General features: G+C 65.9%; 112 protein-coding genes and 1 pseudogene (1 of these 113 only partly in view). 44 read left to right on the plus strand and 69 right to left on the minus strand.

Annotated features, from left to right (window positions below; genetic code table 11):
• On the plus strand, nt 1-230 hold a 230-nt coding region (locus E1N52_RS24355; RefSeq protein ID WP_165979312.1), incomplete at its 5' end, for an ATP-binding protein.
• A gap of 78 nt (nt 231-308) precedes the next feature.
• Here E1N52_RS24355 and coaD read toward each other — a convergent pair.
• Complete coding sequence (gene coaD, locus E1N52_RS24360) at nt 309-803, minus strand: pantetheine-phosphate adenylyltransferase (protein ID WP_133185293.1); 495 nt, start codon at nt 801-803, stop codon at nt 309-311.
• Between the two features lie 108 nt (nt 804-911).
• Nucleotides 912-1553 (minus strand): 16S rRNA (guanine(966)-N(2))-methyltransferase RsmD, encoded by a 642-nt coding sequence (rsmD, locus tag E1N52_RS24365; RefSeq protein ID WP_133185294.1) that lies wholly within the window; start codon nt 1551-1553, stop codon nt 912-914.
• A 296-nt stretch (nt 1554-1849) separates the two neighbouring features.
• Between rsmD and ftsY the strand changes: the two genes are divergently transcribed.
• Complete coding sequence (gene ftsY, locus E1N52_RS24370) at nt 1850-3016, plus strand: signal recognition particle-docking protein FtsY (RefSeq protein WP_133185295.1); 1167 nt, start codon at nt 1850-1852, stop codon at nt 3014-3016.
• Between the two features lie 97 nt (nt 3017-3113).
• Here the strand turns inward: ftsY and maiA are convergent, their stop codons facing one another.
• A complete protein-coding gene (maiA, locus tag E1N52_RS24375; protein WP_133185296.1) occupies nt 3114-3761 on the minus strand; it encodes a maleylacetoacetate isomerase in 648 nt (215 codons plus the stop codon).
• A 44-nt stretch (nt 3762-3805) separates the two neighbouring features.
• Nucleotides 3806-4504, minus strand: coding sequence for a fumarylacetoacetate hydrolase family protein (locus tag E1N52_RS24380; RefSeq protein ID WP_133185297.1), 699 nt, complete (start codon nt 4502-4504; stop codon nt 3806-3808).
• 250 nt (nt 4505-4754) lie between these two features.
• On the opposite strand from E1N52_RS24380, the gene ybiB reads away from it, so the two are divergent.
• The 3 genes from ybiB (at nt 4755) to leuA (ending at nt 7949) form a co-directional block, all read left to right on the plus strand.
• Entirely contained in the window at nt 4755-5717 is a 963-nt protein-coding gene (gene ybiB, locus E1N52_RS24385) for a DNA-binding protein YbiB (protein WP_133185298.1), read from the plus strand.
• Between the two features lie 392 nt (nt 5718-6109).
• Nucleotides 6110-6313, plus strand: coding sequence for a hypothetical protein (locus tag E1N52_RS24390; RefSeq protein ID WP_110854400.1), 204 nt, complete (start codon nt 6110-6112; stop codon nt 6311-6313).
• Nucleotides 6303-7949 carry a 2-isopropylmalate synthase gene (leuA, locus tag E1N52_RS24395; RefSeq protein ID WP_133185299.1) on the plus strand — a complete coding sequence of 549 codons (1647 nt, stop codon included), beginning with the start codon at nt 6303-6305 and terminating at the stop codon, nt 7947-7949. The genes E1N52_RS24390 and leuA overlap by 11 nt, the downstream gene beginning before the upstream one ends.
• A gap of 150 nt (nt 7950-8099) precedes the next feature.
• On the opposite strand, the gene E1N52_RS24400 is transcribed toward leuA, so the two are convergent.
• Nucleotides 8100-8483, minus strand: a complete 384-nt coding sequence (locus E1N52_RS24400) for a nuclear transport factor 2 family protein (protein WP_042270104.1) — start codon at nt 8481-8483, stop codon at nt 8100-8102.
• 577 nt (nt 8484-9060) lie between these two features.
• Between E1N52_RS24400 and rpoH the strand changes: the two genes are divergently transcribed.
• From rpoH to cydB, 4 genes are all read left to right on the plus strand, one after another.
• The gene (rpoH, locus tag E1N52_RS24405) at nt 9061-9996 is read left to right on the plus strand and encodes an RNA polymerase sigma factor RpoH (protein WP_069264904.1); all 936 of its coding nucleotides are present in this window, start codon (nt 9061-9063) and stop codon (nt 9994-9996) included.
• Between the two features lie 192 nt (nt 9997-10188).
• Nucleotides 10189-10491: a cytochrome oxidase putative small subunit CydP gene (gene cydP, locus E1N52_RS24410; protein ID WP_246089202.1), complete on the plus strand. Its 303-nt coding sequence runs from the start codon at nt 10189-10191 to the stop codon at nt 10489-10491.
• Entirely contained in the window at nt 10478-12064 is a 1587-nt protein-coding gene (locus E1N52_RS24415) for a cytochrome ubiquinol oxidase subunit I (RefSeq protein WP_133185300.1), read from the plus strand. Before cydP ends, E1N52_RS24415 begins: the two co-directional genes overlap by 14 nt.
• 37 nt (nt 12065-12101) lie before the next feature.
• Nucleotides 12102-13238, plus strand: coding sequence for a cytochrome d ubiquinol oxidase subunit II (gene cydB, locus E1N52_RS24420; protein ID WP_133185301.1), 1137 nt, complete (start codon nt 12102-12104; stop codon nt 13236-13238).
• A gap of 83 nt (nt 13239-13321) precedes the next feature.
• On the opposite strand, the gene nagE is transcribed toward cydB, so the two are convergent.
• The 11 genes from nagE to E1N52_RS24475 form a co-directional block, all read right to left on the minus strand.
• Nucleotides 13322-15079, minus strand: coding sequence for an N-acetylglucosamine-specific PTS transporter subunit IIBC (nagE, locus tag E1N52_RS24425; RefSeq protein WP_133185302.1), 1758 nt, complete (start codon nt 15077-15079; stop codon nt 13322-13324).
• 120 nt (nt 15080-15199) lie between these two features.
• Nucleotides 15200-17794, minus strand: coding sequence for a phosphoenolpyruvate--protein phosphotransferase (gene ptsP, locus E1N52_RS24430; RefSeq protein ID WP_133185303.1), 2595 nt, complete (start codon nt 17792-17794; stop codon nt 15200-15202).
• A gap of 12 nt (nt 17795-17806) precedes the next feature.
• Entirely contained in the window at nt 17807-18814 is a 1008-nt protein-coding gene (locus tag E1N52_RS24435; RefSeq protein ID WP_133185454.1) for an SIS domain-containing protein, read from the minus strand.
• Nucleotides 18807-19910: an N-acetylglucosamine-6-phosphate deacetylase gene (gene nagA / locus E1N52_RS24440; protein ID WP_133185304.1), complete on the minus strand. Its 1104-nt coding sequence runs from the start codon at nt 19908-19910 to the stop codon at nt 18807-18809. The genes E1N52_RS24435 and nagA overlap by 8 nt, the downstream gene beginning before the upstream one ends.
• Nucleotides 19911-20006: 96 nt before the next feature.
• A complete protein-coding gene (locus E1N52_RS24445; RefSeq protein ID WP_133185305.1) occupies nt 20007-20741 on the minus strand; it encodes a GntR family transcriptional regulator in 735 nt (244 codons plus the stop codon).
• 443 nt (nt 20742-21184) lie between these two features.
• Entirely contained in the window at nt 21185-21997 is an 813-nt protein-coding gene (locus tag E1N52_RS24450) for a MetQ/NlpA family ABC transporter substrate-binding protein (RefSeq protein WP_133185306.1), read from the minus strand.
• A gap of 191 nt (nt 21998-22188) precedes the next feature.
• Nucleotides 22189-22830, minus strand: coding sequence for an SCO family protein (locus E1N52_RS24455; RefSeq protein WP_133185307.1), 642 nt, complete (start codon nt 22828-22830; stop codon nt 22189-22191).
• A gap of 4 nt (nt 22831-22834) precedes the next feature.
• Nucleotides 22835-23740, minus strand: coding sequence for a heme o synthase (gene cyoE, locus E1N52_RS24460; protein ID WP_133185308.1), 906 nt, complete (start codon nt 23738-23740; stop codon nt 22835-22837).
• A gap of 9 nt (nt 23741-23749) precedes the next feature.
• Nucleotides 23750-24859, minus strand: a complete 1110-nt coding sequence (locus E1N52_RS24465) for a COX15/CtaA family protein (protein ID WP_133185309.1) — start codon at nt 24857-24859, stop codon at nt 23750-23752.
• 38 nt (nt 24860-24897) lie between these two features.
• Nucleotides 24898-25542, minus strand: coding sequence for an SCO family protein (locus E1N52_RS24470; protein WP_133185310.1), 645 nt, complete (start codon nt 25540-25542; stop codon nt 24898-24900).
• 104 nt (nt 25543-25646) lie between these two features.
• Nucleotides 25647-26441 (minus strand): SURF1 family protein, encoded by a 795-nt coding sequence (locus E1N52_RS24475; protein WP_133185311.1) that lies wholly within the window; start codon nt 26439-26441, stop codon nt 25647-25649.
• A gap of 105 nt (nt 26442-26546) precedes the next feature.
• On the opposite strand from E1N52_RS24475, the gene E1N52_RS24480 reads away from it, so the two are divergent.
• Nucleotides 26547-26756 carry a twin transmembrane helix small protein gene (locus E1N52_RS24480; protein ID WP_028201826.1) on the plus strand — a complete coding sequence of 70 codons (210 nt, stop codon included), beginning with the start codon at nt 26547-26549 and terminating at the stop codon, nt 26754-26756.
• A gap of 134 nt (nt 26757-26890) precedes the next feature.
• Here E1N52_RS24480 and E1N52_RS24485 read toward each other — a convergent pair whose 3' ends face one another.
• The 8 genes from E1N52_RS24485 to E1N52_RS24515 form a co-directional block, all read right to left on the minus strand.
• Entirely contained in the window at nt 26891-27748 is an 858-nt protein-coding gene (locus E1N52_RS24485; protein ID WP_133185312.1) for a cytochrome c oxidase subunit 3, read from the minus strand.
• A 103-nt stretch (nt 27749-27851) separates the two neighbouring features.
• Nucleotides 27852-28073, minus strand: a complete 222-nt coding sequence (locus E1N52_RS24490; RefSeq protein WP_246089203.1) for a DUF2970 domain-containing protein — start codon at nt 28071-28073, stop codon at nt 27852-27854.
• Between the two features lie 43 nt (nt 28074-28116).
• Entirely contained in the window at nt 28117-28695 is a 579-nt protein-coding gene (locus tag E1N52_RS24495) for a cytochrome c oxidase assembly protein (RefSeq protein ID WP_133185314.1), read from the minus strand.
• A gap of 39 nt (nt 28696-28734) precedes the next feature.
• Entirely contained in the window at nt 28735-28875 is a 141-nt protein-coding gene (locus E1N52_RS44165; protein WP_208867222.1) for a cytochrome oxidase small assembly protein, read from the minus strand.
• 137 nt (nt 28876-29012) lie between these two features.
• Nucleotides 29013-30626, minus strand: a complete 1614-nt coding sequence (gene ctaD / locus E1N52_RS24500; RefSeq protein ID WP_028201823.1) for a cytochrome c oxidase subunit I — start codon at nt 30624-30626, stop codon at nt 29013-29015.
• Between the two features lie 122 nt (nt 30627-30748).
• Complete coding sequence (gene coxB / locus E1N52_RS24505; RefSeq protein WP_133185315.1) at nt 30749-32434, minus strand: cytochrome c oxidase subunit II; 1686 nt, start codon at nt 32432-32434, stop codon at nt 30749-30751.
• 89 nt (nt 32435-32523) lie between these two features.
• The gene (locus E1N52_RS24510) at nt 32524-33000 is read right to left on the minus strand and encodes a DUF2244 domain-containing protein (RefSeq protein WP_133185316.1); all 477 of its coding nucleotides are present in this window, start codon (nt 32998-33000) and stop codon (nt 32524-32526) included.
• 267 nt (nt 33001-33267) lie between these two features.
• The gene (locus E1N52_RS24515) at nt 33268-34257 is read right to left on the minus strand and encodes a methyltransferase domain-containing protein (protein ID WP_133185317.1); all 990 of its coding nucleotides are present in this window, start codon (nt 34255-34257) and stop codon (nt 33268-33270) included.
• Between the two features lie 87 nt (nt 34258-34344).
• Between E1N52_RS24515 and E1N52_RS24520 the strand changes: the two genes are divergently transcribed.
• Both E1N52_RS24520 and trmL read left to right on the plus strand, forming a co-directional pair.
• Entirely contained in the window at nt 34345-35175 is an 831-nt protein-coding gene (locus E1N52_RS24520) for a ComF family protein (protein WP_133185318.1), read from the plus strand.
• Between the two features lie 42 nt (nt 35176-35217).
• Nucleotides 35218-35688, plus strand: a complete 471-nt coding sequence (gene trmL, locus E1N52_RS24525; protein WP_133185319.1) for a tRNA (uridine(34)/cytosine(34)/5-carboxymethylaminomethyluridine(34)-2'-O)-methyltransferase TrmL — start codon at nt 35218-35220, stop codon at nt 35686-35688.
• Between the two features lie 25 nt (nt 35689-35713).
• On the opposite strand, the gene E1N52_RS24530 is transcribed toward trmL, so the two are convergent.
• The 5 genes from E1N52_RS24530 to E1N52_RS24550 all read right to left on the minus strand — a co-directional run bounded on the left by E1N52_RS24530 (nt 35714) and on the right by E1N52_RS24550 (nt 38765).
• On the minus strand, nt 35714-36247 hold the full coding sequence (locus tag E1N52_RS24530; protein WP_133185320.1) for an O-acetyl-ADP-ribose deacetylase: 534 nt from the start codon (nt 36245-36247) through the stop codon (nt 35714-35716).
• A 99-nt stretch (nt 36248-36346) separates the two neighbouring features.
• Nucleotides 36347-37345 (minus strand): NAD(P)H-dependent glycerol-3-phosphate dehydrogenase, encoded by a 999-nt coding sequence (locus tag E1N52_RS24535; protein ID WP_133185321.1) that lies wholly within the window; start codon nt 37343-37345, stop codon nt 36347-36349.
• Between the two features lie 46 nt (nt 37346-37391).
• Nucleotides 37392-37856 carry a protein-export chaperone SecB gene (secB, locus tag E1N52_RS24540; RefSeq protein ID WP_133185322.1) on the minus strand — a complete coding sequence of 155 codons (465 nt, stop codon included), beginning with the start codon at nt 37854-37856 and terminating at the stop codon, nt 37392-37394.
• Between the two features lie 226 nt (nt 37857-38082).
• Nucleotides 38083-38343, minus strand: a complete 261-nt coding sequence (gene grxC, locus E1N52_RS24545) for a glutaredoxin 3 (protein WP_133185323.1) — start codon at nt 38341-38343, stop codon at nt 38083-38085.
• The gene (locus tag E1N52_RS24550; RefSeq protein ID WP_042270087.1) at nt 38340-38765 is read right to left on the minus strand and encodes a rhodanese-like domain-containing protein; all 426 of its coding nucleotides are present in this window, start codon (nt 38763-38765) and stop codon (nt 38340-38342) included. Before E1N52_RS24550 ends, grxC begins: the two co-directional genes overlap by 4 nt.
• A 211-nt stretch (nt 38766-38976) precedes the next feature.
• Between E1N52_RS24550 and gpmA the strand changes: the two genes are divergently transcribed.
• The 3 genes from gpmA to E1N52_RS24565 all read left to right on the plus strand — a co-directional run bounded on the left by gpmA (nt 38977) and on the right by E1N52_RS24565 (nt 42647).
• Nucleotides 38977-39726, plus strand: coding sequence for a 2,3-diphosphoglycerate-dependent phosphoglycerate mutase (gene gpmA, locus E1N52_RS24555; protein WP_133185324.1), 750 nt, complete (start codon nt 38977-38979; stop codon nt 39724-39726).
• A gap of 399 nt (nt 39727-40125) precedes the next feature.
• Nucleotides 40126-41709 carry a S41 family peptidase gene (locus E1N52_RS24560; RefSeq protein WP_133185325.1) on the plus strand — a complete coding sequence of 528 codons (1584 nt, stop codon included), beginning with the start codon at nt 40126-40128 and terminating at the stop codon, nt 41707-41709.
• A 176-nt stretch (nt 41710-41885) separates the two neighbouring features.
• Nucleotides 41886-42647 carry a HesA/MoeB/ThiF family protein gene (locus E1N52_RS24565; RefSeq protein WP_133185326.1) on the plus strand — a complete coding sequence of 254 codons (762 nt, stop codon included), beginning with the start codon at nt 41886-41888 and terminating at the stop codon, nt 42645-42647.
• Between the two features lie 78 nt (nt 42648-42725).
• Here E1N52_RS24565 and ptsP (E1N52_RS24570) read toward each other — a convergent pair whose 3' ends face one another.
• From ptsP (E1N52_RS24570) to E1N52_RS44170, 8 genes are all read right to left on the minus strand, one after another.
• Nucleotides 42726-44465 (minus strand): phosphoenolpyruvate--protein phosphotransferase, encoded by a 1740-nt coding sequence (gene ptsP / locus E1N52_RS24570; protein WP_133185327.1) that lies wholly within the window; start codon nt 44463-44465, stop codon nt 42726-42728.
• Nucleotides 44466-44677: 212 nt separating this feature from the next.
• Nucleotides 44678-44947 (minus strand): HPr family phosphocarrier protein, encoded by a 270-nt coding sequence (locus tag E1N52_RS24575; protein WP_028201809.1) that lies wholly within the window; start codon nt 44945-44947, stop codon nt 44678-44680.
• Nucleotides 44948-45032: 85 nt separating this feature from the next.
• Nucleotides 45033-45614, minus strand: coding sequence for a PTS sugar transporter subunit IIA (locus E1N52_RS24580; RefSeq protein ID WP_133185328.1), 582 nt, complete (start codon nt 45612-45614; stop codon nt 45033-45035).
• A 439-nt stretch (nt 45615-46053) separates the two neighbouring features.
• Nucleotides 46054-47007, minus strand: a complete 954-nt coding sequence (gene gshB, locus E1N52_RS24585) for a glutathione synthase (protein WP_133185329.1) — start codon at nt 47005-47007, stop codon at nt 46054-46056.
• A gap of 123 nt (nt 47008-47130) precedes the next feature.
• Nucleotides 47131-48420, minus strand: coding sequence for a glutamate--cysteine ligase (gene gshA / locus E1N52_RS24590; RefSeq protein ID WP_133185330.1), 1290 nt, complete (start codon nt 48418-48420; stop codon nt 47131-47133).
• A gap of 385 nt (nt 48421-48805) precedes the next feature.
• The gene (locus E1N52_RS24595) at nt 48806-50323 is read right to left on the minus strand and encodes an ammonium transporter (protein WP_133185331.1); all 1518 of its coding nucleotides are present in this window, start codon (nt 50321-50323) and stop codon (nt 48806-48808) included.
• 40 nt (nt 50324-50363) lie between these two features.
• Complete coding sequence (locus E1N52_RS24600) at nt 50364-50702, minus strand: P-II family nitrogen regulator (protein ID WP_028201804.1); 339 nt, start codon at nt 50700-50702, stop codon at nt 50364-50366.
• A gap of 321 nt (nt 50703-51023) precedes the next feature.
• Nucleotides 51024-51167, minus strand: coding sequence for a hypothetical protein (locus E1N52_RS44170; RefSeq protein ID WP_165979439.1), 144 nt, complete (start codon nt 51165-51167; stop codon nt 51024-51026).
• 64 nt (nt 51168-51231) lie between these two features.
• On the opposite strand from E1N52_RS44170, the gene E1N52_RS24605 reads away from it, so the two are divergent.
• Nucleotides 51232-51489, plus strand: a complete 258-nt coding sequence (locus E1N52_RS24605; RefSeq protein WP_028201802.1) for an accessory factor UbiK family protein — start codon at nt 51232-51234, stop codon at nt 51487-51489.
• 211 nt (nt 51490-51700) lie between these two features.
• Nucleotides 51701-52339: pseudogene (locus E1N52_RS44175) on the plus strand (magnesium chelatase domain-containing protein); the annotation flags it as partial.
• 442 nt (nt 52340-52781) lie between these two features.
• On the opposite strand, the gene E1N52_RS24615 reads toward E1N52_RS44175, so the two are convergent.
• Nucleotides 52782-53330, minus strand: coding sequence for a hypothetical protein (locus E1N52_RS24615; RefSeq protein ID WP_246089204.1), 549 nt, complete (start codon nt 53328-53330; stop codon nt 52782-52784).
• Between the two features lie 245 nt (nt 53331-53575).
• On the opposite strand from E1N52_RS24615, the gene E1N52_RS24620 reads away from it, so the two are divergent.
• Nucleotides 53576-54061, plus strand: a complete 486-nt coding sequence (locus E1N52_RS24620; RefSeq protein WP_425468127.1) for a TlpA family protein disulfide reductase — start codon at nt 53576-53578, stop codon at nt 54059-54061.
• An 81-nt stretch (nt 54062-54142) separates the two neighbouring features.
• Here the strand turns inward: E1N52_RS24620 and E1N52_RS24625 are convergent, their stop codons facing one another.
• From E1N52_RS24625 to E1N52_RS24665, 9 genes are all read right to left on the minus strand, one after another.
• Nucleotides 54143-55516 carry a sigma-54-dependent transcriptional regulator gene (locus tag E1N52_RS24625; protein WP_425468126.1) on the minus strand — a complete coding sequence of 458 codons (1374 nt, stop codon included), beginning with the start codon at nt 55514-55516 and terminating at the stop codon, nt 54143-54145.
• Nucleotides 55517-55561: 45 nt separating this feature from the next.
• On the minus strand, nt 55562-57478 hold the full coding sequence (locus E1N52_RS24630) for a sensor histidine kinase (protein WP_425468128.1): 1917 nt from the start codon (nt 57476-57478) through the stop codon (nt 55562-55564).
• Between the two features lie 217 nt (nt 57479-57695).
• A complete protein-coding gene (locus tag E1N52_RS24635) occupies nt 57696-58982 on the minus strand; it encodes a dicarboxylate/amino acid:cation symporter (RefSeq protein WP_165979442.1) in 1287 nt (428 codons plus the stop codon).
• 340 nt (nt 58983-59322) lie between these two features.
• Complete coding sequence (locus E1N52_RS24640) at nt 59323-60204, minus strand: ABC transporter permease subunit (RefSeq protein ID WP_133185335.1); 882 nt, start codon at nt 60202-60204, stop codon at nt 59323-59325.
• The gene (locus E1N52_RS24645) at nt 60201-61010 is read right to left on the minus strand and encodes a taurine ABC transporter ATP-binding protein (protein WP_133185336.1); all 810 of its coding nucleotides are present in this window, start codon (nt 61008-61010) and stop codon (nt 60201-60203) included. The genes E1N52_RS24640 and E1N52_RS24645 overlap by 4 nt, the downstream gene beginning before the upstream one ends.
• A 16-nt stretch (nt 61011-61026) precedes the next feature.
• A complete protein-coding gene (gene tauA, locus E1N52_RS24650; RefSeq protein ID WP_133185337.1) occupies nt 61027-62079 on the minus strand; it encodes a taurine ABC transporter substrate-binding protein in 1053 nt (350 codons plus the stop codon).
• Between the two features lie 248 nt (nt 62080-62327).
• Nucleotides 62328-63329 (minus strand): lipoyl synthase, encoded by a 1002-nt coding sequence (lipA, locus tag E1N52_RS24655; RefSeq protein ID WP_133185338.1) that lies wholly within the window; start codon nt 63327-63329, stop codon nt 62328-62330.
• A gap of 13 nt (nt 63330-63342) precedes the next feature.
• Nucleotides 63343-64257, minus strand: coding sequence for a lipoyl(octanoyl) transferase LipB (gene lipB, locus E1N52_RS24660; RefSeq protein ID WP_133185339.1), 915 nt, complete (start codon nt 64255-64257; stop codon nt 63343-63345).
• 109 nt (nt 64258-64366) lie between these two features.
• Nucleotides 64367-64693 (minus strand): DUF2917 domain-containing protein, encoded by a 327-nt coding sequence (locus tag E1N52_RS24665; protein WP_133185340.1) that lies wholly within the window; start codon nt 64691-64693, stop codon nt 64367-64369.
• 101 nt (nt 64694-64794) lie between these two features.
• Between E1N52_RS24665 and E1N52_RS24670 the strand changes: the two genes are divergently transcribed.
• Nucleotides 64795-65772 (plus strand): transcriptional regulator GcvA, encoded by a 978-nt coding sequence (locus E1N52_RS24670; protein ID WP_133185341.1) that lies wholly within the window; start codon nt 64795-64797, stop codon nt 65770-65772.
• A gap of 72 nt (nt 65773-65844) precedes the next feature.
• On the opposite strand, the gene E1N52_RS24675 is transcribed toward E1N52_RS24670, so the two are convergent.
• The 10 genes from E1N52_RS24675 to E1N52_RS24720 form a co-directional block, all read right to left on the minus strand.
• Complete coding sequence (locus E1N52_RS24675; RefSeq protein ID WP_246089205.1) at nt 65845-66132, minus strand: DUF493 family protein; 288 nt, start codon at nt 66130-66132, stop codon at nt 65845-65847.
• A 2-nt stretch (nt 66133-66134) separates the two neighbouring features.
• A complete protein-coding gene (locus E1N52_RS24680) occupies nt 66135-67100 on the minus strand; it encodes a D-amino acid aminotransferase (protein WP_133185343.1) in 966 nt (321 codons plus the stop codon).
• Complete coding sequence (locus E1N52_RS24685) at nt 67097-68404, minus strand: D-alanyl-D-alanine carboxypeptidase family protein (protein WP_133185344.1); 1308 nt, start codon at nt 68402-68404, stop codon at nt 67097-67099. The genes E1N52_RS24680 and E1N52_RS24685 overlap by 4 nt, the downstream gene beginning before the upstream one ends.
• Before the next feature lie 293 nt (nt 68405-68697).
• Nucleotides 68698-69330, minus strand: coding sequence for an alpha/beta hydrolase (locus E1N52_RS24690; RefSeq protein ID WP_133185345.1), 633 nt, complete (start codon nt 69328-69330; stop codon nt 68698-68700).
• Between the two features lie 47 nt (nt 69331-69377).
• Nucleotides 69378-69704 (minus strand): (2Fe-2S) ferredoxin domain-containing protein, encoded by a 327-nt coding sequence (locus E1N52_RS24695; protein WP_069265095.1) that lies wholly within the window; start codon nt 69702-69704, stop codon nt 69378-69380.
• A gap of 160 nt (nt 69705-69864) precedes the next feature.
• Entirely contained in the window at nt 69865-71220 is a 1356-nt protein-coding gene (locus tag E1N52_RS24700; RefSeq protein ID WP_246089206.1) for a VanZ family protein, read from the minus strand.
• A 69-nt stretch (nt 71221-71289) separates the two neighbouring features.
• Nucleotides 71290-71946: an ABC-type transport auxiliary lipoprotein family protein gene (locus tag E1N52_RS24705; RefSeq protein ID WP_425468129.1), complete on the minus strand. Its 657-nt coding sequence runs from the start codon at nt 71944-71946 to the stop codon at nt 71290-71292.
• A gap of 105 nt (nt 71947-72051) precedes the next feature.
• Nucleotides 72052-73017 carry an MlaD family protein gene (locus E1N52_RS24710; protein WP_133185347.1) on the minus strand — a complete coding sequence of 322 codons (966 nt, stop codon included), beginning with the start codon at nt 73015-73017 and terminating at the stop codon, nt 72052-72054.
• An 82-nt stretch (nt 73018-73099) separates the two neighbouring features.
• Complete coding sequence (locus E1N52_RS24715) at nt 73100-73981, minus strand: ABC transporter ATP-binding protein (protein WP_425468130.1); 882 nt, start codon at nt 73979-73981, stop codon at nt 73100-73102.
• A gap of 50 nt (nt 73982-74031) precedes the next feature.
• Nucleotides 74032-75165 (minus strand): MlaE family ABC transporter permease, encoded by a 1134-nt coding sequence (locus E1N52_RS24720; protein ID WP_133185349.1) that lies wholly within the window; start codon nt 75163-75165, stop codon nt 74032-74034.
• Nucleotides 75166-75506: 341 nt separating this feature from the next.
• Here E1N52_RS24720 and E1N52_RS24725 point away from each other — a divergent pair, with 341 nt between their 5' ends.
• The 3 genes from E1N52_RS24725 to E1N52_RS24735 all read left to right on the plus strand — a co-directional run bounded on the left by E1N52_RS24725 (nt 75507) and on the right by E1N52_RS24735 (nt 77527).
• On the plus strand, nt 75507-76418 hold the full coding sequence (locus E1N52_RS24725; protein ID WP_133185350.1) for a biotin--[acetyl-CoA-carboxylase] ligase: 912 nt from the start codon (nt 75507-75509) through the stop codon (nt 76416-76418).
• Nucleotides 76415-77215 carry a type III pantothenate kinase gene (locus E1N52_RS24730; RefSeq protein ID WP_133185351.1) on the plus strand — a complete coding sequence of 267 codons (801 nt, stop codon included), beginning with the start codon at nt 76415-76417 and terminating at the stop codon, nt 77213-77215. Before E1N52_RS24725 ends, E1N52_RS24730 begins: the two co-directional genes overlap by 4 nt.
• A 72-nt stretch (nt 77216-77287) precedes the next feature.
• Nucleotides 77288-77527: a hypothetical protein gene (locus E1N52_RS24735; RefSeq protein ID WP_133185352.1), complete on the plus strand. Its 240-nt coding sequence runs from the start codon at nt 77288-77290 to the stop codon at nt 77525-77527.
• 111 nt (nt 77528-77638) lie between these two features.
• Here E1N52_RS24735 and rfaE2 read toward each other — a convergent pair whose 3' ends face one another.
• The 7 genes from rfaE2 to E1N52_RS24770 form a co-directional block, all read right to left on the minus strand.
• Complete coding sequence (gene rfaE2, locus E1N52_RS24740; protein WP_133185353.1) at nt 77639-78130, minus strand: D-glycero-beta-D-manno-heptose 1-phosphate adenylyltransferase; 492 nt, start codon at nt 78128-78130, stop codon at nt 77639-77641.
• Between the two features lie 153 nt (nt 78131-78283).
• Nucleotides 78284-79153, minus strand: coding sequence for a ferritin family protein (locus E1N52_RS24745; RefSeq protein ID WP_133185354.1), 870 nt, complete (start codon nt 79151-79153; stop codon nt 78284-78286).
• 486 nt (nt 79154-79639) lie between these two features.
• Nucleotides 79640-80845, minus strand: a complete 1206-nt coding sequence (locus E1N52_RS24750) for a patatin-like phospholipase family protein (protein WP_133185355.1) — start codon at nt 80843-80845, stop codon at nt 79640-79642.
• A 108-nt stretch (nt 80846-80953) separates the two neighbouring features.
• Entirely contained in the window at nt 80954-81700 is a 747-nt protein-coding gene (locus E1N52_RS24755; RefSeq protein ID WP_133185356.1) for a PhaM family polyhydroxyalkanoate granule multifunctional regulatory protein, read from the minus strand.
• 119 nt (nt 81701-81819) lie between these two features.
• Nucleotides 81820-82644 (minus strand): enoyl-CoA hydratase/isomerase family protein, encoded by an 825-nt coding sequence (locus tag E1N52_RS24760; protein ID WP_133185357.1) that lies wholly within the window; start codon nt 82642-82644, stop codon nt 81820-81822.
• 59 nt (nt 82645-82703) lie between these two features.
• Entirely contained in the window at nt 82704-83834 is a 1131-nt protein-coding gene (locus E1N52_RS24765) for an ABC transporter substrate-binding protein (protein WP_246089210.1), read from the minus strand.
• A gap of 194 nt (nt 83835-84028) precedes the next feature.
• Nucleotides 84029-85021: a fumarylacetoacetate hydrolase family protein gene (locus tag E1N52_RS24770; protein ID WP_133185359.1), complete on the minus strand. Its 993-nt coding sequence runs from the start codon at nt 85019-85021 to the stop codon at nt 84029-84031.
• 117 nt (nt 85022-85138) lie between these two features.
• On the opposite strand from E1N52_RS24770, the gene E1N52_RS24775 reads away from it, so the two are divergent.
• From E1N52_RS24775 to E1N52_RS24805, 7 genes are all read left to right on the plus strand, one after another.
• Nucleotides 85139-86044, plus strand: a complete 906-nt coding sequence (locus tag E1N52_RS24775) for an IclR family transcriptional regulator (protein ID WP_133185360.1) — start codon at nt 85139-85141, stop codon at nt 86042-86044.
• Nucleotides 86045-86162: 118 nt separating this feature from the next.
• Entirely contained in the window at nt 86163-87584 is a 1422-nt protein-coding gene (locus E1N52_RS24780; RefSeq protein ID WP_133185361.1) for a DUF3108 domain-containing protein, read from the plus strand.
• A 420-nt stretch (nt 87585-88004) separates the two neighbouring features.
• A complete protein-coding gene (pcaD, locus tag E1N52_RS24785; RefSeq protein ID WP_133185362.1) occupies nt 88005-88793 on the plus strand; it encodes a 3-oxoadipate enol-lactonase in 789 nt (262 codons plus the stop codon).
• A gap of 175 nt (nt 88794-88968) precedes the next feature.
• On the plus strand, nt 88969-89226 hold the full coding sequence (locus E1N52_RS24790; protein WP_042265636.1) for a BTH_I0359 family protein: 258 nt from the start codon (nt 88969-88971) through the stop codon (nt 89224-89226).
• A 202-nt stretch (nt 89227-89428) separates the two neighbouring features.
• On the plus strand, nt 89429-90499 hold the full coding sequence (locus E1N52_RS24795; RefSeq protein WP_133185363.1) for a homocysteine S-methyltransferase family protein: 1071 nt from the start codon (nt 89429-89431) through the stop codon (nt 90497-90499).
• A complete protein-coding gene (gene metH, locus E1N52_RS24800; RefSeq protein WP_425468131.1) occupies nt 90492-93278 on the plus strand; it encodes a methionine synthase in 2787 nt (928 codons plus the stop codon). The genes E1N52_RS24795 and metH overlap by 8 nt, the downstream gene beginning before the upstream one ends.
• Nucleotides 93279-93526: 248 nt before the next feature.
• Nucleotides 93527-93730, plus strand: a complete 204-nt coding sequence (locus tag E1N52_RS24805; RefSeq protein WP_133185365.1) for an acid-shock protein — start codon at nt 93527-93529, stop codon at nt 93728-93730.
• A gap of 180 nt (nt 93731-93910) precedes the next feature.
• On the opposite strand, the gene E1N52_RS24810 is transcribed toward E1N52_RS24805, so the two are convergent.
• Nucleotides 93911-94237, minus strand: coding sequence for a DUF1840 domain-containing protein (locus tag E1N52_RS24810; protein WP_069265127.1), 327 nt, complete (start codon nt 94235-94237; stop codon nt 93911-93913).
• A 354-nt stretch (nt 94238-94591) separates the two neighbouring features.
• Between E1N52_RS24810 and argS the strand changes: the two genes are divergently transcribed.
• The 6 genes from argS (at nt 94592) to E1N52_RS24840 (ending at nt 101307) form a co-directional block, all read left to right on the plus strand.
• Nucleotides 94592-96376: an arginine--tRNA ligase gene (gene argS, locus E1N52_RS24815; protein ID WP_133185366.1), complete on the plus strand. Its 1785-nt coding sequence runs from the start codon at nt 94592-94594 to the stop codon at nt 96374-96376.
• A gap of 79 nt (nt 96377-96455) precedes the next feature.
• On the plus strand, nt 96456-97301 hold the full coding sequence (locus E1N52_RS24820; protein ID WP_133185368.1) for an SPOR domain-containing protein: 846 nt from the start codon (nt 96456-96458) through the stop codon (nt 97299-97301).
• A 214-nt stretch (nt 97302-97515) separates the two neighbouring features.
• Entirely contained in the window at nt 97516-98169 is a 654-nt protein-coding gene (locus E1N52_RS24825; RefSeq protein ID WP_133185370.1) for a thiol:disulfide interchange protein DsbA/DsbL, read from the plus strand.
• A gap of 11 nt (nt 98170-98180) precedes the next feature.
• A complete protein-coding gene (locus tag E1N52_RS24830) occupies nt 98181-98957 on the plus strand; it encodes an SDR family oxidoreductase (RefSeq protein WP_133185372.1) in 777 nt (258 codons plus the stop codon).
• A gap of 178 nt (nt 98958-99135) precedes the next feature.
• Nucleotides 99136-100758, plus strand: a complete 1623-nt coding sequence (locus E1N52_RS24835; protein ID WP_133185374.1) for an ABC transporter substrate-binding protein — start codon at nt 99136-99138, stop codon at nt 100756-100758.
• Nucleotides 100759-101001: 243 nt separating this feature from the next.
• Entirely contained in the window at nt 101002-101307 is a 306-nt protein-coding gene (locus tag E1N52_RS24840) for a hypothetical protein (RefSeq protein ID WP_133185376.1), read from the plus strand.
• 80 nt (nt 101308-101387) lie between these two features.
• On the opposite strand, the gene E1N52_RS24845 is transcribed toward E1N52_RS24840, so the two are convergent.
• From E1N52_RS24845 to E1N52_RS24855, 3 genes are all read right to left on the minus strand, one after another.
• The gene (locus E1N52_RS24845; protein WP_133185377.1) at nt 101388-102398 is read right to left on the minus strand and encodes a sulfate ABC transporter substrate-binding protein; all 1011 of its coding nucleotides are present in this window, start codon (nt 102396-102398) and stop codon (nt 101388-101390) included.
• 157 nt (nt 102399-102555) lie between these two features.
• Nucleotides 102556-103335 carry an enoyl-ACP reductase FabI gene (gene fabI, locus E1N52_RS24850; protein WP_133185379.1) on the minus strand — a complete coding sequence of 260 codons (780 nt, stop codon included), beginning with the start codon at nt 103333-103335 and terminating at the stop codon, nt 102556-102558.
• A gap of 140 nt (nt 103336-103475) precedes the next feature.
• Nucleotides 103476-106259 (minus strand): DUF3141 domain-containing protein, encoded by a 2784-nt coding sequence (locus E1N52_RS24855; RefSeq protein WP_342777888.1) that lies wholly within the window; start codon nt 106257-106259, stop codon nt 103476-103478.
• Between the two features lie 494 nt (nt 106260-106753).
• On the opposite strand from E1N52_RS24855, the gene E1N52_RS24860 reads away from it, so the two are divergent.
• From E1N52_RS24860 to E1N52_RS24875, 4 genes are all read left to right on the plus strand, one after another.
• On the plus strand, nt 106754-107695 hold the full coding sequence (locus tag E1N52_RS24860; RefSeq protein ID WP_133185381.1) for a bifunctional enoyl-CoA hydratase/phosphate acetyltransferase: 942 nt from the start codon (nt 106754-106756) through the stop codon (nt 107693-107695).
• Nucleotides 107692-108948, plus strand: a complete 1257-nt coding sequence (locus E1N52_RS24865; RefSeq protein ID WP_133185383.1) for an acetate/propionate family kinase — start codon at nt 107692-107694, stop codon at nt 108946-108948. The genes E1N52_RS24860 and E1N52_RS24865 overlap by 4 nt, the downstream gene beginning before the upstream one ends.
• A gap of 105 nt (nt 108949-109053) precedes the next feature.
• On the plus strand, nt 109054-109329 hold the full coding sequence (locus tag E1N52_RS24870; RefSeq protein WP_133185384.1) for a CopG family ribbon-helix-helix protein: 276 nt from the start codon (nt 109054-109056) through the stop codon (nt 109327-109329).
• Entirely contained in the window at nt 109326-109649 is a 324-nt protein-coding gene (locus tag E1N52_RS24875) for a type II toxin-antitoxin system RelE/ParE family toxin (protein ID WP_133185386.1), read from the plus strand. Before E1N52_RS24870 ends, E1N52_RS24875 begins: the two co-directional genes overlap by 4 nt.
• A 40-nt stretch (nt 109650-109689) precedes the next feature.
• On the opposite strand, the gene E1N52_RS24880 is transcribed toward E1N52_RS24875, so the two are convergent.
• On the minus strand, nt 109690-110301 hold the full coding sequence (locus tag E1N52_RS24880) for an RBBP9/YdeN family alpha/beta hydrolase (protein WP_133185388.1): 612 nt from the start codon (nt 110299-110301) through the stop codon (nt 109690-109692).
• Nucleotides 110302-110580: 279 nt separating this feature from the next.
• On the opposite strand from E1N52_RS24880, the gene E1N52_RS24885 reads away from it, so the two are divergent.
• The 5 genes from E1N52_RS24885 to E1N52_RS24905 all read left to right on the plus strand — a co-directional run.
• Nucleotides 110581-111528 carry a 2-hydroxyacid dehydrogenase gene (locus tag E1N52_RS24885; RefSeq protein WP_133185390.1) on the plus strand — a complete coding sequence of 316 codons (948 nt, stop codon included), beginning with the start codon at nt 110581-110583 and terminating at the stop codon, nt 111526-111528.
• Between the two features lie 62 nt (nt 111529-111590).
• The gene (locus E1N52_RS24890; RefSeq protein ID WP_133185391.1) at nt 111591-112514 is read left to right on the plus strand and encodes a hydroxymethylglutaryl-CoA lyase; all 924 of its coding nucleotides are present in this window, start codon (nt 111591-111593) and stop codon (nt 112512-112514) included.
• Between the two features lie 40 nt (nt 112515-112554).
• Entirely contained in the window at nt 112555-113061 is a 507-nt protein-coding gene (locus E1N52_RS24895) for a YbaK/EbsC family protein (RefSeq protein WP_133185393.1), read from the plus strand.
• 2 nt (nt 113062-113063) lie between these two features.
• Entirely contained in the window at nt 113064-113291 is a 228-nt protein-coding gene (locus E1N52_RS24900; protein WP_133185395.1) for a DUF1289 domain-containing protein, read from the plus strand.
• Nucleotides 113288-113616: the 5' portion of a MaoC family dehydratase gene (locus tag E1N52_RS24905; protein WP_133185396.1), read on the plus strand. It continues 121 nt past the right edge of the window; 329 of the gene's 450 nt are visible here — the first part of the coding sequence; its start codon is at nt 113288-113290; the stop codon falls past the right edge of the window. The genes E1N52_RS24900 and E1N52_RS24905 overlap by 4 nt, the downstream gene beginning before the upstream one ends.

Below are 113616 nucleotides of genomic sequence, written 5' to 3' on the forward strand. Positions count from 1 at the left end.
AACTGCTGCAGACCCTCGTCCATCAACGCTACAAGCAACGCCGCAGCATCCTCGTCACGTCCAACCGCGTCGTCCAGGACTGGGGGCGCTACCTTCGCGACAGCACCATGGCTTCGACGATCCTTGACCGTCTGCTGCATCGCTCCAAACTCCTCGAGTTTGAAGGCAAGAGCTATCGTCTCCGTGAAGCCGCTGCCAGGCTTGCCGTCACTGAGGAATCCGACGCATAATCCGCTCGTCCTGCCTGGGGGAATTTAGCCGCCCACAAGTGGAGGAGTTTGAACTGCCCATCGGGGCGTTCACGCCTTCTAAACCGGGCCGCCCATCGAGGCCACCTTGTCCTGCAAGCGCTTTTCCACGGACGGAAACACGAACTTGCTCACATCGCCGCCCAACTGGGCGATTTCGCGCACGATCGTGCCCGAAATGAACTGATACTGGTCCGAAGGCGTCATGAACATCGTCTCGACGTCGGGCAGCAGGTAGCGGTTCATGCCCGCCATCTGAAATTCGTACTCGAAGTCCGATACCGCGCGCAGGCCGCGCACGATCACGCGTGCGTTGTTGGTGCGCACGAAGTCCTTCAGGAGCCCCTTGAAGCTCATGACCTGCACGTTCGGATAGTGGCCGAGCACCTCGTGGGCAATCTCGAGCCGCTCGTCGAGCGAGAAGAAAGGCTTCTTGTTGCGGCTGTCCGCAACGCCGACTACCAGCGTGTCGAAAATGCTCGACGCGCGCCGCACGAGATCTTCGTGACCGCGCGTGAGCGGATCGAAGGTACCGGGGTACACGGCGACTACCATGAGGCTTCTCCTCTCAACAGAAATGGGGCGCAATGCAGTGCCGTGGCGATGCATGCACACGTGCGTGCGTGACGGCCAAGCCGCCCGCCGCTTCTTATCGAACGCGCATTATTCCTCATTTTCGCGCTGCAGCAAATGATAGTGAACCGCACCCGCCCGGCCCTCGCGCACCACGCTCCAGCCCGCCAATGCGGGCCGCGCAGCCGGATCGATCTGCTCACCCGACTCCACGTAAAGCCAGCCGTCCGGGGCGACGAGCGGCGCGGCGAGTTCGAGCGAGCGCTCGAGCAGCGCGGTGTCGCCAAACGGCGGATCGAGGAACACCACATCGAACGAGCCTGGCGCGAGATTGGCCGCGAGGCGCAGTGCGTCGGCTTCTGCGATTTCGATCATGCGGGCGCCAAGGCGCGCCTGGTTCGAGCGCAGCTGCGCGGCAGCGCGCGCGCTGCGCTCCACCATCACGACACGTGCGGCGCCGCGCGAGGCCGCCTCGAAGCCGAGGCCGCCACTGCCCGCGAAAAGGTCGAGGCAACGCAGGCCGTCGAGGCGCTGGCCAAGCCAGTTGAAGACCGTTTCGCGCACGCGATCGGGGGTCGGGCGCAGACCATCGAGGTCGAGCACCGGCAGCGGCGTGCGCTTCCAGTCGCCGCCGATGATGCGGACTGTGTGCGCGCCACCGCCGCCACGTGAGCGCGGATCGGACTGGCTGGAGCGGCCGCCTTGGCCACGTGAAGATGAGGAACGGGTCATGCGTTGGATCGTACGGCTGCGTGCATTTGACCGCTGGCAGGTAATTTGCCGGCGGAACTCGACTGTGAGGTTCGACGCTTTCGCATCGCGCCCTCCAATGCGCGCACGTTACCACAGGGGCGCGCAGGTGCCTTGTGCGCGCCGCAACGCTCTACGGCGGGACCCCACGGCGATGCCGCAGCGACTCCAGGTAACGCGCCTGATAAAATGCCGTGTTTTCCGCGCGTTACCTCTTCCCATGCCGTCGCTGACCGCCCCTCGGTCCGACCCGCAGCGCGCCTGACCCACCCCAGACCATGTTCAGTTTCTTCAAACGATTCCGCGGCTCGAAGGATGCCGAGAACGCGCCGGCCGAAAACGTGCAGGACGAAGCCACCCTCGAGGCGCCGGACGAGGCCATTGACGCGCCCGCCAGCGCGGAGCGCCAAGCGTCACCTGAGTCGCCCGCACCGTCCGTTCCACCGGCAATGACCGCTCCGGCCGAGCCGCAGCCAGCCGCCGACGACAACGACGAACCGGAAGCCGTCGAAATCGTCCCGCCGCCCGCGCTCGAGCCCGAAGCCAAACAATCGTGGCTCAAGCGCCTGAGGTCGGGGCTCTCGAAAACCGGCTCGAATATCCAGAGCATCTTCGTCAACGCGAAGATCGACGACGATCTCTACGAAGAGCTCGAAACGGCGCTGCTGATGTCGGATGCGGGCGTCGATGCGACCGAGTATCTGCTCGAAACGCTGCGCCAGAAGGTACGCGCCGAGCGCCTGACCGACGCGCAGCAGGTGAAGAATGCCCTGCGCGAGCTGCTCATCGGCCTGCTCAAGCCGCTCGAAAAGTCCCTCATGCTCGGCCGCGCGCAGCCGCTCGTGATGATGATCGCGGGCGTGAACGGCGCGGGCAAGACCACGAGCATCGGCAAGCTCGCCAAACATCTGCAAAGCTTCGACCAGAGCGTGCTGCTCGCCGCCGGCGACACGTTCCGCGCCGCCGCGCGCGAACAGCTCGCCATCTGGGGCCAGCGTAACAACGTGACGGTCGTGCAACAGGAAAGCGGCGACCCGGCCGCGGTGATCTTCGACGCCGTGAGCGCCGCGCGCGCGCGCCGCATCGACGTGGTGATGGCCGACACCGCGGGCCGCCTGCCCACGCAATTGCACCTGATGGACGAGCTGAAGAAGGTCAAGCGCGTGATCGGCAAGGCGTTCGACGGCGCACCGCACGAGGTGCTGCTGGTGATCGACGCGAACACGGGCCAGAACGCGCTCGCGCAGGTCAAGGCCTTCGACGACGCGCTCGGCCTCACCGGCCTCATCGTCACGAAGCTCGACGGCACCGCCAAGGGCGGCATTCTCGCGGCGATCGCGCGGCAACGCCCGATCCCCGTGTATTTCATCGGCGTGGGCGAAAAGGTCGAAGACCTGCAGCCGTTCGTGGCCGAAGAGTTCGCCGACGCGCTGCTTGGCAGCTGATAGCGCGTAATTACCCGGCTTTAGATGTACGAAGGGCGTCGTTCTCACGAACGACGCCCTTTTTCATTGGTGCGGCCAGCGTAAGCCGGTCAGACGCTCACTCCGTATCCGGCTGCACACCCGGCGCGGCGCGCGCGAACGCGTCGAGCGTGAGCGCGTAGTCGTTGATGCGCTGAATGGTCGGGTAACGCGTCGTGTCGATCTTGAAGCGGTTCGCGTTGTAGACCTGCGGCACGATGCAAAGATCGGCGACGCTCGGCGTATCGCCGAAAGCGAGCTTGCCGGTGCGCGGATCGCTGGCGAGCCGCTGTTCGAGCGTCGCGAAGCCCGCCTCGATCCAGTGGCGATACCACGCGTCTTTCGTCGCGTCGTCCGCGCCCACGGTGTGCTTGAGGTACTTGAGCACGCGCAGGTTGTCCACCGGATGAATCTCGCACGCCACCTGCAGCGCGAGCGAGCGCACGTGAGCGCGATCGATCGGCGACTTCGGCAGCAGCGGCGGCTCGGGATGCGTCTCTTCCAGATACTCGATGATCGCGAGCGACTGCTGAAGCGTGTGCCCCTCGTCGTCGACGAACGACGGTACGATCGCGTCGGGATTCACCTGGCGGTAGGCCGGCTTGAGCTGCTCGCCGCCGTCGCGCACGAGGTGAACCGGCACGTACTCGTACGGCAGGTTCTTCAGATTCAGCGCAATGCGCACTCGATACGATGCCGAACTGCGGAAATAGCTGTAAAGCTTCATGCTCCTCTCTTGCTCCTCTTGAATCGTGATGCGGTCTGCGCCGCTCAGACGACCCGCACGGCGAATTCGCCGATGCCTGCCACACCGCCCGTCATCAGATCGCCCTTGACCACGGCGCCCACGCCTTCGGGCGTGCCCGTATAGATCAGGTCGCCGGCCTTCAGCTCGAACAGCGTCGAAAGGAACGCAATCGTGTCGGCAACCGGCCAGATCATCTGCGAGATGTCGGAGCGCTGCTTCTCCTCGCCGTTGACCGCGAGCCAGATTTCGCCTTTCGCGAGCTGACCGATCCTGGAAACCGGATGGATCGGGCCAATGGGCGCCGAGTGGTCGAAGCCCTTGGCCGTATCCCACGGACGACCGAGCTTCTTCGCCTCGCCCTGCAAGTCGCGGCGCGTCATATCGAGGCCGAGCGCGTAGCCAAACACGTGGTCGAGCGCGCTCGCGACCGGAATGTCCTTGCCGCCCTTGCCGATGGCCGCGACGAGTTCCATTTCGAAGTGCACGTTCTGCGATTGCGCAGGGTACGGAAATTCGGCGGTCGAGCCGGGCGCAACGTAGAGCACGGCGTCGGCGGGTTTGGAGAAGAAGAACGGCGGTTCACGGTTCGGATCGTGGCCCATCTCGCGCGCATGCGCTTCGTAGTTGCGGCCAACGCAATAGATGCGCCGCACCGGGAAACGCGTGTCGGTGCCTGCCACCGGCACCGAGGCGAGCGCCGCCGGTTCGAATACGTACGTCATGGAGTTCTCCGTCTTTGTAATGGGGCGTGCGCGAGGCACGGGGGCCTGTCTATCGCACGGCTTGCGCCGTCAGAACAATCGCGAGTGTAACGCGCGACGGTGCGCATGCGCGGCGGAGTCTTCAAGCGGGTCGCCCAGGTGGGCGCGGGCGTGCCCGGCGAGGCACGGCGTGCTCGTGCGATACTTCTCGCATCCCCATTTCAATATGACGGCGGCCCGCCGCACGCCGTCGAACGAATCGCGCTCGCCCATGACCACCGCCGACTCCACCGACATCTTTCCGTGCGCCCGCTTCATCAAGGAGATCGGCCGCGGACCGCACGGCGCCCGCTCGCTCTCGTCCGAAGATACGCACGCCCTCTACGCCGCCATGCTCGACGGCCGCGTGCCCGAGCTGGAACTCGGCGCGGTGCTGCTCGCCTACCGCCTCAAGGGCGAAACCGCGGATGAGCTGGCCGCCATGCTCTCCGCTGCGCACGCCTCGTTCACTCCGCTCGCGGTGCCGCGAGGAGACTATCGGCCTGTGTCGATCCCAAGCTACAACGGCGCGCGCAAGCAGCCGAATCTCGTGCCGCTGCTCGCTTTGCTGCTCGCGCGCGAAGGCGTGCCGACGCTCGTGCACGGCGTCGTCACCGATCCGGGCCGCGTGACGAGCGCGGAAATCTTCGCGGCGCTGAATCGTCCCGAAGCACGCGATCACGCCGAAATCGAGGCGCAACTGGCGTCGAGCCGCGTAGCGTTTTCGTCGATCGAAACACTCGCGCCCAAACTCGCGCGCCTGCTCTCGATGCGCCGGCGCATGGGCGTGCGCAACTCCACGCATACGCTCGTGAAGCTGCTGCAGCCGTTCGCGGAGCCGGGCCTGCGTCTCGTGAACTACACGCACCCGCCGTACCGCGAAAGCCTGAGCGCCCTCTTCGCGGCGCATCCGGAAGCGGCGGTGGGCGGCGCGCTGCTCGCGCGCGGCACCGAGGGAGAAGCCGTCGCCGACACCCGCCGCCAGGTGCAGGTCGACTGGCTGCACGACGGCATCTGCGAAACGCTGGTCGAACCGGAGCGCTCGTCGCCTGGCGCGCCCGAAATCGATCTCCCCGAAGGCCGCGACGCACCGACTACAGCCGCCTGGATCGACGCCGTGTTGCGCGGCGAAGCGCCGGTGCCCGAGGCGATCACGCGCCAGATCGAGACGATCAAGCGCATCGCAAAGCGCTGACGATCGACCAGGAACCACGTCGCCCAATCCGCTGAAAACCGTGCGGGGCGGGCAACCCGCGCGCCCCGCCACAAGCGAATCGGCGTGCTTCGTCTGCCATCTTCAGGCATCTTCACGCGGCTATTCTGCAAATTCGCTGTTGACACGCGCGTCCGCCCTGATTTACATTGGACGAATGCGTTCCTACCCGAACACCCTCCGAATTACCCTCGGCCGACTATCGGCCCTATCGCTACGCCTAGCCTAACGCTGGTGTAGCGCCGCAACGACCACCTCCTCCGGTCACCGCGGTCCTCCCAAAGCAGTTTTCGCAGTACCCCAAATCCGCAGTATCTCTACAACCTGTCGTCTGCATTCGTCCGCTTACCGTTCGGACGAGTCGCGAGGTCAAAATGCACGTTGCATGGGCATCGTTCACGTCCGCTTTCGCCGCGCCGGTTACCGCCGTCACCGTGGCCGTCTTCTTCGCGTCCGAGGTTGCCGCCCGTACGCGTGAAGTTTCGCGCATCGTGCTCCGTCGCCAGCCCGCCAACCGCCCGCTGCCGACCGCCATCGCAAACGACACCATGAAGAACGAGGCTCGTCATGTTGCGTAATCCCGCCGAGAAGTACCGCCCCTTCCCCGCCATCCGCTTGAACGGCCGCAAATGGCCGACGCGCACTGTCGAGCACGCACCGATCTGGATGAGCACCGATCTGCGCGACGGCAACCAGTCGCTGATCGAGCCGATGAGCATCGAGCAGAAGACCGAATTCTTCGAGATGCTCGTCGCGATTGGCTTCAAGGAAATCGAAGTCGGCTTTCCGTCCGCTTCGCAGACCGACTTCGATTTCGTGCGCAAGCTGATCGACGAAAAGCGCATTCCCGACGACGTGACGATCGAAGTGCTCGTGCAGTCGCGCGAAGAATTGATCGCACGCACGTTCGAAGCGCTCGAAGGCGTGCCGCGCGCAATCGTCCACCTTTACAACGCGATCTGCCCGTCGTTCCGCAAGATCGTGTTCGGCCAGTCGAAGGATGAAGTGAAAGCGCTCGCGGTCGAAGGCACGCGCATCATCCGCGAACACGCCGACAAGAACCCGCAAACGCACTGGATTTACCAGTATTCGCCCGAAACCTTCAGCATGACCGAGCTGACCTTCGCGCGCGAAGTCTGCGACGCAGTGGCCCAGACGTGGCGCCCGACGCGCGATCACAAGATGATCGTGAATCTTCCGGCGACCGTCGAAGCGGCGATGCCCAACGTCTACGCCGACCAGATCGAGTGGATGGACCGCAATCTCGCGTACCGCGACAGCATCGTGCTTTCGGTGCATCCGCATAACGACCGCGGCACGGCAGTGGCCGCCGCCGAAATGGCGCTGCTCGCGGGTGCGGACCGTATCGAAGGCTGCCTCTTCGGCAACGGCGAGCGCACCGGCAACGTCGATCTCGTCACGCTCGCGATGAACCTCTACACCCAGGGCATCGACCCGGGCCTCGACTTCTCGGACATCGACGCCGTGCGCCGCGTCGTCGAGCGCTGCAACCAGCTGCCCGTGCATCCGCGCCATCCGTACGCGGGCGACCTCGTGTTCACGGCGTTCTCGGGCTCGCACCAGGACGCGATCCGCAAGGGGTTCGCGCAGCAGCAGCCCGACGCCGTCTGGGAAGTGCCCTATCTCCCGATCGATCCCGCCGATCTCGGCCGCAGCTATGACGCCGTGATCCGCGTGAACAGCCAGTCGGGCAAGGGTGGCGCGACCTATCTGCTCGAGCGCGGCATGGGTTTCACGCCGCCGCGCCGCGTGCAGATCGAGTTCAGCCACGCCGTGCAGACCGTCGCCGATACGTCGGGTGAAGAGATCACGGGCGATGCGGTCTGCGCACTCTTCGCGCGTGAGTACTTCGAAACGCGCGGGCCGGCTGTCAACGCCGGTTCGGGTCGTGTGCGCTGGGAAGGCCGTGAAGTGGCGATGCCGGCTGGCGCGAGCATCGACGAAGCGCATGCGCAAGCCGTCGCCGCCGCCATCGCGGCAATGGCCGGCGAGCACATTGAAATCACGTCATTCGAGACCGAGCGCACGTCGCAGGGCGGCACAGCAGTGTTCGTCGGCGCACGCGTAGGCGGCCAGCCACTGCGCCACGGCGTGGGCGTGGGCGAGGACGCGGTCCATGCGTGCGTCGCGGCAGTGGTCAGCGCGGTGAATCGCGCGGTCTGGCCGCATGTGGATCGGCGCGCGGCGGCCTGACGCTTTGCGCGCGTATCGCGCGCAAAGCGCGAAGCAGTTTGAGTTTCAGCAGGGAAATCGGCGGCATTGTTGAGCGCCGGCGGCAAAACGGGCCGCCGGCGTGCGCCTGAAGCGCCTAAGCAGCGTTTCAGCGAGTGGACTTACCGGTCATCACTCGATCGCGCAACGCGTCGCCTGCCATGCGAGCAGACGCCAGTGTCCCCCTTCCTGCGTCTGGATCGCCGTATAGGCAATAGGAAAGAGCAGCGCACCGTTGTTCGCTTCCATCTCGATGAGCACGCGGCCGGAGACCACGCAGGCCTCGTTGCCCGCGTGCAGCACGTCCTGCGACTGGATCTCGATCTGGCGGTAGCGTCGGCGGCCCGCTGTGATCGCCTCGATGAACTGCTGCTTGGTCTCGCGTTTGCCGTTGGTGTGGACGAAGGTCGCGTGATCGGACAGCAACTGGTCCAGCGACGTGCCGTCGCCGTCGACCATCGCGCGAAAGCGCTCGCGCTCAAGTCCGCGAATCGCATCGATTAATTTTGCCGCCATCGCTCGAGCCCCTTGCGCGTTGGCCCGCGCCTGAGCGCAGATCTCCGCCGAAGATTTTCTGCATACGTCTGGCTGAAATTTATACCAGGTTTTGGCGCAAGGATACTTGCGATCAAAGACATCGCCTCCATGTATGGTGCATAGGCCACGCGCCCGGTGAAAACTGCGCCTGGCAGTAGCGACATCCCCGCGGCCGCGCCCGGATGTCGCAGCGCAGCACTTTCCGCCTTGTCCGATGTCTATTTCTCAGATTCTGTGGCAAGGTCCTGGCGCTGCGCGGCCCTTCGAGCGTCGCTGAGTCCACCCCTTATTTCCCGTGCCCTTCGCGCCGGACTGCTGTCCCGTTCTAGAGTGTTCCTTCGGCCTGCCCCCTGCGCGGGCCTGCGCCGGGCGCCAGGCCCCGCCCTGCTTGACTGCCGGCGTTTAGTGTAATCTATCGATACAACCATTTCGATAGGAATCAAGGAACCTTGAAGCCCCTACAGACTCCAAGTATTAGCACTCGGGGATTCAGAGTGCTAACATCCACCGTGGAGTCGGTGTCTGACTTTTGCAAGATTCCTGAGGAGTTCGCTACGTGAGCAACGCAATGACCATGACCCTTCCGAGTACGCTGAGCCCGTCGTCGGCCAAGGCCGGGGGCTCATTGGCGCTCGCGAATGCTTCCCTGTTGCCCGGCCAGCTGGGCAACATCGACGCCTATATTCAGGCCGTGAACCGGATCCCGATGCTGACGCCGCAAGAAGAGCGTCAGTTCGCGACCGAGTTTCGCGAGCAGAACAATCTTGAAGGCGCGCGCCGCCTGGTGCTTTCGCACCTGCGCCTCGTGGTGTCGATCGCGCGTAATTATCTCGGCTACGGCCTGCCGCACGCCGACCTGATCCAGGAAGGCAACATCGGCCTGATGAAGGCCGTGAAGCGCTTCGACCCCGAGCAGAACGTGCGCCTCGTGTCGTACGCCATGCACTGGATCAAGGCTGAGATCCACGAATACATCCTGCGCAACTGGCGCATGGTGAAGGTCGCCACGACCAAGGCGCAGCGCAAGCTGTTCTTCAACCTGCGCAGCCACAAGCAGGGCCTGCAGTCGTTCACGCCGGAAGAAATCGACGGCCTCGCGCAGGAACTGAACGTGAAGCGCGAAGAGGTCGTGGAGATGGAAACGCGCCTCTCGGGCGCCGACATCGCGCTCGAAGGCCAGACCGAAGACGGCGAAGAGTCGTTCGCCCCGATCGCCTGGCTCGCCGACTCGCACAGCGAGCCGAGCGCCGTGCTCGCCGCACGTTCGCGCGACCGCCTGCAGTCGGACGGCATTGCGAGCGCCCTGGAAGCGCTCGACGCACGCAGCCGCCGCATCATCGAGGCGCGCTGGCTCAATGTGGACGACGACGGTTCGGGCGGCTCGACCCTGCACGAACTGGCCGACGAGTTCGGCGTTTCGGCCGAGCGCATTCGCCAGATCGAGGCGAGCGCCATGAAGAAGATGCGCACCGCGCTCGCCGACTACGCGTAAGCGTCGCCGCCAGGTCTCAACGGCACACCGAAAACCCCGTTCCTGCGAACGGGGTTTTTTCTTTTGCGCGCCCCGCAAGCTGCGCACCTTCGCACCGGCCTCGCTGATTCCACCCTAAGATGATTTCGAGGTGGTGAGCCAGAGTCCGCGCCGCGGTCTGGCCTCGTACCGCGTTCGAGGGCACCTGTCGCCATGATCCCGGCATCCGGTCAACGCCAGCGCACATCGTCGTTGCTGCGCACGCGCATCCTCCAGTGGATGCGCGGCCCCACCTTCGCGCGCGATATTGCCCTCGTTCTCGCCGTCAAGCTCGTCCTCCTGGTGGCGCTCAAATACGCGTTCTTCAATCACCCGCAGGCAGAAGACATGAACATGCCGCCTGCCGCTGTCGCGCAGGCCATCCTGGCCGTGCCCGAGTCTACGGCGCTCAAGCCGTCAGCGTCCCAATCCCAGACCATGCCGCCCCCGCGAGGAGACCGTCATGCCCACGATTGAATCGGTCGAACTCTCGCGTCTTCAGTTCGCCATCACCGCGCTCTACCACTTCCTGTTCGTGCCCCTCACGCTCGGCCTCTCGTGGCTGCTCGTCATCATGGAGTCCGTCTATGTGATGACCGGCAAGGAGATCTATAAGGACATGACGCAGTTCTGGGGCAAGCTCTTCGCCATCAACTTCGCGATGGGCGTCACCACCGGCCTCACGATGGAGTTCCAGTTCGGCACCAACTGGTCGTACTACTCGCACTACGTGGGCGACATTTTCGGCGTGCCGCTCGCCGTGGAAGGGCTCGCGGCGTTCTTCCTCGAATCGACCTTTGTGGGAGTGTTTTTCTTCGGCTGGAATCGCCTGTCGAAAGGCGCGCACCTCTTCACCACGTTTCTCGTCGCGCTCGGCTCGAACCTCTCGGCACTGTGGATTCTCATTGCCAACGGCTGGATGCAGAACCCCGTGGGCGCGTCGTTCAACTACGAAACCATGCGCATGGAACTCACCAGCCTGTTCGCGGTAATCTTCAACCCCGTCGCGCAGGTGAAGTTCGTGCACACGGTTTCGGCCGGCTACGTGACGGCGTCGATGTTCGTGCTCGGCATTTCGTCGTGGTACCTGCTGCGCCGGCGCGACGTCGAGTTCGCGCTGCGCTCGTACGCGATCGCCGCGGGCTTCGGCCTTGCGTCCACGCTATGCGTGCTGATCCTCGGCGACGAATCGGGCTACACCGACGGCGTGGTGCAGCAGGTCAAGCTCGCCGCCATCGAGGCCGAATGGGAAACCGCGCCCGCCCCCGCGCCGTTCACGCTATTCGGCCTGCCTAACCAGAAGGAAGAGCGCACCGACTACGCGATCCGCATTCCCTGGCTGATGGGTATCATCGCCACGCGCTCGATCGACACGCCCGTGATCGGCCTGAAAGACCTGATGGGCCGCGCCGAGGTGCGCATCCGCAATGGCATGCTCGCCTACGCCGCGCTGCAAAAGATGAAGGAAGGCACCGCCGACACCGAAACGCGCGACGTGTTCGAGGCGCACAAGGCCGATCTCGGCTACGGCCTGCTCTTGAAGCGGTTCACGCCGAACGTGGTCGACGCGACGTCCGAGCAGATCAGGGCCGCGTCGCGAACGGCGATTCCGGCCGTCGCGCCGGTGTTCTGGTCGTTCCGCGTGATGGTGGGTCTCGGCATCCTCTTTCTCGTGACCTTCGTACTCGCCTTCTGGTTCTGCGCGCAGCGCTCGCTGCTCAAGGACAGCCGCCGCTGGTTCCTCGGCTGGGCGCTGGTGGCGATCCCGCTGCCGTGGCTCGCCGCCGAGTTCGGCTGGGTCGTCGCGGAAACCGGCCGCCAGCCGTGGACCATCGCGGAAGTGCTGCCCACGCGTCTTTCGGCTTCGAGCCTCGCACCCGGCGACGTGATGCTGAGCATCGCGGGCTTCGTGATCTTCTACACGCTGCTCTTCATCATCGAGATCACGCTGATGTTCAAGTACGCGCGCCTCGGGCCTTCGTCGCTGCATACCGGTCGCTACTTCCACGAGCAGACGGCCGCGCTGGCCACCAGCGGCAAGGTCTCGTGATCGCTGCAAGACACCGAAAGACGCGAGGAAACACGCCATGGACTACGCAACGCTCAAGTTGATCTGGTGGGTGCTGATCGGCGTGCTGCTGATCGGCTTTGCGCTCACCGACGGCTTCGACATGGGCGCGGCCGTGCTGCTGCCCTTCATCGGCAAGACCGACGAGGAGCGCCGCATCGTCATCAACGCGGTCGGCGCGACTTGGGAAGGCAACCAGGTCTGGTTCATCACCGCGGGCGGCGCGATGTTCGCCGCGTGGCCGCTCGCCTATGCGGCGTCGTTCTCGGGCTTCTACTTCGCCATGCTGCTCGTGCTGTTCTCGCTGTTTTTTCGTCCCGTGGGCTTCGACTATCGCGGCAAGCGCGTCGATGTGAGATGGCGTCAGGGCTGGGACTGCGGTCTTTTCATCGGCGGCTTCGTGCCCGCGCTCGTGTTCGGCGTGGCGTTCGGCAATCTGCTCCAGGGCGTACCGTTCGCGTATGACACGGACCTGCGCGTGACGTATCACGGCAGCTTCTTCGCACTCCTCAATCCGTTCGCGCTGGTCTGCGGACTGGTGAGTCTTTGCATGCTCACCGCTCACGGCGCGGCGTTCCTGAAGAGGAAGACCGATGGCGTCGTCGCCATGCGCGCCTCGAAGGCGCTGCGGCTTTTCTCGGCGCTCACGATCGTGTTGTTTCTCGTGGCGGGGGCGCTCGTGGCGACGCTCATCGGCGGCTATACGATCACGTCGCCGGCGCCTTTGGACACAGTGGCCAATCCGCTCCTGAAGAGCGTCGATTCGGGGCCCGGGCTCTGGCTCGCGAACTACGGACTCTATCCGTGGATGGCGCTCGCCCCTGCCGTGGGCGTGCTGGGCGGCGTGCTCGCGTTCGCACTCGCAAGTTCGCGCTTCGAGCGGCTCGCGTTCCTGAGCACGGCGTTGCAGATCGTCGGCGTGATTCTGACTGCGGGCTTTTCGATGTTCCCGTTCATCATGCCCTCGTCGCTCGACCCGCGTTCGAGCCTCACCGTCTGGGACGCAACATCGAGCAAGATGACGCTCGAGATCATGCTGGTGGCCGTCATCATTTTTCTGCCGATCGTGCTCGCCTACACCGCGTGGGTCTATCGCGTGATGCGCGGCAAGATCACCGCCAGCGCGATACAGGACAACCACCATACGCTGTACTGAGCGCCCAGGCGACTGAGCGGCGCTGGAAACAAAAACGCCGCGGCAGGTGCCGCGGCGTTTTTCACAGGCATACAGCGAATCGATTACGCCGGCTGGAGCGCCAGTTCGCGTGCATAGCGCGGCGCGGCGTCGCCGACCACGATGTGCAGCGTATCGACCGAAGTCCACACGACGTCGAGCGCGCCGAGCTTCTCGCGATCCACGGCCGCCGGGTCGCGCACGATCACGCGCAGGCGCGTAGTCGCCACCGCGTCGAGCGAAACGATGTTGGCAACGCCGCCGAACACCGCGAGCCAGCGCGACGGATTCGGATCGAGCGGGCCTTGCGCGATATCCGCGCTCGCGTTCGCCTGGGCAGCCTGAACGGCCTGACCCGCAGGCTGCGCAGCCGCCTTGACGGCCGCCGCACCGCCGCGTGCGATCTCGCCGCGGATCTCATCGGCGATCATGTCCGCCTCCGGCCCGATGACGACCTGCACGCTTTCGCCGCCGCGCTTGAGCACACCGCGCGCGCCGATCGCCTTCAACGCCGGCTCGGAAACATGCGCCGGATCGGCCACCGTGAGACGCAGACGCGTCGTGCAGGCGTCGACCACCTTGAGGTTGGCCGCGCCGCCCAGCGCATCGATGTAACGCGCAGCACGCGAGAGCGATGCGGCTGTTGCCGCGCCGCCAGCAGCCACCGCAACGCCCGACATCGACGATGCGATTGCCGTATCGCCCGCCGAGGCTTCACGGCCCGGCGTGGGCAGATTGAAGCGGCGGATGAAGAAGCGGAACAGCCCGTAGTACACGACCGCATAGACCACGCCGAGCGGAATCGCATACCAGCCGTGCGTGGAGAGCCCGTAGTTCAGCACGTAGTCGATCGCGCCCGCCGAGAACGTGAAGCCGAGCTTGATGCCGAGCAGCGAGCAGATTGCGAGCGACAGCCCCGTGAGCACCGCGTGGATCGCGTAGAGCACAGGCGCGAGGAACATGAACGTGAACTCGATCGGCTCGGTCACGCCCGTGAGGAACGAGGTGAGCGCCATCGAAAACAGCAGGCCGCCCACCATCGCGCGCTTGTCCTTCGGTGCTTCGTGCAGCATCGCGAGACACGCTGCCGGCAGGCCGAACATCATCACCGGGAAGAAGCCGGCCATGAAGCTGCCCGCCGTGGGGTCGCCCGCGAAGAAGCGGTGCAGGTCGCCCGTGACGGCCGCGCCGCCGGCTGCCGGCGTGAACGAACCGAACACGAACCACACGAGCGAGTTGAGGATGTGGTGCAGACCCGTGACGAGCAAGAGCCGGTTGAGCAAGCCGTACACGAAGGTGCCGATCGCGCCAGCCGTCGTAAGCCAGTGGCCGGCGGTGTCGATCACGCCCTGCACCGGTCCCCAGATGTAGCCGAACACGATACCGAGCACCAGACACGTGAGCCCCGTGACGATCGGCACGAAGCGTTTGCCGCCGAAGAACGCGAGGAACTCGGGCAGCTTGATGTCCTTGAAGCGGTTGTACAGCATGCCCGCGACGACACCGGCCACCACGCCCGACAGCACGCCCATGTTGAGCTTGTCGTTGATGTCCTTCATCACGGCGGTCTGGACGAGATAGCCCAGCGCACCCGCGAGGCCGGCGACGCCGTTGTTGTCTTTCGCAAAGCCCACTGCAATGCCGATCGCGAACAGCAACGGCAGGTTATCGAAGATCGCGCCGCCCGCGTCGGCGATGATCTTGATGTTGAGCATGTCGGCCTGGCCGAAGCGAAGCAGGATGCCGGCGACCGGCAGCACTGCGATGGGAAGCATCAGCGCGCGGCCGAGGCTTTGTATCTTGAGAAACGGATTGCCATCCATTGAACTGCCTCCAGTCTCTATCTCTTGCTTGACGTTTGTGGGTGAGAGAAGCCGGCGCGCGATCGCTGCGCACGCCGGCGTGTTTCTAAGGATTGCTTCGGGTGGGTAAAACAGAAAGCATCAATCGTGCGGCCAGCTTTCGCGGCTTGCCGCACGTACGGCTTGCGCCGATTCGAGTGCGAGTGCGTTCTGCGCGCGCTGGCGGCAGTCGCTGTAGTCGAGCTTGCGCACACGCGCCTTGATCGACGGCACCGAAACCGGATCGACGGAAAGCTCCGTCACACCGAGGCCGACGAGCAGCGGCACCGCGAGCGGATCGCCCGCCAGCGCGCCGCACACGCCGACCCACTTGCCGTGCTTGTTCGCGCCCTCGACCGTCGCTGCCACGAGACGCAGCACGGCCGGGTGCAGCCCGTCGGCTTGCGCCGCGAGGTCAGGCTGGCAACGGTCCATCGCGAGCGTGTACTGCGTAAGGTCGTTGGTGCCGATCGAGAGGAAATCTGCGTGGCGCGCAAGCTGGTCCGCGAGCAGCGCTGCCGAGGGCACCTCGATCATCACGCCCACTTCGATCGGCTCCGTGCGGCCCGCTTCGCGTGCGAATGTGTCGATGCGCTCGCGCAGGCGCACGAGTTCGCCCACGTCGGTCACCATCGGCAGCAGGATGCGCACCTTGCCCGCCGGCTTCACGGCGACGAGTCCACGCAGCTGGTCGTCCAGCAGATCGGGCCGCACCTGCGCGAGGCGGATGCCGCGCAGACCCAGCGCCGGATTCGGCTCGGGCGGCAGCGTGAGATAGTCGACTTCCTTGTCCGCGCCCACGTCGAGCGTGCGGATGATCGCCGTGCGGCCCGCGAGTGCGTCCGTGATGGCCTGGTAGCTCTGAAGATGTTCCTCCACCGTCGGCGCGGCCTGGCGATGGATGAAGAGCAGCTCCGTGCGCAGCAGGCCCACGGCGTCGGCGCCGTTATCCACCGCCGTGTTGGCGTCTTCCAGCGTCGCAATGTTCGCGGCGACTTCCACCGCGTGGCCGTCGCGCGTGGCTGCGGCCTCGTGCGACGTGCGGCGGTTCGCTTCGCGCACGCCAGCCTGGCGCTGCTTTTCGCTGCGCGCGCGTTCGATGTCGAGCGCGCTCGGCGTGTACGCAAAGCGGCCGGCACTCGCATCGATGACGACTTCGGTGCCCTCGGGCACCGCATGCAGCGCGTCGCCGAGCGCGACGAGCGCGGGAATGCCGGCCTGGCGCGCGATGATCGAAGCGTGCGAGGTCGCACCGCCGCGCGCCATCACGAGCGCCATCACGCGCTTGCGGTCGAGCGAGGCGAGATCGGAAGGCGTGAATTCGTCGGCGGCGAGCACGGCTTCGTCGGGCAACGCACGCGCGGCCGCGTTCGACAGACCGAGTGCGCGCAGCACGCGCTTTTCGAGGTCGCGCAGGTCGGCTGCGCGTTCCGCGAGCAGCGGATCGTCCACCTTGCCGAGCACCGCGATCTGCGCGCGGATCGCCTCGCGCCACGCGTAGCCCGCGCTCTTGCCAAGGCTGATCGCGTCGCGTGCGGCGTCGACGAGCGTCGGGTCTTCGAGCAGCACGCGGTGCATCGTGAAGATGCCCGCCTCGCCAATCGCGCCGCGCTGCGAAGCCGTGCGCACGCTCTGGTTCAGCTCGGCGTCCACCGCGGCGATTGCCTTGTCGAGCGCGCGGCTTTCCGCGGCCGAGGTGCCGCTCGCGAGTTCGGGTGGCGTGAGTTCGGCTTCGTCCCAGCGCACGAGCTTGCCCACCGCGACGCCCGGCGCCGCGCACACGCCCGCGAGCACGCCCGGCTCGGCAGACGACGCCACGGCGGCCGCGGCCTCCTGCATCACGGGCGCAGGCGACTGCTGCCGAGCCGGCGCTTCACCGCCCTCGCCGGGCGCTTCGCGCAGGAGTTCGCCCGCAACGGCGTCCACGGCGCGCTGCGCCTCCTTGCCGATGCCGACGAGTTCGATGGTCGCGCCCTCGCCCGCGCCGAGGGCGAGCAGGCCGACGACGCTCTCGATGGCGGACTTGCGTTCGCCAAAGCGGACCTCGACACGCGCGTCGATGCCGCGCACCGCTTCGCGCGCGCGCGCCGCGGGCCGCGCATGGAGGCCGCCCGCATGCGTGAGCGTGACGCTGCGGCGCACTTCGTTCGCAATCAATTCATGGGCGGCGGCGATCTCCGCGCCGTCACGCACGCGCAGCACGAGCAGCGCGGACTTGCCCGCTTCGACCTGACCCGCGCCTGCGCGCTCGATCACTTCGAATGCGTCCGAATTGGCGATCGCGACGACCGAAACGAGGCTCGGCGCATTGCACGCCACCACGTCGAGATCGAACTCGATCAATGTGTCGCCGAGCCGCACCTGCGCGCCCTGCGCGACCTTCGGCGTGAAGCCCTTGCCGTTCAGCTCGACGGTGTCGATGCCGACGTGCACGAGCACCTGTGCGCCTTCGGCCGATTGCAGCGTGACCGCGTGGCCGGTGCGTGCGAGATGCACGACGATGCCGTCGCAAGGCGCGACGACGCGGCCGGCGAGCGGATCGATGCCAATGCCGTCGCCGAACAACCCTTCCGAAAACACCGGATCGGGCACCGACGCGAGCGGCACGACCGGCCCGGTAAGCGGAGAGACCAATACGATATGCCCCTCGACGCGAGTATGCGGATCCATCAGGCGAGACTCCTCGATGCGTTCCATTCGCTTTCCAATCTAGTGTGTTTCGGTGACTTTGTTCAGGTAACGCGGCTCGTCAGGATTGCGGCCGCGCGCGGCGGCAAGGCCCGCCGCCATCACGTAGAACGACAAAATCGCCGCGATGGGATCGAGTGCCGCATCGGCAGCCGTTTCGAGCGGCAGCGCAGCGCCGGCCACGTCGGCGGGCGCCGCGAGCAGCACGCGCGCACCGCGCTTTTCCATGTCGCGGGCGAACTCGATCAGACCCGCCTGCTCCGGCCCGCGCGGTGCGAAGACGAGCAGCGGGTAATCGCGGTCGATCAGCTCCATCGGGCCGTGGCGCACTTCGGCGCTCGAAAACGCTTCGGCCTGAATGCCCGAGGTTTCCTTGAGCTTGAGCGCGGCCTCCTGCGCAACGGCGAGGCCCGGACCGCGGCCGATCACAATCATCTGTTTCACGTCGCGCAATTCTTCGATGGCCTTCGACCAGTCGAGCGTGCCCGCGCGATCGAGCGCATCGGGCAGCGCGCGCACGGCGTCGAGGAACGCGACGTCGCGCTGCCAGAAACCGACGAGCTGCGCCGACATCGCGAGCATCGCGATATAGCTCTTGGTGGCCGCCACACTCAGCTCGGGACCGGCGAGGAGCGGCAGCTCCGTACCGGCGGCCTCGGCGAGCGGCGAGCCCGCGACGTTGACCATCGCCGCCGTCAACGCGCCGGCTTCGTGCAGCGCCTTCATCGTCGCGACGAGATCAGGACTCCTACCCGATTGGGAGAAAGCAAGGGCAAACTGGCCGCGCACACGTAAGGGCGCCTGCTGGAGCGTCGCGATCGACATCGGCAGCGTGGCCACCGGTATGCCGATGCGGCTCATGGTGAGCGCAGCGAAATAGCTCGCCGCGTGGTCCGAACTGCCGCGCGCGACGGTGAGCGCGACGTGGCGCGGTTCGGCCTCCAGCGCGCGGGCGAGCGCCTCGACACGCGAGGTGTCCGCGAGCTGCGCGGCGACGACGCTGGCCGAGGCCAGCGCTTCTTTAAGCATATTCGACAATCGATTCTCCTTCGACATAGGTCGCGGTGAGCGCCAGTTCGCGATCGAACACATTGACATCGGCCCATGCGCCGCGCACGAGGCGGCCACGGTCTTCGATGCCGAGGTAGTCGGCGGCATAGCGCGACAGACGCGCGGACACGTCCGCGATCGGCAGGCCGATCGAAACGAGGTTGCGCAGCGCCTGGTCCATGGTGAGGGTGCTGCCCGCGAGCGTGCCGTCGGCAAGACGCACGCCGCCAAGACACTTCGTCACGTGCTGGCTGCCAAGGCGGTATTCGCCGTCGGGCATGCCGGTGGCCGAGGTGCTGTCGGTCACCACATAAAGACGCGGAATGGCGCGCAGCGCAGCGCGGATCGCGCCGGGATGCACGTGCAGCAGGTCCGGAATGATCTCCGCGTACTCGGCATGTGCGAGCGCCGCGCCGACCACGCCCGGATTGCGATGATGCAGCGGCGACATCGCGTTGAAGAGGTGCGTGAAGCCGCAGGCGCCATGCTTGAGCGCCGCCACGGCGTCGTCATAGGTCGCGAGCGAGTGGCCGATCTGCACGCGCACGCCGCGCGCCGCCATCTCGCCGATGATCTCGATATGGCCCGCGATCTCGGGCGCCACGGTCACCACGCGAATCGGCGCGATCGAGAGGTACTTGAGCACCTCGTCGAGCACGGCCGAAACCGCGGCGTCGGGCTGCGCGCCGAGCTTGCCCGGATTGATGTACGGGCCTTCGAGGTGCACGCCCAGTACGCGCGCGCCGCCCGCCGTGCGGTTGCGCGTGACGTTGCCGAGGCCCGCGACCACGTTCATCAGCTCCTCGCGCGGGGCGGTCATGGTCGTGGCGAGCAGGCTCGTGGTGCCGTAGCGGGCGTGGGTGCGCGCGATGGTTTCGATCGCGTCGCCGGCTTCCATGACGTCGGCGCCGCCGCCGCCGTGCACGTGCAGGTCGATGAAGCCCGGCAGGATGTAGGGCGCGTCGTTCTTCGCCGGATCGGTGGCCTCGCCCGTGATCGCGGTGATGCGTCCGTTCTCGAACGACAGCGTGCCGTGGATCCAGCCTTCAGGGGTGAGTATGTTTCCGCTCAGCATGAGAGTTTTCCGATGAGGCGCATCAAAGCGCGGAAGGACGTTTCGGTGACGTGCATGAGAGAGATTGCGGCGGCGTTGCGTTCCCGCGGGCGGCGCTCATTGGCGCAGCTCCGCAACGAAGTCGTAATAGCCGTCGCGGCAATAGGTGTCGGTCAGTTCGATGGCGCGCTGATCGGCGGAAAAGCCCACACGCGTGATGACGAGCAGCGCCGCGCGCGGCTCGACGCCCATCAGCGCGGCGATCTCGCCCGTCGCGTTGACCGCGCGAAAGTGCTGCAGGGCGCGTACCACGGGCACGCGGCGCTGCTCCAGATACGCATACAACGAGCCCTCGATGGCTTCCGGGTCCGGCACGATCGACACGGGCAGCGCCGAATGCTCGACAGCCATCACGGTGCCGTCGGCGCGGCGCAAGCGGCGCAGGCTCGCGACCGAGGCGCCGGGCGACAGACCGAGCTGCACGATCTCCTCGCGGTGCGCGGGCCGGACCTCGCGCGCGAGCCACACCGAGTCGGGCGTGAAGCCGCGCTGCTCCATTTTCTTCGTGAAGCCGGTGAGGCGCGAAAGCGGATCTTCCACGCGCGGCGTGATGAAACTGCCCGCGCCGCGCGCGCGCCGGATCAGCCCCTGCTCCACGAGCAGCTCGATCGCCTTGCGCGCGGTGATGCGCGACACGCCGATGGCGTCCGACAGCGTGCGCTCCGAGGGCAGCGCCTCGCCGGCCGACCACACGCCACAGTGAATGGCCGTGGCAAGGTTGCGCGCCAGCTGCAGATAGAGCGGCGTCACATTGCGCGCATCGGGCATCAGGGCAGACCAACGGGTTTCCATGGACTTGGCGCCAGCGGTTGGACGATCGTGGGGGGCCGGACGGGCATGCTGCGTGGCAGTGCCGATTGTGCAGATTGGTCCGGTGCGAAAGCGAGCCCATTATATAACCACAATAAGACCAGTCAACAGATGCCGGCCTGTCGCGAAACTTCAAAAAATATCTTTATAAATCAATATATTGCACGAACACACAAGGCTTCAAGCAAGAGCAATTTGGCATCAGGATTTACCCTGGCGTGGTATCTGTGGGCTCCGGAATGGGACCAGAGTGGCATCCACAGGTTATCTGACATAGTCCACTGTAGTACCGCCGTAGGACCAGGATGTGACTTCGGCAGGAATGGCCACGCGCAATAAAAAACGCCGTGGCGATTGCCACGGCGTTCGGGTCCTGCTGGGCTCCCGCGTCGATTAGACGCAGGCGACCGCTACTCGAATGTCCCTTAGAACGACGGAACCATCGAGCCCTTGAACTCGTTCTTGATGAACTGGCGCACGTCTTCCGACTGGTAGGCGGCAACCAGCTTCTTCACCCACGGCTTGTCCTTGTCCTGGGTGCGAACGGCGATCAGGTTCGCGTACGGGCTGTGGATGTCCTCGATTGCGATGGCGTCCTTGGTCGGCTGCAGGCCGGCTGCGAGCGCGTAGTTCGTGTTGATCACGGCGGCGTCCACGTCGCCGAGCGCGCGCGGAAGCTGCGCGGCGTCGAGTTCGACGAGCTTGATCTTCTTCGGGTTTTCGGCGACGTCGAGCGGCGTCGCGTTGTTGCCGTTCGTGCCCGCGCCAGCGCGCAGCTTGATGAGGCCCTTGTTTTGCAGGAGCAGCAGCGCGCGGTTTTCGTTCGACGGGTCATTCGGCACTGCGACCTTCGCGCCTTGCGGCAGATCGTTCAGCGATTTGAGCTTCTTCGAGTACACGCCGATGGGCGAGATGTACGTGAGACCTGCGTTCACGAGCTTATAGCCGCGCTGCTTGATCTGGCTGTCGAGATACGGGCCGGTCTGGAAGCTGTTGGCGTCGAGGTCGCCGGCGTCGAGCGCGGCGTTCGGCTGCACGTAATCGTTGAATTCGATGACCTTGACGTTCAGACCTTCGCGCTTGGCGACCTTCTGGACGACAGCCCAGACTTGCGCGTCCGGACCCGAAACGGTGCCGACCTTGATGACCTGGTCGTCGGCGCGGGCGCCGAAGCTGGCTGCGAGCGTGGTGGCGGCAATGCCGGCGAGGAGTGCTTTAATCAGATTTCTGCGCTGCATGGAGATGATGTACCTGCGTGGTTTTGGTATTGCTCCGGTTCCGCGGCGTTGTGCGCCGTCTGCCGGACGATATAAATCGTCTCATATGGAACCGGTAGCGGGAAATAATGAATTCGCATACTGGTATGCCTGCGCGGCCCTGAAGCGCGCGGCGAGTGCTCGCCTCTCGAGGCGAGCACGCCGGTATTCCCTTAGTCGGGATTCGAGCCGAGGAGGATCTTCAGATCGTGCAGCCAGGGCGTGACGCCCTGCCCGTCGCGCGCGAAGAGGCGCAGCTTGCCGGTCGTGTCGAACACGTAGCTCGCGGCGGTGTGGTCCATCGTGTAGCTATCGGGCGTATTGCCCGGCACCTTCGCGTAGTACACGCGGAAATCCTTCGCCACCTGCTTGAGCTGGTCGTCGTTGGCCGGACGCAGCCCAATGAAGGTCGGATTGAACGCGGCCGTGTACTGGCCCAGGATCTGCGGCGTGTCGCGCTCGGGATCGACGGTGACGAACAGCACTTGCACGCGCTTCGCCGCATCGGGCCCCAGTTGCTGGAGCGCCTGCGAAAGCTCGGCCATCGTGGTCGGGCAAACATCCGGACAGTGCGTGTAGCCGAAGAACAGCACGACCACCTTGTCCTTGAAGTCGGCGAGCGTGCGCGTCTTGCCGCTGGTATCGGGCAGCGCGAAGTCCTTGCCGAACTGGGTATTGCCGGTGATGTCGAGGTTCGAGAACGAGGGCGGCTGCTGGCCGCAGCCCTCGAGAACCAGCGTGCCGCCGAGCGCGCCTGCAGCAGCAAGCGCGACGACCGTGGCGCGCACGAAGCGCGCAAGCGTGCGGTGGGCCATGTCGTTACGCCGCGATGAGCGCATGCACGTAATGGTCGACGAGCAGCGCCACGAACAGCAACGAGAGGTAGACGATCGAATAGCGGAAAGTCTTGCGCGCCAGTGCGTCGGAATACTCGACGTAGATCTTCCACGCGTAAGCGAGGAACACGGCGCCGAGCAGCACGGCCGAAGCCAGGTACATCACGCCGCTCATGCCCGAGATGTACGGCATCAGCGTGACCGCGAACAGGATCACGGTATAGAGCAGGATATGCAGACGCGTGTACTTCTCGCCGTGCGTGTTGGGCAGCATCGGCAGGCCGGCGTTTTCGTAGTCCTTGCGGCGGTAGAGCGCGAGGGCCCAGAAGTGCGGCGGCGTCCACACGAAAATGATGAGCACGAGAATCCAGGCGTCGCCGGGCACGTGGCCCGTCACCGCGGCCCAGCCGAGCGCCGGCGGCATGGCGCCCGAGGCGCCGCCGATCACGATGTTCTGCGGCGTGGCCGGCTTGAGCAGCAGCGTGTAGATGATCGCGTAGCCGATGAAGGTCGCGACCGTGAGCCACATGGTGAGCGGATTGGTGAACGTGTACAGCACCCACATGCCGAGGCCGCCGATCACCGCCGAGAAGATCAGGATTTGCGTGCTCGTGATCTCGCCGCGCGCCGAAGGACGCCAGGCGGTGCGACGCATGCGCGCATCCACCTTTTGCTCGACCAGACAGTTGATCGCGAAGGCCGCGCCGGCCGTGAGCCAGATGCCGACGGTGCCGCCGATCAGCTGCTTCCAGGGCACCATGCCCGGCACGGCGAGGAACATGCCGATGACGGCGCAAAACACGGCAAGCTGCGTGACGCGCGGCTTGGTGAGCGCGAGATATTGGGAAATCCGGCTACCGGGCGTCTGGGATAGGGTTGTACTTTCCATAGGGCGGGATCACACCGCAGCGGTGTCGCGCGCAGGGAGAACGGCGCGGCCGGGGCGGCTACAAGCAATTCGAAAGTTTAGCACGACGACCAAAAGCAGCAGGATCGCCGCGCCACCGTTGTGTGCCACTGCTATGGGCAGCGGCCACTGCAGCACGATGTTGGATAGCCCTGTCAGAAATTGGATAAAGATGACGATCATGATCCAATTTGCCGGGCGTCGCAGCGAGACATAGCGTCGCAACTTGAGGGCGAACCATACCAGATAAGCGATAACGACGAACGCGAACGTGCGGTGCGTCCAGTGGATCGCGACGAGCGCGTCTTGCGTGATCACGTCGCCGTTGCCGTCCATGCCGAGCGCGCGCCACAGGTGGAAGCCGTGATGGAAATCCATCGGCGGAATCCAAGCGCCGTTGCAGGTCGGGAAGTCAGTGCAGGCGAGCACCGCGTAGTTCGTGCTCACCCAGCCGCCCAGCGCGATCTGCAAAACGAGCAGCACGAGCGCCGCCAGCGCGGCCACACGCCAGCGCGCGGCGTCGGGTTCGTACTCGGGCAACGGCGTCATGCGCGCGGCAAGCCACGCAAGCGAGCCGAGCAGCGTGAGGCCGAGCAGGAGATGCGTCGTGACGATGATGGGTTGCAGCTTCATGGTCACCGTCCACGCGCCGAATACGCCCTGCACGAGGATCAGTCCGAGCAGCGCGGTGGGCCACCACGGCGACACGTGCAGCGGCAGGCGCTTGATGCGCGCGCGCCAGGCAATCGCCATCTGCGCAATGATCAGGACACCGATAGCCATGGCGAAATAGCGGTGGATCATCTCGATCCATGCCTTCGTCATGCTCACGGGGCCGCTCGGCATGGCGAGATGCGCTGCGGCAATCTGCACATGCGCGATGAACGGCGACGAGGTGCCGTAGCAACCCGGCCAGTCAGGACAGCCGAGGCCCGAGTCGGTCAGACGCGTAAAGCCGCCGAACATCACGAGGTCGAGCGTCATGAACGTCGTGAGCCACACGAGCTTGCGAAACTTGTTGTCGTCGGCCTTCACCCAGACCCACGAGAGCGGCAGCAACGCGATGCACAGGCCAATCAGGCCCAGCTCCAGGATAAACATCTCTCTTACTCTTCTCTGTCAGACTCGCGCTGCGCACCTTAACCGATGCGGGACCACTTGAGCAGTTTAGTGACGTCTTGTTTGATTTTCGACGGATCGGCATGCGCCGGGAATCGCATCATCAGGTTGCCGTTCGGATCGACCAGATAGATGTGGTCGGTGTCTTTCGTCGTCTGCGTAGCCGGCAGCCACGCGGCGACGGCGACCGGATCGGCGCGCAGCACGCGCGTGTCCGCGTAGGCGCCCTTCACTTTCGCGGAGACGCTCGCGTCGTCGGTGCGCAGCCAGACCGTGACGATGCGCTCGCGCTCCTGGCCCTGCGTTGCGCGCACCTGGCGCATGAAATAGAGCTTCGTCGCGCAGGCTTCGTCGCAGTCGCCGCCATTCACCGAGATCATCAGCCAGCGGCCCTTGAGCGAGGCGAGCGGCACTTCATGACCGTCGTCGCCCGTCACCATGAGCGCGCCGGGAATGGGCCGCTGCGGCTCGATGAGCTCGCCATAGCTCGTCGTGCCGCCCTTCGGCTTGATCACGTAGTACGTGAAGTACGAAATCGCGATCGGCGCGCCGCAAATGAGCATGATGATGAACAGCGTCCAGCGGCCACGCCGCTTCGCGTTCTGCTGCGCGGGCGTGGCGGCCGGCTGTGCGACCTGTGCGGAATGGGGGGATTGCGTCGACACTCTCGTGGAACCTCGCTTCTGTCGCTTTCAGTTGTCCATGTGCTGCATGCGCAGCGCCATTGTCCGGATCATGTCGGGATCGAATTGAGTCGTCCGACGGATCATCAGGCGTCCTTCGCGCTGCCTGCGTCTTGCCCTTCGAGCTCTTCGGCGTGCCGCCCGGCTTCGCCTTCGGTGCGCGCTTTTGTCGCAGCGCTTTTTGCAGCTTTACGGGCTGCAAACAGACCGAAACCGAGCGCCGCGAGCGCCATGCCCCACCACTGGAGCATGTAGCCGTAGTTGCGCTCGACATCAGTATCCGGCACCGGCCAGTCGCGCACGAGCCCGTCCTTGAAGGCCGGCACGAAGCCGGTTTGCTGGATCACGAACGGTTGCAGCGGCAACCCGGTTTCCGCTGCGTAGGAAGCGACGCCGAGATTCTGCCGTATCTTCTGATGCGCTGCAGAGCCGCCCGCACCGAGTTCGAACGCACGCGAGGCGTCCGCGCGCGCAATGCCTTCGACGACGACCGGCCCAGGCGGCGTGACATAGGGCGCGATCGCGGTGCGGTCCGCGATATTGCGCGGCAACCACCCACGATTGACCAGCACGTAGCCGCCGCCTTCGAGTTTAAGCGGCATCACGACATAAAAACCCGGCTGGTCGTTATACGGACGATTGTCGAGATACACCACGCGCTCGGGCAGGAAGGTGCCCGTCGCGCGTACGCGATGGAACTCGATGTCCCTCAGTGCGAGCGGGGTGGCGCCCACCGGTTGCGGCACCGACGATTCGTACTGCGTGATTTGCGCCTGCAGCGCCTCCTTCTGATGCGCGCGGTCGCGCTGCCAGAACCCGAGCCGGATCGTCACGGCCATCACGATCAGGATGAGCAACGTGGGGACGAGCCGGATTTTCATTGGGCACGTCCGATGCGAGAGATATCGGTGATCGAACCCCGCGCCACACAGCGTGGTGCGATAATGAGACAGACGTTTTCAGGCATGCCAAATTCCGTGAACTTCATGCACATACTCGTCCCCGTTGCGTTCGCGCTGATCATCGCGAGCATGATCTCCGCGCTCTACTTCATGATGCACGACCGGGGCCGCACCAAGCGGATGGTCTGGTCGCTCGCCACGCGCGTGGGCCTTTCCATCTCGCTTTTTCTATTCATCCTGTTCGCGCACTGGATGGGCTGGATCCAGTCCACCGGGATTCCTTATGGTCGCTGAGCGCTGCTGACCATCGCTGAACACAGCAGCGCAAACCCCATTCCGGAAAACACAAGGCGCCGCGCCGACGAGGTCGGGCGGCGCCTTGTTTCATTCCCGTGTCCCGCGCCGCGACGCGCGCGGCGCGCCGTACATCACAGCCAGTACACGACGACGTAGAGGCCGAGCCACACCACGTCGACGAAGTGCCAGTACCACGCCGCGCCTTCGAATGCGAAGTGATGCTCCGCGGTGAAGTGGCCGCGAATGAGCCGGATCATCACGACGGTCAGCATCGTGCCGCCCAGGAACACGTGGAAACCGTGGAAGCCCGTGAGCAGGAAGAATGTCGAACCGTAGATGCCCGAAGCGAGCGTGAGGTTCAGTTCGTTGTACGCGTGAATGTATTCGAACGCCTGCAGGAAGAGGAAGCACACGCCCAGCACGATCGTCGCGGCGAGCCAGGCGATGGCCTTCGAGCGATGGTTGTCGCGCAGCGCGTGGTGCGAAACGGTGAGCGTCGCGCCGGAGGAGAGCAGCAGCGCCGTGTTGATGGTCGGCACGGGCCACGGCGTCATCGAGCGGAAGTGCGAGACCAGCGCCGCGGGTCCGTTATTCGGCCACACCGCCGAGAAGTCCGGCCAGATCAGCTTGTAGTCGAGGCTGCCGAGCTGATGCAGGGCGATCGCGCGCGCATAGAAGAGCGCACCGAAGAACGCGCCGAAGAACATCACTTCGGAGAAGATGAACCAGCTCATGCTCCAGCGGTACGACACGTCGACGCGCTTGCCGTACATGCCGCCTTCGGATTCGGCGATGGCGTCGCCGAACCAGTGCCACAGCGTGAACAGGAGCCACAGCAGGCCGACGAGCACGCCGATCGGCCCCCACGACTCGCCGTTGATCCACGAGGCGAGCGACCCGAGCATGACCACAAGCCCAATGGACGCGCTGATCGGATGCCGCGACGGGTGCGGTACGAAGTAGTACGGGCTATCGTTTTGGCCGCTCATGCCTGTTTCTCCAGTTTCCAGTTGCACCGGACATCGCCGGCTGCATTTGTCCGAGTGTGTCCTCGTTATTCACTGCTTAGCGCGCAGCGTTGCGCGCACTTGCTCATCCCACCACCGCGTGCACGATCAACAGCAGCACGACGATGAACAGCACTGCGCCGATGATGCCCGCGATGATCAACTGCACGGGGTGCAGGTTCGCGGCGTCGTCTTCGAGGTCTGCGCGCTTGCGCACGCCAAGAAAGGACCACGCCACCGCTTTGATCAACTGCAGGATGCCGCCTTTCTTCTTCGCCGGCCCCGCTCCGCCACGTTCGTCGCTCATGCGCCTTTCGCCTCCTGGCATCGTTGACTTCGGCGCTGAAGCCTCACGCGCCCGCCGATTGTTTCGGCGGCGGCGGCACAGCCGGCTTGTTCAGCTCGAAGAACGTGTACGACAGCGTGATCGTCTTCACGTCCTTCGGCAGCTTCGGGTCGATCACGAACACCACCGGCATGCGCTTCATCTCGTTCGCCTTCAGGACCTGCTGCGTGAAGCAGAAGCATTCGATCTTGCGGAAGTACTCCGTCGCCTGCTTCGGCGCGTAGCTTGGAATGGCCTGCGCGTCGATCGTGCGTCCTTCGTTGTTCGAAATGTCGTACATCACCGTCATGACTTCGCCCGGATGGACGTCGAGGCTCGTCTGCTCCGGCTTGAAGCCGAGCAGCCCGCGTGCATTCGCGTCGAACTCGACCGAGATCGTGCGCGTCATGTCCACCTGCGTGTTGCGCGCCTCGCGCTCCGTGGCGTCGCGCTGCACCAGGTTGTTGATGCCCGTGACCTGGCAGATCGCGCGATACATCGGCACCAGCGCAAAACCGAAACCGAACATCAGCAGCGCCACCACGACGAGCTTGATGAGCATCGACCGGTTGAATGCGCGATCATTTCCAGCTTGCGTGGACATCGAACTTCCTCGAACGATCTTCCGGCAAACGCCTTCGCGTCAGTGGCCGGGGAAATACACCTGCTTGACGACGGCCGCCACAAAGAAACCGACTACGACGGCCAGCAAAATCAGGCCGAGCCGTAGATTGCCTGCGCGGATCTGCTCAGGCGTGCGTCTTTTTTGTGGATCCCGGGTCATGCGTTCAGCGCGGCTGGCCGCGGCTTCTCCTTGCATCGTGAATCGCCTCTCGTACGTGCTCCGATGAAGACTGCGTGAAGACCGCGTGCTTCGTTCGCGTCCGGCTGCGCACAGCCGGACGCCATACACTCAACGGCTTACTCGACCGTCGGCGGATTCTCGAACGTGTGGAACGGCGCCGGGCTCGGCACGGTCCACTCAAGGCCCGTTGCACCGTCCCACGGCTTGTCGCCGGCCTTTTCCAGCTCGCCGCCGCCGCGATACGCGGGCAGCGCGACGAAGAACAGGAAGTACACCTGAGAAAGCCCGAAGCCGAAGGCGCCGATCGTGATCACCTGGTTCCAGTCGGTGAACTGGGCCGGATAGTCGGCATAGCGTCGCGGCATGCCGGCCAGGCCGACGAAGTGCATCGGCAAGAACGCGAGGTTGAAGAAAATGAGCGAGCACCAGAAGTGGATCTTGCCGCGCGTCTCGTTGTACATCCAGCCGGTCCATTTTGGCGCCCAGTAGTACCACCCTGAGAACAACGCGAATAATGACCCCGCCACAAGCACGTAGTGGAAGTGCGCCACCACGAAGTATGTGCCGTGATACTGGATGTCGAGCGGCGCCATGGCGAGCATCAGGCCCGAAAGACCGCCGAACGTGAACACGATCAGGAAGCCCACGGCCCACAGCATCGGCGTTTCGAACGAGAGCGAGCCGCGCCACATCGTGGCGACCCAGTTGAACACTTTCACGCCCGTCGGCACGGCGATCAGCATCGTCGCGTACATGAAGAAGAGCTGGCCCGTGACCGGCATGCCAGTCGCGAACATGTGGTGCGCCCAGACCATGAACGAGAGAATCGCGATCGACGCCGTGGCGTACACCATCGAGCTATAGCCGAACAGCGGCTTGCGCGAGAACGCCGGAATCACCTGCGAAACGATCCCGAACGCCGGCAAGATCATGATGTAGACCTCGGGGTGCCCGAAGAACCAGAAGATGTGCTGGTACATCACCGGGTCGCCGCCGCCCGCCGCGTTGAAGAAACTCGTGCCGAAGTGGCGGTCGAACAGGAGCATCGTGATGGCGCCCGCGAGCACCGGCATCACGGCGATCAGCAGGTAGGCGGTGATGAGCCACGTCCACACGAACATCGGCATCTTCATGAGCGTCATGCCGGGCGCGCGCAGGTTCAGGATCGTCACGACGATGTTGATACCGCCCATGATCGACGAGGCGCCCATCATGTGCAGCGCGAAGATCGCGAAGTCCATGCCCGGGCCCATCTGCGTGGAAAGCGGCGCGTAGAGCGTCCAGCCCGCGGCGGTCGCGCCGCCCGGCGAGAAGAACGAGCCGACCAGCAGGCACCCGGCGGCGGGCAGCAGCCAGAAGCTGAAGTTGTTCATGCGCGCGAACGCCATGTCCGAGGCGCCGATCTGCAGCGGAATCATCCAGTTCGCGAAGCCCACGAACGCCGGCATGATCGCGCCGAACACCATGATGAGACCGTGCATCGTGGTGAGCTGGTTGAAGAACTCGGGGCGCATGATCTGCATGCCCGGCTCGAACAGCTCCGCACGAATGGCGAGCGCCATGACGCCGCCCGAGAGGAACATCACGAACGAGAAGAGCAGATACAGCGTTCCGATGTCCTTGTGATTCGTCGCGAGCAGCCAGCGGCGCCAGCCGTGGGGCGTGGCGTGCGCGTGGTCGCCGTGCACGTGACCGTGCCCGCCAGCTACATCGTGTCCGATGCTAGACATGTCTTATCTCCTGTCGGTCCGGAGTTGGCGCGTTGACGCCTGACTCCAGCCCCATGCAATTGAAATGCTGAAGCGAATTGCTTTTGCGTCTCTTGCTGCTTGTTCTTATGGCGCGGACCCGCTCAGGCCGCCGCGCTGATCTCCACCCGACGCGCTTCCTTCGCGTTCGCGCCGCCCGTGATCGTTTCCGGCTTCTTCAGAATGATGTGGTCTTCGGCGATGCCCGCCGCCTTCATCGCGTCGCGCACCGCTTGCGCGCGGCGCTTGGCGAGGTCGGCGTTCGTGCTGGCGTTGCCGCTCGAATCGGTGTAGCCCGACAGCGTGAACTTCGCGTCCGGATGCGCCTTCGCGTAGTCGGCTGCCGCCTGGATGGCGTCCTTCGCGTCGGCGGGCAGCGTGCTCTTGCCCACTTCGAAGTAGACGCTCGCCGGCAACGCGGCCGCGCTCGGCGCCGCTGCGCCCGACGCCTGATCGGCGCCGCTTGCGGGGGCTGCACCGCTTGCCGCGCTCGCTTCGGCGGCACCGCTCGCTTCGGCGGCACCGCTCGCTTCTTCCGCGCCGCTCGCCGCGGCCGCGCCACTCGCGCCGCCCTCGCCCGCTGCCGCCGTCGTGCCGCCGCCCTCGGGCATCTTGCCGTTACGCGCGTCGGCCACCTGACGCGGCTGCAGAATGTCGCCGGTGTGGTTGCCCCACGAGTTGCGCTCGAACGTGATGACCGAAGCGATCTCGACGTCGTTGAGCGTAGGCGCCCACGAAGGCATGGCGTTCTTGCCGTGCAGGACGATGCTCACGTGCCCGGCGAGCGGACCCTGAACCACCTTGCTGCCGTCGAGCGCCGGGAACGCGCCCGCGCCCTTGCCGGTGGGCTGGTGGCACACCGCGCAGTTCGAGTTATAGACCTTCTCGCCGCGCTCCTTGAGCTCGGCCAGCGTGTACGTCTTGTTCGGGTCGTCGTTGGCGGCGGCCATCTTCGCCTTTTGCGTATCGACCCACTTCGCGTAGTCCTCGTCGGAGAGCACTTCCACGACGACCGGCATGAACGCGTGTTCCTTGCCGCACAGTTCGGTACAGAAGCCGCGATAGGTGCCGACCTTCTCGGCCTTGAACCACGTGTCGCGCACGAAGCCCGGAATCGCATCCTGCTTCACGCCGAACGCGGGCACGTACCACGAGTGCACGACGTCGTTGGCCGTGGTGATGATGCGGATCTTCTTGTTGACCGGCACGACGAGCGGATTGTCGACTTCCTGCAGGTACGTATCGGTGATCGGCACGCGGTTGTTCACCTCGGAACGCGGCGTGCTGAGCGTGGAGAGGAAGTTGATGCCCTCGCCCGGCCCCTTCACGTAGTCGTAGCCCCATTTCCACTGGTAGCCCGTGACCTTCACGGTGAGGTCGGCGTTGGACGTGTCCTTCATCGCGACGACGGCCTTGGTGGCGGGCAGCGCCATCAGCACGACGATGATGAACGGCACCACCGTCCAGATGATTTCGACCGTGGTGCTCTCATGGAAGTGCGCGGCCTTGTGGCCCTTCGATTTACGGTGCGCGTAGATCGAATAGAACATGACGCCGAACACGCCGACGAAAATCACGGCGCACAAGAGCAGCATCATCATATGGAGGCTGTAAAGCTCTTCGGCGATGCGCGTGACGGGCGGCTGGAAATTGATCTCGTTCACCGCAGGGCCGCCTGGGCTGTCTCCGACTGCGAGTGCCGCGCCGGCGACGAGGAATCCGCTGCACGCCAGCACGCCCTGGAGGGCTCGCTTGATTGTTTTCATAGCTTCCTTACCCATAATTTCCATTCAAACCCTCGACCCCGCAGGAAGGTTTTGCAACCAGGGCGCCCCCTGGGACGCTCATACCGCCAACCGGCAAACTCACGCGCCGCGCATCAAACCGCGCGCGCAAGCCAGGCACGCAGTTCCCGCGCGAACTGCGCACGCCGATATTGCGGCAGATGCAACCCGACAGCGACCGCCTGACCGCGGGACACGAGACGCACCGGGTCGCGTGGGGTCGCGCCCGGCTCGACCCGGACCCAGCGGGGATTGAATTCGAACTGCGTGAGCGCGTCGGCGCTCATCTGTTCGATCACCAGCCGGTTCGGATAAAGCCTGATACGTTCGTAATCGACAGCATGGCGCGCATAGATGACAAAAGCGCCGCCTACTACCAACAGATCGATACCGGTAAACGGCAAAACCAGCCAGGCGCCGTGGATCAACAACAGAACGGCGATCGCGATGGAAACCAGCGCCAGCGAAACATAGAAGAACACGAATTGCCTGGGCGAAACCGAACAGTTGCGCTTCATGGTCCAGTCTTTCAGGACCGGTTCCGGACTCGCCAGCAGATCAGACGCCTGCATCGCTCGCTTCCCCCACTTGCAACCTCGCCAGACTATCGCCGCGTCGCGCCTCGCACAACTACGGGAACATCTGGACTTGCCACAATGGATTTTGGGGACCCTTCCGTGCAGCAAACTGACGCATTATAGGCGCGATCCCCAGCCCTCACAAGCAAGGCTCAATCGCCCGCAAACCCATGTCAGACGGGCATTGCAGCGATTTTTCAAGCATTTCCCCAGGGCTTTTCCGGCGCTAATTTCAGGCATAACGAAAGCCCCCTTACCACGTTACCGATTCCTTGCAGGACCTCGGCCGATGTCCTCGATGCGCACGATGCCATGGCCTTCGGCGGTCGTGCGCGGCACGGCCTTCCACGCGTGGCCGTAGATGATCTCGAAGGTCAGCGGGATCGTGCCCGCGTGCGGTCCGTCCGTTTGGCGGCGCGCTTCGAGCGCGGCCACGAGCGCACGGTGCAGGCGCCGCGCGCCATGCGTGCCGCCGTTGTCACCGTCGCCGTTGCGCTCGAACGGATACGCGCCCCAGCGGCGCACATCGGCGAGCAGCTTCTCCGGCGTCTTGTAGGTGATGGTGAGCGTTTCCTGGTCCATCACCGGAATTTCGAAACCGTTCTCGACGAGCATGTCACCGAGATCGTGCATGTCGACGAAATCGATTACGTGAGCGCGCGTCGGCACGCCGTGAGCGGCTTCGACTTCGGCGAACGCGCCGCGCAGCTCCTTGAGCGTGTCGGGCCCGAGCGTGCTGAACATGAGCAGGCCATTGACCTTGAGCACGCGCTGCCACTCGCCGAACACGAGATCGGGGCGCGGATGCCAATGCAATGCGAGATTCGACCACAGCAGTTCGAACGCGTCGTGCGCGAACGGCAGTTCGGCAAAGTCGGCCTGCGCAACACGCGGACCGCGCGAACCGAGCGCGCGGCCAACCGATGCGGGTAGAAAACGCCGCCAGCTCGTGTCGGGGGCGTCGTGCTCGCGGGCGCGGCGCAGCATGGCGAAGGAGAGATCGGTGCCGAACACGGGCGCTTCGGGAAAACGCTCGCGCAAGCTGGGCAGGTCGTCGCCCTGGCCGCACGCGATGTCGAGCACGGCCGCGGGATTCACCTTGATGTACTCGAGGCGCTCGCGCATGCGTTGCGCGATTTCACGCGGCAGGAAGGCAACGTCATCGAAAGTCGCCGCACGGCGATCGAAGATGCGCCGCAGGTGCCGGGTGTCATAGTCCGGACGGCCAGTTCTTGCGGGAGACGGGGACATGTCGGTCGTATTGGCGAAGTCTGCGAAGTATACTCGCTCACTCCTTTCCTTTCAGTCACGCGAGCCCGCTGCCCGGGCCGTCCTTCGATGCCACCGCGCCCTTCTTCACGTGAGACACGCAATGCAACGCGTCTCACACCGCCCGCTTCGATCCGCACTCGTCTTGCGGGCGTTGCGCGCGTTTGTCGAAAAGCACGGGGGCTGCCGTCACAGCTTGCGCACTTCGTGCTGCCCAATCTGTGCCCATTATGCGGCAATTTGTCGCGAGCCTCGCTCTGTGTGTGCTGCGACGCGGCGTACTGGAACGAGCCGCGCCTGCGCTGCACGGTTTGCGCGATGCCGCTCGCGCACAGGCGCGGTGCAGCGGGGGGCGCACGCTACCGCTGCGAGGCCTGCACCGACGCGCCGCCCGCATTCGACGCCACGCTCGCGCTCGCCGACTATCGCGCGCCGCTCGACCTGCTCGCGCGGGGCCTGAAGTTTCGCGCGCGCCTGGCGCTCGGCGAGGAATTTGCTCGACGCCTCGCGCTGGCCGCACAAGATATGTGCGATGAGCACGGTATGCCCGAGATCGTCGTGCCGGTGCCGCTCTCGCGCGAACGCCTGATCGAGCGCGGCTACAACCAGGCCTGGCAGATCGCGCGGCCGCTCGCGCGCCGCTTGGGCACGCACGCAGACGCCACGCTCGTACGACGCGTCCTGCATACGGCGCCGCAATCGAAGCTCGATCGCGACACGCGCCGCCGCAACGTCGCCCGCGCGTTCGTACTCACGCGGCCGCTCAGCGGCCAGCATGTGGGCGTAGTCGACGATGTGATGACCTCGGGCGCCACGCTCGACGCGCTCGCGCATACGCTCAAGGCCGCCGGCGCACGGCGCGTGACCAATTTCGTCGCGCTGCGCACGCCGAAGGACTGATCGGCCTCACACTATTCAAGACATCGAGAGAGTTTCATCGTCATGTTCAACGTCGTTCTCGTCGAACCCGAAATCCCGCCGAACACCGGCAACGTGATCCGCCTGTGCGCGAACACGGGTGCACGGCTTCATCTGATCGAACCGCTCGGCTTTCCCCTCGACGACGCAAAACTGCGCCGCGCGGGCCTCGATTACCACGAGTACGCGCAGATGCACGTGCACGCCGACTGGGATGCCTTCATCGCCAAAGAAGCACCGGACCCCTCGCGGATGTTCGCGTTCACGACGCGCGGATCGGGCCGCTTTCATGCGCATGCGTTCCAGCCGGGCGACTGGTTCGTGTTCGGTGCGGAAACGCGCGGCCTGCCCGACGCTGTGCTCGAGCGGTTCGACACGCCGCAGCGCGTGCGCCTGCCGATGCGGCCCGGCAATCGCAGCCTGAATCTCTCGAACACGGTTGCGGTCGTGGTGTTCGAAGCGTGGCGTCAGGCGGGGTTCGAAGGCGGCGAATGAGGCGGGTGCGTTGTACCGCGTTGCCCTACGACTTGCCGCGCGCCGCCAGCTCACGCTCATAGCGCGTGAGCATCGCATTGTCGAAGCACGCGAAGATCACGTGCTCGAGCGTCGGATATTTGGACAGCTCGTCGATCACGGTCGCGGCGGCGATTGTCACGGCGTCGTCGGCAGGAAAACGGTAGACGCCGCAACTGATTGCTGGAAACGCGATGCTCGTCACGCCTGCCTCGCGCGCGCACTCGAGCGAGCGCCGGTAGCAGGAAGCGAGCAGATGCGCTTCGTCACGGCCGCCGCCGTACCAGACGGGGCCCACGGTATGGATGACGTGTTTTGCGGGAAGGCGATAGCCGCCGGTGATTTTGGCGTCGCCGGTCGGGCAGCCGTTCAGCGTCTCGCATTCGCGCAGCAGATCCGGCCCGGCGGCGCGATGAATCGCGCCGTCCACGCCGCCGCCGCCGAGCAGCGATTCGTTCGCGGCGTTGACGATCGCGTCGACCTTCAACGTGGTGATGTCGACGGCCTGCGCTTCAATACGGCAGTTTCCGATGGTCAGCATACGGTCCTCCTGGCGATCCGGAGTTGGCGCTTTAGCACTCACTTCGCTCTCACTTAGAGCGAGCGGGCTTCATGCAACGCGCAGCAGGACCGAAGCGCCCTACTCCGCTTTCGCGTCGCGCCGGAGCAGCGCGCTCACGGCGTCGCGCGGCGTAACACCGTCGAACAGCACGGCACATACCGCCTGGGTGATCGGCATGTCGATGCCATGCGCGCGCGCGAGCGCCAGCACGGCCTGCGCGCAGCGCACGCCTTCGGCCACATGGCCGAGTGCGCCGAGGATGTCGTCGAGTGTGCGCCCGCTCGCGAGCTGCTTGCCCACGGTGCGGTTGCGCGAGAGGTCGCCCGTGGCGGTGAGAATGAGGTCGCCGAGGCCGGTCAGTCCCGTGAAGGTCTCGGCGCGCCCACCGAGCGTCACGCCAAGGCGCGTCATTTCAGCGAGGCCGCGCGTGATGAGCGCCGCGCGTGCGTTCAGGCCGAGGCCCAGGCCATCCGCGATGCCGGTCGCGATCGCGAGCACGTTCTTGACCGCGCCGCCCACCTCCACGCCGACCACGTCGTCGCCGGTATAGATGCGCATCGCGCGGTGATGGAACGCGGCGAGCGTGCGCTCGCGGCAAGCGGCGGAGGCGCTCGCGACCGTCAACGCGACGGGCAGGCCCTCGCCGACTTCGCGTGCGAAGCTCGGCCCTGAAAGCACGCCGTTGCTCGCGTGGCCCGGCAGCTCGGCCGCCACGACCTGATGCGGCATCAACTGCGTTTGCGCTTCGAAGCCCTTGCAGAGCCAGACGAAGTGGGCGGGCACGCGCCCCATGTCGCGCAGTGTGCAGAGCATGCCGCGCAGGCCCGCAACGGGCGTGGCGAGCACGACGAGATCCGCCTCGCCCGACGCGTGGTCGAGCGCGGCGGCGAGATCCGTTTCGTATTCGAGAGTCTTGGGCAGCGCGACGCCCGCGAGGTAGCGGGCGTTTTCGTGCGTCTTGCGCAAGGTGTCGACGAGCGCGCCATCGCGCGCCCACAACAGCGTGTGATGCGCCTGGGCGAGATGCCCCGCCAGCGCGGTGCCCCACGCTCCGGCGCCGAGAACGGCGATGTTCATTCCGATACTCCGCACCGGTAGTTCGTGGAAACGATCAACTTACGCTTTAGTGCGTCGCGCTGCTTGCGCCGTCTTGCTGGGCGAGTTGCTGCAGGCGTTGCTCGTAGAGCGCCTGGAAGTTGATTTCGGCCAGGTGGATCGGCGGGAAGCCCGCGCGCGTGATCGCGTCGGCGATGTTCGAGCGCAGGTACGGGAACAGGATGGTCGGGCATGCGATGCCAACGAGCGGATCGACCTGTTCGGCCGGGATGTTGCGGATGTCGAAAATGCCGGCTTGCTTGGCTTCGATCAGGAACGCAACCTTGTCCTTGACCTTGGCCGTGACGGTGCCGGTGACGATGATCTCGAACACCGTATCAGCAAGGCGCTCGGCCTTGACGTCGACTTCTACTTCGACCGAAGGCATGTCCTGCTCAAGGAAGATGGCCGGCGAATTCGGCTGCTCGAGCGACATGTCCTTGAGGTAAATGCGCTGGATGTTGAAGAACGGCTGGTTGTTCTCGTCAGACATGGTGTATGGCTTCCCTGATTGAATGGATTGCGGCGGCACGATCGCGACCTCTCAAAGTCGCGAAAATGCGCCGCGCTACGGCAATGAACGGCAACAGGCCCGCGCAAGCCTCACTGGCTCGCGCGGGCCGAAACCCTGCGTCGGTCCGTCACGCTGCGCAGCCCGCCTGCGGACCGAGGCCGCACGGCTATCGGACTGCAAATCAGGCTTTGAAGCGCCTGTAACCTCAGGCGGCTTCGAGCAGCGGCGTCAAGCCGCCCGCACGGTCGAGGGCGGAGAGGTCATCGTAACCGCCCACGTGCGTCTCGCCGATGAAAACCTGCGGCACGGTACGCCGGCCGGTGCGCGTCATCATCTCTTCGCGCCGCGCCGGGTCCCGGTCGATCAGCACTTTCTCGATATGCTCGACGCCGCGCGACTTTAAAAGACGCTCGGCCATCTGGCAATACGGGCACACCTGGGTGCTGTACATGACCACTTTGCTCACTTCGAACCTCCTTGTTTCACGACCGGCATTCCGGCCTGCTGCCAGGCGTTCACGCCGCCGTCCAGCACGTGGACTTCGGCAAAACCGGCGTCCTTCACGAGGCGCAGCGCCTTGTGCGACTGCTGGCCCGTCTGGCAGACCAGCAACACCGGGTTGCTCTTGTTCTTCACGAGCTGGCCGATCTTCGTCTCGAGTTCGCCGAATTCAACCTGGCGCGCCGAGGGCAGATGGCCTTTTGCGAATTCACCCGCGGGACGCAGGTCGACCACCACCGCGTTGCGGCGGTTGATGAGCTGCGTCGCCTCGGCGGTGGAAACGCCGCCGCGGCCGCCGCGTTTGAGCGTCGGCCACAGGAGCAACCCTCCTGAGATGAGGACGATCGCGATGAGTACAAGGTTGATGTAATTGGTGAAGAACGTCACGGAGGGTCCGCCGGAAAAAGGGAAAGTCGGAGAAATCGTGCGAAATCGGATTCGGACAATCCGCTCATTATAAAATAACCGTTTGTCGCAGGGTTACCGCCCCCCAGCCCGGGCGTGCATCCCGCCGGACTGGACCGCCGCCATGGCGTTGCTGCCGCGTTGAGCCTCCCGTCCCCGATTACCGCTTCCTTCACTACCGACCGGCATCCTCATGTACAAACTCGTACTCATCCGCCACGGCGAATCGACGTGGAACAAGGAAAACCGCTTCACCGGCTGGGTGGACGTCGACCTCACCGAGCAGGGCAACCGCGAAGCGCAGCAGGCAGGCCAGCTGCTCAAGGAGTCCGGCTACACGTTCGACATCGCCTACACCTCGGTGCTCAAGCGCGCGATCCGCACGCTCTGGCACGTGCAGGACCAGATGGACCAGATGTACCTGCCCGTCGTCCACTCGTGGCGTCTGAACGAGCGGCACTACGGCGCGCTTTCGGGCCTGAACAAGGCTGAAACGGCCGAGAAGTTCGGCGACGAGCAAGTGCTGGTCTGGCGTCGCAGCTACGACACGCCGCCGCCGGCGCTCGAGCCGACCGATTCGCGCACGGCATACAACGACCCGCGCTACGCCAAGGTGCCGCGCGAGCAATTGCCGCTCACCGAGTGCCTGAAGGACACCGTCGCGCGCGTGCTGCCGATCTGGAACGAGTCGATCGCGCCGGCCATCAAGGCGGGCAAGAAGGTGGTGATCGCCGCGCACGGCAATTCGATCCGCGCGCTCGTGAAGTACCTCGACAACATCTCGGATGACGACATCGTCGGCCTGAACATCCCGAACGGCGTGCCGCTCGTCTATGAGCTGGACGAGAACCTCAAGCCCATCACGCACTACTATCTGGGCGACGCCGAAGCCATCGCGAAGGCGCAAGCCGCCGTTGCGAACCAGGGCAAGAAGGCGGGCTGAGGCTTAGTGCCTCCCCTCATCGGCCGCATCCCGGCCGTGCCTTGTTGATTCAGGCAGCCGCCGGTCCGTCGGGCCGGCGGCCTGTCCGCGGGCCGCGCCTTCCCGTCACGCGGGCGCCGAGCGGCTTCGCCCCGGCACTCTGGCCGCGCTGAAAATTCGTTGCACATTCCCCTTTTCTGCGTTTTATTGGGCCTGCCTGGCAGGATTGCCAGCGCTCTGCCAGCCCCGCGCCACAAGCAAAATTACGGCACACGGTTTGCGAACCTGGCGGCTGCAGCACTGTCTTAGTCCCATCGTACGCGCCATATACACAGCCACGGCGGGTGTGCAGTTATACTTGTCCGTCGCTTTTCCAATAGACGCTGCCACGCGCCTTTTCGACCGCACGCAACATACTCTATGCGAAAGAACCTGAAAAACATCGGCCTGATCGCCGCTGGCCTCGCGACCGGCGTATTTGCCACCCTGCAGATTTCCGCCGAGGCGCAGCAAACCCAGCAGACGGTCGTAGAACCGCTGCCGCTCGACCAGCTGAGGCTCTTCGCCGAAGTTTTTGGTCAAATCAAGCATGAGTATGTCGTGCCGGTAGACGACAAGAAGCTCCTCACCGCCGCCATCAAGGGCATGGTGTCGAGCCTCGACCCGCACTCGTCATATCTCGACAAGACCGATTACCAGGAGCTTCAGGAGCAGACCAAGGGTCGCTTCGCGGGCCTCGGCATCGAAATCTCGTCGGAAGACGGCCTGATCAAGGTGATCTCGCCGATCGAAGACACGCCCGCGTACCGCGCCGGCATCCGTCCGGGCGACCTCATCACGCGCATCAACGACAAACCGGTGCGCGGCATGACGCTCGACCAGGCGGTCAAGCAGATGCGCGGCGACCCGGGCACCAAGGTCACGCTCACGATCTTCCGCAAGACCGACGACCGCACCTTCCCGCTCACCATCACGCGCGCCATCATCAAGGTGCAGAGCGTGAAGTCGAAGATCCTGCAGCCGGGCTACGCGTATATCCGCATCACGAGCTTCCAGGAGCGCACGGTCCCCGACCTCGCCCAGAAGCTGCAAGATATCGCGCGCCAGGAGCCGAACCTCAAGGGCATCATCCTCGACCTGCGCAACAACGGCGGCGGTCTGCTGCAAAGCGCCGTGGGCGTGGCGGGCGCGTTCCTGCCGCCGGATTCGGTCGTCGTCTCGACGAACGGCCAGATCCCGGACTCGAAGCAGGTCTACCGCGACACCTACGAGAACTACCGCCTGCCGTCGTTCGACGGCGACCCGCTCAAGGGCGAGGCAGCCGAGTTCAAGACCGTGCCGATGGTCGTGCTGACCAACGCCTACTCGGCGTCGGCTTCGGAAATCGTCGCTGGCGCGCTGCAAGACTCCAAGCGTGCGCTCATCGTCGGCAAGACGACGTTCGGCAAGGGCTCGGTGCAGACCGTGCGCCCGATGACGGCCGACACGGCACTGCGTCTGACCACGGCGTACTACTACACGCCGAGCGGCCGCTCGATCCAGAACAAGGGCATCCGTCCTGATATCGCGGTCGACCAGTACGCCGACGGCGATCCGGACGACGCACTCGTCACGCGCGAAGTGGACTACCAGAACCACCTCGCCAACACGCAGGATCCGGACGAGAAGAAGGAGCAGGAAGTGCGCGAGCAGGAGCGCATGGACATGCTGCGTCAGCTCGAAGAGCAGAACGACAAGAAGACGCCGGAGCAGCGCCAGAAGGATCGCGAGCGCAAGCCGGTCGAGTTCGGCTCCACCGACGACTTCATGCTCCAGCAGGCGCTGAACAAGCTCCAGGGCAAGCCGGTGGCCGAATCGAAGTCGCCGATGGAGCGCCGCCTCGCCCAGCAGAAGCCGCCGACCTCGGCTTCCGCGCCGATCGCCGTGAAGCCGGGCGCGCTCATCATGGCGCCGGCTCCGGGCTCCGCTGCCGCGCCGGCCTCCGCTCCGGCACCGGCGAAGTAACACGCCGTACCGCCTCGCGACCCGTGCGCCTCGTGCGCCGGTCGCGAGGCCGCCCCTCATCCAGCCGCTGGCGTCGTTACAATAACGGCACTGTCTTTCCCCGGCGCGCGCTCCCCTATTCAGGGCCATCCAGGCTCTCGAGGTCCATCGCAGCGCCATCGAACAAGCGCATCGCGATGAACGACGACCAACTCCTTCGCTATTCCCGCCATATCCTCGTCGACGAGATCGGCATCGAGGCGCAGCAGCGCTTTATCGACGCGCATGCGATCGTCGTGGGCGCGGGCGGCCTGGGGTCGCCGGCGGCGATGTATCTCGCGGCCTCGGGCGTGGGCACGCTTACGCTCGTCGACAACGACACCGTCGACCTCACCAACCTGCAGCGGCAGATCATGCACGAGACGGCGTCGGTCGGCCACGCGAAGGTCGAGTCGGGCCGCGACGCCATCGCGCGCCTGAATCCCGAGGTAAAGGTGAACGCGCTGCAAGCACGCATCGACGATGCGTGGCTCGACGCGCAGGTGCCGGGCGCGACGGTCGTGCTCGACTGCACCGACAACTTCGCCACGCGCCACGCCATCAACCGCGCGTGCGTGAAGCACGGTGTGCCGCTCGTCTCGGGCGCGGCGTTGCGTTTCGACGGGCAGATCAGCACGTTCGACTTCCGCGACGACGCGTCGCCCTGCTACGCCTGCGTGTTTCCCGAAGATCAGCCATTCGAGGAAGTGGCGTGCTCGACGATGGGCGTGTTCGCGCCCACGGTCGGCATCATTGGTGCGATGCAGGCTGCCGAGGCGCTGCGCGTGATCGGCGGTATCGGCGAGACGCTCGTCGGGCGGCTCATGATGCTCGACTCGCTGCGCATGGAGTGGAACACGATGCGCGTGGCGCGGCAGCCGGATTGCCCGGTGTGCGGCGAGCGTCATCGGCACGCCTGAAGCCCGCGTGAGCCAACACAGAAAAAAGCCCCGGACATGCCGGGGCTTTTTTTATTTCGCGTGCGTGTATGTGGACGTTCAGGCCTGCGCCACACGCTGCAGCGCGGCCTGCAATTCTTCGGGTTCGTATGCGGCCAGCACCTCCGCCACCGGTTTTTCCAGCGTCTTGAGCTGCGAGCGCAAGATCTCCTGCTTCACCACGAGCAACTGGCTCGGGTGCATCGAAAACTCGGTGAGGCCCATGCCAAGCAGCAAGCGCGTGAACGACGGGTCGCCCGCCATCTCTCCGCACACCGAAACCGGCACGCCCGCGCGCTTCGCCTCGCGCAGCGTATGCGCGATCAGCTGCAGCACGGCCGGATGCAGCGGATCGTACAGGTCGGCCACCGCATTGTCGGCCCGGTCGATGGCGAGCGCGTACTGGATCAGATCGTTGGTGCCGATCGAGAGGAAGTCGAGGCGGCGCAGGAACATCGGCAACGCGAGCGCCGCCGCCGGAATCTCGATCATCGCGCCAATCTGGATGTTGGGATCGTAGGCGAGCCCGGCGTCGTCGAGCTGACGCTTCGCCTCGCGGATCAGGTCGAGCGTCTGGTCGATCTGCTGCGCGTGCGCGAGCATCGGAATCAGAATCTTGACCGAACCGAACGCCGAGGCGCGCAGGATCGCCCGCAGCTGCGTGAGGAACATCTGCGGCTCGGACAGGCTCCAGCGGATCGCGCGCAGACCGAGCGCCGGATTTGCGGCCGTCTCGTAACCGTCGCCGGCATTCATGGCGTCGAGCGGCTTGTCCGCGCCGACGTCGATCGTGCGGATCGTCACCGGCAGCCCGTTCATGAGCTCCACCGCGCGGCGGTAGGCGGCGAACTGCTCGTCCTCCTCCGGCAAGTGGTTCTTGTGGTTCATGAACAGGAACTCGGTGCGAAAGAGGCCCACGCCCGTCGCGCCCGAGTCGAGTGCGGCCTGTGCGTCGTCGGGCAACTCGATGTTCGCGTAGAGCTGGATCTTCGCGCCGCACAGCGTTTGCGTCGGCGAGAACTTCAGGCGCTGCAGCTTGCGCCGCTCGAGCGCCATCTCGCTTTGCCGGTAGGTGTACTCCTCGAGCACGATGGGCGCGGGATCGACGATTACGACGCCATGGTCGCCGTCGACGATGATGAGATCGTCCTGACGGATCAGCGCGCTCGCCTGCTGCACGCCCACCGCCGCCGGAATACCGAGGCTGCGCGCGACGATGGCCGTGTGCGAGGTGCGCCCGCCCAGATCGGTGACGAAGCCCTGGAAGGTTTGCCCCTTGAACTGCAGCATGTCGGCAGGCGCGATGTCGTGTGCGACGACGATCATCTCGTCGCAGCCGCCGTGCAGCGAAGGGGGCATGGCGCCCGCGAGCGACTTCAGCACGCGCTCCACGACCTGCTCGATATCGGCCTTGCGCTCGCGCAGGTACTCGTCCTCCACGTCGTCGAAGTGACGCGAAAGGCGTTCGAGCTGTTCGGTAAGCGCCCACTCCACATTGAAGCGGCGCGTGCGGATGAGATCAATGGTTTCCTGAACGAGCATCACGTCGTTCAGGATCATGAGGTGAACGCCGATAAATGCGCCCATTTCAGAAGGGGCGTCGGCGGCGAGGTCGGCGCGCAGCGCGTCGAGCTCATGCTCCACGGCCTGGAGCGCCGCGCGAAAACGTTCGATTTCGTCTTCGATCTGCGCGTGCTCGATGAGGTAATGGTCGACGTCGAGTGCAGCCGGGGCGATCAGATACGCTCGCCCGATGGCTATACCGCGTGATACGGGAATTCCATGCAGCGTGAACGGCACGCGCACCTCCTCTGGTTATTTGATGCTGCGGCAAACCGCTGCAATGCGCTCTCTCAGACCCCGGCGATGATTATAAATTCCAGCGCGGCGGAATGTGGCCATGCGCACCTGTCCGCGCATAACTGCGGCCTTGTGCAGCAGTCGCCGCCCACAAACAAAAACGCCGCGGCAAACCGCGGCGTTCCGAGCAAGGCGCAATGACCACGCGCGTATTACTGGCCTTCGCCGAACTTATCGGCGATCAGCTTGAGCAGCGCGCTCATGGCGTCGGCCTCGTCCGGGCCTTCGGTTTCGATCATCACCGTGCTGCCGATGCCTGCCGCCAGCATCATGACCCCCATGATGCTCTTGGCGTTGATGCGGCGGCCGTTGCGGCTCATCCAGATTTCCGCCTGATAGTTGCCTGCGAGTTGCGTCAGCTTCGCCGACGCCCGCGCGTGCAGGCCGAGTTTGTTCACGATGGTCGTTTCTTGTTGCAGCATAGGTCGATCCGGACGCAGTGTGTGGAAGTGAGACTGGGTACTTTCGGTGTGCCTTGTTTCTGGCTTTCGGTGGCGCGCGGCCGGTTCAGGTGCTGCCAGCCGGCCGGAACACGCCCGCCGCAACGCCGCCGGTGCAAGCCGCACCTCGGGTCGCTGTGGCTGGCTGACTTGCGCTCTGACCGGCTACCGGATTCGCGGCTTGCTTTGTCGTGTCGGCAGCGGCTTCGGTGCAGGGCGTGGGCGGGCAGCCGCATTCGCTCGCGGGCGCAACGGGCGGCATGGTCGGTCCGATGGTCTGGACGCCCTTGCTCGCGCCGGCCAGCGCCTTTTCGACGAGCGTGTCGAGCGGCGTTGCACGGTAGCACACGGCCCGCACCAGCATCGGCAGATTCACGCCGGCCAGCACGCGCACCTCGGGCACCGTGGCGAGCCGCGCCGCGATGTTCGAAGGCGTGGCGCCGAACATGTCGGTCAGCACGAGCGCGCCGTTGTCTTCGCGCAGGCGCTCGATTTCCGAATTCGCCTTGGCGACCACTTCAGCCGGGTCGCTGTCGGGGAGCACGTCGAGCGCGCCGATGCGCGCCGGACAACCGCCATAGATATGCGCGATGCACTCGCGTAGCGCGGTGGCGAGCGGTGCGTGCGCAATGATCAGAATCCCTGCCATGTCAGCTTGACTGCAAAAAACGGCTCCGGTTGATGCTCGGACGACCCCGTAGATCGCGTCCTGCAGCGCCAACCCCGCAGCCAGCCGTGAGCTCGCAGGGTCGGAACACGCGCCGCGCGGCAGCCAAAGCGTCTTGTCGACGCCCGCTTGCCAGCCCGGAACGCGAGCTCGCGGCATTGTAGCAGGGTCATTTTCGCGCACGCGAGGCGGTTTTGCTCACAGCGGCGACAGTTGTCGCGCGCCATTCACAGGCTCCGCGTGCTCGCTCGACCTTTCGTGGTCCGAAAGTGCCGGCCAGCCAGGGTCTCGATGGGGCGCCTGCCCTGCAAGGCGCCCACATCCGGCAAATGCAGCCATACGCGAGGCTTTCAAGTCCGCGCACCAGGTGCGGGATTCAAATGCGTCCGTTCCCCGCTTCGAAGCCGAACTCGGGCCAGATTCAGGCCGCCGCGCGCTCCAGCGCGTCGATGAACATGGCGGCCACGTCGAAACCCGTTTGCTCCATGATTTCGCGGAAACACGTCGGGCTCGTGACATTGACCTCGGTAAGCCAGTCGCCGATCGCGTCGAGCCCTACGAGCAGCAGGCCGCGTGCCGCGAGCGTCGGGCCGAGCGCTTTCGCAATCTCCATGTCGCGTGCGGTAAGCGGCTGCGCGACGCCGAGTCCACCCGCCGCCAGATTGCCGCGCACTTCATTGCCCTGAGGAATACGCGCGAGGGAAAACGGCACCGGCTCGCCGCCGATCAGCAGAATGCGCTTGTCGCCGGCCTTGATTTCGGGGATGAACTTCTGCGCCATCACGCTGCGCGCCCCGTCGTGACTCAGCATCTCGATGATCGAGCCGAGGTTCATGCCGTCCGCCTTCACGCGGAACACGCCCATGCCGCCCATGCCGTCGAGCGGCTTGAGGATCACGTCCTGGTGCTCTTCGTGGAACTTGCGCAGGCGCGCCGCGCTGCGCGTGACGAGTGTCGGCGCGACGAACTGCGGGAATTCGCCGATGGCGAGCTTTTCCGAGTGATCGCGAATCGACTGCGGCTTGTTGAAAATCTTCGCGCCCGCGCGCTCGGCGATTTCCAGCAGCCACGTCGACGTGACGTACTCCATGTCGAACGGCGGGTCCTTGCGCATGATGACGGCGTCAAAGCCGGTGAGCGCGCGCGAATCGGGCGTGGCTTCGAACCACGTTTCGCGATGCAGGTCCGCCGTATCGCCGATGATCGTGAAGCTCCTCACGTCGGCCTCCACCTGGCCGTTCACCCATGCGAGATGCTGAGGCTCGCACGCGAAGAGCCTGTGGCCGCGCTTCGCGGCCTCGGCCATCATCGCGTAGGTCGAGTCCTTGTAGATCTTGAACCGCTCGAGCGGATCGGCGATGAAGAGAATGTCCATATCGTCTCTGCCTAGTCCCTGTCTTGTCGCTGCGTGGCACCGGGTGTGGTGCCTGCTTTCATGACGGCAACGCCCGCACGGTGGCGGGCGCTGCGTTCGATTGTGTGAAGGATGACGGCCGGATCAGACCTGGATCGCCTCGGGGTCGGTCTTCTCCAGCTCGACCGAGGCCGCCAGCAACCCGAGCCGCGCCACCACGCCGTACATGTAAAAGCGGTTCGGCGGCGCCGCACCCGCTTTCGCGCGCGTGTCTGGCAGCGCCGTATGCTCGAAGCCGAGCGGCACGAAGTGCATGCCCGGCGCGTTCAGGTTCTGGTCGCGCTCGCGGCTGCCGTGCGCGCGGTAGAAGCCGCCCACCACATAGCGGTCGATCATGTACACGACCGGCTCGGCCACTTCGTCGCCGATATGCTCGAACGTGTAGACGCCTTCCTGCACGATCACGTCGTGCACTTCGAGCCCGTCCTTCGTGGCCGACATCTTCGCACGTTCGCGCTTCGTGAGTGCGGCGACCTCCGAAGCGTCGTGCACCGTCATCACACCGCGGCCGTCCGTGCCGGCATCGGACTTGATGACGACATAGGGCTTTTCGGTGATGCCGTACTCGCGGTACTTCTTCGCGATCTTCTTGAGGACGGCGTCGATGGCGGTCGCGAGCTGCTCCTCGCCCGTGCGCGCCTCGAAGTCCACGCCTTCCACGTGTGCGAAGTACGGATTGATCATCCACGGGTCCACGCCCACCATCTTCGCGAACTTCTTCGCCACGTCGTCATAGCAGGAGAAGTGCGTGGACTTGCGGCGCACCGCCCAGGCCGCGTGCAGCGGCGGCAGCACGTACTGCTCGTGCAGGTTTTCGAGCACGGGCGGAATGCCGGCCGAAAGATCGTTGTTCAGCAGGATCGAGCACGGGTCGAAGTTCTTCAGGCCCAGGCGCCGCTGCGAGCGCTCGAGCGGTTCGAGCACGATCTTCTGGCCGTCCGCGAGCGAGATCGTGACCGGCCCGGCGATCGTGTCGTCGAGCGTGCCGAAACGCACGTTCAGGCCCGCCTGGCGCATGATCGTGGCGAGCCGTGCGACATTCTCCAGATAGAACGCGTTGCGCGTGTGCATCTCCGGAATCACCAGCAGGTTCTTGGCGTCCGGGCAGATCTTTTCGATGGCGGCCATGGCCGCCTGCACGGCGAGCGGCAGCACTTCCTGCGGCAGGCAGTGGAAGGCGCCGGGAAAAAGGTTGGTGTCGACGGGCGCGAGCTTGAAGCCGGCGTTGCGCAGGTCGACCGAGGCGTAGAACGGCGGCGTGTGCTCCTGCCATTCGAGGCGGAACCAGCGCTCGATGGCCGGCGTCGCGTCGAGGATGCGCTGCTCCAGTTCGAGGAGCGGGCCATTCAACGCCGTAACCAGATGCGGGACCATAAGGGGTGACTCGCGGACGAAATGCTTTGATTGTAGGGAAACCGGTCGTTTATCTGGGGACGATTGCGCCAGTTGCAAGACGGGATTGCCCTCATGAATCCCCGTCATGAAATCCCTGGGCGCGGTAGGGTCAATCGAGCGTTTCGCGCGCGCGGATATTCACGCCGGATATCCATTCTGGACCGCCCGCGCCGCCCGGCGCAATTGGGCACACGGATTGAAGGGGCACTATGCGAACGCGCGGGCGCGGCGCTTATTCCCCCTCCCGCGGGAGCAAAGCCCACACCCGGCGCCGCAGCGCCCAAAAAGAAAAGGGCCCGCCGAAAAGGCGGGCCCAGGTCGCTGCTGACTGCCCTGCTAGATCAAACCATCTAACGCGGCGCGTTTATTCCACGCGCTCGCCATGCAGAACCACGTCGAGACCTTCGCGCTCTTCTTCTTCCGAAACGCGCAGGCCCATCACCATGTCGATCACCTTCAGCAGGACGAAGCTCACCACGCCGCTGTAGATGAGGGTCGTGAGCACGCCCTTGGCTTGCAGGATGACGCTGCCATCCGCGCCGCCGATGTCCTTCACCGCGAACACGCCGGTCAGCAGCGCGCCGATGATGCCGCCGATGCCGTGCACGCCGAACGCGTCGAGCGAGTCGTCATAGTTGAACTTGTGCTTGAGCCACGTCGCCGACCAGAAGCAGACCACGCCCGCCACCACGCCGATCACGATCGCGCCCAGCACGCCGACGAAGCCCGATGCCGGCGTCACGGCCACGAGACCCGCCACGGCGCCCGAAGCGATGCCGAGCACCGACGGCTTGCCCTTGGCGATCCACTCAGCGAACATCCAGCCGAGCGCGGCGCAGGCAGTGGCGACTTGCGTCGTGAGCATCGCGAAACCGGCACGGCCGTCGGCCGCGACTGCCGAACCCGCGTTGAAGCCGAACCAGCCCACCCACAGCATGGCCGCGCCCATCAGCGTAAGAACGAGGTTGTGCGGCGCCATCACTTCGCGGCCGTAACCCACACGCTTGCCGAGGACGATACAGCACACGAGGCCCGCGATACCGGCGTTGATGTGCACGACCGTGCCGCCCGCGAAGTCGAGGATGCCGGCGCTGGCGAGCCAGCCCGTCGGCTCCCACACCATGTGCGCGATCGGCGAGTAGACGATGATCGACCACAGCGACATGAACACGAGCATCGCCGAGAACTTCATGCGGTCGGCAAACGCACCGGTGATGAGCGCCGGCGTGATGATCGCGAACGTCATCTGATAGACGAAGTACACGGTCTCGGGGATGGTCGGCGCGAGGTGGCTCACGGTGAGCGTCGTCGCCTTGTCGCCCTTGATGTAGTTCATGCCCTCAAGGAAGATGCGCGAGAAGCCGCCGATGAACGAGCCGCCCGGCGTGAACGCGATCGAGTAGCCGACCACCGTCCAGATCACCGTGACGACGCAGGTGATCGCGAAGCTCTGCATGAGCGTCGAGAGCACGTTCTTCTTGCGGACCATGCCGCCGTAGAACAGCGCGAGGCCCGGGATCGTCATGAACAGCACGAGCGCGGTGGAGGTCAGCATCCACGCGGTGTCGCCCGAGTTGATCTTCGACGAATCGACGGAGAACGGCGCGGTCGGTGCGGCGGGCGCGGCGGCTGCGGCGGCAGCCGATGCGTCGGCCGGGGCGCTTGCGGCGGCGGCCGGGGCGCTGGCTGCTGCTGCCGGGGCCGAAGCCGCGTCGGCCGCGGGCGCCGAAGCCGGAGCGGCTGCGGAAGCATCGGGCGCCGAAGCGGCGGTTGCCGGCGCGGAGGCCGCGGCGGGTGCGGATGCGTCGTCCGCCAGCGCGGCGCCGACCCCGCCGGCCAGCAGCGAGCCGGCCATCATCAGGGACATCAAAAGTTTGCGCATCTCGGTTTCCTCTTTCCTCTTGTCTCGGTCTCTTTAGGCTTTACAGCGCGTCGGCGCCGGTCTCGCCGGTGCGGATGCGGATCACTTGTTCGATCGGGGTGACGAAAATCTTGCCGTCGCCGATCTTGCCCGTGCGGGCCGCGCGTTCGACTGCTTCGATGGCCTGCTCGACGATGTCGTCGGCCACGGCCGCTTCGATCTTCACCTTCGGCAGGAAGTCGACGACATACTCCGCGCCGCGGTACAGCTCGGTGTGCCCCTTCTGGCGACCGAAGCCTTTCACCTCCGTCACCGTGATCCCCGAAACGCCGATCGCCGAAAGGGCTTCGCGCGCCTCATCGAGCTTGAACGGCTTGATGATTGCTGTAATGAGTTTCATGTAGTCCTCGCTGTGGTTTGCTTCATTCCTTTGTCTGCTTCTGCAACGGGCGCCTGGCGAACGGCGCGTGATGCCTCGCCGCGTCGCTGGCACACCGTGAGCCAACCGTCGTTCGGTGCGCGGGGCAGTATTAGCAACACCCGTGCCAATTTGCTGCACCACGTGCCGAAATCCTGCGTGACGGACTTCGATGCAGGCGCGCCCAAAGCCGTGGACAATGCCGGTCCGCGCCTTGAGGGGCGCGGCGCGCAAGGCCCTGGCCGAACGGCCAGCGTGGCGTGCGCGCGGTGGCGTGGCGGGGGGAACGTTGCTACAGTGTTCTCAGGCATCGCTGCCGCGCTGGGAGCCGCGTAGCGGCTGCGAGTGGTCCGCCACGCCACAGCGCGAAGCACACTGGCCCGCGGTGCGCACCAGATGCGCGCACACCTGGCCGTGGCCCTGCGAGTTCGCACCAAGATCGATCACGATCCGTCGCGGGGCACAGGCGAAACAAAACTTGCACATTTTTTGTGCAGCGAAGGGGAATCGAATGAAGCAACCTAACGACGTATTCAATGATCTGCAGTCGCGCGTGAGCGATCTGCTCAAGAACTCGCCGGCGCGCGATGTCGAACGCAATGTTCGCGCAATGTTGTCGCAAGGCTTTTCGAAGCTGGACCTCGTCACGCGCGAGGAATTCGACGCGCAAACGCAGGTGCTCGTGCGCACGCGCCAGCGCCTCGAAGAACTCGAGCGCCGCGTGGCCGAGCTCGAGCAGAAGCTGCCGGTGACTAGCCAGTCATCCTGATCATTTCTTTGCGCACTCCTGTGCGCAATTGAGTGCAGCACCACGGCCGCACCGCCGCAAGCGATCCGTAGCGTGATCGCAATGGAACCGTAAAGGGGCATACGCCTCACCAGCCTGGCGCATGCATGGCGCGCGAAGCAGGTACGAAGCTCAGTCCGAAGCCTGGTACCACGCGCGCCACTTCCCGCATGCGAGCCTTCCGGAGAATCCCATGTCGCTTGCCGTGGTGCGCAGCCGCGCGCCGGCTGCTGGCCGCGCGCCCGAAGTCACCGTAGAAGTCCATCTCGCCAACGGACTGCCGTCGTTTTCCATCGTCGGGCTGCCCGATCTCGAAGTGCGCGAAAGCCGCGAGCGCGTGCGCGCCGCGCTCTCGAACTGCGGCTTCGATTTCCCGGTGCGGCGCATTACCGTCAACCTCGCACCCGCCGATTTGCCCAAGGAATCCGGCCGCTTCGACTTGCCAATCGCGCTCGGCATTCTCGCGGCGAGCGGGCAGCTTCCGGTTGCGGCGCTCGCGCACCGGGAGTTCGCAGGCGAGCTTTCGCTCACCGGCGCCGTGCGGCCAATGCGCGGCGCGTTCGCCATGGCATGCGGCACGGCACGCGCGCATAGGGAGCGCGTAGCGCGTTTCGACGAAGCGCCAGCGTTCAGCCGCGAGGCCATAGGCGAAAGCAACATCTTTCGGATTCCTGATGCTGAAACCGATGTAGCCACGCTCTCACACATGCCCGAGCTATATGGGCCGAATCGGCGACGTCACCGGGTGCTCAAGGTCGCGCGCACGATCGCCGATCTCGCGGGTGCCGCGATGCCCGACGCCGCACACGTGGCGGAGGCCGTGCAGTACCGGCGCGTGTTCGCCGAGCGATAGCCAGGCACAGCGCCGGTTTCGCGGGAAAACGCCGCCACTTTGCGCTGCGGGGAATGTGAATAGCGCCAATAAGCTGAAGTCAAGACTTGACTTATGCACATTTCGTCGTGCTGGCCCCCGTTCCGTGCATGGTTCGCATTACGCCGTGGCCATTTTTATAACTTGTTGATTCTTCTAATTTTCTGGATTTACATAAAAGCGGCCGAAACTAACAGAAAGCCCACAGGACGGCCCTTTCCAGCCAACGGGGCGATGTTTTCCACAAAGTTACCCACAGCTCCTGTGGGTAACCGGTAAACCCTCAATCAAATCCGATAATTAGCGTGTTTACCTGCAGCGCAACCTTCACTTCGCCGCGCAAACGCCCGCCGCTGCGTGAGCGAAACATGGCGGCGAGAGGCGTACTGCGGAGTCCCAAAACTCAGTACAGCTTGAAAGACTCGAAGAACTGGTCGACCTGCTCGACCGGCGGCTCGTTGCGCCCGACGATCGCCACCTGGTAGGCGCGCGCGCCCTTTGCGACGAGACGCGCGTGGATCGTTCGTTTTTCGCCGTTGGCGCCCGCCTTTCCGGCCATGCGCATCTCCACGCCCTCGACCGAGCCGCCCGTTGCAAGCGGCACCGCCACCGCGTGCGCCTCGGCAGGCGCGCCCACGTTGCGGGCGAGGCCTGCGCGCAGGAACTCGAGCGCCTTTTGCTGCGTCGCGGGCTGTGCGTCGGGCAGATCGAGCGTGCCGACCACGAACACGTCGCCGGAGACTTCGGCCGTCTGCACGCGCATGCGCATCGGCGTGCCGTTCACGTCGATGCGGCGCTCGTCCTTGTCGGGCTTGGCGGGCAGATCGATCGCGTAGCCGCTCGCGTCGTTCGAAATCGTGCGCCAGTCGTAAGTGGGTGAGCAGGCGGCCAGCGAGAACGCGGCGGCGAGTATGCCAAGCGCCGCCACGCGGGCAGGAACGGAGGCGCGCATCGGCATGTTCAATGGGAGTCGGGCACGGCGAAGGATGTCCAGGACCATGGGGCGCGGTTCGTCACGGAAGTGAAAGGTGCGCGACATTATCCGTCGACGCATACCCGGATGTTGTCTCGCAACCGCTATGCCGGGAAATTCGGCGCTACAATATTTCTGCTCAACACCCGCGTCCTTTGGCGCACGAGGCAAGGCTCATGACCGCTGCATCCCCGAATTCTTCGAACAAGCGTTCCGGCGCGCTCATGCGCATTGGCGCGGCGCTGGTTGTCGTTGCGATCGCCGTCGCCGGCTACTTCGCTTTCTTCGGCAGCCAGCAGCGCGTGCCCGACGCCACCTTCACGCTCCTGTCGGGCCAGAAGGTCTCCACGAACGACCTCAAGGGCAAGGTCTACCTCGTCAACTTCTGGGCGACGAGCTGCACCACCTGCATGGCGGAAATGCCGAAGATGGTCCAGACCTATAACCGCTTCAAGGGCGAAGGTCTCGAGTTCGTCGCGGTGGCAATGAACTACGACGCGCCGATGTACGTGGCCAACTACGCGCAAACGCGCCAGCTGCCGTTCAAGGTGGCGATGGACGACGGCTCGGCGGCCAGGCAGTTCGGCAATGTCCAGCTCACGCCCACCACCTTCGTGATCGGGCGCGACGGCAAGATCCTCAAGCGCTACGTCGGCGAGCCGCAATTCGCCGAACTCGACCAGTTGCTGCAGAAGGCGCTGGCGACCTGATACGCGATTCGCGTAGCCAATAAAAAAGCAGCGGAAAACCCGCTGCTTTTTTTACGTCTATCGATAGCGCTTGATGCCTCTTCACGCCTCGCCGCGCGCCACCAGCCCATAGCGGCGAATCTTCTCGTACAGCGTGGCTTTCGCCATCTGCAGCCGCTCGGCGGCCTGGGCGACCGCGCCGTTGCTTTGCTGCAGCGCGTCGGCAATCAGCGCGCGCTCGTACTGCTCCACGCGTTCCTTGAGCGGCAACGCGTCATCCTCGCCGGTCGCCGCGACTGCCGAAAGATCGTCGGGAATCCCGAGCACCCGGCGGTCCGCCGCATTGCGCAGCTCGCGCACGTTGCCCGGCCAGTCGCGCTGCGCGAGCCGCATACGGTCGCGCTCGGTGAGGAGCGGCGCGGGACGCTGGTAGCGCACTGCCGCGTCGAGCAGGAAGTGTTCGAAAAGCGGCACGATGTCCTCGCGACGCTCGGCGAGCGGCGGCAACGCGATCGTCACGACATTCAGCCGATACAGCAGGTCGCGCCGGAAGGTCCCCGCCGCGACGTGCTCGCTCATGTCGCCCTTGGCCGCCGCTACCACGCGCAAGTCGGCGCGCACCGGCTGGTTCGAGCCGAGGCGCTCCAGCACGCCGTCCTGCAGCACGCGCAGCAGCTTCACCTGCAGCGAGAGCGGCATGCTCTCGATCTCGTCGAGAAAGAGCGTGCCGCCGCTAGCGTGCTCGAGCTTGCCGATCCGGCGCTTGGCCGCGCCTGTGAACGCGCCCGCCTCGTAGCCGAACATCTCCGACTCGAACATCGGTTCGGGCAGCGCGCCGCAATTCACGGCAACAAACGGTTTGTCATGGCGCGGCGAAAGCTCGTGCAGGCTGCGCGCGATCAGCTCCTTGCCCGCGCCGGTGTCCCCGTTGATGAGCACCGAGGCGTCCGTCGGCGCGACGTTCGCGATGAGCTTGCGCACCTGTTCGATCGCCGGACTCTTGCCGATGATGCGCGGCGCGAGCGCGTTTTGCCCCGCCAGTTCGCGGCGCAACGCGAGGTTTTCGAGCACGAGCAGGCGCCGCTCCAGCGCGCGCCGCACCGTTTCGATGAGGCGCTCGGAGGCGAACGGCTTTTCGATGAAGTCGTACGCGCCGTCGCGCATGGCCTGCACGGCCATCGAGATATCGCCATGTCCCGTCACGAGGATGATCGGCACCTCGGGCGCACGCTCGTGGCATTGCGCGAGCAGATCGAGCCCGCTCATGCCGGGCAGGCGGATATCGCTCACCACGACGCCCGCGAAGTCGGCATCGACGAGCGGCAGTGCGCCTTCCGCATTGGCGAAACCGGCGGCGTCGAAGCCCGCGAGCTGCAGGCTTTGCACGCCCGCGCGGCGCACGAGTTCGTCATCCTCTACGTAGAGCACCCGGCCGGGCGTGGTGTTCACCATGCGTTCACCATGTTCGTTCGTCATCCTGATTCAAAAGCCAGTCTCACGACTCAGCGTCACAACCCGGCATCACAACCCGGCGGCACGCGCCGCGCTCTCGGCATCCGCACGCGCGCGGCGCAACGTCAGCACGAAGCGCGCGCCGCCTTGCGGCACGTTGCTCGCCGTGAGCGAGCCGCCGCAGTCGCGTGCGATCGACGAGGAAATCGCGAGGCCAAGGCCAAGCCCCTGCCCCATTTCCTTCGTCGTGAAAAACGGCTCGAAGAGGCGCGGCAGCACATCGTCGGGAATGCCCGGCCCATTGTCGCTCACCGCGATGGCGAGCGTCGCGGCGCTCGCCTGCACGTCGATCGCAATGCGCGGCGACGGCTGGCCCGCCACGGCGTCGAGCGCATTGCCGAGCACGTTGATGAGCACCTGTTCGAGCCGCAGGTCGTCGCTCTGCGCACTCAGGTCCGGGTATTCGGCGTCAACATCGAGCGGCACAGGCGGCGCGCCGTCTTCCGTCAACGTGAGATCCACGCGCACGCCGTCGAGCCGCTTGCCGAGCAGCGCGAGCGAATTGCGCAGTGCGCGGGCAACGGGTGCGCGTGCGCCTCTCGGCCGCGCACGGCCGACGAACAGCTTGAGCTGATTGACGATCTTGCCCATGCGCTCGGTGAGCGAGCCGATCGCCTCCAGGTTTTCGGTGGCCGCCGCGTACTGGCCGCGCTCCAGAAACACACGCGTGTTGTCCGAGAAGCTGCGCAGCGCCGCGAGCGGCTGGTTCAGCTCGTGCGTGATGCCCGCCGCCATCTGGCCGAGCGCGGCGAGCTTGCTCGCCTGGATCAACTCGTCCTGGGTGGCGCGCAGTTCCGCCTCTGCGCGCGTGCGCTCCGCCACCTCGCGCTGCAGGCGCTCGTTCGCCTGCGAGAGATCGGCGGTGCGCTCGGCCACGCGTTCGTTGAGCATCGCGTAGGCCTTTTGCAGCATCGCGCGGCTGCGCATCACTTCCCTCACGCGTGCGCGCCGCATGCGCCAGTAGAAGCCGAACAGGCACAGCGAAACGTAGCCGAAGCCCGTCATGATGGTCGCGTTGCGCGAGGCTTCGAGCACGGGGCCGATCGACGACATGGTGACGAGATGCCAATCGGGCTCCCCAAGCGAGCGGCGCGTTTCCAGGTAGCGCGGCGCGCGGATGCCCGCGCCCATGCGCACGATGTCGGCGTCGCCCGGCAACACGCGCTCGACGCTCGCCGGCAGCGGCGCGATCGGCTCGCTCGCGTACTGGCGCGTGGCGTCGATCGAGGCCACCACGGCCGGCGGCAGCGGGCGCACCGTGCGGTACTTCCACGCGGGCACCGAGGAGAGAAAGATCACGCCGTTGTCGTCGGTGACGAGCAGCGGCTCCGAGGCATCGGTGCCAGGAAACCATTCGAGATTGAGCTTCACCACGGCCACGCCGACGATCTTGCCGTCGCGCCGCACGGGCTGCGACACGTAATAGCCCGGATCGTGCGAGATCGTGCCGATGCCGAAGAAGCGCCCCACGCCGCCGTTCATCGCGTCGATGAAATACGGCCGGAAGCGGTAATCCACGCCCACGAAGCTATCGGGGTCGCGCCAGTTGCTGGCCGCGATGCTCATGCCGTCGGCACGGATGATGTAGGTCGTCGTGGCGCGCGCGTGGCGGTTCACGTCTTCGAGATAGCGGTTCGCGGCGGCCACCCACTCGGGTCTCGGATCGACCAGCACGTCCTGCACGAGCGGATGCTCGCCGACGATATAGGGCAGCGAGTCGTAGCGCTCGAGCGTGCTCTTGAGCGAAGCCGCGGTGCGGTCGCCGCGCACGGCGGCATTGCGGCGCAGCGCGTCGATGCCGGCCTGCCACGTGAGCGCCCACGTCAGCGCGCAGACCGCAACGAGGCCGGCTGCGAGCGCGAAGAGGATGATGAGGCGGCGCGTCACGTGAGCGGCTTCCAGACGGTCAAGGGGGATGAGGGAGATTGTGGCACACGGCCGCGCCGGGGCGTCCGGGTTGGACTGTGCGCTGCGGGTGCACTCAGCCAAACTGCGGCGAAGTCAGACGGGAAAAACAAAAACGGGCGGCGCTCACGCAGGGGAAACGCTCACGCCGCCCAGCGGCTATGGCCGCGAAACATCGAGAGAACAAATATCGGCGGGCGGCGCGCCTGACGGCTTGCGCGCGCCCGCCCAGCGCGGCTTACGCGCCTGCGCTTTCCTTCATTTCTTCGACCTCGCCGGAGAGCACGGCGCGCAGCTTGTTGCGGTCGAGCTCCTTCTCCCATGCCGAGACCACGACCGTCGCCACGCCGTTGCCGACGATGTTGGTCAGCGCGCGGCACTCGCTCATGAAGCGGTCGATGCCGAGGATCAGCACCATGCCCGAGAGCGGAATGGTCGGCACCACGGCGAGTGTGGCCGCCAGCGTGATGAAGCCTGCGCCGGTCACGCCGCTCGCGCCCTTCGAGGTGAGCATCGTCACCGCGAGCAGCGTGAGCTGCTGCGTCCACGTGAGGTCGGTGTTGGTCGCCTGGGCGATGAAGAGCACCGCCATCGTCATGTAGATGTTGGTGCCGTCGAGGTTGAACGAGTAGCCGGTCGGCACGACGAGGCCCACCACCGAGCGCGAGCAGCCAAGGCGCTCGAGCTTCTGCATCAGTTGCGGCAGCGCCGATTCCGACGAGCTGGTGCCGAGCACGATCAGCAGCTCTTCCTTGATGTAGGAAACGAAGCGGATGATCGAGAAGCCCGTGAAGCGCGCGATCGCGCCGAGCACGACGAGCACGAACACGATCGACGTGAGGTAGAACGTGCCGATGAGCTTGAGCATCGGGATCAGCGAGCCCACGCCGTACTTGCCGATGGTGAACGCCATCGCGCCGAACGCGCCGATCGGTGCGAGCTTCGTGACGATCTTCACGACGCCGAACAGCACGCCCGAGATGCTGTCGATGAACTCGGTCACCACGCGGCCGCGCTCGCCCAGTTGCGTGAGCACGGCGCCGAACAGCAGCGCGATCAGCAGGATCTGCAGGATTTCACCCTGCGCGAACGCCGAGGTGATCGTGTCCGGAATGATGTGCATCAGGAAGTCGACGCTGCTCTGGCCATGCGCCTTTTCGGCGAAGCTGGCCACGGCCTTGGCGTCGAGCGAATGGACGTCGACGTTGAAGCCCGCACCCGGCTTCAGCACGTGCGTGGCGATGAGGCCGAGCACGAGCGCGAAGGTCGAGACGATCTCGAAGTAGAGCAGCGCCTTGCCGCCCACGCGGCCCACCTTCTTCATGTCCTCCATGCCGGCGATGCCGGTCACGACGGTACAGAAGATGATCGGCCCGATCACCATCTTGATGAGCTTGATGAAGGCGTCGCCGAACGGCTTCATGTCGATGCCGATCGCAGGCCAGTAATGACCGAGGATCACGCCGATGACGATCGCCACGATCACCTGGACGTAGAGGACTTTGTGGAGAGGTTTCTTCACGATGGTTCCTGCAAATGAGTTAAGCCAATGGCCGAACGAAGCGAGTTCGGGCCGCGACAGGTCGAAACTGGGGATCAGCGAAACCGGAAGATGGGATCGGACATCGGCTGTCTCCTTGATTCTTTTTTTGTCGCGGCCGGGGGTGGCCGCGGCTTTCTATTTGCAAGGTCAGTGCCAGCTAGCGCAATCGCTCGCGCCTTTGATTTATAAGGATTTTTCTTTGCCCCAGACGGCCGAACTTATGGATTTCCAGAAACCCGGCTCGGGGCCGTCCGGGTTTCCGTAATGAAGACAGCGGGAAACTACGGGTAACTACGGAGCGCTGCGGGGAGCCCGCGCGGCCTCAGCCCCGTCCCTTCCACGGCACGAGCCGCTTCTCGAGCGCACGCATGCCCAGATCAAAGCCCCAGGCAATCAGCCCGATCAGCACGATGCCCATCACCACGACGTCGGTGCGCAGGAAGCTCGACGCGTTGAGCACCATCTGCCCGAGACCCGCCGTCGCGGCGACCATCTCGGCAGCCACGAGCGTGGTCCAGCCAAAGCCGATGGCGATACGCAGGCCCGTCAGGATCTCGGGCAGTGCGGCGGGCAGCACGACGAAGCGCACGATCTGCGCGAGGCTGCCGCCCAGCGACGCCGCCGCGCGGATCTGCTCGACGCTCGCGCTCTTCGCGCCGGCGCGCGCGGCCATGGCGATGGGTGCGAAACAGGCGAGCCAGATCACGACGATCTTGGCCGTTTCGTCGATGCCGAACCAGATCACCACGAGCGGCAGATAGGCGAGCGGCGGCAGCGGCCGGTAGAACTCGAGCGGCGGATCGAGCAGGCCGCGCGCGATGCGCGACACGCCCATCAGAATGCCGACGGGCACGGCCGTCACCACCGCCAGCAGGAACGCGCCGAACACGCGCAGCGCGCTCCAGAACAGATGCTCGGAGAGCGGCAGGCCGCCCTGGATGCGGCCGTGCAGCGCGTCGGTGAAGGCTTGCCAGACGGCTTCGGGGGTCGGCAGGAAGAGCGGCGGCAGCCAGTGCAGATGGGTGGCGAGCCACCAGAGAAGCGCGAGCGCCGCCACCGAGGCCGCGCTCAGCGCAGCGGTGGGGCCTTCGCCGGGCATGCGCCAGACTGTCGAGCGCGCCGTTTGCGCCTCGCGCGCAGCGGGTGCAGTGACGCCCCGCGCCTTCAGCGTGACCTCTCTCAACGACTCGTGCGGCACGCTCATACCGCCTCCTCGTGTGCGTGTGCGCCCGCGTCCGCGTGCAGCAAATCCACCAGCCGCTCGCGCCACGCGATGAATTCCGGCGACGACTTCACGGCGCGCGCGTCACGCGTGGCGAGATACTGGCGCGCGAACGGCACCTCGTACTCGCGCTCGATGCGGCCCGGCCCCGGCGTCATGACGACGATGCGCGTCGCCAGAAAGAGTGCCTCCTCCACGCTGTGCGTGATGAAGAACACCGTCTTCTGCGTGCGCGCCCAGACCTCGAGCACGAGCGTTTGGACCTGCTCGCGCGTCATGGCGTCGAGGGCGCCCATCGGCTCGTCCATCAGCAGGATCTGCGGATCGCTTGCGAGCGCGCGCGCAATGCCCACGCGCTGCTGCATGCCGCCCGAGAGCGCATACACGCGCTCACGTGCCTGCGCTTCCAGGCCCACGAGCGCGAGATTCTCGCGCGCGATGCGCTCGCGCTGCGCCTTCGGCACGCGCCGAAAGCGCAAGCCGAGCGCGACGTTATCGAGCACGTCGAGCCACGGCAGGAGCGCGTGCTTCTGGAATACCACGCCGCGCTCCGCGCCCGGCCCCTCCACGCGCGCACCGTTCACGCGCACCTCGCCAAGCGCCGGCTCGATGAAGCCCGCGATGCAGTTGAGCAGCGTGGTCTTGCCACAGCCCGAAGCGCCGAGCGCCACGACGAACTCGCCGCTCGCCACGTCGAGGTTCACGTTCGCGAGCGCGACGTTCGGCGCAGCGTCACGCCGCGCGCCTTCGTAGATGACGGTGAGATCGCGGATCGCGAGCGCGCTCATGGGTTGCTCCTTGCGTTCAATGCGCAGCGGCGCGCTGCACGTACTGCGGATCGACGCCTACCGAGTAGTCGGGCAGCACGTTCTGGATCGTGCCCTGCTCCTTGAGGAAGGCGGCCGTGGCGAGCAGCGACTGCGCCGCCCCGGACTGCGCGCCGCCGCCCAGCCATGTCTTCGTGGCCTGCTCGGCGGGCGTCGGGAACGCGTAGAGCGCGAGGCTCGCGGGCACTTCGGCGGCATTCGCCCCCGACTCCTTCGCCACCGCCTGCACCTGCGGCGAGGCCGCGTTCCATGCCGTGCGATGCGCGCTGTAATCGGCGTCCGCGGCGGCCAGCACCTTGACGAACTTCGCGACGAAATCGCCGTTGTCCTTCGCGAACTTGCGGTCGACCACGAAGCCGTCGAAGGTCGCCTTGCCCGTGGCCTTCGCCACCTGGCCCGACGTAATCAGCACCTTGCCGTTCTTCTTCACCTGCGCGAGCACGGGGTCCCAGATGTAGGTCGCGTCGATGTTGCCGCGCTGCCAGGCGGCCGCGACCTCGGGCGGACGCAGGTTGACGATCTTCACATCTGCGGGATTCACGCCCGCGTTCTGCAGCGCGACGAGCGCGTGAAAGTGCGAGGTCGAGACATACGGCACGCCGATCGTCTTGCCCTTCAGGCCCGCGATGCTCGTCACGCCCGAACCGTCGCGCGCGACGAGCGCTTCGGCGTCGTTGATGTTGTCGAGAATCCAGAAGAGCGAGAGATCCACGCCCTGCGAGAGGCCCGCCGCAATCGGGCTCGAACCGGCCTCACCGAGCTGCACCGAGCCCGAGGCGAGTGCGCGGATCACATCGGCGCCGCTCGCGAGCTTGCGGTAGGTGACCTTGTAGCCCGTTTCCTTCTCGACTTCGCCCGTTGCCTGCGCGTAGCGCCACGGCACCACCATGTCCTGATACGCGATCACGACCTCGCGCGTTTCGGCGTGCGCGCGCGGCGCGCCGAACGCGCTGGCGAGGCAGGCGGCGGCGAATGCAACAGCGGCGATGTGCGGGCGGCGTGCGAATGCAGGGATAGCGCGAGGGTTCATCGGGGGACTCCGGCGGAACGACGTTCGAGTGAATGAAGGTTCCGACTATAGGGAGTCTGGCGGCGGCCGGTTCTAACTTATCCGCGTTAGCTAATGACGCTGCTGGAGCATTGCATTTCGCGTTGAGGAGGATGGCGCTGGAATCGATGCGTGCATCGCGCTGTTCGAGCGCGGCGCGACGCAAAAAAGCAAAAAGCCCGCTTTTTAGCGGGCTTTTCGACTGCGTGCTTGCGAGATGCGGGGGATGTTTAAACCACCCCTGCCCCATGCGCCTGCACATCGGCGTGATAGCTCGAACGCACCATCGCGCCAACGGCCGCGTGCGTGAAGCCCATCTTGTACGCCTCTTCCTCGTACATCTTGAACGTGTCGGGATGCACGTACGAACGCACCGGCAGGTGGTGCTCCGAAGGCTGGAGGTACTGGCCGATCGTCAGCATGTCGACGTCGTGCGCGCGCAGGTCGCGCATCACCTGAAGAATTTCCTCTTCGGTTTCACCGAGGCCCACCATCAGGCCCGACTTCGTCGCGACTTCGGGATGCAGCGCCTTGAAGTCCTTCAGCAGCTTGAGCGAGTGCGCGTAGTCTGAACCCGGGCGCGCTTCCTTGTAGAGGCGCGGCACCGTTTCGAGGTTGTGGTTCATCACATCCGGCGGCGCGGCGTTGAGGATCTGCAGCGCGCGATCCAGACGGCCGCGGAAGTCCGGCGTGAGAATCTCGATACGCGTTTCGGGCGAGTGTTCGCGCACCTGGCGGATGCATTCCACGAAGTGGCCGGCGCCGCCGTCACGCAGATCGTCGCGGTCCACGCTCGTGATCACGACGTACTTGAGCTTGAGCGCACCGATGGTGCGCGCGAGGTTTGCCGGTTCGTCCGGATCGAGCGGATCGGGGCGGCCGTGGCCCACGTCGCAGAACGGGCAGCGGCGCGTGCACTTGTCGCCCATGATCATGAACGTCGCGGTGCCCTTGCCGAAGCATTCGCCGATGTTCGGGCAGCTCGCTTCCTCGCACACCGTGTGCAGGTTGTGCTCGCGCAGGATGTTCTTGATTTCGTAGAAGCGCGAGTTGCCCGTGGCCGCCTTCACGCGGATCCACTCGGGCTTCTTGAGCTTCTCGATGGGAATGACCTTGATCGGAATGCGCGAGGTCTTGGCCTGCGCCTTCTGTTTTGCGGTGGCGTCGTAGGCAACGGCGTCGGCGCTCGTGCCAGCGGAGTTTGCGGCGGGGTTCGCGGTTACGTCAGTCATGCTTTCGATCCAGTCAGGCCGCCGGTGCGACGTCAGCCTGCGGTTGCGGCGGTTGCCCGCCTGATATGGCCGCTTCGGCCGGGTCCATCGCGGCCGCGTAAGCGGCCGCTTCCTTTTCAGCCGCCTCTGCGGCCGGGTTCATCCCGGCCGCTTCGGCTGAAGGGTCTGTGGCAGCCGCTTCGGCTACCTTCGGAAGTGTTGCTGCGTGCGCCGCGAGATTCGACTCGAGCCGCGCCGCCAGCGTGCCGGCTACGCCGCGCCAGTCCGCCTGAACGCCGAGCGTGGCCATATCGACGGTTTCGAGACCAGCGTATCCACACGGATTGATCGCCAGAAATGGGTTCAGATCCATCGACACGTTCAGGCTCACGCCGTGATAGCTGCAGCCGTTACGGATCTTCAGCCCGAGGGCGGCGACTTTCGCGCCCGCGTGCGCGGCGCTCGCGCCGCTGGCGCCTTCTGGCACGTAAATGCCGGGCGCGCCGGCCTTGCGCTCGCCCGCGAGATTATACGCCGCCAGTGTTTCGATCACGGCGTCCTCGATGAGGGTGACGAGTTCGCGCACCATCAGCTTGCGGCGCCGCAGGTCGAGCAGCAGGTAGGCCACCACCTGGCCCGGCCCGTGATACGTGATCTGCCCGCCGCGATCGATCTGCACGAGCGGGATGCCGCTGTTCGCCACAAGCAAATGCTCGGGCTTGCCGGCCTGGCCGAGCGTGAAAACGGGCGGATGCTCGACGAGCCAGATTTCGTCCGGCGTATTGGCGTCACGGGCGGCCGTGAACTCGCGCATGGCGTCGAAGCTCGTCTGATAAGCCTCGTTGCCGCGCCAGCGCACGACCATGGGCGAATTTGCCGTTTGGGACGCGACCGCGGCTGCGCCGGGGTCGGAAGGAATTTGCGAGGGTGAAACCGGGGTGGCGCACATGATTCCGGGAGTTTACCGAATTCGGGACGAGCGCGCCGGGCATGCTGCGGATAACGGCGGCGATGGGTTGCCTCCCATCGCCGCCGTTGTCGAATGGCTGGCCGTCAGGTCAAACCGTGCGCCAGCCGTCGCCGATGTGAACGCCTGCGCGCTGCGCGGCGCGTGCGGCCAGGTCGACCACGCGCTCACTCAGGCGCGCCGGCGCCGCGAACCCCACCCACGCAGCTGCGCCGCCTTCCGCGCCGATCCACAGGCGCTCGCCGCGCCGCAGCCGCATCGTGTGGCCGGGTTCGAGCCAGTAGTCAGCGGTGTCGTCGCTGCGCGTGACCCATACGGTGCCGCACTTCACGGTCAGCCGCGTGCTGCGCGCGACGCGCACTGAAGCCGTTTGGTCGGCCGCCACTTCAAACGTGATATCCGAAGAAATTTCTCTCATTTTCGACTCCGAATGACCTGCTCCGATAGCTACAATCGTAGACACCATAAGGGATCGAGCAAAACGATCAATTTTCACGGCTATGTGAGAAAAAATACGATATGGATCTGCGCCAGCTACCTGCGCTGAATGCGCTCAAGGCCTTCGAAGCCGCCGCCCGCCACGAAAGCTTCTCGCGCGCCGCCGACGAACTCTTCGTCACGCACGGCGCCGTGAGCCACCAGATCCGCGCGCTCGAAGCGGAGCTGGGCGTGGCGCTCTTCGCCCGCGACGGCAAACGCGTGCGTGTGACCGACACCGGCCGCCGCTACGCCGGCCAGGTGCGCGAAGCGCTCAACCAGCTCGCGCACGCCACCCAGGAGATCCGCGCCGGCGACCGCGACCGGCGGCTCGTGGTATCGATGCTGTCGTCGTTCGCGGCGCGCTGGGTGACGCCGCGCATCGGCCGCTTCATCGAGGCGCATCCGCAGTGGGACGTCGAGCTGCAATCGACGAATTCGCTCACCGACTTCGCGCGCGACGACGTCGATGTCGCCATCCGCTTCGGCTACGGGCACTATCCGGGGCTGCACGCCGAACTGCTGCTCGACGAAATCTTCTTTCCCGCCTGCTCGCCCGATTTCAACGGCGGCAATCTGCCCACCGACCCGCGCGAACTCGCGAAGCTGCCGCTGCTGCGCTCGGACGACGAACTCTGGCGGCCATGGTTCGACGCCGCAGGCCTCCAGGACCTGCCGGAACCGAAGCGCGGCGTGCTCTACCAGGATTCGTCGAACCTGCTGCAGGCGGCCATGGACGGCCAGGGCATCGCGCTCGTGCGCCGCTCGCTCGCCATGCACGAGATCACGCTCGGGCGCCTCGTGCGCCTTTTCAAGGACATCGACGGCCCGAGCCCGTGGCGCTACTACTTCATCTGCCCGCCGCAACGCATGCAGACCGAGCGCGTTCAGGCATTCCGCGACTGGGTGTTCGACGAGGTCGCGCGCTTTCGGCGGCTCTACGAGGACGCTTGCGAAGCGGGTCCGCTGATGACGGCCGCCGCCGCGGCGCAACGTGCGCGCATCGGCGACATGCCCTGACGTCCACCTGGACGCCAGATGCAAAAAGGGCCGCACATTGCGGCCCTTTTTGCTCGAACGCCTTCTGCTCGCTTACAGCACGATCTTCACCATCGGATGCCCGGTGAGGGCGCGATAGATATCGTCGAGATGCGCCTGGCTCGTGGCGCGCACCGTCACGGTGAGGCCCGTGTAGTTGCCGCCGCTCGACGGACGCGTCTCGATGGTCGTGGCGTCGAAGCCGCCGTCGAATTCGCGCAGCACGGTCACGATGGTGTCCTGGAATTCCGGATGCGTCTTGCCCATCACCTTGATGGGGAAGTCGCAGGGGAATTCGATCAGCGATTCTTTCGCTTCGGGGTTGTTTGCCTGTTGTGTCACGTTCATTTCTCCACTACCTGTAGCTCGGCGGCCGATGCCCGCACGGCTTGCGTCTCGCGTTGCTTCGCGCGCTGATACGCCGCGTGGAACGCCGCATAGACCGGGCCCGGCTTGCCGCCGCCTACCGGCTTGCCGTCGAGCGCGACGACCGCCAGCACTTCCTTCGTTGCCGAGGTCACGAGAATTTCGTCGGCCTCGCGCAGCTCCGCTTCGGCGATCTCGCGCGCTTCGAAGCGCACGCCGCATTCCTTGGCCAGTTCCTCGATCAGGCCATAGCGAATGCCTTCGAGAATGCGGTTGCTGCGCGGCGGCGCAAAGAGCGCGCCGCCCTTCACGACCCACACGTTCGACGACGACGCTTCCGTGAGCCAGCCGTCGCGCAGCTGGATCGTTTCGAACGCGTCGTTTTCGGCCGCGTGTTGCGCCATCAGCACATTGCCGAGCAGCGAGGTCGACTTGATGTCGCAATTGAGCCAGCGCTTGTCCTCAGCCGTCACACAGCGCACGCCCTGCTCGCGCTGTGCAACGCCCGGCAGCTTGAGCGGGTTGACCATCGCGAACACGGTGGGCGTGGCCACCGCCGGGAAGGCGTGGCCGCGCGGCGCCACGCCGCGCGTCACCTGCACGTAGAAGTTGGCGTGCGCATCGTGCGCAAGCGCGCCCGCGGCTTCGTTCGCCTCGATCAGACGCGCAACCAGCGCGCGCCAGCCCGCTTCGTCGAACGGATTCGCAATGCCGACCTTCTCGAGCGAGCGCTTGAGCCGCGCGAGATGCTGCGCGATGCGAAACGGCACACGCACCGTGCCTTCATCATCGGCGAGCGCATAGACGGGCACGACTTCGTAAATGCCGTCGCCGAAGATGAAGCCGCGATCGAGCACCGGAATGCGTGCTTCGGAAAGCGGCGTGATTTCACCGTTGAGCCAGACGAGCGGCTCGGCCGCCTGCGTCGCTGAAGCGGACGTCATGACTTCTTCTTGTTGACCATGAGCATGAGCGAATCCCACACGCGGCCGACGACACCGGCCTGCGGCACGGCTTCGAGCGCGACGAGCGGAACCTGCGCGAGCACCTTGCCGTCCGCGCCCACGAACTTCGCAGTGCCGACCTTCTGGCCAACCGCCAGCGGCGCAATCAGCGGGCTGCTGAGTTCGACCTGCGGTTTGGCCTTGTCGGCGGCACCCTTGGGCAGCGTGACGTACTGATCCTTCTGGACGCCGACCTTCACGGCGTCGAGCGTGCCCTTGTAGACGCGCGGCGTCGCCACGGCCTGGTTCGCCTGATAGATGCGCGTCGTGTCGTACGCGCTATAGCCGTAGTTCAACATCTTCAGGCTGTCCTGCACGCGGTCGTGTTCCTTCTCCTCGCCCATCATCACCGAGACGAGACGGCGATTGCCGCCGCCCGCGAGCGGACGCTTGGCCGACGCGATCAGGCAGTAGCCGGCAGCTTGCGTGTGGCCGGTCTTCAGGCCGTCGACCGTCGGGTCGATCCACAGCAGGCGGTTGCGGTTCGGCTGCTTGATGTTGTTGTACTTGAATTCCTTGACCGAGAAGATGTCGTAGTACTCGGGATAGTCGCGGATCAGGCGCGCGGAGAGCGTGGCGAGGTCGCCGGCCGACGTGTAGTGATTCGGGTCGGGCATACCGTTCACGTCGGCGAAGTGCGTGTGCGTCATGCCGAGCTTCTGTGCTTCGGCGTTCATCATGTTGACGAAGTTCGCTTCGCTGCCGCCCACCAGTTCGGCAAGCGCGATGGCCGCGTCGTTGCCCGACTGAATGATCATGCCGTACACGAGGTCATGCACCGAGACCGGCTTGTTCGCTTCGATGAACATGCGCGACTCGTCGTTCTTCACGCGGCGCACGGCTTCGCTCGGCGTGACGATCTGATCCATCGTGATCTTCTTGCTCTGCAGCGCCTCGAACACGAGGTACGCGGTCATGAGCTTGGTGAGCGACGCGGGCTCGACGCGCTCATCGGCATTGCCGGAGGCGAGCACCTGATTCGCGGTGGCGTCGACGAGCACCCACGAGCGTGCATTCACGCCGGGAGGTGGCAGCCCGCCGAGCACGTTGTCTGCGGGGGTGCCGACAGCCACCTCTGTTTGCGGCTGCGCCTGCACTTTCACGCCCGCGCTATGTGCGGGTGTCCGGGCAAATGCGCTCGCGCTCGCCAGAAGCGTGGCGGGCAAGAGCGCTGCGAGCGTGACATTGCGAACGATGGAGGAAGAAACGAAAGAAGACGGTTGGCCGGAGGAGAGAAAACGCATAGGTTCAGGTCGGGCTGAATTGGGACGGGATGAACGTAGCGCGCCATGCGGCGCACGGTCGGAGAAAGCCGGAATGCCGGTGCCGTGCATGCGCCGATCGCGGCGCAGCAAGCACAAAATTGGCGAACATTATACGCGTCACGTCGTGGCGAATTTTCGCTAAGTCACACGTTTGCGCATACCTGTCGTGCATTTTTCACGCATTTCTGCCGACATACGCGAGGTGACGAACGGCTTGCATCGGGCCCCGAAACTGTGGGGCCAACTGCGGGGTCAACTGCGGGGCCGACGCTTCAACGCCAGGCTTCGACGATGATGCGCTTGAGGATATGCAGCTTGCGGTGCAGGAAATGTTCTGCCCCCGGAATCACGACGATCGGCAATTCCTGCGGACGCGCCCATTCGTACACTGAGAGAATGGGCACAGTGTCGTCGAGTTCGCCGTGGATCACGAGCGTGTCGTCACGCACGGGCGCGACCTCCCAACGGCTCGCAGCCGTCCCGACGAACACCATGCGCTCGATCGCACCGCCCTCTTCGAGATAGCGCTTCGCGACGTGCGAAAGCACGAACGTGCCGAACGAAAAGCCCGCGAGCACGAGCGGCACGTCGGCCTGGCCCGGTTGCGCGCGCATGTAGGCGATGAGTTCGAGCAGATCGTCCTGTTCGCCGATGCCGTTGTCGTGCGTGCCCGCCGTTTCGCCCACGCCGCGAAAGTTCGAGCGATAGGTCGTGTAGCCGAGCTGCACGAGCGTGCGCGCGAGCGTCTGCGCGACCTTGTTGTCCATCGTGCCGCCGAAGAGCGGATGCGGATGCGCGACGAGCGCGATGCCGCGCGGCGTCGTGCCGGCTTCGGGCACGTCGAGCGCGCATTCGATCTTGCCGACGGGACCGTCGATCTGGAATTTTTGTGTCTGGGCGTTCATCGTGCGGCAGTCCTTACGGGTACTTTTGGGCCGTGCATTGGGGTCAATCAGCGATCGATCTTCAGGCGCTCGACCACCTGGCCGTTCTGCAGATGCGAGACGACGATTTCGTCGATGTCGCTCTCGTCGATGTACGTGTACCACGTGCCTTCGGGATACACGACGACGGCCGGGCCCTCCTCGCAGCGGTCGAGACACCCCGCCTTGTTGATGCGCACCTGGCCGGGACCGGCGAGGCCCAACTGCTTCACGCGCTTTTTCGCGTACTCCTGCATGGCTTGCGCGTTGCAATTCGCGCAGCTCGGGCGGTCCGCGCCGGGGTCGCGCTGGTTCAGGCAGAAAAAGACGTGGTACTTGTAGAACGAATCGGTCATGGCGTGAGGCACCGGTGAGTGTCGTGCAGTGAGCGCAGGCTTGCTGAAAGCGCGTGGCCCGCCTTGGCGGCAATACATTGCGTTGCGCGAGCGTGGCTGCGCGGCGATTCGGTCGATTATAACGAGCGCGGCGTGAACGCTCAGGCGAGCGCCCGCGCCCTCACCGGTCGTGCCGAGCGCGCTTTGCGGCGCGCCGCACGAGCCACGCGCGTTCGAGCGAAAACGCGGTCCACGCGAGCGCGGCCCAAGGCCACGTCCATGCGAGCCAGCGCGCGAGGCCGTTGAAGTGCAGGTAGCGGCCCTGGCGCCAGTCCGCGAGCACGACGTCGAAATACGGGTTCACGGGCAGCACGTTCACGAACACGAGGGCCACAGCGAGCGCGAGCGTCGCCGCCGCTGCGCGCACGGCGTGCGGCAGACGCAAGGCGAGAAACGCGAGGAGCGTGCCCCACACGAGGCCCGCGAGCGCCCCGGGCGTCGCCCAGTCGAAGATGAGCCCGCTTTGCGACTGCAGAAAGGTCGCGCCTACCTTGACGACGAGCGTCACCGCGATCAGCGCGATGACGAGCCGCGCGCGCGGCGCCCGCGAACGCATGGGGAGCGTCGCGAACGCGGCCGCGCCAAACAGGTTCAGCGTCGTGACGATCGCTTCCCAGCCGCTATCGGGCAGGCGCGCGGCGAGCATGTCGGGCAGCGAGCGCAGATGCCAGGCGGCGGGCGTCCAGGCGAGCACGGCGTCCTGCATCGAGCCGTCGAGGCGCTGCCAGAGCGCGCGCGCCCACTCGCCGAGGCCGAAGAGGCGCGGCGTGGGGTACATCGTCGCGAATGGCCAAAGCCCCGCCAGCACCATCAGCACGGCCGCGTCGCGCTCGAACCAGCGAAAGCGCAGACGGCGCAGGAAGCCGCGCTCGAGCAGCGCGCCGGTGGCGGGCGCCGCTACGAGCGCGCCGAGCAACGCGCCGAGTGCATTCGAGGCGAGATCGAGATTAGATGCCACGCGCGTGGGCAGCCAGGTCTGCACGGCCTCCATGATGCCCGAGAGCAGCGTGCCCGCAATGGCGGCGAGCAGCACGGCGAGCCAGCCGCGCCAGCGCGGCCACGCGGCGAGCACGACGAGCGCGCCGAACGGCATGTAGCCGAGCACGTTGGTGACGATGTCGAAAACCGTCCAGTAGCGTGGCCATGGGTCGCCGAGATAAGCGAAGGGACTGAGGCCGAGCGAGCGCCAGCCGGAGAACGGATACCACGAGCCGTAGACGATCAGCGCGGTGTAGAGCGCGAGCGATTGGCGCGAGAGCGTCGAGGCCCGGCGCGGCAGCGGCTCGCGTGCGCCGGCTGGGGACGACGATGGTGATGATGGCGCGGATGCGGGCGTGTCGCCGCTGGCGATCGCACCGCGTTCGTCACCAGCGCCATGGCCTCCGCTTTGACTACCGCTCTGGCCACCCTCGTCGCCGTCCATCCCGCGCCGCCCGCCGTGCGGGGCGCGCAGCCTGAGCCGTCCCGCTTCGATCATGCCGCTATCCCGCCCTTGCCCCCGATGCCACGCCGCGCATTGCGATCGCGCGACGCCTTTCTATGCCCCTCAAGGCGTGCCCGCGAACGACTGCGTGCTCAGCCACGCGCCCAGTTGATTCGCGAAATCGTCGCTGGCCGCCTGCAGCGCGCGCACGCCGCCCGCGGCGTCCGGCGTGGCCGCCGGCGCGCGCGTCGCAAACGAGCGCTGCGCCAGCACCCTGCCGCCCTGCATGAGCGTTGCGCGCGCAGCCAGCACGCCCGCGCTTTGCGTGGGGCTCTCGAACACCTGCTCGAACTCGTACAGTTCGACCTTGAGCATCGGCGCCTGCACGGCGTCACCGCCCGCGAGCACCGTTGCGTGCGCGCCGAGCGACGTGCGCAGGCGTTCCGTGAGCAGGCGCGCGGGCGACATCATCCAGCGGCTGTTCGCGTAGCGCGCCGTGCGCTGCGAGTCGAAATTCATCCGGTAGAGGATGCCGTCGTTATCGAGTGGCGGCGGCGCGCTCACGGCCAGCACCTTCAAGAGCGGCCTGGCGCCCGGCGCGCCGGGCACCGCCGGGGTGGCTTGTGCGCCCGGCGCTTCCTGCGACGACTGCAGGCCAAGGTCGTAGCGAGCCTCGTTGATTTCAGGATTGCTCGCGCAGGCGGCGAGGAGCGCACCGAGCGCGAGCGCCGCCAGCCAGGCTGAGCCGGCCGCTGCGGCGCGTTGCATCGATCGTGGCAGGCGTGATGTGCGTGACATTGCGTTTCCTTCTTTGGCGCGCGGCGCATGCGCCGCGCGAAAGTGCATCGAATGGTGTCGCGTACGACCGTCAGGCAGCGGCGCGGCCTACTTCGTCCCCGCAGCGGACGGCCACGCAAAGCCCGGCTCGCCGGGCCCGGGCGCCGGCTGCGGCGCGCCGCCGAACAGCACACTGCGCGGGCTCGTGCTGAAGGTGCCCGCCGCGCGGTCCACGGCGCGCATGGCCGAGCGCACGTCGTCGGTCAGCGAGTCGACGCGCGGCAGCGTGTCGTAGCCCACGCGCGCCGACAGGTCCTGGATCGAGGCGTCGATCGAGGTGAGCGCCGCGCCCGCCTGCGCCGCCGCCGTGCCGGCCTTGTTGAGGTTGGTCTGGAACGGGCCGTCCGGGCGGTTCATGCTCGTGATGAGCGTGTTGGTCGACTGCAGCGTGTGCTGCAGTTCCGTCACTGCGCCCGGCAACTGCTTCGTGGTGGGCTGGAGCTGCTCGGCGAGCACGTTCACGCTGCTCGCGGCCTGCTGCAGGCTGTTGACGGCCTGCATCACCTGCTTGCGGTTGTCCTCGGAGAGCATTTCGTCGATGTCGCCGGCAATGTTGTCGAGCTTGCGCAGGAGCGCGTCGCCGCGGCGCTGGAGCTGGTCGAGCAGGCCCGGGCGCAGCGGCAACTCGGCCACGCGCGCTGGCGAAGAATGCAGCGGCGAGAGGTCCACGCCGTTGTCGTCGAGCTGCACGAACGCGATGCCCGTCACGCCCTGCAGCGCGAGCGAGCCGAAGGTGGAGCGCGTCATCGGCGCCTTCTGGTCGACGAGAATGCGAATGCGAATCTGGCCCGGATGCTGGGTATCGAACTTGATCGACTGCACCTTGCCCACGTCGATACCGCGAAAACGCACCGCCGCGTCCGGATAGAGGCCCGTCACGCTCGAGCGCGAAATGAGGTCGTACGGCACGCGCACAGACCGATCGGCGCTGAAGAAGATGACGACAAGCGCGATCACGATGAGCAGCACTATCGTGAACATGCCCGCCCAGAACGCATGCGGTTTGTTTTCCATCGTCAGTTTCCTTCTTTGGCGGCCACGGCGCGCCGGTTGAGCCGGTCAGGCCGATCGAGCCGGATAGCGGCGTGCGCGGGCCCTACCACGGCTTGTACCCCACGGCTGCGGGAGCGAGCGCCGCCGGCGGCAGCTTCGCGCGCCGCTCGGGCGGCAGCGCCTGGAGCGCGCGGCGACCGCGCATGCCCAGAAAGTACTCGCGGATGAACGGATGATCGACACTAGCCGCCTCTTCGACGGGCGCCGCCACGAGCACCCTGCGCTCGGCCAGCACCGCCACGCGCGTGGAGAGCGCGACCATGGCGTCGAGGTCGTGCGTGACGAGCACGACGGTGAGTCCCAACGCCCGGTGCAGCGTGCTGATGAGCTCCACCACTTCGTCGGAGGAGCGCGGGTCGAGCCCGGCCGTGGGCTCGTCGAGAAAGAGCAGCTCCGGCTCCAGCACAATCGCGCGCGCGAGGCCCACGCGCTTGATCATGCCGCCCGAGAGCGCGGCAGGCATTTTCGAGGCGTGCTTGCACGGCAACCCGACCATTTCGAGCTTGAGCATCACGATGTCGCGCAGCAGGGCGGCCGGCACCTTGCCGAGCTCGCGCACGGGCTGGGCGATGTTGTCGAACACCGTGAGCGACGAGAACAGCGCGCCTTGCTGGAACAGCATGCCGGTGCGCGTGCGCATGAGGCGCGCGCGCTCGGCGTCGATCGTCGAAATGTTTTCGCCGAACATCTTGATCGTGCCCGAGGTCGGCTTCTCGAGCCCGAGGATCTGGCGCACGAGCGTGGTCTTGCCCGAGCCCGAGCCGCCCACCAGCGTGACGATCTCGCCGCGGCGAACTTCGAGGTTCAGATGCTGGTGGACGATGTTGCGCCCGTAGCGCTTCGAGAGGTTGTGCACCTCGATCACCGGCTCGCCGATCGTCGGCAGCGGCAAATCCTGCGCGACCTCCCGCAGCGGCGTGGTGATCGTGCCGGTCGTTTTCGTCTCGATCGTCGTAACCGTCGTGCCAGTCGTGCTCATGAAAGCCCCACGTTCTGGAACAGGATCGCGAACACGGCGTCGGCGAGGATCACAATCGTGATCGACGTGACGACCGACGTAGTCGTGCCCTCGCCCAGGCTCTGAGAATTCGCCTTGATGCGAAAGCCGAAGTGACAGCCCACGATCGCCACCAGCATGCCGAACGCCACACCTTTGCCGAGGCCGATCCACACGTTGGCGATCGGCACGACGCTGGGCAGCGAGCGGAAGAACCACGAAATGTCGATGCCCAGCACGATCTTCGCCGCGATCGCGCCGCCTAGCAACGCAATGATGTCGGTCCAGATCACGAGCAGCGGCATCGCTACGCCGAGCGCGATCACCCGCGGCAGGATGAGGCGCAGGCCGTGCGAGATGCCCATCACGCGCATCGCGTCGAGTTCTTCGGTCACGCGCATCACGCCGATCTGCGCGGTGATGGCCGAGCCCGAGCGCCCCGCCACGAGAATCGCCGAGAGCACGGGCCCGAGTTCGCGGATCACCGCGAGGCCGAGGATATTGACGATGTACTGGTTCGCGCCGAAGAGGCGCAATTGCTGCGCCGAGAGGTACGACAGCACGATGCCGATCAGAAACGCCACGAGCGCCGTGATGGGCAGCGCGCGCGCGCCGGCGTTGTAAATGTTCGCCGAAATCTCGATCCACGGCGTGACCTTGGGCTTGCGCACCACGAGCAGCAGATCGAGGATCACGCGCCCGAACATGGCGATGCCGCCGTACAGGTGGTCGAAGAACGAGAAGATCGCGAGGCCGAGCTGCGTGACGGGATCGATGCGCACGACGCGCTCCGCCGGCTCGCGCACGGAGTCGAGCAGGGCGATGCGCTCGAAGATGTCGCGCTGCGTTTGCGTGAGGTCGACGAGATCGGCCGGCATCTTGTGGCCCCAGGCGCGCCAGAGCGCCTGGCCGCCCACGTGGTCCATGCGTTCCACGCGCGAGAGGTCCCATTCGCCGATGCGCTCTTCGGCGAGCGCGCGCAGACGGCGCGCGGCGCCGCCCTGGTCGCGGTCGCGCGCGAGCGCGAGCGCTGTCCACTGGCCAGACAGGCGCACGGTCTTTCCGTGGGTGCCGGCCGAGACTTCAAGGCCGGGCGGCGTGTCTTGATTCAAGGGTAAGCACTCGACGGACGGGGTGAGCAAACATTGTAGCGAACGCGCCCCGTTTCGTCGGTCCGAAAGCGCACAGCCGGCGCTCAGACACGACGCAAGCTGTGGGCAACTCTCTGGATAACGTGTGGACTGCCTGTGGGCGGCCTGTGAATTGCCTAAAGATTAAGCAAATTATGGGGAAATCGGCGGTGCGATTGCCACCTTCGAATACCTTCGCCCCTGTGGATGATTCCGTGGATAACCTGTGGGCCGCCTGTGGGTGGGATGTGGATTGCCCACATTTCGGGTCGAAGCCGGCGTCGCGGGCTGCTACCCGCGCCCCAGCCACTACAATATGAGACATGAATGCGACGCCCCCCACCCCCGATACTCCGAGCGCCGGCGACTGGCGCATCGACCGCAACCGCGCGATCACGCTGTTCGGCCCGGCCGCGAACGATTGGCCCATCGAGATCGTCGAGGAAACCGGCTCGACCAACGCCGACCTCATGGCGCGCCTGAAGGCGCTGCCGCAAAAGCGCGACGCGCTCGCGCGCCCGATCGTGCGCGTGGCCTATCTGCAGACGGCCGGCCGGGGCCGCCGCGGCCGTACGTGGGTCGCCCAGCCCGGTGACGCGCTGCTGTTCTCGATCGGCTGCGTGCTGCCGCGCCCGATCGAAGGGCTTGCGGGATTGAGCCTCGCCATCGGCTCGGCGCTGGTCGACGGCCTGCGCACGCTGCCCGTGACCGCGCCCGGACAAATCGCGCTCAAGTGGCCCAATGACGTGCTGCTCGAAGGCGACAAGCTGGTGGGAATCCTCGTGGAGACCGCCTGGACCACCGCCGACGCCACAGCGGTCGTGATCGGCATCGGCACGAACGTGCGCGGCGAAGATGCGCTCGCCGCCAAGGTCGAGGCGCTCAACGCCGCCGGCGGCAGCGCGGCAGTCGTGCCCGGCACGACGCCCACGGCGCTTTCGCGCGCGTGGCCGAACGCCAACCTCACCGATACGCTCGCCGCCGAACTCAACGCGCTCGAAGCCGCGCTGCAACGCTTCGGCGCGGCGGGCTTTGCGCCCTTCCAGGCGCGCTGGAACGCGTGCCACGCATACGCGGGCCGCGAGGTCGCCATCTACGAGCAGGGCAAGGAATTGCTGCGCGGCACCGCGGCCGGCGTGGACGAGCGCGGCCAGTTGCTCCTCGATACGCCGAACGGGCGCGAGACCGTTACGGCCGGCGACGTGTCGCTGCGGCTCGCGGACAGCGGCGCATGAGCCGAGGCCCCTTCCTCCTGATCGACGCAGGCAACAGCCGGATCAAATGGGCGCTCGTCGCGCAGGATGGGTCGCGCCTGCACGCGGGAACGATGGATCATGTGCGCGACGACGACGTGCAATCCACGCCTGCCGCTCGTGATGCCGGTGGCGAAGAATGGGCGACGCTGCCCCGCCCCACTGGCGCGTGGATTTCGAACGTCGCGGGCGCAGCGGTCGGTGAACGCCTCGACGCGCTGGTGGAGGCGCACTGGCCGGGGCTCTCGCGCACCGTCGTGCGGGCCTGCGCGCAGCAGTGCGGCGTGACGAACAGCTATGCCACGCCCGATGCGCTCGGCAGCGACCGCTGGGCCGGCATGATCGGCGCACACGCCGCATATCCGGACGAGCCGCTTCTGATTGCGACATTCGGCACGGCCACCACGCTCGAAGCGCTGCGCGCCGACGGCACGTTCGTGGGCGGCATGATCGCGCCGGGCTTCACGCTGATGATGCGCTCGCTCGGCGAGCACACCGCGCAACTGCCCGTGGTCGCCGGCGGCATGGCGAATGCTACCCACCCGGGCATTGCCTTCGCCACCGACACGCGAAGCTCGATCTCGGCAGGCTGTGCGCTCGCGCAGGCCGCGCTCATCGAGCGCGCCTGGGCCGATTTGCAGGATGCGTGGAGAATGCCGGTGCGGCTCGTGGTGAGCGGCGGCGCAGCGGCCGAAGTGACAGCGGCGCTCAAGGTACCGCATACTCGACACGATGCACTGGTGCTGTCGGGCCTCGCGCTCATCGCGGCGCAGTCCTGAGACGCGCGACCCACGCGCTGCCCCATATCTGGCCCTGAAACTGAACGAACGATTTCGAAGGAGCTTCACACGATGCTGCGCTGGCTGATCGCCATTCTGATTCTCGCCAACGGGCTGGCCTTTGCGGCCATTGGCGGCGTGTTCGGCCCGACGCCCTCGTCGGGTACGCGCGAAACCCAGCACCTGAACCGGCAGATCCACCCCGAGCGGCTCGTGGTGAAGGCGATCCGGCCCTCAGAATCAGCCGACGTCCCGACCGTCGGCGGTCCGGTGGCGGATCCGTCGGTGCAGGCGTCGACCCTCACGCAGTAAGCGACACTGAAAACGCAACCGGCCGGAGGTCGGGCGCGCCCAAGCGATGGGCGGCCCTGCCTCCGGCCGGTTTTGCATCGTCCGCAGCACGCTGCGGACGTACGTCGAAACTTACTTCGATCCTTCCTGCGCGCGCACTTTCTGCAGCAGCTTCGTCGTGGAGCGGTCGTGCTCGAAGGCAATCGCGAGCGCCCGCCCGCCCCAGCCGCGCACCAGCGCCGACTCGGGCAGCGCGTCCATGTCGTAGTCGCCGCCCTTGACGAGAATGTCCGGGCGCAAGGCCCCGATCAGCTCGACGGGCGTCTGCTCACCGAACTGCACGACCCAGTCCACGCTCTCCAGCGCCGCCAGCAGCGCCATGCGGTCGTTCTCGTTGTTGATGGGGCGGTCGTCGCCCTTGCCGAGCATCTTCACCGAAGCGTCGCTATTCACGCCGACGATCAGCGTGGCGCCCAGCGCCTTCGCATCGGCGAGATAGGTGACGTGACCGCGGTGCAGGATGTCGAAGACGCCGTTGGTGAACACCACGGGGCCGGGCAGCGAGGTGCGCAGTTGCGCGAGCGCCTCGCGGGTCGTGATCTTGCGTTCGAAGGTAGCGGGCATGGAATGAGGCTCGGATAAAAAATAGGCGCGGATCGAATCAAGCAAGTCATCGACGAGCGCGCCAATGAAAACGGCCCGTCACGCGAGAAGCGCTTCGGGCCGTCCCGGTCGCGGTGCGCCACGAAAGGCGCGCACGCGCGATGTCCCGGCGCGTCAGGCCGGCTGTTGCGTGCCTTGCTCGGCCTGCAGGCGCTGCACCACTTCCTTGCGATAGCGGTTCAGTTCCTGCGCCGTGGTGAACGTGCGCTCGAACAGGATCGAGAGGTTGTGCAGAATGCGCTCGATCACCTTCTTTTCCCAGCCGTCGTCGAAGCGGATCTGCTCGTCGAGCCAACGCTCGAGCCATTCCGGGTCGGGCAGGCGCGACTGCACGGTGTCGCGCGGGAACAGCGCCTGGTTCACGTGCAGGTTCGTCGGATGCAGCGGCTTCTCGGTGCGGCGCGCCGAAGCCATCAGCACGCCGATCTTCGCGAACGCCGCGCGCGCGACGTCGCCGAAATTGGTGAGCGCCTTCTTCATGTAACGCAGATAAGCGCCGCCGTGACGCGCTTCGTCGCGCGAAATCGTTTCGTAGATGGCCTTGATGACCGGCTCCGTGTGCCATTCGGCGGCACGGCGATACCAGTGGTTCAGGCGGATTTCGCCGCAGAAGTGCAGCATGAGCGTTTCGAGCGGCGGCGCCGGATCGAACTCGAAGCGCACGGCGTGCAGCTCTTCTTCGGTCGGCACCATTTCCGGCTTGAAACGGCGCAGGTATTCCATGAGCACGAGCGAATGCTTTTGCTCCTCGAAGAACCACACGCTCATGAACGCCGAAAAGTCGCTGTCGTGATGGTTGTCGCGCAGGAACATTTCCGTGGCCGGCAGCGCCGACCATTCGGTGATCGCGTTCATCTTGATGGTCGCGGCCTGCTCATCGGTAAGGAGCGACGCATCGAACTTGTCCCAGGGAATGTCCTTTTCCATGTCCCATCGGACCGATTCGAGCGATTTGTAAAGTTCCGGATAAAGCATCGTGTTCATAGTCCCGCCCCTGATCTGCGCATAACGCGCGCATGACGAATTCGTAGCGTGCCGCGTGCCCGCATACAACGCGGCCGCGCAGGCAAAAAGCATTTAATTTTACGCGGTATCCGGCCCTCTGGACGCAATCGCAGACCGGCGAACGCAACACGCGTTGCCCCACGACAATCCAGCCAACCGGAATGAAGGCGCCGTCGTGGATTCTGGGTAGCTGCTCCGTTCCTTGAACCCGGCCGCCTGATACCGCTGATCACCACCGATACCCGCGAGGCGTGCGAGTCGTCGCCGCGGGCCTCTGCGACACAATGCCGCACTCTAGCACCCCACGTTCGACGTCCTGTTGCCACACCTTGCTGGCTGATTTTCCAATGGGCAGACATCCCGCCCGTCAAGGCCGCGGAACCTGCGCGGCGAAGCGCCGCAACGCCGCCCGCAACTCCCACAAATGACCAGAAAAACCTTACACAATAATAGCATGCCGATGTTTCAGTTCCGCCGCACCCCGAAATCCATGATCGCGCCGTCTGTCGGAGCTTTGAGCCAAGTCAAAAGAACATCACTTTGAGCGAGCGTGTCGTGGTAACCCAGCTCGATCAATTCCCGCGTGAATTCACGCTCGAACAGCAAATAACTCGCGAACGCCGCGCCCGAAGCGCGGTTGCCGCCCATCGCCCCCAGCAGCATGCGCACCGAGCGCGGCAACTGCTGCAAGTGGCGCGCGGCAATCAGTTCGATACGCTCGCTCGGCGCGATTGCGAGCACTTCGACATGACGCCAGCCGCTTTCCGGCTCCACCGTGTGCGGCAGTTGCAGGACCATGCGGTTCACGTGCTCGATGCGCTCGATATCGGCGCCGAGCGAGTCGAGGAACACGCTCGCGAGCACCTGCTGGCCGATCTGCGCGAGCGTCGGATACCGGTCGATGTCGGGGCGCGCCGCGGGCACCTCCGGCGTGGGCGCCGCTGCGCCCAGCACGACGATGCGCTGCGCGCCGAAGTGGATGGCCGGCGAGAGCGGTGCGATCTGCCGGATCGAACCGTCGCCGAAATATTCGTGACGTCCGTCGAGTTCGAGACGCACTGCCGGGAACACGTATGGAATCGCAGCAGATGCGAGCACATGGGCAGGCGTGAGCGCGACCATGCGCGCGGTACGCTGCGCGCGCCGCCACGCGGTAATCGGCTCGCACGCCTGATAGAACGTGACATGCCGCCCCGACGAATAGCTGAGCGCCGTGACGGCGAGCGCGTAGAGTAGCCGCTCGTCGAGCATCTGTTCGATGCGATGGAAATTGAGCGCGTGCGGGAGCATGCGCGCGAGCGGCGTGCTGTCGAACAGGGTGCGTGGCGCGGCGTGCGCGCCCACGCTCGATACGGCCCAGCCGAACGCGAGCGCGGCGAGCCAGCGCGCGCCCGCAGCCGCGACGCCGGGCCAGTCGGTGCGATAGATCTGGCTGGCACGCATGTTCGACCAGACGTCGACGAGGCGCGCCGCGCCGTGCGCGAACTGGTCGGCGTGACTCGCGATCGAGGTGGCATTGATCGCGCCAGCCGAGGTGCCGCAGATCACCGTGAAGGGCATGGCACGGCGCGCCGGCTCGGCCTGGCCGGCCAGTTCCGCAAGCGCGCGCAAGGCGCCGGCCTGGTAGGCCGCACGCGCGCCGCCGCCCATCATCACGAGCGCAAGCCGCATGATGCCGACGCTCCCCGTTGTTGTTCAGCTTTTGTCCCGCGGTTGCCCTGCTGTTGCCTTTCTGTTGCGTCCCGCGGGACGGTTCTTCGTGACGTGACGCCGCGCGCCTTATTCCGGCTGTGCTGGCGCCTTCTTCGCGCCGCGCGGCGCGCTGCGGCCCGCGCCGCCGCTGTTGCCATTGCCGTTGCCGGTGTTGCTGCTCCGCTTGGCGGTACTGCTGCGTTTCGCCGTGGCGGCTTCGGTCTTCGCCTGCACCTCGGTCACCGCTTCGGCAGCCGCTTGCGCGGCCTGCGCCGCGGCGGCGGGCTGCGCCATCGCGAATTGCGCGAGCTGGTTGAACTGCGCCTGCACGAGATTCCACCACGAACCCGCGTCGAAGCCCGGCGGCGCGGATGCCGCGCCCTCGGGTGCTGTGCCTGCGTTCGCGGCATCCGGCTCGGCGGCCCGCTCGCGCGCGGCACCCGTTCTCGGCGCTTCGGATTCGGCGTGCGTCGGGGTCATCTGCGCCTGCGCGAACGCGCCGAACGCACGCAGCGTGGTGAGCGTGGCGCGCTGTACCTCGAGCGCCTGGATGGCGGACTGCAACATACCGAGATTGAGCTTGAGCCACTGCTCGACGGCGCGCAGATCGGTGATGCGCTTGTCGAGTTCCTCGATGTTGGTGAGCGGCGTCATCATGTCGGTCATCATCGAAAGCGGCGGGCCAAAGGCTTGCGCCACGCCCGGCTCGCCCCCCGGGAACGCGCCGCCGAACGGCGTGAGGCGCATCATCCCCCACATCTGGTCGAGCATTTCGGCGGGCGGAAAGCCTGGAAAGCCCGGGAACGGCGGCATGGTGCCTGCTGAGTCGGTCATGCGGAACTCCCTCGCATAGATAGGTGGTCAAATGCGCGCGCGTGGGCGGCACGAAACGATCTCTTCGATGATAGCGCGCGTAAAAGCAGAAATCGGCAGAAAGCACGAACCAAAATGCGTCAGAATGGATCGCCGCCCGGAAAATCCGGCGCGCGCCGCTCGCGCAGCGACTGCACGCCCTCGCGCACGTCGGGTCCCGCAAAGCCCATGAATTCGAGCGCAAGCGACGTGTCGAAGGTCGGCCCCGCCATGCGCAGCCAGTTGTTGAGCGCGTACTTGGTCCAGCGCACCGCGGTTTGCGAACCGTTGGCGAGGCGCTTCGCCACTTCGAACGCCTTCGGCAGCAGGTCGTTCTCGTCCACGGCGAGCGAAACGAGGCCGATGCGTTCCGCCTCCTCGCCGCTCACCGGCTCGCACAGCAGCAGGTAATACTTCGCCTTCGCCATGCCGCACAACAGCGGCCACACGATCGCCGCGTGGTCGCCCGCCGCAACGCCGAGGCGCGTATGGCCATCGATGATGCGCGCCGTTTTCGTGGCGATGGAAATGTCGGCCAGCAGTCCCGCGACGAGCCCCGCGCCCACCGCCGGACCGTGCATCGCCGAGACGATCGGCTTGCCGCAGTTGATGACGTTGTAGACGAGGTCGCGCGCCTCGCGCCACACGCGTGCGCGCACGTCGAAATGCGTAGCCATGTCCTCGACGAGCTGCAGGTCGCCGCCCGCCGAAAAGCCCTTGCCCTCGCCGCGAATCACGGCGACGCGCGCGTCGGGATCGCGGTCCACGTCGCGCCAGATCTCGGCGAGTTCACGGTGCATGTTGGCGTCGGCGGTCGCCAGACTGCTCTTGTTCGCGCCCTCGCCGCTCATCACGATCTCGACGATGCCGTGTTCGTGCCGGCGCACGCGCAGAGCCTGATAGTGGGCATAAAAAGGATCGTTCATGCGCGGACCTCCTTTGCTTCGGATTGCTGATTACGTGAAAGCGATGGCAGTGCCGCTCATCAGTGCGGCTGATACACCCACTTGCCGTCGCGGATCTCGACCATCACGCGCGCTCGCGCGTCGAGGCCGAGGTGATCGGTGGCGCTCATGTTGACGACGCCATTGGTGTCATGCAGCCCGTGCGTTGCTTCGAGTGCGTCGCGCAGCGCGTGGCGAAATGCGGGCGTGCCAGGCGCAGCCGACTTGAGCGCGACGGGTATCGCGTTCTGCAGCAGGAGTCCCGCGTCCCACGTGTACGCGCCGAACGCCGACACGGTGCCCGCGCCGTTACGGGCTTCGTAACGCGAAATATAGTCGAGCGCGAGGCGCCGGCCGGGCTGGTCCTCGGGCAGTTGCGCGGCTACGAGCACCTGGCTTGCGGGCAGGAAGGTGCCGTTGCAGTCGGCGCCGCACACGCGCAGGAAGTCGCGGTTGCCCACGCCGTGGTTGTGATAGATGACGCCCTTGTAGCCGCGCTCCTTGAGCGCCTTCGGCGGCAGCGCGGCGGGCGTGCCGGCCGCGCCGACCACGACCGCGTCGGGATGCGCCGCGACGATCTTCAGGACCTGCCCCGTCACGCTCGGATCGGTGCGATTGAAGCGTTCGTTCGCGACCAGCTTGATGTCGTGCTGCTGCGCGGCCTTCGCGATCTCGGCATAAAACGTCTCGCCGAGCGCGTCGGCCTGGCCGATATAGGCGAGCGTCTTCACGTTGTGCGCGGCTGCGTGCTCCAGGATCGCACCGGCCATCATCGCGTCGGTTTGCGGCGTCTTGAACATCCAGTGGCGCTTGTCGTCGACGGGCTCGATGATCTTCGCCGACGATGCGAGCGAGATCGTGGGCGTCTCGCCTTGCGCGATCACGTCGAGCATCGCGAGCGAGTTGGGTGTGATCGACGAGCCGATGATCGCGTCGACATGCTGTTCGTCGATGAGTTTCTTCGTGTCCTGTACGGCCTGGGTCGTGTCGGAGGCGTCGTCGAGCACGACGTACTGGACTTTCTGGCCCGCGATCTCGGTGGGGAACATCGCGGCGGTGTCGCGTGCGGGAATGCCGAGCGAGGCGGCCGGGCCCGTGAGCGAAAGCACGAGGCCGATCTTGACCTGCGCGAGCGCAAGCGTGGGCGCACAGATACTGAAGAGCGAGGCGATGCATACAGCAAGACGGCTGGGGCGAGAAGCGTTCACGGTGTCTCCTTGTCGTTCGTTTTACGTTTGGATGCTGCGTGCTTCTACGGCTCGTACCTTGACTGGTCTCCCCGATGCGCTCGAAGAAAAAGGGCGTTCGCCAGTGTAGCCGCACGCGTGGCGCGCGGCATCCGGCGAAACCCTTCAGCGTTTGCGTGTCATTGCTCGCCGTGGAGCGACGTCACAGCCTGATCGATCGCGCCGAAAATCGACTTGCCCGCTTCGTCGAGCATCTCGATCTTCACGCTGTCGCCGAACTTCATGAACTCGGTGCTCGCCTGTCCGCTTTCGATCATTTCGAGGCAGCGCTTCTCGGCAATGCAGCAGTAGCCGCGCTTCGCGTCCTTGTTCGAGACCGTGCCCGAACCCACGATGGCGCCCGCGCGCAGATTGCGCGTTTTCGCAGCGTGCGCGATCAGCTGGCCGAAGTGGAACACCATGTCCGTGCCGGCATCGGGCTGGCCGATCTTCTTGCCGTTCCAGTGCACGATGAGCGGCAGGTGCACGCGCCCTTCGCGCCAGTGCTCGCCGAGTTCATCGGGTGTGACCATCACCGGCGCGAACGCGCTGGCCGGCTTGCTCTGGAAAAAGCCGAAGCCCTTCGCGAGTTCCGCGGGAATGAGGTTGCGCAGCGAGACGTCGTTGACGAGCGTGACGAGCCGCACAGCCCGCAACGCTTCGTCCGGGCTCACGCCCATCGGCACGTCGCCGGTCACGACGGCGACTTCGGCCTCGAAGTCGATGCCGAACGCCTCGGACGCGCACACGATGTCGTCGCAAGGCCCGATGAAGTCGTCGCTGCCGCCCTGGTACATGAGCGGGTCGGTCCAGAATTCGGCGGGCATCTCGGCACCGCGCGCGCGACGCACGAGTTCGACGTGATTCACGTACGACGAGCCATCCGCCCATTGGTACGCACGCGGCAGCGGCGCCATGCAATCGCGCGCGTCGAAGCTGAACGCGTTGCGCGCGCGCCCGTAGTTGAGCGCGTCGTACAACTCGGCGAGCTGCGGCGCGTAGAAGCGCCAGTCGTCGAGCACGCGCTGCAGCGTGGGTGCGATCGCGTCGGCGATGGCGGCGCTGCGCAGATCGCGGGAAACGACGATCAGCTGCCCGTCGCGGGTGCCGTCCTTGAGCGTGGCAAGTTTCATGGAATCAGACGTGAGTGACGATAAGGGAAATGTATTCTACGATGGTGAATCGGCGGGCCCCAAGCGGGCGAGCCGTATGCCCCCAGTCGCCGTACGTTTGAACACCACAACGCATCCATGCCGCCAACCGTCCGATCCGCCTCGCCGCGCGCGAGCGCCACAGACGCCACGAACGCCGAAGATCTCGCCGACACCCTCGACACCGCTGACGCCCCGGAAGGCGCCGAAGCCGGCGAAGAAAAACTGCGCTCCGGCATCCAGTCGATCGAAGTAGGTTTTCGCCTGCTCGAAGTGCTCACGAACGAACCGCGCGCGATGATGCTGCGCGACCTCGCGCAGCGCGCCGGCATGAGCCCCGCGAAGGCGCACCGCTATCTCGTGAGCTTCATGCGCCTCGGCGTGGTCGCGCAGGACCCGCTCTCGGGGCGCTACGAACTGGGCGGCTTCGCGCTGCAGCTTGGACTCGCGCGCCTCGCGCGCGTGGACGGCGTCAAGCTCGCGCGCCTCGCGCTCACCGAATTGCGCGACGCGCTCGACATCACCGTGGGCATCGCCGTGTGGGGCAACCAGGGGCCGACCGTCGTGCACTGGCTTGAGTCGAGCCACCCTGCGAAAGCGTCGCTCAAGCTCGGCGACGTGATGCCGATGCTCAGCTCCGCCACGGGCCTGCTGTTCGCCGCCTACCTGCCGCGCAGCAAGACGGCCCCGATGATCGAGCGCGAACTCGCGGGCGCGCAGCACTACTCGTACGGCTCCACGCCGCGTACGGCAGAGGCGCTCGAAGGCGCGCTCGCGGAAGTGCGCGAGCACGGTGCGGCCCGCGTGGAAGGCATGTTGCTGCCGACCATCCACGCGTTCTGCACGCCGGTGTTCGACGCGAGCGGCGAACTCGCGCTCGGGCTCATCGCGCTCGGTCACGAAGGCGCATTCGATATCGCCTGGAACGGCGCCGTGGACAGCGCGCTGCGAGCGTGCGCCGAGAAACTGTCGTACGAATTGGGGTACAGTCCAACGCCGCGCTGAGGGCTGTATGCCAGGGCGGGCATCCATGTGACCCCGCTCGCGCGCGTCTGCGTTTCTGCAAGCACCCGGCGGGTTGTGTCACATTAACGTACGACCGATACCGACCCACGAACCGCCGATGTCCACGCCAGCCGCCCCGCGCGAGGCCCGCCGCCTCGACACCGACTCACGCCCACCGCAGCGCATGCGCGCGTGGCGCTGGGTCGGCGTGTTCGTCGCGGTGACGGCGCTCCATTGGCTCGCGGCCGAATGGTTCGAGCGGCATCATGGCGCGCCGCCGCCTGTCGCGCACGTGCGCGTGCCGGTGCAAGTGGCGCTCCTCAAGCCCGAGCGCATCGAGCGCGAGGCAAAGCCCGCAGGCCCCGCGGCGGCGCCCGCGCATGCCGCGCCCAAACCGGCGCCGAAGCCCGCCGAGCCGCATACGCTGCACGCGGTGACGCCGCCCAAACCGCACCCCAAAGCGCCGGCTTCTCCGCCAGATACGCAGGCGGCATCCGCACCCGCAGCCGCATCGCAAGCCATCGCGAGCGCCGCCGGCGCCAGCGGGACGGCAAGCACGGCGCCGGGCAACGGCAAGCAGCCTTCGGCGCAAGCGACACAGGCCTCGCATGGACTGAAGTTTTCGGTGCCCCCATCGGGCGAACTGCAGTACGACACGTTCTATAACGGCGTACGCAATCAGCCCGGCACGATCCACTGGTCAAGCGATGGACAACGCTACGAGATGGTCGTGCGTGTGCCCCTGCCCTTCGTCGGCGAATTCAGCTGGACGAGCAAGGGCCGCGTGGACGCCTTCGGCCTCGCGCCGGATCAGTACATCGAAAAGCGCGGCCATCGTCCTTCGGACGTGACGATCTTCAACCGCACCGACAAGCAGATCGTCTTCACGCGCACGCCCAACTCGCTCGCGCTGCCCGATGCTGCGCAGGATCGCTTCAGCATGGTGATGCAGCTCGCGAGCCTCGTGCGCGGCGACCCCGATGCGTACAAGCCGGGGGTCACGCGCGAGTTCTATGTCGCGGATAACGACAGCGGCGAGACCTGGCCCATCACCACGATCGGCGACGAAACCGTGAGCACGGATCATGGCTACGTCACCGCGCGCCACTTCATGCGTCTGCCGCGCCGCGAAGGCGACAAGCGGCGCATCGACGTGTGGCTCGCGCAGTCGCTCGGCTGGTTGCCCGTGCGCCTCGTGCAAACCGAACCCAATGGCAACCAGTTCGAGCTGGTGTGGCGTGGCGCGCTCACGGTGCCGGCCGCATCGAATGCGCCCGCGCCGGCACCCGACTCCGCAGCGGCGCCGACCGCCCCGACGCCCAGCGCCGCATCCGACACAACATCGGCACAATCCGCAATGCAGGAAGCTGCGCCAGCTTCTGCGCCAGCTGCATCACAAGCGCAACCGCAAGCGTCTGCGCAGCCGGCGCCACCCGCCAATTTGCAGACAGAAACGCCGGCAGTATCACCGCCGCAACCGTCCACTGACGACGCGCAACCGTCACAAGCTTCGCCGGGCCCGGCGCCCGAGCATCCCTGAGCGCGCAAGCGCACGCACCGCTCGCACCGAACGGCCCGCTTCGCAACACAAATTCGCGAAATAGCGCATACTGGAATCGAGCCATGCGTCAAGGATCGCAAGGCATCGCGCGCATCACGAAGGGCCAAAGAACAAGCAGACGAAACACGGCAGAACGACGCCGCGCGCAAACGACGGACCAGCGAACGGACCAACAAACGGACCAGCACGAACAAACCGAAACAACGCTGCAAACGACGGACAAAATCGGCGCGACACAATAAACGGCGCAGCAAACAGGGACGCGACACACAAGCTAACGAACATCGCATCGCGCATCGTCCGCGCGCTCCAGGCGCGCGGATTGCTCCACCAGCATCGCGTGCATGCAGTACCTCGCAAACGGCTTGACTCCCAGCCTGGAAGGCGAAGGAGGAACCCATGCAAGTGACTGTCAACGGCATCGATACGCACTATGTCTTCGACGACAGGAGCGGTGGGCCCGCGCTGGCGTTCATTCACCAACTGGGCGGCGACCTTCGCGTGTGGGACACGCTCGCCGGACATTTCCGCCATCGCCACAGCGTGCTGCGCTATGACGTGCGCGGCCACGGCGGAAGCGCCGTCGCGAGCGAGCCCTTCGGCTTCCCAGATCTCGCTGCCGACCTCGATGCGCTTTTCGACGCAACTGGCATCGAGCATGCGCATCTCGTGGGCATGTCGATGGGCGGCATGATCGCGCAGCAGTTCGCGCTCGATTACCCTGAACGCGTGACGACGCTCACGCTTTGCGACACGGCTAGCCATACGCCGATAGAAGCGCGCGAAGCATGGAACGAACGCGCCGCCACGGTCCGCGAAGACGGTCTCGGGGCACTCGTCGACGCGACGATGGCACGCTGGTTCACCGCCGATTTCCGGCACGCGCATGCGCCGACCGTCGAGCGGATTTGTGACGTTTTATTACGGACCCCTTCAGAAGGCTATGCGATGGCCTGCGAAGCACTACGCGATTTCGACGTGCACAAAAGGCTCGCGCAACTGCGCGTGCCGACGCTCGCAGTCGCGGGCCGCCACGACAGCGGCACGCCGATGGCCGTGACGCAGGCCCTTGCAAGAGCGATAGAAGGGTCGCATTTCGTGGTGCTCGATGCCGCGCATCTGGCCCCGGTAGAGGAGTCGCACCGTTTTACCGCTTTGCTAGAAACGTTTCTCAAGCAGTTGGTCTAAGTAGTTCGAAGTAAAAGCATCATGGCAGTGGCAGCAGACGCAGTTGAGAAGTGAAGTAAAAAAGGGAGAGCAGTCCACATAAGAGGTGATGCGGGACCCACCCCTTGAATTCCAGAACGAACGCTCCATGTATTGACCGAGAAGGTCAGGGAGCACAGGAAAAAGGAGTGTCGCCATGCAAATGATCTACAACAGTCCCAACTATTGCGTCGTCGAGTTCCCACCGCAGGACGGCCACAGCGCCATGCGCGCAGGCGGCTACGAGATCGTCGACAAAAATGCGCGCCGCGAGATCTTCATCGACGGCGCGATGGCGGCACGTTTTCGCGAAGACGTGCAAAAGCTGATGGACGAAGACCAGTCGCTCGACGAAGTCGACGAATTCCTCGGACAGTTTGACAGCCTCATGCAGCAACCCGTCGTGCTTCACTGACGCTAGCGCACCCCGCGGCACTCAACGCGCAGCGTCCTTCACACGAAACCCCGTCCGGCTTGCCTGGCGGGGTTTTCTTTTGGCCGTCCCGCACGCGCCACAGCGGTTGCCGGCACGCGACGCCGCCCGCAGCGGCCCGATGCCGCAGCGGCTACAATGTGGGGTTTCCCAGTTCAACCGGCACCACGCCCGCCCGCGATCCATGAACCAGCCCGCAGCCCTTGCCTCGCGCCCCGCCGGGGACGCCAAATACACGCGCGGCGCAGCGCTTCCCGCGCTGCTCGCCTCGCGTATCGTGATCCTCGACGGCGCGATGGGCACGATGATCCAGCGCTACAAGCTCGACGAAGCCGCCTACCGCGGTGAACGCTTCAAAGACTACCCGCGCGATATCAAGGGCAACAACGAACTGCTCTCGCTTACGCAGCCGCAGATCATCAGCGAGATTCACGAGCAGTATCTCGCGGCGGGCGCGGACATCATCGAGACCAACACGTTCGGCGCGACCACGGTGGCCCAGGACGACTACGGCATGGGCGAACTCGCCATCGAGATGAACGTCGAGTCGGCGAAGCTCGCGCGCGCCGCGTGCGAAAAGTACTCGACGCAGGACAAGCCGCGCTTCGCCGCGGGCGCAATCGGGCCGACGCCGAAAACGGCGAGCATCTCGCCCGACGTGAACGATCCGGGCGCGCGCAACGTGACGTTCGAAGAACTGCGCAATGCGTACTACGAGCAGGCGAAGGCGCTCATGGACGGCGGCTGCGACCTCTTCCTCGTCGAGACGATCTTCGACACGCTCAATGCCAAGGCCGCGCTGTTTGCGCTCGACCAGCTCTTCGAAGACACGGGCGAGAATCTGCCGATCATGATCTCGGGCACCGTCACCGACGCCTCGGGCCGCATTCTCTCGGGCCAGACTGTCGAAGCGTTCTGGAATTCGCTGCGCCACGCGAAGCCGCTCACGTTCGGTCTGAACTGCGCGCTCGGCGCGGCGCTCATGCGCCCGTACATCGCCGAGCTTGCGAAGCTCTGCGACACGTACGTCTCGTGCTATCCGAACGCGGGCCTGCCCAATCCGATGAGCGACACGGGCTTCGACGAAACGCCCGCCGATACTTCGGCACTGCTCAAGGAATTCGCGAGCGCCGGTCTCGTGAACGTGGCGGGCGGCTGCTGCGGCACGACGCCCGAGCACATCGCGGCCATTGCCAAAGCGCTCGCCGAGATCAAGCCGCGCCGCTGGCCCGGCCAGTATCGCGACGCTGCCTGAAGACAAGTTCGATCGCCGCTTCCGAGTCCCGCTCCAACAACATACGATCCGGTCCCACGCCATGACTGACCATACCCTGCGCCTTTCCGGCCTCGAACCCTTCAACGTGACCGAAGGCACGCTGTTCATCAACGTGGGCGAACGCACCAACGTGACCGGCTCGAAGGCATTCGCGCGGATGATTCTCAACGGGCAGTTCGACGAGGCGCTCGCGGTTGCGCGCCAGCAGGTCGAAAACGGCGCGCAGGTCATCGACGTCAACATGGACGAAGCCATGCTCGACTCGAAAGCGGCGATGGTGCGCTTCATGAATCTCATCGCCTCCGAGCCCGACATCGCGCGCGTGCCGATCATGATCGACTCGTCGAAGTGGGACGTGATCGAGGCGGGTCTGCAGTGCGTGCAGGGCAAGGCCATCGTCAACTCGATCTCGCTCAAGGAAGGCAAGGAGCAGTTCGTGCATCACGCGAAGCTGATTCGCCGCTATGGCGCGGCAAGCGTGGTGATGGCGTTCGACGAGCAGGGCCAGGCCGACACGTTCGCGCGCAAGACCGAGATCTGCAAGCGCTCCTACGACATCCTCGTGAACGAAGTGGGCTTCCCGCCCGAGGACATCATCTTCGACCCGAACATCTTCGCGGTGGCCACGGGCATCGAGGAGCACAACAACTACGCGGTGGACTTCATCAACGCCACGCGCTGGATCAAGCAGAACCTGCCCTACGCGAAGATCAGCGGCGGCGTGTCGAACGTGTCGTTCTCGTTCCGCGGCAACGACCCGGTGCGCGAGGCAATCCACACCGTGTTCCTCTACCACGCCATTCAGGCCGGCATGGACATGGGCATCGTGAACGCGGGCCAGCTCGGCGTGTACGCGGACCTCGACGCCGAGCTGCGCGAGCGCGTGGAAGACGTGGTGCTCAACCGCCGCGCCGACGGCACCGACCGTCTGCTCGAAATCGCCGACAAGTTCAAGACCGGCGCCGCGAAGAAGGAAGAGAACCTCGAGTGGCGCAACCAGCCTGTCGAAAAGCGTCTTGCGCATGCACTCGTGCACGGCATCACGAACTTCATTGTCGAGGACACCGAAGAAGCGCGCGAGAAGATCATGGGCGGCGGCGGCCGCCCGATCAACGTGATCGAAGGCCCGCTCATGGACGGCATGAACATCGTCGGCGACCTGTTCGGCCAGGGCAAGATGTTCCTGCCGCAGGTGGTGAAGTCGGCGCGCGTCATGAAGCAGGCCGTGGCGCACCTCATCCCGTTCATCGAGGAAGAAAAGCGTCTGCTCGCCGAATCGGGCGCCGACGTGCGCGCGAAGGGCAAGATCGTCATCGCGACCGTGAAGGGCGACGTGCACGACATCGGCAAGAACATCGTGTCGGTGGTGCTCCAGTGCAATAACTTCGAAGTGGTCAACATGGGCGTGATGGTCCCGTGCAACGAGATCCTCGCGAAGGCCAAGGTCGAAGGCGCGGATATCGTCGGCCTCTCGGGGCTGATTACGCCGTCGCTCGAGGAAATGGCTTACGTTGCGAGCGAAATGCAGCGTGACGACTACTTCCGCATCAAGAAGATTCCGTTGCTGATCGGCGGCGCGACCACCTCGCGCGTGCATACGGCCGTGAAGATCGCGCCGCACTACGAAGGTCCGGTCGTGTACGTGCCGGACGCGTCGCGTTCGGTATCCGTGGCGTCGAGCCTGCTGTCGGACGAAGGCGCGGCGAAGTACCTCGACGAACTCAAGGCCGACTACGAGCGCATTCGCGACCAGCACGCCAACCGGAAGGCCACGCCGCTCGTCACGCTCGAAGAAGCGCGCGCGAACAAGACGAAGATCGACTGGGCGAATTTCCAGCCCGTGAAGCCGAAGTTCATCGGCCGCCGTGTGTTCAAGAACTTCGACTTGAACGAACTCGCGAATTACATCGACTGGGGTCCGTTCTTCCAGACGTGGGATCTCGCCGGTCCCTATCCGCAGATCCTCAACGACGAGATCGTGGGCGAGTCGGCGCGCCGCGTGTTTTCCGACGCGAAGTCGATGCTTTCGCGACTGATTCAGGGCCGCTGGCTGCAGGCCAACGGCGTGATCGCGCTGCTGCCCGCGAACACGGTGAACGACGACGACATCGAGATCTATACCGACGATTCGCGCAGCGAAGTCGCGCTCACGTGGCGCAACCTGCGCCAGCAGTCGGTGCGTCCGGTGGTGGACGGCGTGATGCGTCCGAACCGCTCGCTTGCCGACTTCATCGCGCCGAAGGACTCGGGCGTGGCCGACTACATCGGCATGTTCGCGGTGACGGCCGGCATTGGCGTGGACGTGAAGGAAGCGCAGTTCGAGAAGGACCACGACGACTACAGCGCGATCATGCTCAAGGCGCTCGCGGACCGCTTCGCGGAAGCGTTCGCCGAAGCGCTGCACGCACGCGTGCGCCGCGACCTGTGGGGCTATGCGGCGAGCGAAACGCTCGACAACGACGCGCTGATCGCCGAAAAGTACGCAGGCATTCGCCCGGCTCCCGGCTACCCGGCCTGCCCGGATCACCTCGTGAAGCGCGACATGTTCGACTTCCTGCATGCGGGCGAAATCGGCATGAGCGTGACGGAATCGCTCGCCATGCTGCCGGCCGCCAGCGTTTCGGGCTTCTATCTCGCGCACCCGGACAGCACGTATTTCTCGGTGGGCAAGATCGGCCAGGACCAGCTCGCCGACTATGCGCAGCGTATGTCGCTCTCCGACGAAGACGCCCGCCGCGCGCTCGCGCCGCAGCTCTAAGCCGTACGGCGCGCCGCCCTGCGCGGCGCGCGTTTTCTCATCGCGCTATCCCTTGTTGTCACCGCCCGACATACGCCATCCGGCAAGGTGAAGATTACGCGCGCGCGATTTTTCGGCTTTGTAAGATGGCCCGGCAAGACCCGGTAACACCTGCATGACACCCGGCCACATGCGGCAACGCCGCGCCGGCTCGCTCATCAGCAAATCCTTAAAACGCAAAATCGAAGCAACCTCGACGGAGAAATCGTATGAAGAAGCTGATGTTGATGTTGACCGCCTTTGGCGTCGCGGCGCTTGCGCAGCCGTCGTTCGCCCAGCCGGCCACGCCGGAGCAGGCAAGCCCGGCGACGTCGTATTCGGCGCCCACCGAAAAGCACGTGAAGAAGCCGAAGAAAAAGAAGGCGATGAAGTCGGAGGCTTCCGCTGCCGAGCCGGCGGCCGCCAGCCAGTAAGGTGCGCCGACGGTGTACAAAAGCAAAGAGCCCGCGACATTGCGGGCTCTTTGCTTTTGGAACATCGAATCGGGCGAGGCAGCCGGAGCGGCCCTCACAGGCCAGGCGCTGCGCGCGAGGGAGACAGCACAACCGCGCGCTCGCTGCCCAGTCACGTCAGAAGGACGTCAAGCACGGACCTCAAATGCCCCACAAAACGTCGTTGTCTTCCTTCTTCGCCGCGCGCAGCATATCGAGGAAAGGAAAGGCGCGTTGCGCGAGGCCGACCGGCAGTTCGTGATGCACGTGGTCATCCTCACCTTCGTGAAAGTGGCCTTCCTGTTCGTGGCGCTCTTTCTTGTCCGTGGCGATGGCCGCTTCGAGCTTGGTGATGGCGGTATCGAGTTCGTCGTGGGTGATCACGCCGCGCGGGCCGAGCCGCTTGCCGATGATGCCGAGAAGGTACTGTGCGAGGTTCTCCAGCATCGTGACGTCAGGCGCCGCGTGACATTTAAAAGTAACCAGCATGTCTGTTCCCTTTATGATTTTTTGGATCTGCGCGTGACGTTCCGGCCTGCGAAGCCAGACGGGCCAAGGCGACCCATGTCGCGCTACCTCATTTCACATATTAGCACCTGCTAAAATCCGTCAGGACGGAATTACCCGCAGGGCGCGGCGCCCGGACGTTCTGGCGTCTGGCACGCCGCCACGCCGCCTGCCGCAACGAGGCCCGCCGCGCATTGGCGCATGGCAATTGGCCCGCCGCGAGGCTGGCGCGCCCTCACCCGTATCAGGCGGTCAGCGCCGGCAAGCCAGGGGCCATGCATGCCCCTGGAGGCCCCGGCCCCGCATCCCATTACCCGCACAGGACTTGCAACCAGCATGCTGCCCGCACAGAAACACACCCTGGAGACCCTGCTCGCGCAAGCCGTAGCCCAGGTGGCGAAGGCCACCGAAGGCGCGAGCGAAGCCGCATTCGTCGTGCCCGCGATCACGCTCGAGCGCCCCAAGGTCGCCGCCCACGGCGACGTTGCCTGCAACGTCGCGATGCAGCTCGCCAAGCCCATGCGCGCGAACCCGCGCCAGCTCGCCCAGCAGATCGTCGACGCCGTGCTCGCCCAGCCCGAAGCCGCAGGCCTCGTCGAGGCGGCCGAAGTGGCCGGCCCCGGCTTCATCAACCTGCGCCTCTCCGCGAACGCGAAGCGCGCCGTGATCGGCGCCGTGTTCGAGCAGGGCGAGGCATTCGGCCGCTCGCGGCGCGAAGCCGGCAAGCGCGTGCTCGTCGAGTTCGTCTCGGCCAACCCCACGGGTCCGCTGCACGTAGGCCACGGCCGCCAGGCCGCGCTCGGCGACGCCATCTCGAACGTGCTCGCCTCGCAGGGCTATGACGTGCACCGCGAGTTCTACTACAACGACGCGGGCGTGCAGATCGGCAACCTCGCCGTCTCCACCCAGGCGCGCGCACGCGGCTTCAAGCCCGGCGACGCCGAATGGCCGGAGGCGGCCTACAACGGCGAATACATCGCCGACATCGCGCGCGACTACCTCGCGGGCGAAACCGTCGCGGCCAAGGACGGCGAGCCCGTCACGGGCGAGAAGGATCCCGAGAACCTCGAAGCGATCCGCCGCTTTGCCGTGGCCTATCTGCGCCACGAGCAGGATCTCGACCTGCAGGCGTTCGGCGTGAAGTTCGACCGCTACTACCTCGAGTCGTCGCTGTACACGGAAGGCCGCGTCGAGAAGACCGTCGAGGCGCTGATCGCTTCGGGGCAGACGTACGAGCAGGAAGGCGCGCTGTGGCTCAAGACCACCGACTACGGCGACGACAAGGACCGCGTGATGCGCAAGTCCGACGGCACCTACACCTACTTCCTGCCCGACGTGGCCTACCACGTCACCAAGTGGGAGCGCGGCTTCACGAAGGTCATCAACATTCAGGGCTCCGACCACCACGGCACCATCGCGCGCGTGCGCGCGGGCCTGCAGGCGCTCGGCATCGGCATTCCGAAGGGCTATCCCGACTACGTGCTGCACAAGATGGTCACGGTGATGCGCGACGGTCAGGAGGTGAAGATCTCCAAGCGCGCGGGCAGCTACGTGACGGTGCGCGACCTGATCGAATGGTCGGGCGGTGCGAACCCGGGCAGCGAAGTCTCGCCCGACCTGCTCGACGAAGCGACGATCCGCCGCGGCCGCGACGCCGTGCGCTTTTTCCTCATCTCGCGCAAGGCCGACACCGAATTCGTGTTCGACATCGACCTCGCGCTGAAGGAAAACGACGAAAACCCGGTGTACTACGTGCAGTACGCCCATGCGCGCATCTCGTCGATTCTCGGCGACTGGCAGGGCAAGTTCGGCGGCGATCTGGCCGCGCTGCCCAAGGTCGATCTCGCGCCGCTTTCCAGCGAGCGCGCGCTCGCGCTCATCGCGAAACTCGGCGAATTCCCCGACATGCTCACGCATGCCGCGAGCGAACTCGCGCCGCACGCGGTGGCGTTCTACCTGCGCGAACTCGCCGCTGAGTTTCACTCGTTCTACAATGCCGAACGCGTTCTCGTCGATGACGCCGCCGAACGCGACGCCCGCGTCGCCCTTCTCGCGGCCACGCGCCGGGTGCTCGCGAACGGCCTGGCCGTGATCGGCGTGTCCGCGCCGGAGCGCATGTAACGAGACGCGCGAGACCCGCGCGCAGCAACTTGTATGGGGCCGCCGCCTCGCGCGGACGGCCATTCCAGGATTCTCTTGTTTGCAGGTGATTCAGACGATGGCAAAACCGCGCCGCACTACAAAACAGCAGTCGAAGCAGTCCGGGGGAACCTTTCTCGGCATCGTGCTGGGCCTGATCGTCGGCCTTGCGATCGCGGTGGTGGTGGCGTTGTACATCACGCGCGCGCCCACGCCGTTTGTCTCGAAGGTCGCGCCGCCGGCCGCTTCCGACGTCAGCCAGAACAACGAGCAGGTCGACCCGAACCGCGCGCTGCAGGGCAAGTCGCCGGGCCAGCCGGTGCCGCAGGCCGCGCAAAGCACGCCGCCCAACACGGCGCCGGGCCAGACCACGAACCAGTCGCAGTCCTCGGGCATGCTCGAAGAGCCGCAGATCGTGGAAGTGCCGCCCTCGGGCTCGAACAGCAACGCCGCCAATAACAACGGCGTGGCCGTCGCGCCGCAACCGTCGACGGGTGAAAACGTCACGAGCGGGACGGCGATCGCGAAGAAGCCGCAGTCGGCCAGCAACTCGACGAGCAACCCGGCACAGATCCTCGCGAACAACCAGCAGCAGAAGCCCGCCAACGCGGTGCCGACGCCCCCGGGCGCCAAGCCCGGCAGCGCCACGCCAGCACCGGGCGACGCCAACACCGGCTACTTCCTGCAGGTGGGCGCGTACAAGACGTCGGGCGACGCCGAGCAGCAGCGTGCGCGCCTCGCGTTCCAGGGGTTCGAGTCGAAGGTCACCCAGCGCGACGCCGGCGGTGTGACGTACTATCGCGTGCGCATCGGTCCGTTCACGAAGTTCGACGATATGAACTCGACGCGCCAGCGCCTGTCCGATGCCGGTATCGATACCGCCGTCATCCGCTTCACGAAGCAGTAATCGCAGTCCGCGCCGCGCACCGCGCGCCCGCCCACCGAAGCCGCAGCAGAGCGGCATTCGTGTGAGGCCGGGCCGCGGCGCGCGGCGCGGGCCCATCAACAGGCAACACCCTCGCAGCATCCGCACGCGCCAGCTTCGCGCCCGATTCGCGCCGACGGCGTCTTGCGGCAGACAACCGGCCGCCGCCGGTCCAAGAACAGTGGATTCCTACGCCATGAAACGACTTCTCGGTACGCTTTTTCTTTCGCTTTCGCTGATCGCCGGTGTGGCCCACGCCTCGGCCGACGCTCCCGTGGCCGGCAAGGACTATACGGTCCTGAAGTCGCCCCAGGCGCTCGACGTGCCCGCGGGCAAGATCGAAGTGATCGAGTTCTTCTGGTACGGCTGCCCGCACTGCAATGCGTTCGACCCGTATCTCGAAGCGTGGATCAAGAAGCAGGGCCCGGATGTCGTGTTCAAGCGCGTGCCGGTGGCTTTCCGCGATGATTTCATCCCGCACTCGAAGATGTACTACGCGCTCGACGCACTCGGCCTCGCCCAGAAGCTGACGCCGGTCGTGTTCCACGAAATCCACGTGAACAAGAACTACCTGCTCACGCCGGAAGACCAGGCGAAGTTCCTCGCTACGCAAGGCGTGGATGCGAAGAAGTACATGGAAGCGTACAACTCGTTCTCGACGCAGAGCGCGCTGCAGCGCGACAAGGCCCTGCTCGACGCGTACAAGATCGACGGCGTGCCGACCATCGCCATCCAGGGCAAGTACGAAACCGGCCCGGCCATGGTCCAGGGTCCGGAAGACAAGGCGCTGCCGGGCACGACCCAGGTGATGGACTTCATCATCTCGCAGATCCGCGCGAAGAAGATGTGAGGAACAGCGCCATGCAAGACGCGCCACTGAAGGTCTTCATCACCGGCGCGTCGAGCGGCATTGGCGCCGCGCTTGCCGCCGAATACGCGCGGCAGGGCGCCGTCCTCGGGCTCGTCGCGCGCCGCGGCGAAGCCCTTGCCGGCTTCCGGCAGTCCCACCCCGATCACCCCATCTCCATCTATCCCGCCGACGTGCGCGACGCCGATGCGCTCGCCGCCGCCGCGCGCGACTTCATCGCGCAGCACGGCATGCCCGACATCGTGATCGCCAATGCGGGCGTAAGCCGCGGCGTGCTGACGGGCGAAGGCGATCTCGCCACGTTCCGCGACGTGATGGACACCAATTACTTCGGCATGGTCGCCACCTTCGAGCCGTTCGCATCGGCGATGGCGCAGGCGAGGCGAGGCACGCTCGTGGGCATCGCGAGCGTGGCCGGCGTGCGCGGGCTGCCGGGCTCGGGCGCCTACAGCGCCTCGAAGGCCGCGGCGCTCGCCTATCTCGAAGCGCTGCGCGTCGAAATGCGGCCGTTCGGCGTGCCCGTGGTCACCATCGCGCCAGGCTACATCCGCACGCCGATGACGGCGAAGAACCCCTACCGCATGCCCTTCCTGATGGACGCGGACCAGTTCGCCATGAAGACCGCGCAAGCGATCGCGCGCGGCACGTCGTTCGCGGTGTTCCCCTGGCCGATGCGCGTGGCCGCCACGATGCTGCGCGCGTTGCCACGCTGGGTCTACGACCGCGTGTTCGAAAAGGCGCCGCGCAAGCCGCGCGCGGCGAGCCACTGAGCCGCTTCGGCTTGCCGCACGGCGCCCCCATGCCATATGGGTATGTCGATTAAATTGTTGTCTCGGCAATTTCCCTTCGATAAGCTTGGCTCGTCCGGGCGCCCTTCCGAGCCTTCTCGCCTCTCCTGAATCGAACAAAACGGGGCGCCGCCCGCCACCGAAGAACCACGGAGATCCCATGCGCTTCACCTCGCCCTCCGCGCGCACGCTCGTGCCTGCTTTCGTGCTCGCGGCCGCGCTTGGCGCCGCGTTCGCGGCCACGCCCGCGCTCGCCAAACCGCTGACGGTCTGCACCGAGTCGAGCCCCGATGGCTTCGACGTCGTGCAGTTCAACTCGCTCGTCACGACCAACGCGTCCGCCGACGTCATCTTCAATTCGCTCGTGGCGTATGACGAAGCGCAGAAGAAGGTCGTGCCCGCGCTCGCGGACAAGTGGGACGTGAGCGCCGACGGCCTGACCTACACGTTCCATTTGCGGCCCAACGTGGCGTTCCAGACGACCGAGTGGTTCAAGCCCACGCGCACGCTCAACGCCGACGACGTGGTCTTCACGTTCGACCGCATGCTCGATGCAAACAGTCCGTGGCACAAGGTGGCTGGCGCGAGCGGCTTCCCGCACGCGCAGTCGATGGGCCTCGTGAAGCTCGTCAAGGCGGTCACGAAGGTCGACGACAACACGGTGAAGTTCGAGCTCAACGAGCCGAACGCCACGTTCCTCTCGATCCTCACGATGGGCTTCGCGTCGATCTATTCCTCCGAGTACGCCGACCAGTTGCTCAAGGCCGGCAAGCAGGTCGACCTCAACGCGAAGCCGGTGGGCACGGGCCCGTTCGTGCTCAAGAGCTACACGAAGGACGCGGTGATCCGCTACGACGTGAACCCGACCTACTGGGGGCCGAAGCCGAAGGTGGACCGCCTGATCTACGCGATCACGCCCGACGCCGCCGTGCGCGCACAGAAGGTGAAGGCCGGCGAATGCCAGATCGCGCTGTCGCCCAAGCCCCAGGATGTGGCCGCGGCGAAGGACGACAAGTCGCTCAAGGTGGCGGAAACGCCCGCGTTCATGACGGCGTTCGTCGCGCTCAACACGCAAAAGAAGCCGCTCGACAACCAGAAGGTGCGCCAGGCGCTGAACATGGCGTTCGACCGCACGACGTACCTGAAGGCGATTTTCGACAACACCGCCACGCCCGCGACGAACCCCTGGCCGCCCATCACCTGGGGCTACGACAAGTCGATCCAGCCGTATCCGTATGACCCGGCGAAGGCGAAGCAACTGCTCGCCGACGCGGGCTTCCCCAACGGCTTCGCGACGACGATCTGGGTGCGTCCGAACGGCAGCGTGCTGAACCCGAATCCGCGCGCGGGCGCGGAGCTTCTGCAGGCCGATTTCGCGAAGATCGGCGTGAAGGCCGAGATCAAGGTGATCGAGTGGGGCGAGCTGATCAAGCAGGCGAAGCAAGGCCAGCACGACACGCTCTTCATGGGCTGGGCCGGCGACAACGGCGACCCCGACAACTATCTCTCGCCGCTCTTTAGCTGCAATGCGGTGCAGTCGGGGATCAACTTCGCGCGCTTTTGCGATCCGCAGCTCGACAAGCTGATCGCCGACGGCAAGGCCACCGCCGACCAGGCCAAGCGCGTGAAGCTCTATGAAGCCGCCCAGCAGATCATCCACGACCAGGCGCTGTGGATTCCGCTTGGCTACCCGACCGCCGCCGCCATCACGCGCACGAACGTGAGCGGTTATCAGGTGAGCCCGTTCGGACGCCAGAACTTCGCAAGCGTCGCGGTGCAGTAACGGCAGGCGCCGCGCCGGGCGTTCGCGCCCGGCGCGGCGTTTACAGATCTGCCCCGACGATCACGAATTGAAACACGCCCGCCTGCGCCAAACATGCGGGAAGCCCGCCACAGGCGGGCGAGCGCCCTTTCCGCCCATTACCGCCCGTAAAATTCGCGCGCAGTTTGTTGCAGTTTGGTAACTCAAGCCGGCGAGCGCCTGGCTACATTGAAGCCATCGAATCTTCAACCGAAGGGGCTCAAAATGAAAACCAAACTCTTTGCCGCGCTGGGTGCTGGAGCGCTCGTCCTGGCCGCCTCGCAAACCGCGATGGCCGGTGTGGTAGTCGGCCTGAACGTCGGCGTGCCCGCTCCGGTTTATGTTGCACCCGCACCCGTGTATGTCGCGCCGCAGCCTGTTTATGTCGCGCCGCGTCCGGTCTACGTCGCGCCGCCCGTGCGCGTGGCCTACGCGCCGGCTGTCGTGATCGGCTGGCACGGCGACCGCTACTGGGACGGCCACCGCTGGTACGGCCGCAACGAATGGCATGGCCGTCGCGGCTGGTACTAAACCCGTAGCCTGAAAAGCAAAGCGCCTCGCAAATTGCGAGGCGCTTTTGTTTTACGCGCTGTCGTTGCGTGCCGCCCGAATTACTTGCGGTCCGCGACGATCTGATCGAACGTGCCGCCATCGGCGAAATGCGTCGCCTGCGCGTTTTGCCAGCTGCCGAACACCTGCTCGACCGTGAAGGTCTTGATCGGCTTGAACTCGTTTGCGTGCTTCGCGAGCACCGCGGCATCGCGCGGACGCAGATGATGCTGCGCGATGATCTCCTGCGCGGCGGGCGAATACAGATAGTCGAGATACGCCTGCGCGCTCTTGCGCGTGCCGCGTTTGTCCACGACCTTGTCGACGATCGTCACCGGCGGTTCCGCCAGCAGGCTCACCGAGGGATAGACCGCTTCGAAGTCCTTCGCACCGACGCCCGTATCGATGAGCGCCACTTCGTTTTCGAAGGTCACGAGCACGTCGCCGATGTCGCGCTGCGTGAAGGTCGTCGTCGCGCCCCGGCCGCCCGCGTCCAGCACCGGCACGTTCTTCAGGAGCGCGCGCTCGAAGTCGAGCGCCTGCGCGTCGCTCGCGCCCTGCTGCTTGCGGTAGCCCCATGCGGCCAGATACGCGTAGCGTCCATTGCCTGAAGTCTTCGGATTGGCGATCACGACCTGCACGCCAGGCTTGGCGAGATCGTCCCAGTCCTTGATGTGTTTGGGGTTGCCCTTGCGCACGAGGAACACCATCGTCGTCGTGTAGGGCGCGCTCGCGTTCGGCAAGCGCGTGCGCCAGTTGGCGGGCACGAGATGACCCTGCTGCGCGAGCAGGTCGATGTCGTTGGGCTGGTTCATCGTCACGACGTCGGCTTGCAGGCCTTGCAGCACCGAGAGCGCCTGCGCGCTCGACGCGCCGTGCGACTGCTTGATCGACAGGGTCTCGCCGGTCTTCTTCTGATAGTCGGCGATGAAGCTCGCGTTGATGTCCTTGTACAGCTCGCGCGTCACGTCGTAGGAGACGTTCAGCAGCGACGTTTCTGCGTGCGCCGCCGCTGCACTCAATGCGATGATGCCCGCGCCAAGCCAGCGCGCCGTGCGTCCCAACCCTGCCATGGTGATCCCTGTCTGTCGTTGAAAGGCGTTTCGGCCTGCCTGAATGATTTTCGTAAGCAGGCCGAACGCTCGATTCTAGCGAGCCGGGGCGCACTGCTTATACCGATGCGAGCTTTGCTTTGCGGCATTCGTGCTAAGCGCGATTTGCGCCATGCGGTTACGCCATGATGTGCGCACCGCCATCGATATACACGGTGTTGCCGCTCATGCGGCGGGCGTAGCGCGTGGCGAGATACGCGGTTGCGTAGCCCACGTCCATGATGTCGACGAGTTCGCCGAGCGGCGCGCGCTCCACGGCCTCGGCGAGCATGCGGTCGAAGTCGGGCAGCCCCGAGGCCGCGCGCGTCTTGAGCGGCCCAGGCGAGATCGCATGCACGCGGATGCCGATCGGCCCCAGTTCGTACGCGAGATAACGGCACGACGCTTCGAGCGCGGCTTTCACCGGGCCCATCAGGTTGTAACTGGGCACGACGCGGTTCGCGCCGTCGTAGCTCATTGCGAAGAGCGTGCCGCCGTGCGGCATCAGCGGCACGGCGCGCTTCGCCATGCGGATGAACGAGTGGCACGACACGTCCATCGCATACGCAAAGCCCTGCGCCGACGAATCGAGCAGGCCGCCCTGCAGATCCTCTTTCGGCGCATAGGCGATGGAGTGCAGCACGATGTCGAGCGATCCCCACGTTTCGCGCACGGCATCGAACACGGCGTCGAGCTGGCCGTCTTCCTCGACGTTCAACGGCAGCAGCAATTGCGCGCCCAGTTCGTTGGCGAGCGGCTCGACGTAGGGCTTGGCCTTGTCGTTGAGATAGGTGATGGCGAGTTGCGCACCGAGATCGGCAAACGCGCGGGCGCAGCCGTAAGCGATCGAATCGGCGTTCGCCACACCGGTGACGAGCGCGCGCATGCCGGCAAGCGGCCGTTCGGGAGGAGTATGCATGGCTGACCTCGCAGTGGAAGACGGCCGGTGATGGCCGCGGATGCAGTTGCCGATCTGGCTGCCGATGTGTCGACCTCAAAGCGACGCGCCGCATCGGTTGGGATGCGGCGCGTCTGGGGGTGACACGGGAACGGGCTTCTTTACTCGCTCGCGCTACGCGTCGCGCGGCGGCGCGTGGCCGTCGTGCCCGCAGCCCGCGTGGAGGTGGGCGTCGATGCCGCGCGCGAGCGGCGCGCCGCCGTTTTGACGGCAGCCGGCGCCTTCTTCGCTTCGGCCGGTTCCGCGCTCTTCACCTTCGCGCCGGCGCGCGCTGCACGCATGGGTTTTGCGGGCGCTGCGTGCTCGCTCGCAGCGGCAGCCTTCGCGCGGGAGGACTTCGCGGGAGCCGCCGGGGCTTCGGGTTCCGCGGCTTGTGCGGCTTCGGCGGCTTCGGCGGCTTCGGCGGCTTCGGCGGCGGAGGATGCCTTGACGCCCTGTTCCGAGCCGCCGTCGCCAGCCGTGCCGCCGCCGGCGCCCGAAACTCCGCCGCCTTCCGACGACGACCCGCCGCCATCGAGCGGCGGCAGTCCCGTCTTCTCGCTGCCCGGCTCGACGCCCAGCGCGCGCTGTACGTGGCGATAGCGCTCGCGACGCTCGCCTTCGAGCGGCGCGGACACGGTCGCGATGCGGTACACGGCCGCGAGCAGCGCGCGGCGCGTCTTCATGTCGGGCACGATCTCGGGCAACGCGTCGATCGCGGCCTGCGGATCGAGCTGCACGATCGCGCCCTGGCGGCGCGCCGATTCCTTCAGCTCGGCGATGCTCGGCTGGCGATCGCCGAGATACTCGCGCGCGAGTTCGCGCATGCGCTGGAACGGCCGGTACTGCACGGTATGCATTTCATCGACGATGTAAGCGGCGATGCGCATGAACGCGTCGACGAGCGTGCCCTTCGCGAGATGCGCGCGCGCCGCGCGCAGGCGGTACTGCGCAAGCTCCTTGCGCAGCGCCATGAGCGGCGGCGCGATGGGCTCGAGCGGCTGGTTGGGCGCCACGCCCACACAGGCCTGCACCCACGGCGCGGTGTACACGTTGTAGAAGGTGCTCTCGACCCACGCGTCGCGCGCGTCGCGATACGCGTCCAGCGTCGCCTCGATGGTCGCCGACGCCTGCTTTTCGAGCAGCGTGAACGGATTGTCGGGCGCGGCCGGTTTGCGATGCGCGCGCACCGCTTCCGCCATGGCGGGCAGCACGCCGAGCGTAGGATTCGCGTCGCTCATCACACTGCGCTCCACGCGCGACGGATGCGACTCGCGCAGCGCATGCGCGCTGAACGCATTGCTCGACGCACGCACGAACGGCGAGACGAACAGGTCATACAGGCGCTGGTTGTTCTCCGCGAGACGTCGCACCACCTCGAAAGGCTGCTCGTCGTCGCGGCCGTCGTCGAGCGCGAGGATGTCTTCGATGGTGCGCAGCTCGAAGCGGATCTCGTAGCGCCCTTCGAGCGCTTCGAGGCGGCCTGCTTCCGGCGTCGAGTCGGTGATCTTCGCTTCGTAGAGGCCCGGCGGCAGCACGTCGATCAGGTCGAGCGCCGAGAATAGTTCGGTGTGCTCCTTATTGGCCACGCTCGCCGAAACGAAGATGCCGAGGTGCCCCACCTTGTCGTGCAGGCAGTACACGATCACCTGCTCGTTGGCGACGATCTCGTCGACGCTCGCGTAGAGGTCGGGAATCCAGTTGAGCGCCTGCTGCGGCGGCGTAATGTTGTCGCCCCAGGAGGCGAGCACGATGATCGGCGTGCGGATGTTGCGCAGATCCACCGGCGAGCGCGCGTTCTTCGCGAACACCTCGTTGCGCGTGAGGTGGTTGCCCACGAAGAGGTTCTGCACGATCCAGTCGATCTCGGCGCGGTTCAGCTGGAAATGGCCGCCCCACCAGCGCTCGAATTCGAGGAAGCGCTCGCGCTCGGAATCGACCCTCGAATAGAGGTTGTAGAGCTTGCCCCAGTACGTGTTGGCCGGATTGAGGTACTCGAAGTTCTGCACGAGATACGCGCCGTCGAAGCGGCCGTCGCCCAGGTCCGATGCGAGCGAGGACATCCACGAGCCGCCCAGCATGCCGCCCGAATAGCGCATGGGGTTCTTGCCGCGCACGCCGGCCCAGTACGACAGCGGCGAGCCCGCGAGCATGAGCGGGCCGACCAGCGCGGGCGCGGAGGCCGCGAGCAGCGCCGCGGCCCAGCCGCCCTGACAATTGCCGATGATGAACGGCAGGCCGTCCGCGTCGGGATGCAGCTCGCGCACGCGTTGAATGAAAACGGCTTCAGCCTGTGCGACGGACTGGATGGTCTGCGTTTCGCAGGGCAGCGGGAAGAACGTGACGAAGTAGCACGGGTGCCCCTTGCGCAGCGCGATGCCCACTTCGCTGTCCATCTTGAAGCCGGCAATGCCGGGACCGTGGCCCGCGCGCGGATCGATCACGACGAAGGGGCGCATGCGCGGGTCGGTCGGCACGCCCTCTTCGGGCTTGATGCGCAGGAGTGCGTAGTTGCAGGGATCGTCGAGTTCGCGGCCATCGACGATCACTTCGTAGTCGAACGCGAGCACCGGTGGCATGCCCGCCTGCTCGTGCACGTAAGTCTGGTTGCCGCGCTCGCGCAGCACGTCGAGGAACAGCACGCTGCGCTGCCACGCGTCGTAGAGGTAGTCGTAGAGCGGCTGTGCAGCCACAGGAGCGGCCTGCGCCGATTCGATTGCCCGGTTCACGGCCGAGGACACGGCGGAAGCCGCGTCGGTCAGCGGCGTCTGGGGCGATGACTCCTCGTCGGTTGCGCCCGCGAGGGGCCAGAAAGGCGCAAAGGGCCAGAAAGACGTGCCCGATGCGAGCGTGGGCAGAAACGAAAACGGCGACGAAACGAGCGGCGAGGAGGTGGGAACTGCCACGAGACGAATCTCCTTTAAGGGAGCGCCTGCTCGCCTCGCGGCAAGCAAGCGCCAGGCCGGCGCGGGCCGTGGACGCGCGCCTCTACGATGAATGGCGCGCGGGGCCTGGCCGCTGCCCCTGCTCTGCCGCGCTCACACAGGCGGCACGGCGGGCAACGGGGCCGGCAAAAGATATTCGCGGCCGCGTGCGCGCTTCATGCGCCTCGCGGCCGCGACGTGAAAAGAGCCAGATCATGTTGCACTGCGGCATCTAAAAACTTAGGCGGCGGACCCGCGAAAGTCAAGGTTCGCTGCGGGCCTCGGGGCCTCCCCGATGATCGCAACGCCCTGTGAACGAAGCATGACAGGCGCGACTGTCGGGCCTTGCCGCGACGCGTCAAGATGCCGCGCAGGCCTCGCGTACACCTGGCCGCCTGCCTCGTTCGCGCTGGTCTACACTGTTAGCGCTTTGCGCGCCGCAGCATGGTCCAAATGCACGACCTATGGAGACCGCCATGACTTCATCGCCCGACAAGTATTCGGTTCTGCTCGCCCGTTGTGGCGGCCTTGCACCCGTGCCGACCGCCGTGGCGCATCCGTGCGACGTGTCCTCGCTCACCGGGGCGCTCGACGCCGCGAACCTCGGCTTGATCGTGCCGATCCTGGTCGGCCCCGAGGCGAAGATCCGCGCGGTGGCCGAGGAAGCCGACCTGCGCCTCGATGGCATCACCATCATCGACGCACCGCACAGCCACGCCTCCGCCGAATTCGCGGTGCGCGCCGTGCGCGAGGGCCAGGCCGAACTGCTCATGAAGGGCAGCCTGCACAGCGACGAGCTGCTCCACGAAGTCGCGATCGGCGCCAATGGCCTGCGCACCGAGCGGCGCCTCTCGCACGTGTTCGCGATGGACGTGCCCTCGTACCACAAGCCGCTTTTCATCACCGATGCGGCCGTCAACATCTTCCCCAAGCTCGCCGACAAGGCCGACATCGTGCGCAACGCGATCGACCTCGTGCAGTCGCTGGGCGTCGGCACGCCCAAGGTCGCCATTCTCGGCGCGGTGGAAACGGTGTCCGAAAAGATGCCCTCCACCATCGACGCCGCCGCGCTCTGCAAAATGGCCGACCGCGGCCAGATCACGGGCGGCCTGCTCGATGGGCCGCTCGCCTTCGACAACGCGATCAGCGCCGAAGCCGCGCGCATCAAGGGCATTACGTCGCCCGTTGCAGGCGACCCCGACATCCTGCTCGTGCCCGACCTCGAAGCGGGCAATATGCTCGCCAAGCAGCTCACCTTCCTAGCCGGCGCGGAAGCGGCCGGCATCGTCCTCGGCGCGCGCGTGCCGATCATCCTCACGAGCCGCGCCGACAGCGTGCGCTCGCGCATCGGCAGCTGCGCAATCGCCGTACTGCTCGCGCATGCGCGGCGCGCGCGCAAAGCAACGGAGATCCTGTGAGCAGTGTCCAAGCCCAGCCGGCCGTGGAAGGCCATGTCGTGCTCGTGGTGAATGCGGGCTCGTCGAGCATCAAGTGTTCGGTGTATCGCGTGATCGAAGACGACCACGTGGAAGGCGGTGCGCGTGCGCTGCATGGCGCGGGCGGGCAGATCGAGGGCATCGGCGTCGCGCCGCGCATCGTCGCGCATATGGCCGACGGGCGCCTGATCGTCGACGAGAAGTTTCCCGTTGCCCAGGTCGCCGATCACGACGCCGCGTTTCGCCTCTTGCGCCTCGTGCTCGCCGTGGGCCTGCGCGACACGCCGCCTGCCGCAATCGGTCACCGCGTGGTGCACGGCGGCGCGCGCTACGCCGACGCCGTGCTCATCGACGACGATGTGATTCAGGAGCTGGACGCGCTCACGCCGCTCGCGCCCCTGCATCAGCCGCACAATCTCGCCGCGATTCGCGCGGTGCGCCAGGCCGCGCCCGAGCTGCCGCAGGTGGCGTGCTTCGACACCGCGTTCCACGCGGGCAACGACATCATGGCGCAGCTCTTCGCGCTGCCGTACAGCTATTACGGCGAGGGCGTGCGGCGCTACGGCTTTCACGGCCTCTCGTACGAGTACATCGCCAAGCACCTGCATCAGGTCGCGCCCGACATTGCGCGCGGGCGCGTCGTCGTCGCGCATCTGGGCAACGGCGCGAGCCTGTGCGCGATGAAGGACGGCAAGAGCGTCGAGACCACCATGGGCCTCACCGCGCTCGACGGCCTGCCCATGGGCACGCGCTGCGGCGCGCTCGACGCGGGCGCCGTGCTCTGGATGATGGCGAAGGGCATGGACTACCACGCCATCGAGAAGGTGCTGTATCAGGAGTCGGGCCTGAAGGGCCTCTCGGGCCTGAGCAGCGACATGCGCGAGCTGCTCGCGAGCGGCAGCGACCGGGCGAAGCTCACGATCGACTTCTATACGTATCGCATCGCGCAGGACGTGGGCAAGCTCGCCGTGGTGCTGGGCGGGCTCGATGCGCTCGTGTTCACGGCGGGCATCGGCGAGCATGCCGCACCCGTTCGCGCGCAGGTGTGCGAGCGGCTCGCGCCGGTTTTCGGCACTGTGCTCGACGCGCAAGTCAACGAGGTCGGCAGCAGTAACGGCAACGAACGCGTGAGCTCGCGCGAAAGCCGCGTTCCCGTTTTCGCGATCCGCACCGACGAAGAGGGGATGATCGCGCTCCATACGGCACGGTTGTTGCGGGCGGCGCTCAAGCGCTGAGCGGACCTCAGTCGCGGGCCACAGTCGTTTTCGCCAGAGGGCAAAGCAGGCTCGCCAGTTGCTTCAGCATTGCGGGTCTGTGCAACCCTTTAGCGGAGGTTCGCCATGGCTGGGGAAACCCAAACGCTGACCGCGCAATTGCCCCTCGAGCTCGCGCAGGAACTGGACGCCCTCGCGGACACGATCGCCCGGCCGAAGAACTGGATCGTCAGGAACGCGTTGATCCAGTATTTCGCGCGCGAGGCAGAAAAGCGCCGCCTGCTTCAGGAAGGGCTCGACGATGTGAGCGCGGGGCGCGTCGCGACCATCGAACAGGTGCGCGCCTGGGCCAACAACATCACGAACGGCACAGGCGAACAACCTGTGGCGGCCGCAGCATGAACGCCAAGGTCATTCTCGCCAACAAGGCCATGGCGGACCTTGGGGCCATCTGGAAGGGCGTCAACAAGTACCACGACGACGCCAGCGCATACCGCACCGTCAACGCGCTGCTCGACGAGGCCGAGCGCCTCGGCCAGGAAAGCGCCCAGCGTCCCGGCGATCAACTCGACGGCTACGACGGACCGCCCGCCCGCGAGGTGTATCGTTGGGTGTGTCTTGCGGGGCGCTACGAGCTGCATTACGAAGTCCTGCCGGCCTACGCGATCCAGCCCGCGACGATTGCGATCCTGCGCGCTTCGCATGCGCGCAAGGAACGCTGAGCCGCAGCATGCGCGGCGCTGTGCTTCGCTTCGCCTGATCTCAAGCGTACGCCGGACCGCCCTGGTCGAATGCCTCGTCGCGCAAGCGCCCCGGCGCTGCGCCATGGACCAGCGTATCGACGAAATACTTCGCGCGCGGCCACGGCCCGAAGCCTGCGGCCGTGTTGATGTGACCCGCATCGCCGAGATTCACGAACGTGCTGCCCAGTTGCTGCGCGAGCGCGCGGGCGCCTTCGAGCGGCATCCACGGATCGGTTTCGCTGCCGATGAGGATCGACGGCACGGGAAGCTGCCGCGCCTCGAACGCACCGGCAAAGCGGAACTTCTCGGGACTCGCGGGCGCGACGAACAGCACACCGGCAATGTCGGCGCCGCTTTCCCCCAGCACGCCAGTTTGCAGCGCATGCGCCGCCACGAGGCAGCCGAAGCTGTGCGCGGCCAGCAGGAACGGCCCGCGCTCGCCCGCTAGCCGCCGTGCGAGCCCCGCGCCCCAGACCGCGAGATCGGGCGCGTCCCAGTCGTCCTGCTCTGCGCGCAGCGAGCGCGCGAACTGGCGTTCGAGCCAGCTCTGCCAGTGAGCGCCGTCGCTGCCGTGCAGGCCCGGCACGGTGACGAGGCGGGGCGGCCAACGCATTTGCGCGCACGAAAGCATGATTTTTTCCTTGCTGGAACACGGCGTGAATCGATTGTGGCCTGCGAGCCGCGCGTGCCGAACCAATTTTTTTTGCTTAGCTTTTCGGCGACGCCGGCGTGGTGCGCTGCGAGATGCGCTGCGCTCAGGCGCGCCGCGATTTGCCCGGCGGGCGCGGGCCTGAAAAAGTAGAATGGTGCCGGTGCACGCGGCTCTCGCGGCCCTTGCGGGCCGCGTGCAGCGCAACAGCGCGCGTAGGTTCGAGCCCCACAGCCGTTACCAGGGACAGGTTCACCCATCATGAAGATCATTTTCTGGTTCCCGCAGACCGACGCCTCCACGTGGCTCCACGGCCTCGCGCGCGCCCTGCCCGATGCCGAGTTGCGCGAGTGGCAGCCCGGCGACACCGACCCCGCCGACTACGCGGTCGTCTGGCATCCGCCGCGCGAACTCTTCGGCGTGCCGGGGCTTCGCGCCATCTTCAATCTGGGCGCGGGCGTCGACGCGATCCTCGCCCACGAACGCGAGCGGCCGGGCACGCTGCCCGGCACCGCCATGCTCGTGCGGCTCGAAGACTCGGGCATGGGCCGGCAAATGAGCGAGTACGTGCAGCATGCCGTGCTGCGCTACCTGCGCCGCTTCGACGAATACGCGCTCGCGCAGGCGCGCCGCGAATGGCACGTGCTTGCACCGCATCCGCACGAGACCTTCACCGTGGGCGTGCTGGGCCTCGGCGTACTGGGCGCGCAAGTGGCGCACGCGATCGCCTCGCTCGGCGTGCCGGTGCGCGGCTTTTCGCGCAGCATGAAGACGATCGAGGGCATCGAAACGTATTCGGGCGAGTTGCACGGCGAGCAGTTCGACGCCTTCCTCGACGGCGTCAAGCTGCTCGTGAACCTGCTGCCCGCCACGCCCGACACCGAAAGCGTGCTCAATGCGCGTACCTTCGGCAAGCTCTCGCGCGGCGCGTATTTCGTGAACGTGGCGCGCGGCACGCATCTGGACGAACAGGACCTGCTCGACGCGCTGACAAGCGGCACGCTCGCGGCGGCGACACTCGACGTGTTCCGCGAAGAGCCGCTGCCGCCCGATCATCTCTTCTGGCGCGAGCCGCGCATCACGATCACGCCGCACAGTTCGGCGCTCACGTTGCGCGACGAAGCGATCTCGCAAGTCGCCGACAAGATCGGCGCACTGGCTCGCGGGGAAACCGTGAGCGGCGTAGTGCATGTCGGGCGCGGCTACTGAACATCGGCACGTCGCATCGGCACATCGCGAAGCATTTTCAAAAAATCGTTGGAGACACGGCAATGGCATTACCCACCGCAGTGAAAATCGTCGAAGTCGGCCCGCGAGACGGCCTGCAGAACGAGAAGGAATTCGTTCCGACCGCAACGAAGATCGAACTCATCAACCGGCTCTCGGCCGCGGGCTTTCCGAACATCGAGGCCGCCTCGTTCGTCTCGCCCAAATGGGTTCCGCAGATGGCCGACGGCGCCGAAGTCATGGCCGGCATCGAGCGCCGCAGCGGCGCGATCTACTCGGTCCTCACGCCGAATATGCGCGGCTTCGAAGGCGCGCTTGCCGCGCGCGCGGACGAGATCGTGATCTTCGGCGCGGCGAGCGAGGCGTTCTCGCAGAAGAACATCAACTGCTCGATCGCGGAAAGCATCGAGCGCTTTGCGCCCGTGGCGCAAGCCGCGAAGGAGCACGGCGTGCGCATTCGCGGCAGCGTGTCGTGTGCGCTCGGTTGCCCGTATCAGGGCGAAGTGCCGGTCGCTTCGGTCGTCGATGTCGTGGAGCGCTTCGCCGCGCTCGGCTGCGACGAGATCGACATTGCCGACACCATCGGCGTGGGCACGGCGAAGCGCGTGCACGAAGTGTTCGAAGCGGTGACGAAGGTGTTCCCGCGCGAGCGCCTTTCGGGCCACTTCCACGACACCTACGGCCAGGCCCTCGCCAACATCTACGCGGCGCTCGAAGAAGGCATCGCCATTTTCCACGCCTCGGTCGCGGGCCTTGGCGGCTGTCCGTATGCGAAGGGCGCCACGGGCAACGTCGCGACCGAAGACGTGCTGTACCTCATGAACGGCCTGGGCATTCAAACCGGCGTCGACCTGAACCAGGTCGTCGCGGCGGGCGACTTCATTTCGAACGCCATCGGCCGGGCGAACGTCTCGCGCGCGGGCAAGGCCCTGCTCGCGAAGGCCCGCAGCGAAGCCGCCTGCTCGTGATACGCGACCCATCGAATCGCAGTACGAAGGAAATCAACTCATGACGGAAACCCTCGACAACCTCGACGCCCTGCCCGACTCCGCGCGCCGTGTCGCCCTGATGCTGCGCGAGCGCGGCCACGCCAAGCCGGTCGTGATGCTGCCCGAGACCGGCAAGACTTCCGCCGAAGCCGCCGCGGGTCTTGGCTGCGAAGTCGCGCAGATCGCCAAGTCGATCCTGTTCCGCCGACGCGAAGACGACGCGCCCGTGCTCGTGATCGCGAGCGGCGCGAACCGCGTGGACGAAAAGAAAGTGGCCGCGCACGTGGGTGAGATCGGCCGCGCCGACGCGAAGTTCGTGCGCGAGAAGACCGGCTACGCGATTGGCGGCGTGTGCCCGATCGGTCACGCCACGACGCCCGTCACGCTGATCGACGCCGATCTGTTCGAGCTCGAAAGCCTGTGGGCCGCCGCCGGTCATCCACATGCGGTGTTCAACCTCTCGCCACAGGAACTGGAAACGCTGACCGGCGCGCCCGTGGTGGACGTCGCGCTGCGCGACGCGTGAGCATGACCGCGATTCACGACACCGTCACGCCGCCGCCCTCGCCTTGCATCAACATCTGCCGCATGGATGAGCGCAGCGGCTTGTGCGAGGGCTGCCTGCGCACCATCGACGAAATTGCGAACTGGTCCACGCTCGACAACGCAGCGAAGCGCGCCGTCTGGGACGCGATCGAGACGCGGCACGCCGAATGGGTCGCGAAGCGCTTCGCGTCACAAGGAGAAAAACAATGAACGCGCCCGCCCGCGTCGTCACGGTCGGCGAGACGTTCCGTTCGACGCTTCAGCTCACGCCCGAATCGGTGAAATCGTTCGGACTGCTCGTGAACGACATGAACCCGCTGCACCACGACGAAGCCTACGCGGCGCAAAGCCGCTTTGGCGGACTGATCGCATCGGGCACGCAACCGACCGCGCATTTCATGGCGCTGCTCGCCACGCACTACTCCCAATACGCGCAACCGCTCGGGCTCGAATTCGACATGAAGCTCAAGCGCGCCGCGCACGCGAACGACACGATCACGTTCGAGTGGCGCGTGGATGAAGCGTGGTGGAAGCC

It is taken from the genome of Paraburkholderia guartelaensis, from assembly GCF_004353905.1.
Classification (GTDB): Bacteria; Pseudomonadota; Gammaproteobacteria; order Burkholderiales; family Burkholderiaceae; genus Paraburkholderia; species Paraburkholderia guartelaensis.

Excerpts from the sequence above, each read along its gene's own strand:
- coaD (WP_133185293.1), bottom strand. The coding sequence starts at position 803 with ATGGTAGTCGCCGTGTACCCCGGTACCTTCGATCCGCTCACGCGCGGT.
- rsmD (WP_133185294.1), bottom strand. The coding sequence starts at position 1,553 with ATGACCCGTTCCTCATCTTCACGTGGCCAAGGCGGCCGCTCCAGCCAG.
- ftsY (WP_133185295.1), top strand. The coding sequence starts at position 1,850 with ATGTTCAGTTTCTTCAAACGATTCCGCGGCTCGAAGGATGCCGAGAAC.
- maiA (WP_133185296.1), bottom strand. The coding sequence starts at position 3,761 with ATGAAGCTTTACAGCTATTTCCGCAGTTCGGCATCGTATCGAGTGCGC.
- E1N52_RS24380 (WP_133185297.1), bottom strand. The coding sequence starts at position 4,504 with ATGACGTACGTATTCGAACCGGCGGCGCTCGCCTCGGTGCCGGTGGCA.
- ybiB (WP_133185298.1), top strand. The coding sequence starts at position 4,755 with ATGACCACCGCCGACTCCACCGACATCTTTCCGTGCGCCCGCTTCATC.
- E1N52_RS24390 (WP_110854400.1), top strand. The coding sequence starts at position 6,110 with ATGCACGTTGCATGGGCATCGTTCACGTCCGCTTTCGCCGCGCCGGTT.
- leuA (WP_133185299.1), top strand. The coding sequence starts at position 6,303 with ATGTTGCGTAATCCCGCCGAGAAGTACCGCCCCTTCCCCGCCATCCGC.
- E1N52_RS24400 (WP_042270104.1), bottom strand. The coding sequence starts at position 8,483 with ATGGCGGCAAAATTAATCGATGCGATTCGCGGACTTGAGCGCGAGCGC.
- cydP (WP_246089202.1), top strand. The coding sequence starts at position 10,189 with ATGATCCCGGCATCCGGTCAACGCCAGCGCACATCGTCGTTGCTGCGC.
- E1N52_RS24415 (WP_133185300.1), top strand. The coding sequence starts at position 10,478 with ATGCCCACGATTGAATCGGTCGAACTCTCGCGTCTTCAGTTCGCCATC.
- cydB (WP_133185301.1), top strand. The coding sequence starts at position 12,102 with ATGGACTACGCAACGCTCAAGTTGATCTGGTGGGTGCTGATCGGCGTG.
- nagE (WP_133185302.1), bottom strand. The coding sequence starts at position 15,079 with ATGGATGGCAATCCGTTTCTCAAGATACAAAGCCTCGGCCGCGCGCTG.
- ptsP (WP_133185303.1), bottom strand. The coding sequence starts at position 17,794 with ATGGAACGCATCGAGGAGTCTCGCCTGATGGATCCGCATACTCGCGTC.
- E1N52_RS24435 (WP_133185454.1), bottom strand. The coding sequence starts at position 18,814 with ATGCTTAAAGAAGCGCTGGCCTCGGCCAGCGTCGTCGCCGCGCAGCTC.
- nagA (WP_133185304.1), bottom strand. The coding sequence starts at position 19,910 with ATGCTGAGCGGAAACATACTCACCCCTGAAGGCTGGATCCACGGCACG.
- E1N52_RS24445 (WP_133185305.1), bottom strand. The coding sequence starts at position 20,741 with ATGGAAACCCGTTGGTCTGCCCTGATGCCCGATGCGCGCAATGTGACG.
- E1N52_RS24450 (WP_133185306.1), bottom strand. The coding sequence starts at position 21,997 with ATGCAGCGCAGAAATCTGATTAAAGCACTCCTCGCCGGCATTGCCGCC.
- E1N52_RS24455 (WP_133185307.1), bottom strand. The coding sequence starts at position 22,830 with ATGGCCCACCGCACGCTTGCGCGCTTCGTGCGCGCCACGGTCGTCGCG.
- cyoE (WP_133185308.1), bottom strand. The coding sequence starts at position 23,740 with ATGGAAAGTACAACCCTATCCCAGACGCCCGGTAGCCGGATTTCCCAA.
- E1N52_RS24465 (WP_133185309.1), bottom strand. The coding sequence starts at position 24,859 with ATGTTTATCCTGGAGCTGGGCCTGATTGGCCTGTGCATCGCGTTGCTG.
- E1N52_RS24475 (WP_133185311.1), bottom strand. The coding sequence starts at position 26,441 with ATGAAAATCCGGCTCGTCCCCACGTTGCTCATCCTGATCGTGATGGCC.
- E1N52_RS24480 (WP_028201826.1), top strand. The coding sequence starts at position 26,547 with ATGCACATACTCGTCCCCGTTGCGTTCGCGCTGATCATCGCGAGCATG.
- E1N52_RS24485 (WP_133185312.1), bottom strand. The coding sequence starts at position 27,748 with ATGAGCGGCCAAAACGATAGCCCGTACTACTTCGTACCGCACCCGTCG.
- E1N52_RS24490 (WP_246089203.1), bottom strand. The coding sequence starts at position 28,073 with ATGAGCGACGAACGTGGCGGAGCGGGGCCGGCGAAGAAGAAAGGCGGC.
- E1N52_RS24495 (WP_133185314.1), bottom strand. The coding sequence starts at position 28,695 with ATGTCCACGCAAGCTGGAAATGATCGCGCATTCAACCGGTCGATGCTC.
- E1N52_RS44165 (WP_208867222.1), bottom strand. The coding sequence starts at position 28,875 with ATGACCCGGGATCCACAAAAAAGACGCACGCCTGAGCAGATCCGCGCA.
- ctaD (WP_028201823.1), bottom strand. The coding sequence starts at position 30,626 with ATGTCTAGCATCGGACACGATGTAGCTGGCGGGCACGGTCACGTGCAC.
- coxB (WP_133185315.1), bottom strand. The coding sequence starts at position 32,434 with ATGGAAATTATGGGTAAGGAAGCTATGAAAACAATCAAGCGAGCCCTC.
- E1N52_RS24510 (WP_133185316.1), bottom strand. The coding sequence starts at position 33,000 with ATGCAGGCGTCTGATCTGCTGGCGAGTCCGGAACCGGTCCTGAAAGAC.
- E1N52_RS24515 (WP_133185317.1), bottom strand. The coding sequence starts at position 34,257 with ATGTCCCCGTCTCCCGCAAGAACTGGCCGTCCGGACTATGACACCCGG.
- E1N52_RS24520 (WP_133185318.1), top strand. The coding sequence starts at position 34,345 with ATGCCACCGCGCCCTTCTTCACGTGAGACACGCAATGCAACGCGTCTC.
- trmL (WP_133185319.1), top strand. The coding sequence starts at position 35,218 with ATGTTCAACGTCGTTCTCGTCGAACCCGAAATCCCGCCGAACACCGGC.
- E1N52_RS24530 (WP_133185320.1), bottom strand. The coding sequence starts at position 36,247 with ATGCTGACCATCGGAAACTGCCGTATTGAAGCGCAGGCCGTCGACATC.
- E1N52_RS24535 (WP_133185321.1), bottom strand. The coding sequence starts at position 37,345 with ATGAACATCGCCGTTCTCGGCGCCGGAGCGTGGGGCACCGCGCTGGCG.
- secB (WP_133185322.1), bottom strand. The coding sequence starts at position 37,856 with ATGTCTGACGAGAACAACCAGCCGTTCTTCAACATCCAGCGCATTTAC.
- gpmA (WP_133185324.1), top strand. The coding sequence starts at position 38,977 with ATGTACAAACTCGTACTCATCCGCCACGGCGAATCGACGTGGAACAAG.
- E1N52_RS24560 (WP_133185325.1), top strand. The coding sequence starts at position 40,126 with ATGCGAAAGAACCTGAAAAACATCGGCCTGATCGCCGCTGGCCTCGCG.
- E1N52_RS24565 (WP_133185326.1), top strand. The coding sequence starts at position 41,886 with ATGAACGACGACCAACTCCTTCGCTATTCCCGCCATATCCTCGTCGAC.
- E1N52_RS24575 (WP_028201809.1), bottom strand. The coding sequence starts at position 44,947 with ATGCTGCAACAAGAAACGACCATCGTGAACAAACTCGGCCTGCACGCG.
- E1N52_RS24580 (WP_133185328.1), bottom strand. The coding sequence starts at position 45,614 with ATGGCAGGGATTCTGATCATTGCGCACGCACCGCTCGCCACCGCGCTA.
- gshB (WP_133185329.1), bottom strand. The coding sequence starts at position 47,007 with ATGGACATTCTCTTCATCGCCGATCCGCTCGAGCGGTTCAAGATCTAC.
- gshA (WP_133185330.1), bottom strand. The coding sequence starts at position 48,420 with ATGGTCCCGCATCTGGTTACGGCGTTGAATGGCCCGCTCCTCGAACTG.
- E1N52_RS24595 (WP_133185331.1), bottom strand. The coding sequence starts at position 50,323 with ATGCGCAAACTTTTGATGTCCCTGATGATGGCCGGCTCGCTGCTGGCC.
- E1N52_RS24600 (WP_028201804.1), bottom strand. The coding sequence starts at position 50,702 with ATGAAACTCATTACAGCAATCATCAAGCCGTTCAAGCTCGATGAGGCG.
- E1N52_RS24605 (WP_028201802.1), top strand. The coding sequence starts at position 51,232 with ATGAAGCAACCTAACGACGTATTCAATGATCTGCAGTCGCGCGTGAGC.
- E1N52_RS24615 (WP_246089204.1), bottom strand. The coding sequence starts at position 53,330 with ATGCGCGCCTCCGTTCCTGCCCGCGTGGCGGCGCTTGGCATACTCGCC.
- E1N52_RS24620 (WP_425468127.1), top strand. The coding sequence starts at position 53,576 with ATGCGCATTGGCGCGGCGCTGGTTGTCGTTGCGATCGCCGTCGCCGGC.
- E1N52_RS24625 (WP_425468126.1), bottom strand. The coding sequence starts at position 55,516 with ATGACGAACGAACATGGTGAACGCATGGTGAACACCACGCCCGGCCGG.
- E1N52_RS24640 (WP_133185335.1), bottom strand. The coding sequence starts at position 60,204 with ATGAGCGTGCCGCACGAGTCGTTGAGAGAGGTCACGCTGAAGGCGCGG.
- E1N52_RS24645 (WP_133185336.1), bottom strand. The coding sequence starts at position 61,010 with ATGAGCGCGCTCGCGATCCGCGATCTCACCGTCATCTACGAAGGCGCG.
- tauA (WP_133185337.1), bottom strand. The coding sequence starts at position 62,079 with ATGAACCCTCGCGCTATCCCTGCATTCGCACGCCGCCCGCACATCGCC.
- lipA (WP_133185338.1), bottom strand. The coding sequence starts at position 63,329 with ATGACTGACGTAACCGCGAACCCCGCCGCAAACTCCGCTGGCACGAGC.
- lipB (WP_133185339.1), bottom strand. The coding sequence starts at position 64,257 with ATGTGCGCCACCCCGGTTTCACCCTCGCAAATTCCTTCCGACCCCGGC.
- E1N52_RS24665 (WP_133185340.1), bottom strand. The coding sequence starts at position 64,693 with ATGAGAGAAATTTCTTCGGATATCACGTTTGAAGTGGCGGCCGACCAA.
- E1N52_RS24670 (WP_133185341.1), top strand. The coding sequence starts at position 64,795 with ATGGATCTGCGCCAGCTACCTGCGCTGAATGCGCTCAAGGCCTTCGAA.
- E1N52_RS24680 (WP_133185343.1), bottom strand. The coding sequence starts at position 67,100 with ATGACGTCCGCTTCAGCGACGCAGGCGGCCGAGCCGCTCGTCTGGCTC.
- E1N52_RS24685 (WP_133185344.1), bottom strand. The coding sequence starts at position 68,404 with ATGCGTTTTCTCTCCTCCGGCCAACCGTCTTCTTTCGTTTCTTCCTCC.
- E1N52_RS24690 (WP_133185345.1), bottom strand. The coding sequence starts at position 69,330 with ATGAACGCCCAGACACAAAAATTCCAGATCGACGGTCCCGTCGGCAAG.
- E1N52_RS24695 (WP_069265095.1), bottom strand. The coding sequence starts at position 69,704 with ATGACCGATTCGTTCTACAAGTACCACGTCTTTTTCTGCCTGAACCAG.
- E1N52_RS24700 (WP_246089206.1), bottom strand. The coding sequence starts at position 71,220 with ATGATCGAAGCGGGACGGCTCAGGCTGCGCGCCCCGCACGGCGGGCGG.
- E1N52_RS24710 (WP_133185347.1), bottom strand. The coding sequence starts at position 73,017 with ATGGAAAACAAACCGCATGCGTTCTGGGCGGGCATGTTCACGATAGTG.
- E1N52_RS24725 (WP_133185350.1), top strand. The coding sequence starts at position 75,507 with ATGAATGCGACGCCCCCCACCCCCGATACTCCGAGCGCCGGCGACTGG.
- E1N52_RS24730 (WP_133185351.1), top strand. The coding sequence starts at position 76,415 with ATGAGCCGAGGCCCCTTCCTCCTGATCGACGCAGGCAACAGCCGGATC.
- E1N52_RS24735 (WP_133185352.1), top strand. The coding sequence starts at position 77,288 with ATGCTGCGCTGGCTGATCGCCATTCTGATTCTCGCCAACGGGCTGGCC.
- rfaE2 (WP_133185353.1), bottom strand. The coding sequence starts at position 78,130 with ATGCCCGCTACCTTCGAACGCAAGATCACGACCCGCGAGGCGCTCGCG.
- E1N52_RS24745 (WP_133185354.1), bottom strand. The coding sequence starts at position 79,153 with ATGAACACGATGCTTTATCCGGAACTTTACAAATCGCTCGAATCGGTC.
- E1N52_RS24750 (WP_133185355.1), bottom strand. The coding sequence starts at position 80,845 with ATGCGGCTTGCGCTCGTGATGATGGGCGGCGGCGCGCGTGCGGCCTAC.
- E1N52_RS24755 (WP_133185356.1), bottom strand. The coding sequence starts at position 81,700 with ATGACCGACTCAGCAGGCACCATGCCGCCGTTCCCGGGCTTTCCAGGC.
- E1N52_RS24760 (WP_133185357.1), bottom strand. The coding sequence starts at position 82,644 with ATGAACGATCCTTTTTATGCCCACTATCAGGCTCTGCGCGTGCGCCGG.
- E1N52_RS24770 (WP_133185359.1), bottom strand. The coding sequence starts at position 85,021 with ATGAAACTTGCCACGCTCAAGGACGGCACCCGCGACGGGCAGCTGATC.
- E1N52_RS24775 (WP_133185360.1), top strand. The coding sequence starts at position 85,139 with ATGCCGCCAACCGTCCGATCCGCCTCGCCGCGCGCGAGCGCCACAGAC.
- E1N52_RS24780 (WP_133185361.1), top strand. The coding sequence starts at position 86,163 with ATGTCCACGCCAGCCGCCCCGCGCGAGGCCCGCCGCCTCGACACCGAC.
- pcaD (WP_133185362.1), top strand. The coding sequence starts at position 88,005 with ATGCAAGTGACTGTCAACGGCATCGATACGCACTATGTCTTCGACGAC.
- E1N52_RS24790 (WP_042265636.1), top strand. The coding sequence starts at position 88,969 with ATGCAAATGATCTACAACAGTCCCAACTATTGCGTCGTCGAGTTCCCA.
- E1N52_RS24795 (WP_133185363.1), top strand. The coding sequence starts at position 89,429 with ATGAACCAGCCCGCAGCCCTTGCCTCGCGCCCCGCCGGGGACGCCAAA.
- E1N52_RS24805 (WP_133185365.1), top strand. The coding sequence starts at position 93,527 with ATGAAGAAGCTGATGTTGATGTTGACCGCCTTTGGCGTCGCGGCGCTT.
- E1N52_RS24810 (WP_069265127.1), bottom strand. The coding sequence starts at position 94,237 with ATGCTGGTTACTTTTAAATGTCACGCGGCGCCTGACGTCACGATGCTG.
- argS (WP_133185366.1), top strand. The coding sequence starts at position 94,592 with ATGCTGCCCGCACAGAAACACACCCTGGAGACCCTGCTCGCGCAAGCC.
- E1N52_RS24825 (WP_133185370.1), top strand. The coding sequence starts at position 97,516 with ATGAAACGACTTCTCGGTACGCTTTTTCTTTCGCTTTCGCTGATCGCC.
- E1N52_RS24830 (WP_133185372.1), top strand. The coding sequence starts at position 98,181 with ATGCAAGACGCGCCACTGAAGGTCTTCATCACCGGCGCGTCGAGCGGC.
- E1N52_RS24835 (WP_133185374.1), top strand. The coding sequence starts at position 99,136 with ATGCGCTTCACCTCGCCCTCCGCGCGCACGCTCGTGCCTGCTTTCGTG.
- E1N52_RS24840 (WP_133185376.1), top strand. The coding sequence starts at position 101,002 with ATGAAAACCAAACTCTTTGCCGCGCTGGGTGCTGGAGCGCTCGTCCTG.
- E1N52_RS24845 (WP_133185377.1), bottom strand. The coding sequence starts at position 102,398 with ATGGCAGGGTTGGGACGCACGGCGCGCTGGCTTGGCGCGGGCATCATC.
- fabI (WP_133185379.1), bottom strand. The coding sequence starts at position 103,335 with ATGCATACTCCTCCCGAACGGCCGCTTGCCGGCATGCGCGCGCTCGTC.
- E1N52_RS24860 (WP_133185381.1), top strand. The coding sequence starts at position 106,754 with ATGACTTCATCGCCCGACAAGTATTCGGTTCTGCTCGCCCGTTGTGGC.
- E1N52_RS24870 (WP_133185384.1), top strand. The coding sequence starts at position 109,054 with ATGGCTGGGGAAACCCAAACGCTGACCGCGCAATTGCCCCTCGAGCTC.
- E1N52_RS24875 (WP_133185386.1), top strand. The coding sequence starts at position 109,326 with ATGAACGCCAAGGTCATTCTCGCCAACAAGGCCATGGCGGACCTTGGG.
- E1N52_RS24880 (WP_133185388.1), bottom strand. The coding sequence starts at position 110,301 with ATGCTTTCGTGCGCGCAAATGCGTTGGCCGCCCCGCCTCGTCACCGTG.
- E1N52_RS24885 (WP_133185390.1), top strand. The coding sequence starts at position 110,581 with ATGAAGATCATTTTCTGGTTCCCGCAGACCGACGCCTCCACGTGGCTC.
- E1N52_RS24890 (WP_133185391.1), top strand. The coding sequence starts at position 111,591 with ATGGCATTACCCACCGCAGTGAAAATCGTCGAAGTCGGCCCGCGAGAC.
- E1N52_RS24895 (WP_133185393.1), top strand. The coding sequence starts at position 112,555 with ATGACGGAAACCCTCGACAACCTCGACGCCCTGCCCGACTCCGCGCGC.
- E1N52_RS24900 (WP_133185395.1), top strand. The coding sequence starts at position 113,064 with ATGACCGCGATTCACGACACCGTCACGCCGCCGCCCTCGCCTTGCATC.